The 92219-nt window shown below is 54.8% G+C and carries 86 protein-coding genes, 3 tRNA genes and 1 pseudogene (1 of these 90 cut by a window edge); 28 read left to right on the top strand and 62 right to left on the bottom strand.

Annotated features, from left to right (window positions below):
• Nucleotides 1-526, bottom strand: partial view of a phosphate regulon sensor histidine kinase PhoR gene (phoR, locus tag ACWKXN_RS13140; RefSeq protein WP_454543887.1) — the 5' end (the start) only. Its footprint begins 770 nt before the window's first position; the window shows 526 of its 1296 coding nt (coding positions 1-526); the start codon lies at nt 524-526; its stop codon lies off the left edge, out of view.
• A gap of 21 nt (nt 527-547) precedes the next feature.
• A complete protein-coding gene (gene phoB / locus ACWKXN_RS13145; RefSeq protein ID WP_008503265.1) occupies nt 548-1237 on the bottom strand; it encodes a phosphate response regulator transcription factor PhoB in 690 nt (229 codons plus the stop codon).
• A gap of 187 nt (nt 1238-1424) precedes the next feature.
• Between phoB and sbcD the strand changes: the two genes are divergently transcribed.
• Together sbcD and sbcC are read left to right on the top strand one after the other, a co-directional pair.
• On the top strand, nt 1425-2630 hold the full coding sequence (gene sbcD / locus ACWKXN_RS13150; RefSeq protein ID WP_048978953.1) for an exonuclease subunit SbcD: 1206 nt from the start codon (nt 1425-1427) through the stop codon (nt 2628-2630).
• Nucleotides 2627-5758 carry an exonuclease subunit SbcC gene (sbcC, locus tag ACWKXN_RS13155; RefSeq protein ID WP_454543888.1) on the top strand — a complete coding sequence of 1044 codons (3132 nt, stop codon included), beginning with the start codon at nt 2627-2629 and terminating at the stop codon, nt 5756-5758. Before sbcD ends, sbcC begins: the two co-directional genes overlap by 4 nt.
• A gap of 156 nt (nt 5759-5914) precedes the next feature.
• Here sbcC and mak read toward each other — a convergent pair whose 3' ends face one another.
• Nucleotides 5915-6820: a fructokinase gene (gene mak / locus ACWKXN_RS13160; RefSeq protein WP_045400629.1), complete on the bottom strand. Its 906-nt coding sequence runs from the start codon at nt 6818-6820 to the stop codon at nt 5915-5917.
• 123 nt (nt 6821-6943) lie between these two features.
• Here mak and rdgC point away from each other — a divergent pair, with 123 nt between their 5' ends.
• On the top strand, nt 6944-7858 hold the full coding sequence (rdgC, locus tag ACWKXN_RS13165) for a recombination-associated protein RdgC (protein ID WP_023310540.1): 915 nt from the start codon (nt 6944-6946) through the stop codon (nt 7856-7858).
• Nucleotides 7859-7906: 48 nt separating this feature from the next.
• Here rdgC and ppnP read toward each other — a convergent pair whose 3' ends face one another.
• From ppnP to ACWKXN_RS13190, 5 genes are all read right to left on the bottom strand, one after another.
• Nucleotides 7907-8194 carry a pyrimidine/purine nucleoside phosphorylase gene (ppnP, locus tag ACWKXN_RS13170; RefSeq protein WP_008503270.1) on the bottom strand — a complete coding sequence of 96 codons (288 nt, stop codon included), beginning with the start codon at nt 8192-8194 and terminating at the stop codon, nt 7907-7909.
• A 71-nt stretch (nt 8195-8265) separates the two neighbouring features.
• Entirely contained in the window at nt 8266-8943 is a 678-nt protein-coding gene (locus tag ACWKXN_RS13175; protein ID WP_008503271.1) for an AroM family protein, read from the bottom strand.
• Nucleotides 8944-9180: 237 nt separating this feature from the next.
• On the bottom strand, nt 9181-9372 hold the full coding sequence (yaiA, locus tag ACWKXN_RS13180; RefSeq protein WP_008503272.1) for a protein YaiA: 192 nt from the start codon (nt 9370-9372) through the stop codon (nt 9181-9183).
• A gap of 44 nt (nt 9373-9416) precedes the next feature.
• On the bottom strand, nt 9417-9941 hold the full coding sequence (gene aroL / locus ACWKXN_RS13185) for a shikimate kinase AroL (RefSeq protein ID WP_454543889.1): 525 nt from the start codon (nt 9939-9941) through the stop codon (nt 9417-9419).
• Between the two features lie 143 nt (nt 9942-10084).
• Entirely contained in the window at nt 10085-10543 is a 459-nt protein-coding gene (locus tag ACWKXN_RS13190) for a YaiI/YqxD family protein (RefSeq protein ID WP_010428006.1), read from the bottom strand.
• Nucleotides 10544-10640: 97 nt separating this feature from the next.
• Here ACWKXN_RS13190 and proC point away from each other — a divergent pair, with 97 nt between their 5' ends.
• On the top strand, nt 10641-11450 hold the full coding sequence (proC, locus tag ACWKXN_RS13195) for a pyrroline-5-carboxylate reductase (RefSeq protein WP_023310536.1): 810 nt from the start codon (nt 10641-10643) through the stop codon (nt 11448-11450).
• A gap of 14 nt (nt 11451-11464) precedes the next feature.
• Here proC and adrA read toward each other — a convergent pair whose 3' ends face one another.
• The 6 genes from adrA to ACWKXN_RS13225 form a co-directional block, all read right to left on the bottom strand.
• Nucleotides 11465-12568, bottom strand: a complete 1104-nt coding sequence (adrA, locus tag ACWKXN_RS13200) for a diguanylate cyclase AdrA (RefSeq protein ID WP_454543890.1) — start codon at nt 12566-12568, stop codon at nt 11465-11467.
• Between the two features lie 102 nt (nt 12569-12670).
• The gene (gene psiF / locus ACWKXN_RS13205) at nt 12671-12991 is read right to left on the bottom strand and encodes a phosphate starvation-inducible protein PsiF (protein ID WP_023334671.1); all 321 of its coding nucleotides are present in this window, start codon (nt 12989-12991) and stop codon (nt 12671-12673) included.
• Nucleotides 12992-13080: 89 nt separating this feature from the next.
• Nucleotides 13081-14496: an alkaline phosphatase gene (gene phoA, locus ACWKXN_RS13210; RefSeq protein WP_454543891.1), complete on the bottom strand. Its 1416-nt coding sequence runs from the start codon at nt 14494-14496 to the stop codon at nt 13081-13083.
• Nucleotides 14497-14596: 100 nt separating this feature from the next.
• The gene (gene iraP, locus ACWKXN_RS13215; RefSeq protein ID WP_024906786.1) at nt 14597-14857 is read right to left on the bottom strand and encodes an anti-adapter protein IraP; all 261 of its coding nucleotides are present in this window, start codon (nt 14855-14857) and stop codon (nt 14597-14599) included.
• 210 nt (nt 14858-15067) lie between these two features.
• Nucleotides 15068-16282: a multidrug efflux MFS transporter gene (locus ACWKXN_RS13220; protein ID WP_039263891.1), complete on the bottom strand. Its 1215-nt coding sequence runs from the start codon at nt 16280-16282 to the stop codon at nt 15068-15070.
• A 168-nt stretch (nt 16283-16450) separates the two neighbouring features.
• Nucleotides 16451-17134, bottom strand: coding sequence for an extensin-like domain-containing protein (locus tag ACWKXN_RS13225; RefSeq protein WP_048978956.1), 684 nt, complete (start codon nt 17132-17134; stop codon nt 16451-16453).
• Nucleotides 17135-17237: 103 nt separating this feature from the next.
• Between ACWKXN_RS13225 and ddlA the strand changes: the two genes are divergently transcribed.
• On the top strand, nt 17238-18338 hold the full coding sequence (ddlA, locus tag ACWKXN_RS13230) for a D-alanine--D-alanine ligase (RefSeq protein ID WP_454543892.1): 1101 nt from the start codon (nt 17238-17240) through the stop codon (nt 18336-18338).
• Here ddlA and ACWKXN_RS13235 read toward each other — a convergent pair.
• Nucleotides 18335-18562 (bottom strand): DUF2754 domain-containing protein, encoded by a 228-nt coding sequence (locus tag ACWKXN_RS13235; RefSeq protein WP_439204936.1) that lies wholly within the window; start codon nt 18560-18562, stop codon nt 18335-18337. The genes ddlA and ACWKXN_RS13235 overlap by 4 nt on opposite strands.
• 249 nt (nt 18563-18811) lie before the next feature.
• On the opposite strand from ACWKXN_RS13235, the gene ACWKXN_RS13240 reads away from it, so the two are divergent.
• A complete protein-coding gene (locus tag ACWKXN_RS13240) occupies nt 18812-19111 on the top strand; it encodes a DUF2755 family protein (RefSeq protein WP_008503287.1) in 300 nt (99 codons plus the stop codon).
• Here the strand turns inward: ACWKXN_RS13240 and ACWKXN_RS13245 are convergent.
• The 3 genes and pseudogenes from ACWKXN_RS13245 to ACWKXN_RS13255 all read right to left on the bottom strand — a co-directional run bounded on the left by ACWKXN_RS13245 (nt 19108) and on the right by ACWKXN_RS13255 (nt 22073).
• Nucleotides 19108-20205, bottom strand: a complete 1098-nt coding sequence (locus ACWKXN_RS13245; RefSeq protein WP_454543893.1) for a DUF1615 domain-containing protein — start codon at nt 20203-20205, stop codon at nt 19108-19110. The genes ACWKXN_RS13240 and ACWKXN_RS13245 overlap by 4 nt on opposite strands.
• 14 nt (nt 20206-20219) lie before the next feature.
• Nucleotides 20220-21424, bottom strand: a pseudogene (gene sbmA, locus ACWKXN_RS13250) (peptide antibiotic transporter SbmA).
• A gap of 115 nt (nt 21425-21539) precedes the next feature.
• Complete coding sequence (locus tag ACWKXN_RS13255; protein ID WP_033144738.1) at nt 21540-22073, bottom strand: isochorismatase family protein; 534 nt, start codon at nt 22071-22073, stop codon at nt 21540-21542.
• A gap of 204 nt (nt 22074-22277) precedes the next feature.
• Here ACWKXN_RS13255 and ampH point away from each other — a divergent pair, with 204 nt between their 5' ends.
• Nucleotides 22278-23438 carry a D-alanyl-D-alanine-carboxypeptidase/endopeptidase AmpH gene (gene ampH / locus ACWKXN_RS13260; protein ID WP_039263885.1) on the top strand — a complete coding sequence of 387 codons (1161 nt, stop codon included), beginning with the start codon at nt 22278-22280 and terminating at the stop codon, nt 23436-23438.
• Nucleotides 23439-23440: 2 nt separating this feature from the next.
• Here ampH and ACWKXN_RS13265 read toward each other — a convergent pair whose 3' ends face one another.
• Both ACWKXN_RS13265 and ACWKXN_RS13270 read right to left on the bottom strand, forming a co-directional pair.
• A complete protein-coding gene (locus tag ACWKXN_RS13265) occupies nt 23441-24064 on the bottom strand; it encodes a helix-turn-helix domain-containing protein (protein WP_033144736.1) in 624 nt (207 codons plus the stop codon).
• Between the two features lie 94 nt (nt 24065-24158).
• Nucleotides 24159-26933, bottom strand: coding sequence for an autotransporter outer membrane beta-barrel domain-containing protein (locus ACWKXN_RS13270; RefSeq protein WP_454543894.1), 2775 nt, complete (start codon nt 26931-26933; stop codon nt 24159-24161).
• A 451-nt stretch (nt 26934-27384) separates the two neighbouring features.
• On the opposite strand from ACWKXN_RS13270, the gene hemB reads away from it, so the two are divergent.
• Nucleotides 27385-28359 carry a porphobilinogen synthase gene (gene hemB, locus ACWKXN_RS13275; RefSeq protein ID WP_021241687.1) on the top strand — a complete coding sequence of 325 codons (975 nt, stop codon included), beginning with the start codon at nt 27385-27387 and terminating at the stop codon, nt 28357-28359.
• A 120-nt stretch (nt 28360-28479) separates the two neighbouring features.
• On the top strand, nt 28480-30204 hold the full coding sequence (locus tag ACWKXN_RS13280; protein ID WP_033144733.1) for a lysophospholipid acyltransferase family protein: 1725 nt from the start codon (nt 28480-28482) through the stop codon (nt 30202-30204).
• A 69-nt stretch (nt 30205-30273) separates the two neighbouring features.
• On the opposite strand, the gene tauD is transcribed toward ACWKXN_RS13280, so the two are convergent.
• The 7 genes from tauD to ACWKXN_RS13315 all read right to left on the bottom strand — a co-directional run bounded on the left by tauD (nt 30274) and on the right by ACWKXN_RS13315 (nt 36820).
• Nucleotides 30274-31125, bottom strand: a complete 852-nt coding sequence (gene tauD / locus ACWKXN_RS13285; RefSeq protein ID WP_058841155.1) for a taurine dioxygenase — start codon at nt 31123-31125, stop codon at nt 30274-30276.
• A complete protein-coding gene (tauC, locus tag ACWKXN_RS13290) occupies nt 31122-31949 on the bottom strand; it encodes a taurine ABC transporter permease TauC (protein WP_096150021.1) in 828 nt (275 codons plus the stop codon). The genes tauD and tauC overlap by 4 nt, the downstream gene beginning before the upstream one ends.
• The gene (gene tauB / locus ACWKXN_RS13295; RefSeq protein WP_023334655.1) at nt 31946-32713 is read right to left on the bottom strand and encodes a taurine ABC transporter ATP-binding subunit; all 768 of its coding nucleotides are present in this window, start codon (nt 32711-32713) and stop codon (nt 31946-31948) included. The genes tauC and tauB overlap by 4 nt, the downstream gene beginning before the upstream one ends.
• Nucleotides 32714-32723: 10 nt before the next feature.
• The gene (tauA, locus tag ACWKXN_RS13300; protein WP_023293188.1) at nt 32724-33686 is read right to left on the bottom strand and encodes a taurine ABC transporter substrate-binding protein; all 963 of its coding nucleotides are present in this window, start codon (nt 33684-33686) and stop codon (nt 32724-32726) included.
• Between the two features lie 177 nt (nt 33687-33863).
• Complete coding sequence (gene mmuM, locus ACWKXN_RS13305) at nt 33864-34796, bottom strand: homocysteine S-methyltransferase (RefSeq protein ID WP_454543895.1); 933 nt, start codon at nt 34794-34796, stop codon at nt 33864-33866.
• Entirely contained in the window at nt 34783-36183 is a 1401-nt protein-coding gene (gene mmuP / locus ACWKXN_RS13310; RefSeq protein WP_454543896.1) for an S-methylmethionine permease, read from the bottom strand. Before mmuP ends, mmuM begins: the two co-directional genes overlap by 14 nt.
• Before the next feature lie 253 nt (nt 36184-36436).
• Nucleotides 36437-36820 carry a GFA family protein gene (locus tag ACWKXN_RS13315; RefSeq protein ID WP_047061215.1) on the bottom strand — a complete coding sequence of 128 codons (384 nt, stop codon included), beginning with the start codon at nt 36818-36820 and terminating at the stop codon, nt 36437-36439.
• Between the two features lie 168 nt (nt 36821-36988).
• Here ACWKXN_RS13315 and ACWKXN_RS13320 point away from each other — a divergent pair, with 168 nt between their 5' ends.
• Together ACWKXN_RS13320 and ACWKXN_RS13325 are read left to right on the top strand one after the other, a co-directional pair.
• Nucleotides 36989-38098, top strand: a complete 1110-nt coding sequence (locus tag ACWKXN_RS13320) for an AI-2E family transporter (protein WP_033144729.1) — start codon at nt 36989-36991, stop codon at nt 38096-38098.
• Nucleotides 38099-38217: 119 nt separating this feature from the next.
• A complete protein-coding gene (locus ACWKXN_RS13325; RefSeq protein ID WP_048979329.1) occupies nt 38218-40002 on the top strand; it encodes a diguanylate cyclase in 1785 nt (594 codons plus the stop codon).
• Between the two features lie 12 nt (nt 40003-40014).
• Here the strand turns inward: ACWKXN_RS13325 and ACWKXN_RS13330 are convergent, their stop codons facing one another.
• Entirely contained in the window at nt 40015-40419 is a 405-nt protein-coding gene (locus ACWKXN_RS13330) for a helix-turn-helix domain-containing protein (RefSeq protein WP_454543897.1), read from the bottom strand.
• A 123-nt stretch (nt 40420-40542) separates the two neighbouring features.
• Nucleotides 40543-41187 (bottom strand): TetR/AcrR family transcriptional regulator, encoded by a 645-nt coding sequence (locus ACWKXN_RS13335; protein ID WP_048975098.1) that lies wholly within the window; start codon nt 41185-41187, stop codon nt 40543-40545.
• 269 nt (nt 41188-41456) lie between these two features.
• On the opposite strand from ACWKXN_RS13335, the gene ACWKXN_RS13340 reads away from it, so the two are divergent.
• The 8 genes from ACWKXN_RS13340 (at nt 41457) to catA (ending at nt 50609) form a co-directional block, all read left to right on the top strand.
• Nucleotides 41457-42863: an efflux transporter outer membrane subunit gene (locus ACWKXN_RS13340; protein WP_454543898.1), complete on the top strand. Its 1407-nt coding sequence runs from the start codon at nt 41457-41459 to the stop codon at nt 42861-42863.
• 49 nt (nt 42864-42912) lie between these two features.
• Nucleotides 42913-44055 (top strand): HlyD family secretion protein, encoded by a 1143-nt coding sequence (locus ACWKXN_RS13345; RefSeq protein ID WP_047648609.1) that lies wholly within the window; start codon nt 42913-42915, stop codon nt 44053-44055.
• Between the two features lie 13 nt (nt 44056-44068).
• A complete protein-coding gene (locus tag ACWKXN_RS13350) occupies nt 44069-45613 on the top strand; it encodes a DHA2 family efflux MFS transporter permease subunit (protein WP_320708953.1) in 1545 nt (514 codons plus the stop codon).
• Nucleotides 45614-45662: 49 nt separating this feature from the next.
• The gene (locus tag ACWKXN_RS13355; protein WP_320708952.1) at nt 45663-45959 is read left to right on the top strand and encodes a hypothetical protein; all 297 of its coding nucleotides are present in this window, start codon (nt 45663-45665) and stop codon (nt 45957-45959) included.
• 92 nt (nt 45960-46051) lie between these two features.
• On the top strand, nt 46052-46747 hold the full coding sequence (locus tag ACWKXN_RS13360; protein WP_454543899.1) for an ion channel: 696 nt from the start codon (nt 46052-46054) through the stop codon (nt 46745-46747).
• Nucleotides 46748-47424: 677 nt separating this feature from the next.
• On the top strand, nt 47425-47919 hold the full coding sequence (locus ACWKXN_RS13365) for a molybdopterin-dependent oxidoreductase (protein WP_039263874.1): 495 nt from the start codon (nt 47425-47427) through the stop codon (nt 47917-47919).
• 17 nt (nt 47920-47936) lie between these two features.
• Nucleotides 47937-49868: a putative bifunctional diguanylate cyclase/phosphodiesterase gene (locus ACWKXN_RS13370; protein WP_087822967.1), complete on the top strand. Its 1932-nt coding sequence runs from the start codon at nt 47937-47939 to the stop codon at nt 49866-49868.
• Between the two features lie 63 nt (nt 49869-49931).
• Nucleotides 49932-50609 (top strand): type A chloramphenicol O-acetyltransferase, encoded by a 678-nt coding sequence (catA, locus tag ACWKXN_RS13375; RefSeq protein WP_454543900.1) that lies wholly within the window; start codon nt 49932-49934, stop codon nt 50607-50609.
• A gap of 165 nt (nt 50610-50774) precedes the next feature.
• Here the strand turns inward: catA and ACWKXN_RS13380 are convergent, their stop codons facing one another.
• The 5 genes from ACWKXN_RS13380 to proB all read right to left on the bottom strand — a co-directional run bounded on the left by ACWKXN_RS13380 (nt 50775) and on the right by proB (nt 55723).
• A complete protein-coding gene (locus ACWKXN_RS13380) occupies nt 50775-51332 on the bottom strand; it encodes a hypothetical protein (protein ID WP_454543901.1) in 558 nt (185 codons plus the stop codon).
• 15 nt (nt 51333-51347) lie between these two features.
• On the bottom strand, nt 51348-52451 hold the full coding sequence (locus ACWKXN_RS13385) for a hypothetical protein (protein WP_454543902.1): 1104 nt from the start codon (nt 52449-52451) through the stop codon (nt 51348-51350).
• 716 nt (nt 52452-53167) lie between these two features.
• A tRNA-Thr gene (locus ACWKXN_RS13390) sits at nt 53168-53243 on the bottom strand.
• A 111-nt stretch (nt 53244-53354) separates the two neighbouring features.
• Entirely contained in the window at nt 53355-54608 is a 1254-nt protein-coding gene (gene proA / locus ACWKXN_RS13395; protein ID WP_454543903.1) for a glutamate-5-semialdehyde dehydrogenase, read from the bottom strand.
• Nucleotides 54609-54619: 11 nt separating this feature from the next.
• Nucleotides 54620-55723: a glutamate 5-kinase gene (gene proB, locus ACWKXN_RS13400; RefSeq protein ID WP_023310508.1), complete on the bottom strand. Its 1104-nt coding sequence runs from the start codon at nt 55721-55723 to the stop codon at nt 54620-54622.
• Between the two features lie 304 nt (nt 55724-56027).
• Here proB and phoE point away from each other — a divergent pair, with 304 nt between their 5' ends.
• Complete coding sequence (gene phoE, locus ACWKXN_RS13405) at nt 56028-57080, top strand: phosphoporin PhoE (protein ID WP_033144705.1); 1053 nt, start codon at nt 56028-56030, stop codon at nt 57078-57080.
• 139 nt (nt 57081-57219) lie between these two features.
• Here phoE and crl read toward each other — a convergent pair whose 3' ends face one another.
• The 3 genes from crl to gpt all read right to left on the bottom strand — a co-directional run bounded on the left by crl (nt 57220) and on the right by gpt (nt 59486).
• Complete coding sequence (gene crl / locus ACWKXN_RS13410) at nt 57220-57621, bottom strand: sigma factor-binding protein Crl (RefSeq protein ID WP_023310506.1); 402 nt, start codon at nt 57619-57621, stop codon at nt 57220-57222.
• A 57-nt stretch (nt 57622-57678) separates the two neighbouring features.
• Nucleotides 57679-58923 (bottom strand): esterase FrsA, encoded by a 1245-nt coding sequence (gene frsA, locus ACWKXN_RS13415; RefSeq protein WP_039263866.1) that lies wholly within the window; start codon nt 58921-58923, stop codon nt 57679-57681.
• A 104-nt stretch (nt 58924-59027) separates the two neighbouring features.
• On the bottom strand, nt 59028-59486 hold the full coding sequence (gpt, locus tag ACWKXN_RS13420) for a xanthine phosphoribosyltransferase (RefSeq protein WP_010427903.1): 459 nt from the start codon (nt 59484-59486) through the stop codon (nt 59028-59030).
• Nucleotides 59487-59746: 260 nt separating this feature from the next.
• Here gpt and pepD point away from each other — a divergent pair, with 260 nt between their 5' ends.
• Nucleotides 59747-61204 carry a cytosol nonspecific dipeptidase gene (gene pepD / locus ACWKXN_RS13425; protein WP_214579376.1) on the top strand — a complete coding sequence of 486 codons (1458 nt, stop codon included), beginning with the start codon at nt 59747-59749 and terminating at the stop codon, nt 61202-61204.
• A 77-nt stretch (nt 61205-61281) separates the two neighbouring features.
• Here the strand turns inward: pepD and dinB are convergent, their stop codons facing one another.
• From dinB to ACWKXN_RS13465, 8 genes are all read right to left on the bottom strand, one after another.
• On the bottom strand, nt 61282-62340 hold the full coding sequence (dinB, locus tag ACWKXN_RS13430) for a DNA polymerase IV (RefSeq protein WP_023334616.1): 1059 nt from the start codon (nt 62338-62340) through the stop codon (nt 61282-61284).
• A 109-nt stretch (nt 62341-62449) separates the two neighbouring features.
• Entirely contained in the window at nt 62450-62653 is a 204-nt protein-coding gene (nqrM, locus tag ACWKXN_RS13435; protein WP_023615899.1) for a (Na+)-NQR maturation NqrM, read from the bottom strand.
• Entirely contained in the window at nt 62653-63876 is a 1224-nt protein-coding gene (nqrF, locus tag ACWKXN_RS13440; RefSeq protein ID WP_048979301.1) for an NADH:ubiquinone reductase (Na(+)-transporting) subunit F, read from the bottom strand. The genes nqrM and nqrF overlap by 1 nt, the downstream gene beginning before the upstream one ends.
• Before the next feature lie 10 nt (nt 63877-63886).
• Nucleotides 63887-64483: an NADH:ubiquinone reductase (Na(+)-transporting) subunit E gene (nqrE, locus tag ACWKXN_RS13445; protein ID WP_008500255.1), complete on the bottom strand. Its 597-nt coding sequence runs from the start codon at nt 64481-64483 to the stop codon at nt 63887-63889.
• Nucleotides 64484-64489: 6 nt separating this feature from the next.
• Nucleotides 64490-65128 carry an NADH:ubiquinone reductase (Na(+)-transporting) subunit D gene (locus ACWKXN_RS13450; protein ID WP_014882676.1) on the bottom strand — a complete coding sequence of 213 codons (639 nt, stop codon included), beginning with the start codon at nt 65126-65128 and terminating at the stop codon, nt 64490-64492.
• Nucleotides 65121-65915 carry a Na(+)-translocating NADH-quinone reductase subunit C gene (locus tag ACWKXN_RS13455; RefSeq protein ID WP_048976533.1) on the bottom strand — a complete coding sequence of 265 codons (795 nt, stop codon included), beginning with the start codon at nt 65913-65915 and terminating at the stop codon, nt 65121-65123. The genes ACWKXN_RS13450 and ACWKXN_RS13455 overlap by 8 nt, the downstream gene beginning before the upstream one ends.
• Nucleotides 65908-67143, bottom strand: coding sequence for an NADH:ubiquinone reductase (Na(+)-transporting) subunit B (locus ACWKXN_RS13460; RefSeq protein WP_048976534.1), 1236 nt, complete (start codon nt 67141-67143; stop codon nt 65908-65910). The genes ACWKXN_RS13455 and ACWKXN_RS13460 overlap by 8 nt, the downstream gene beginning before the upstream one ends.
• Nucleotides 67144-67146: 3 nt before the next feature.
• Complete coding sequence (locus tag ACWKXN_RS13465) at nt 67147-68490, bottom strand: Na(+)-translocating NADH-quinone reductase subunit A (RefSeq protein ID WP_454543904.1); 1344 nt, start codon at nt 68488-68490, stop codon at nt 67147-67149.
• 298 nt (nt 68491-68788) lie between these two features.
• Here ACWKXN_RS13465 and dpaA point away from each other — a divergent pair, with 298 nt between their 5' ends.
• Nucleotides 68789-69529 carry a peptidoglycan meso-diaminopimelic acid protein amidase gene (dpaA, locus tag ACWKXN_RS13470; RefSeq protein WP_033144698.1) on the top strand — a complete coding sequence of 247 codons (741 nt, stop codon included), beginning with the start codon at nt 68789-68791 and terminating at the stop codon, nt 69527-69529.
• Here the strand turns inward: dpaA and ACWKXN_RS13475 are convergent.
• On the bottom strand, nt 69500-70267 hold the full coding sequence (locus tag ACWKXN_RS13475) for a class II glutamine amidotransferase (protein WP_023310496.1): 768 nt from the start codon (nt 70265-70267) through the stop codon (nt 69500-69502). The genes dpaA and ACWKXN_RS13475 overlap by 30 nt on opposite strands.
• A gap of 49 nt (nt 70268-70316) precedes the next feature.
• A complete protein-coding gene (gene lpcA / locus ACWKXN_RS13480; protein WP_010427884.1) occupies nt 70317-70895 on the bottom strand; it encodes a D-sedoheptulose 7-phosphate isomerase in 579 nt (192 codons plus the stop codon).
• 239 nt (nt 70896-71134) lie between these two features.
• Between lpcA and fadE the strand changes: the two genes are divergently transcribed.
• On the top strand, nt 71135-73579 hold the full coding sequence (fadE, locus tag ACWKXN_RS13485) for an acyl-CoA dehydrogenase FadE (protein WP_029739697.1): 2445 nt from the start codon (nt 71135-71137) through the stop codon (nt 73577-73579).
• A gap of 108 nt (nt 73580-73687) precedes the next feature.
• Nucleotides 73688-74458, top strand: a complete 771-nt coding sequence (locus ACWKXN_RS13490; RefSeq protein WP_039263863.1) for an amidohydrolase — start codon at nt 73688-73690, stop codon at nt 74456-74458.
• A 51-nt stretch (nt 74459-74509) separates the two neighbouring features.
• Here ACWKXN_RS13490 and ACWKXN_RS13495 read toward each other — a convergent pair whose 3' ends face one another.
• The 9 genes from ACWKXN_RS13495 to dnaQ form a co-directional block, all read right to left on the bottom strand.
• Nucleotides 74510-76111, bottom strand: a complete 1602-nt coding sequence (locus ACWKXN_RS13495; protein WP_058842160.1) for a gamma-glutamyltransferase family protein — start codon at nt 76109-76111, stop codon at nt 74510-74512.
• 9 nt (nt 76112-76120) lie between these two features.
• On the bottom strand, nt 76121-76996 hold the full coding sequence (locus ACWKXN_RS13500; RefSeq protein ID WP_029739694.1) for an ABC transporter permease: 876 nt from the start codon (nt 76994-76996) through the stop codon (nt 76121-76123).
• Between the two features lie 2 nt (nt 76997-76998).
• Nucleotides 76999-77940, bottom strand: a complete 942-nt coding sequence (locus ACWKXN_RS13505) for an ABC transporter permease (RefSeq protein ID WP_069303693.1) — start codon at nt 77938-77940, stop codon at nt 76999-77001.
• Between the two features lie 18 nt (nt 77941-77958).
• The gene (locus ACWKXN_RS13510) at nt 77959-79473 is read right to left on the bottom strand and encodes an ABC transporter substrate-binding protein (RefSeq protein WP_454543905.1); all 1515 of its coding nucleotides are present in this window, start codon (nt 79471-79473) and stop codon (nt 77959-77961) included.
• A gap of 2 nt (nt 79474-79475) precedes the next feature.
• On the bottom strand, nt 79476-80558 hold the full coding sequence (locus ACWKXN_RS13515) for an ABC transporter ATP-binding protein (RefSeq protein WP_454543906.1): 1083 nt from the start codon (nt 80556-80558) through the stop codon (nt 79476-79478).
• On the bottom strand, nt 80555-81568 hold the full coding sequence (locus ACWKXN_RS13520; protein WP_048979298.1) for an ABC transporter ATP-binding protein: 1014 nt from the start codon (nt 81566-81568) through the stop codon (nt 80555-80557). Before ACWKXN_RS13520 ends, ACWKXN_RS13515 begins: the two co-directional genes overlap by 4 nt.
• Complete coding sequence (locus ACWKXN_RS13525; RefSeq protein WP_023334601.1) at nt 81565-82284, bottom strand: FadR/GntR family transcriptional regulator; 720 nt, start codon at nt 82282-82284, stop codon at nt 81565-81567. The genes ACWKXN_RS13520 and ACWKXN_RS13525 overlap by 4 nt, the downstream gene beginning before the upstream one ends.
• Before the next feature lie 379 nt (nt 82285-82663).
• Nucleotides 82664-82740, bottom strand: a tRNA-Asp gene (locus tag ACWKXN_RS13530).
• A 132-nt stretch (nt 82741-82872) separates the two neighbouring features.
• Complete coding sequence (gene dnaQ / locus ACWKXN_RS13535) at nt 82873-83604, bottom strand: DNA polymerase III subunit epsilon (protein WP_055703371.1); 732 nt, start codon at nt 83602-83604, stop codon at nt 82873-82875.
• A 64-nt stretch (nt 83605-83668) separates the two neighbouring features.
• Between dnaQ and rnhA the strand changes: the two genes are divergently transcribed.
• A complete protein-coding gene (gene rnhA, locus ACWKXN_RS13540) occupies nt 83669-84136 on the top strand; it encodes a ribonuclease HI (protein ID WP_023334599.1) in 468 nt (155 codons plus the stop codon).
• Here the strand turns inward: rnhA and ACWKXN_RS13545 are convergent.
• On the bottom strand, nt 84133-84852 hold the full coding sequence (locus ACWKXN_RS13545) for a class I SAM-dependent methyltransferase (RefSeq protein ID WP_023310484.1): 720 nt from the start codon (nt 84850-84852) through the stop codon (nt 84133-84135). The two genes, rnhA and ACWKXN_RS13545, sit on opposite strands and share 4 nt — an antisense overlap.
• Nucleotides 84853-84884: 32 nt before the next feature.
• On the opposite strand from ACWKXN_RS13545, the gene gloB reads away from it, so the two are divergent.
• Together gloB and mltD are read left to right on the top strand one after the other, a co-directional pair.
• Complete coding sequence (gene gloB, locus ACWKXN_RS13550; protein WP_454543907.1) at nt 84885-85643, top strand: hydroxyacylglutathione hydrolase; 759 nt, start codon at nt 84885-84887, stop codon at nt 85641-85643.
• A gap of 68 nt (nt 85644-85711) precedes the next feature.
• The gene (gene mltD, locus ACWKXN_RS13555) at nt 85712-87076 is read left to right on the top strand and encodes a murein transglycosylase D (protein WP_032661729.1); all 1365 of its coding nucleotides are present in this window, start codon (nt 85712-85714) and stop codon (nt 87074-87076) included.
• A gap of 52 nt (nt 87077-87128) precedes the next feature.
• Here mltD and ACWKXN_RS13560 read toward each other — a convergent pair whose 3' ends face one another.
• The 3 genes from ACWKXN_RS13560 to ACWKXN_RS13570 all read right to left on the bottom strand — a co-directional run bounded on the left by ACWKXN_RS13560 (nt 87129) and on the right by ACWKXN_RS13570 (nt 90090).
• A complete protein-coding gene (locus ACWKXN_RS13560) occupies nt 87129-87902 on the bottom strand; it encodes a class I SAM-dependent methyltransferase (protein ID WP_048980843.1) in 774 nt (257 codons plus the stop codon).
• 75 nt (nt 87903-87977) lie between these two features.
• Nucleotides 87978-88778, bottom strand: coding sequence for an endonuclease/exonuclease/phosphatase family protein (locus ACWKXN_RS13565; protein ID WP_024909448.1), 801 nt, complete (start codon nt 88776-88778; stop codon nt 87978-87980).
• A 136-nt stretch (nt 88779-88914) separates the two neighbouring features.
• Entirely contained in the window at nt 88915-90090 is a 1176-nt protein-coding gene (locus tag ACWKXN_RS13570) for an MFS transporter (RefSeq protein ID WP_167818471.1), read from the bottom strand.
• Nucleotides 90091-90194: 104 nt separating this feature from the next.
• Between ACWKXN_RS13570 and yafC the strand changes: the two genes are divergently transcribed.
• Nucleotides 90195-91100 carry a DNA-binding transcriptional regulator YafC gene (gene yafC / locus ACWKXN_RS13575; protein ID WP_454543908.1) on the top strand — a complete coding sequence of 302 codons (906 nt, stop codon included), beginning with the start codon at nt 90195-90197 and terminating at the stop codon, nt 91098-91100.
• 29 nt (nt 91101-91129) lie between these two features.
• On the opposite strand, the gene dkgB is transcribed toward yafC, so the two are convergent.
• Together dkgB and ACWKXN_RS13585 are read right to left on the bottom strand one after the other, a co-directional pair.
• Nucleotides 91130-91933, bottom strand: coding sequence for a 2,5-didehydrogluconate reductase DkgB (gene dkgB, locus ACWKXN_RS13580; RefSeq protein WP_335279877.1), 804 nt, complete (start codon nt 91931-91933; stop codon nt 91130-91132).
• A gap of 160 nt (nt 91934-92093) precedes the next feature.
• Nucleotides 92094-92170: transfer RNA gene (locus tag ACWKXN_RS13585), tRNA-Asp, on the bottom strand.
• Nucleotides 92171-92219: the final 49 nt, after the last annotated feature.

Below are 92219 nucleotides of genomic sequence, written 5' to 3' on the forward strand. Positions count from 1 at the left end.
CCAGATGGCGACCATTATTGAGCTTCAGATTGTGCGGGCGGGTAAAATCACGCTTTTTCAGATACAGCGTAAATTCGGGATAACGCAGAAGGTTGAGGATATTCTGACCATTATCATCGGGCCAGCGCAGGCCCAGCAGCTGTTGCGCAAGGCCGTTACACCAGAAGATCGTCCCTTCTTCGGTCGTCAGAATAACGGCATCCGGCAGCGACTCTGCACCGCTGCGAAAACGCTTAATCAGGCTTCCCAGCTCGCGGCGACGCTTTTTATTACGCATCTGCATCTGATGCAGTCCGTACAGCAGCGGCTCCCAGCTGCCGCTTCCCGGCGGCGGCGTCATACTTCGGTCAACCCACAGCCACCAGGAGAGGCGCAGCAGGTTCCAGAAATGCCAGATCAGCAGCCCGGTGACCGACGCCAGCAGAAACCACGGCAGGTGTCCAAGAAAGGCCCCCAGAAGGAAGGCCGGAATACAGCATAAGATCAGTTCAAAGACGAGCCTTTTCCATGACAGACGTTCCAGCACGCGTCACACTCCTGTCATTGTTCAGAAACGGGTAGAAAAACGATAACCCGTGCCGCGGACCGTCTGCACCATGCGATCGTGGCCGCTCAGTTCCAGTGCTTTTCGCAGGCGGCGAATATGTACGTCAACCGTCCGGTCTTCGACATACACGTTAGTTCCCCAGACGTTATTCAGCAACTGCTCGCGGCTGTAAACGCGTTCCGGGTGGGTCATAAAGAAGTGCAGGAGTTTAAATTCGGTAGGCCCCATGTCGAGGGGATTTTCACCGGTCATGACGCGGTGTGAGGTGGGGTCAAGGCTCAGCCCCTGCATCTCTATCACCTCTTCCACCGCCATCGGCGAAATACGGCGCATCACGGCTTTAATGCGGGCAACCAGCTCTTTTGGGGAGAACGGTTTAGTAATGTAATCGTCCGCGCCGGTTTCCAGACCGCGAACGCGATCCTCTTCTTCTCCGCGCGCCGTGAGCATCACAACCGGGATGTCGCGGGTCAGCGCCTCGCGCTTCAGGTGTTTGATAAACTGCAGTCCGGAGCCGCCGGGCAACATCCAGTCCAGCAGAATCAGATCGGGCCAGGGTTCATTCAGCTGGTTCACTGCGCTGTCATAATCTTCCGCTTCAACCGGCTGGAAGCCGTTTTGCTCGAGCACGAAGCACACCATTTCACGAATTGGAGCTTCATCTTCTACGACCAGAATACGTCTCGCCATACTTTGCCCTGTCTTATCTTATTTAAGTTACAAGTTTGTAATTCGGCGCCATTATGCGTCAGATTTATGACAGATTTATGAAAAACAGTACCACGATAACGGGCAAACCGTTGTTTTATTACAGCGGTTATTTTCCCGTCTCTGAACGTTTATAATCCTGCTTTCTCTTTTTTGCCACGGATCAGCTATGCGCATACTTCACACCTCGGACTGGCATCTGGGTCAAAATTTTTACAGCAAAAGCCGTGCGGCTGAACATGAAGCTTTCCTGAACTGGCTGCTGGAAACGGCCCGGACGCACGAGGTGGACGCGATTATTGTGGCGGGTGACATCTTTGATACCGGCTCGCCCCCCAGCTATGCGCGTGAACTGTACAACCGCTTCGTGGTGAATTTGCAGCAAACCGGCTGTCATCTGGTGATTGTCGCCGGTAACCATGATTCCGTCGCGACGCTCAATGAATCCCGCGACATCCTGGCATTTCTCAATACCACCGTCGTCGCCAGCGCCGGGCACGCCCCGCAGATCCTGAAAAAACGCGACGGCACGCCGGGGGCGGTGCTGTGCCCCATTCCCTTTTTGCGTCCGCGGGACATCGTGCAAAGTCAGGCGGGACTGTCGGGCGCGGAAAAACAGCAGCATCTCCTGCAGGCCATCACCGACTATTATCACCAGCAGCACGCCGATGCCTGCGCCCTGCGCGGCGACCAGCCGATTCCGGTGATTGCGACCGGGCATCTCACCACCGTCGGGGCCAGTAAAAGTGACGCCGTACGCGACATCTATATCGGCACGCTGGATGCCTTTCCGGCGCAGAACTTCCCGCCAGCCGACTACATTGCGCTCGGACATATTCACCGGGCGCAGATCGTCGGCGGCAGCGAGCACATCCGCTACTGCGGCTCGCCAATTTCGCTCAGCTTTGACGAAACGGGCAAGGCCAAATCCGTCCATCTGGTGAGCTTTTCCGACGGAAAACTTCACGCCGTCGAGACGCTGGAGGTCCCGGTCACCCAGCCGCTGGCGGTGCTAAAGGGCGATCTTGCCGCCATTACCGCCCAGCTTGAGCAGTGGCGCGGAACAGCGCTTAACCCGCCCGTCTGGCTGGATATCGAAATCACCACCGACGACTACCTGCACGATATGCAGCGTAAAATTCAGGCGCTGACGGAAGATTTACCCGTCGAAGTCTTACTGGTACGCCGCAGCCGCGAGCAGCGCGAGAAAATTCTGTTAAGCGCTCAACGTGAAACGCTCAGTGAGCTTCGGGTTGAAGAGGTGTTTGAACGCAGGCTCTCGCAGGAGGAAATTGACGACGCGAAGCGCGCAAGACTCAGCGAACTGTTCAGCCATACCCTGCATGCGCTCAATGATGAGGAAGAAAACGCATGAAAATTTTGAGCCTGCGCCTGAAAAATCTCAACTCCCTCAAGGGCGAGTGGAAAATTGACTTTACCGCGGAGCCGTTTGCCAGCAACGGTCTGTTTGCCATTACCGGCGCGACCGGGGCAGGTAAAACCACCTTGCTCGACGCCATCTGCCTGGCGCTTTATCACGAAACGCCGCGCCTGCAGAAGGTCTCTCAGGCGCAAAACGACCTGATGACGCGCGACACCGCCGAGTGCCTGGCAGAAGTGGAGTTCGAGGTAAAAGGCACCGCCTATCGCGCATTCTGGAGCCAGAACCGCGCGCGCAACCAGCCGGACGGCAACCTGCAGGCGCCGCGCGTGGAGCTGGCGCGCTGCGAAGATGGCAAAATCCTGGCCGACAAAGTGACGGATAAGCTGGAGCAAACCGCCGCGCTCACCGGGCTGGACTATGGCCGCTTCACCCGCTCGATGCTGCTCTCACAGGGGCAGTTTGCCGCCTTCCTTAATGCCAGGCCGAGCGATCGCGCCGAGCTGCTGGAAGAGCTGACCGGCACCGAGATCTACGGACAGATTTCCGCCATGGTGTTTGAGAAACACAAAGCCGCCCGCAGCGTGCTTGAAAAGTGCGAGGCGCAGGCGGCGGGCGTCGTGCTGTTGAGCGAAGAGCAACAGCAGCAGTTGCAGCAAAGTTTGCAGGCGCTTACTGATGAAGAGAAAACCCTGCTGGTTCAGCAGCAAAGCCAGCAGAAAGATTTTCAGTGGCTTACGCGCCATGATGAGCTCGTGCTTGAGCAACAGCGCGTCGCCGCGATGCAGCAGCAGGCGCAACAGGCGCTGACGAACGCTGCGCCAGAGCTGGCAAAGCTCCAGCTTGCCCTGCCCGCCGCCCAGCTTCGACCGCTTTGGGCGCACCAGCAGGAGCAAACCGCGCGCCTGACGCAAACCCAGCAGCGAATTGTTGAAGTAAATACTCGCTTACAAGCCAAAACCGCACTGCGCGCGCGGATCCGTCATACCGCCCAGCGTAATCATGAGCAGCTTCAGACCGAACTGAAGGCGCTGGCGCAGTGGCTGGTGGAGCACGAGCGCTATCGCCTGCTGGGGCAGGAGATTGCCGGCTGGCGTGCCCAGTTCTCACAGCTTAACCGCGACAAAACGCAGTTAGCCTCCCTAGCTGCGCGAATGGGTGAACTACGCAACAGGCTGGCTGAGATGCCGGAAAATGCGCTGACGCTGACGGCGGATGAGGTCAGCGCGGCCATGGAGCAGCAGTCCCGGTCACGCACGCTGCGCCAGCGGCTAACGTCGCTGCATGCCCGCTATCAGCCGCTGCAAAAGCGCCTGCGCCAGAGCGGTGAAAGCGTGCAGAAGGCCCAGGTCGATCAAAATAAACTCAATGAAACGCTGACGCTGCGCCGCCAGCAGTACAAAGAGAAACACCAGCACTTTCTGGATCTTAAAGCCCTCTGCGAACGCGAAGCGACGATTAAAGACCTGGAAAACTATCGTTCCCGGCTTGAGGCAGGCAAACCCTGTCCGCTGTGCGGCTCCAGCGAGCATCCCGCCGTTGCGCAATACCAGTCGCTTGAGCTGACGGATAACCAGCGCCGCCGCGATACCCTGGAAAAAGAGGTCGCCGCGCTTAAAGAGGAAGGCCTGCTGGTGCTGGGACAGGTTAATGCCCTGACGCAGCAGATCCAGCGCGAGTCAGACGAAGCGCAGACGCTCTCTCAGGAAGAGCAAGCGCTCACTAAAGAGTGGATGGAGGTCTGCGCTTCCCTGAACATCGCGTTGAATATTCAGGAAGATATCACGCCATGGATGAACGAGCAGGAACAGTACGAGCGCCAGCTTTATCAGTTGAGCCAGCGCCTGACCCTGCAAAACCAGCTAAACGAGCAGGAAGTGCTGGAGCGACAGTATCAGCAGCAGCTGACGGCCGCGCGCCAGGCGCTGGAAATCACCCTGCTCTCGCTATCGCTTAACGTACCTGAAGACGGCAATGAAGCCGCCTGGCTGCACGCCCGCGAAGCGGAATTCGCGCAGTGGCAGGAGAAACAAACGCAGCACGGCGTGCTTCTGGAACGCATAAACGCGCTGAAGCCGCTGCTCGACACGCTTCCGGAAACGAACGGCGAAGAGGCCGAACCGGCCATTCCTGACGGCTGGCGCGACGTTCACGATGAATGCGTGTCGCTACAAAGCCAGCTCAGCGCGCAGCAGCAGCAGGAAAAGCTGGAGCAAGAGCGCCTGCAGCAGTCGCAGACGCAGTTCACCGCGGCGCTCGCAGCGAGCTGCTTTGCCGATCGGGACGCGTTCCTTGCCGCGCTGCTGGATGACGACGCTATTCGTCGCCTCGAACAGCTGAAGCAGTCGCTGGAAAGCCAGATACAGCAGGCCGCAGCCCTTTCCGGCCAGGCTAACCAGCAGCTGCAGGCTCATCTGGCGCTGCGGCCGGAAGGGCTCAACGCCGATGCTCCTGCGCTGCAAAGCCAGCTGCAGCAGCTGGCGCAACGGCTTCGCGAGAACACCACGCATCAGGGCGAGATCCGCCAGCAGCTTAAGCAGGACAGCGATAACCGTCAGCACCAGCTGGCGTTGATGCAGCAAATTGAAGAGGCCGCGCGCCAGGCGGACGACTGGGGTTATCTGAACGCGCTGATCGGCTCCAGCACCGGCGACAAGTTCCGTAAATTCGCGCAGGGGCTAACGCTGGACAATCTCGTCTGGCTTGCTAACCAGCAGCTTAACCGTCTGCACGGCCGCTATCTGCTGCAGCGCAAGGCCAGCGACGCGCTGGAGCTGGAAGTGGTCGATACCTGGCAGGCGGATGCGGTTCGCGATACCCGCACGCTCTCGGGCGGCGAGAGCTTCCTGGTCAGCCTGGCGCTGGCGCTGGCCCTTTCCGATCTGGTGAGTCATAAGACGCGGATCGATTCCCTGTTCCTGGATGAAGGGTTCGGCACGCTCGACAGTGAAACGCTGGATACCGCGCTGGATGCGCTCGACGCGCTGAACGCCACCGGGAAAACCATCGGCGTGATCAGCCACGTTGAGGCGATGAAAGAGCGCATTCCGGTGCAGATCAAGGTGAAGAAAATCAACGGGCTGGGTTATAGCAGGCTGGATAAGGAATTTGCGGTGGGCTGAATGGTAGGTCGGTGCGGTCTGATGCCCTCACCCTAGCCCTCTCCCACAGGGAGAGGGTAAAAACACCAAAAACAGCAACTTGCGTTGCTGTTTTGCTTTTACCTTGCCCCACCCAGGCCCTCTCCCACAGGGAGAGGGAATAAACATTATTTGCTTTTATTCCGGCCACAGCCACGCCGCGCCGCGCACGCCGCTGGAGTCACCGTGGACAGCTTTGCGGATCGGGGTTTCACACTCGCCGCCAAACACCCACTGTTTCACCAGATTCGGTACCGTGGCGTACAGCCGGTCGACGTTGCTCATGCCGCCGCCGAGCACAATCACGTCCGGATCGAGAATATTTACCACGTGCGCCAGGGATTTCGCCAGCCGCATTTCGTAGCGGCTAAGGGCCAGCTCGGCGACCGGATCCTGTTCTTCGACCAGACGCATGATTTCGTTGCCCTTAAGCGGCTGGCCGCTTAAGCGGTGGTAGTCGGTCGCAAAACCGGTGCCAGAGATAAACGTCTCAATACAGCCCTGCTTTCCGCAGTAGCACGGCACCTCAGCGCGGTATTTAAGCTCGTCTTCATCCATCCACGGCAGCGGGTTGTGTCCCCACTCGCCTGCTGTGCCGTTGCCGCCGATATGGGCGCGCCCGCCGAACGCCACGCCCGCTCCGCAGCCGGTACCGATAATCACGGCAAACACGGTCTGAGCACCGGCCGCCGCGCCGTCGATGGCCTCAGAGACCGCCAGGCAGTTGGCGTCGTTAGCCAGACGCACTTCCCGGTTCAGACGTTGGCTCAAATCTTTATCAAACGGCTGACCGTTGAGCCAGGTGGAGTTGGCATTTTTAACCACCCCGGTATACGGCGAGATCGACCCCGGGATCCCCATCCCGACGCTGCCGGTTTGCCCTGTCGCCTGCTCTGCCATCTCAACCAGGCTGGCAATCGTCTCGATAGTCTGGTGATAATCATCGCGCGGCGTCGGCAGACGGTGGCGGAACAGCTGCTCCCCCTGCTCGCTCAGTGCGATGACTTCTGTTTTGGTACCGCCCAAATCGATCCCAATACGCACAAGACTCTCCTCATTATTTTGATTATCAACAGAGTAGAAGCACGCTTCCCGATTAGCAATGCAAGCGATGCGACAATTCGTTATCATGCCCGCTGATTTAACGACAAGGCCGTGGAAATTATCATGCTGTGGTTCAAAAATTTGATGGTTTACCGTCTCAGCCGCGACGTTTCGCTGCGTGCAGAAGAGATGGAAAAACAGTTAGCCGCTTATACCTTTTCCCCTTGCGGTAGCCAGGATATGGCGAAAACCGGCTGGGTTCCGCCAATGGGTTCACAAAGCGATGCACTGACCCACGCCAGCAGCACGGGTCAAATCATCGTCTGCGCCCGTAAAGAAGAGAAAATCCTGCCGACGCCGGTGGTTAAGCAGGCGCTCGAAGCGAAAATTTTCAAGCTGGAAGCCGAACAGGGCCGCAAGCTGAAAAAGACCGAAAAAGATTCGCTGAAAGACGAAGTGCTGCACTCCCTGCTGCCGCGCGCCTTCAGCCGCTTCAGCCAGACCATGATGTGGATCGACACCGTCAACGGGCTGATCATGGTGGACTGCGCCAGCGCCAAGAAAGCAGAAGATACGCTGGCCCTGCTGCGTAAAAGCATCGGATCTTTACCGGTCGTTCCGCTGGCGCTGGAAACGCCGATCGAGCTGACGCTGACCGAATGGGTACGCAGCGGCGCTGCGGCTCAGGGTTTCCAGATCCTTGATGAAGCCGAGCTGAAAGCCCTGCTGGAAGATGGCGGCGTGATCCGCGCGAAGAAGCAGGATCTGGTGAGCGACGAGATCGCCGTCCACATCGAAGCGGGTAAAGTGGTTACTAAACTGGCGCTCGACTGGCAGCAGCGCATTCAGTTCGTGATGTGCGACGACGGCTCCGTGAAGCGTCTGAAGTTCTGCGACGAGCTGCGCGATCAGAACGAAGATATCGACAGGGAAGATTATGCCCAGCGCTTTGACGCGGACTTCATCCTGATGACCGGCGAGCTGGCCGCGTTGATTCAGAATCTGGTGGAAGGTCTCGGCGGCGAAGCGCAGAGATAACAGGCAAAACGCAGGCCGGGTAAGCGTTAGCGCCACCCGGCTTATTTTTTATTTCAGGTAGCGGCACAGATAAGAGGTAGGTTCAGCGACCTGCAAATGGAACTCGCTGTGGCCAGGGACGTTGAAAACTTGCCCGGCAGCGTAAACTTTCCATTCCGTTTCACCCGGCAGTAAGACGTTCAGCGCACCGCTGACGACCGTCATTTCTTCAGCTTCCGCCGTGCCAAAGGTGTATTCCCCTTCCGCCATAACGCCGACACTGGCGCGGCCAGTGCTGCTGCTGGTAAAACCAATGGATTTCACTTTACCGGAAAAGTATTCGTTACTTTGAAGCATGAACTGGCCCTTATATTTATAGATAAAAATTCACTATAGGGGCCATGCTCATCACCTGTCACGCAAAATCATTACATGAGCAGTTCCGAGGCCAGGCGAGCCATCAGAACGTTGGATAACAGCACGGGCACATCCAGCGCTTTTTGCAGCAGATCACGATGGTGCTGATGGAAACCGAGGCAGTCCAGAATCAAGACATCTGCTCCTCTCTCAAGCAGTTCCTTCCCGGCAGCAATAAGTTTTGCCTCACTGTCCCAGAACGGATTTGCCAGCGCATACAAGGGCACTTTTTCCAGCACGTGCCATTTTGCTTCCTGGTTATCCATGAGCTCCTCAATGGGCACAATCACCCCCACCTGATGACCATCCACGATGGAGGCCACCAGCGGTGGAATGATCCGCATCGGCTCAAGCAAAATCGCATTACGCGCCGTGAGGCCCTTAATGGGCGCGGTACTCATCAGCAAAATAACGTCATAACCTTGATTATCGAGCACTTCTATCACGCCCTGCAGCGAGCGCTCGATTTTCTGACGTGAAACATGCGCCAGTTTACCGTCGCTTAATAACGTCGCCAGGGGATCCTCCCCCGCCTCGACAGCGTAGTCTTCCATGACCTCTTCCCGACTCATCTTCCCCAGCAGGCTAAGATGCGTTATCTGTTGTTCAGATACATGCTCGGTTAAGAGCGGTAACACTTCGCTTACAGGGACCACACCAATGGTGAGGATCGCCAACGTTGCCTTCATCTTGATCGCCTTCCATTACTCCAACATCGTGCATACAGGTACAGGCTCACTACGCTGCACAGTTCATTTTTTCAACAAAACAGCACCAAGCGTAGCAGGTGATCCCGACATCGAAATGTAAAGATCGCCTGCCGATACCGGAGTTACTTGTAATAACTAAATATTAACTCCTGCTTAACTTTCCCGATGAGTAAAAAGTGTGATTCAGGCACGATACTGGAACGTTTAGGAAAACATTCAGGTTATGTCGGGATCTTCATAGCGCCGTTTCGCGTCCAGCGCTTCCTGTTCAGTCTCGTGTTCACTGATCAGCGAGTCCGGCTTGGGATGATCGGCACGCAGTTGATACCAGGTCACGGTATGACCCGTCTGGCCTTTTTCAACGGTAACAATGCGTGCTTCACGCGGATAGGGAGGTCTGGTTGGCATAGCTCATCCTTTTTTTATGTCTGAGCTATAAGTATAGACGCCGATTAGCTGGCACAAGCCAAACGCAGGGCGGTAATAATCTGAATCACAACGTCTTCGGGAGAGGCTGACGCATCCACCACGTGGTGAGCCGCTTCGCGGTATAGCGCATCGCGTTCGGCCAGCACTTCGCTCACCTCTTCGCTGAGCGGCCTGGTAGTCAGCGCAGGGCGTTGCCCCTCTTCCGGAAAGGCTTCCAGCCGCCCTACCAGAGCCGACACCGGCGCGCTGAGATAAATCACAATCCCCTTTTCGCGCATAAAATGACGATTGCACTCCGCCAGAACGACGCCACCGCCGGTCGCGATCACGGCAGACGGGGTAGTGACCGCTTTCAGCGCGGCGGTTTCGCGCGCGCGAAAGCTCTCCCATCCCTCATGCTCAACAATCTCGGCGATGGTTTTTCCGGCCTCGGTTTGCAGCCAGTGGTCGGTATCAACAAACTGGCGATGACACACGCGTGCCAGCTCCAGGCCAACGGTGGTTTTCCCACAGCCGCGGGGGCCAACTAAAAAGATGGGTTGGGTCATGCCAGGTGTTCCCCTTGATGCCGAATGGCTGAAGAGTGTAAAGAAATAATTGCAGAAGATGTTGCGATTACTTTACTGCAAAGCGGTACGGGATGACAACCCTGTGGAGGCCACACTGTACCACAAATTGACAATAATTATCATTACGCTGTGCGGCGCTTCACTTCCAGCAGCCATTTATCCAGCTCGGCAGCGAACTGCTGGCGATCGCGCTGGGACAGGCTGTCCGGTCCACCGGTCTGCACGCCGCTGGCCCGCATCGTATCCATAAAATCGCGCATGGTGAGCTTTTCCCGAATGGTCGAAGGCGAGTAACGCTCCCCGCGCGGATTGAGCGCCGCCGCCCCTTTCTCCAGCACTTCGGCAGCCAGCGGAATATCCGCCGTGATCACCAGATCCTCCGCGCTGCACAGGCGAACAATTTCGTTATCCGCCACGTCGAACCCGGCCGGCACGCGCAAGGAGCGGATGAACCGCGAAGGCGGTACGCGAATATTCTGGTTCGCCACCAGCGTCAGCGGCATCTGAACGCGCTCGGCGGCGCGAAATAAAATCTCTTTAATCACGTTCGGACACGCGTCCGCATCAACCCAAATCGCCATATTGTCTCCCCATAATGAGTCTGCCGACTATTGTCGCCTGCATTTCGTTGTTAAGCTATCAATCAGAGAAAACAACGCATAATGACGGAGAATCGTGATGGACAAGAAAATCGGGTTTATCGGCTGCGGTAACATGGGCAAAGCCATCCTGGGCGGTCTGATCGCCAGCGGGCAGGTGCTGCCGGGTCAGATTTGGGTCTATACCCCGTCACCGGACAAAGTCGCCGAGTTGCGCGATCAATACGGGATCAACGCCGCCGAAAGCGCGCAGGAAGTCGCCCAGGTCGCCGATATCGTCTTTGGCGCCGTCAAGCCGAATATCATGATCAAAGTGCTGAGCGATATCACCTCCAGCCTGAATAAAGAGACGCTGGTCGTGTCGATTGCCGCAGGCGTCACGCTCGATCAGCTGGCGCGCGCGCTGGGTCACGATCGTAAAATCGTCCGCGCCATGCCCAACACCCCCTCGCTGGTCAATGCCGGAATGACCTCCGTCACGCCTAACGCGCTGGTGACCACAGAAGAAGTGGCCGATGTGCTGAATATTTTCCGCTGCTTCGGTGAGGCAGAAGTGATTGCCGAATCGATGATCCATCCGGTGGTCGGCGTGAGTGGCTCAGCCCCTGCCTATGTGTTCATGTTTTTAGAAGCGATGGCCGACGCCGCCGTGCTTGGCGGAATGCCGCGTGCGCAGGCGTATAAGTTCGCCGCGCAGGCCGTCATGGGCTCCGCCAAAATGGTGCTGGAAACCGGCAAACACCCGGGTGAACTGAAAGATATGGTCTGCTCCCCGGGCGGTACCACCATCGAAGCGGTGCGGGTGCTGGAAGAGCGCGGATTCCGCTCGGCCGTCATTGAAGCGATGGCAAAATGCATGGAAAAATCAGAGAAGCTGAGTAAATCCTGATTTCTGACCGGGCGTCAGGCGGCCACTTCGGTGCGGCCGCGCCCGGCATTTTTCGCCCTGTACAGCGCCACGTCCGCCGCCTTTAGCCACTCCCGATAATGTCCAAACTGCGGCCCCCAGGGGGCAACGCCTACGCTGATGCGCAGCGCTTCTTTTGGCGCGCACGGTAACGTCAGTTTTTCCAGCCGCTCATGCAGTCGCGACATCACGGCGATGGCGCTTTCCGCCGCGGTCTGCGACATGATCACCGCAAACTCATCCCCGCCAAACCGACCGATCGCATCGCCTGACCGTACCGACCGCTGGAGCTGACGCGTAATAGCAATGATCGCCTCGTCGCCCACGTCGTGCCCCCAGGTGTCGTTGATGTTTTTAAAGTGGTCGATATCAATCAGCAATATCGTGGCGGTGCTGTGGTCGCGCCGACAATGCTCAAATTCATTTCGCAGCAGCATTTCCCAGTGCCGACGGTTAAAGACCCCGGTCATCCCGTCGCGGGTGCTCATCATTTCCAGCCGCTGCTTATGTTCCGCAAGCCTGACGGCGGTTCGGTGGCTGAGCCAGGCAAACAGCATGGGATACAGCACGAGTACGGGTAACGTTAAGCCCCACTCCACGAGGTCGGGATTGAAGACGACCACCTTCCCGACGAGTGGCAGGGTCACCAGCGCGGAGAGCAGCGTCAACGCGATCCCCGGGATAAACAGACGACAGCCGCCGGAACCCATCATATTCATCCCCACCATCATCACCAGCGCTGCGGTGGGTAACGCACTCATCCCCATTACGCCGATCCAAAGCCCGGCAATAATGGCATCGATTTTAAGATTGAAAATTTCCTGCTGATGGGGTGAAGCGGCGCGGCAGGACAGCTGCCAGGCAAAATGGGGCCAGACGAACGACCATCCCACCAGTAAAAGCCACCAGCCACCGGGTAAAAAATGGGTGACCAGCATCCCCGCAACGGGGAAAAACATCGCCGCCAGCCCGACGGCGCGCGCCAGCCGAACTCGCCGGGCAAACTGAATGCCGGCGCGGTGAGGGTCATCCTGAGAAAGGGTTAAATTCCACTCTTCCCGAATGCGCTTTTTGTTGTAATACGTTTCATCATTCATCATTTTTGGGAATATTCTGAAACATTTTCCCAAATTATAGAGAGGGGGTCTGCGGGGAAAGTATGAAATTTCGGGTGAGCCGCCGGAGCCGCTCACCCGTTTGAACTACACTTTTTTCTTCAGGCACGCGCTCATGAACTTGCTGCGGTCGTCCCCCTTCAGGGACTGTTCGGTTGCTTTCGCATTACACTCGCGCATTTTTTGCTGCTGCGGCGTCAGGCTTTTTTCAGCTGGCTTCGCGGCGCCATTTTTAAGGCAGTCGCTCATGTAGGTCTTGCGGGCATCTCCCTTCAGACTCTGCGACGTCGCCTGTTGATTACAGGTGGTCATACGCTGTTGTTGCGGCGTTAGCGTCTTCTCTTCCGCGTTCGCCGATGCGACCAGGAACAGGCCGGAGAGCAGAGTAACCAGTAATGTTGTTTTCATTGCACCATCCTTTTGTGAACATTCCCTGTAAGTCTGGTTCGTGACAGGAAAAAAACCAGCCGACAGATGTGATTTCCGCCGGGATTTTATCATTTAAAACCCAGCGCCGCCTTCATGGTGTAGAACAGATCCGTTTGATCGGTCAGGCCTACCACGTTTGCCGCGTGCGGGCCGTAGGCCGCAATGCGCAGCTGGGTGCCGGTGTGCTCCATGGACTCTTCCTCAGAGTTGCCGTAGCTCAACACCATAACGGCGCCATCTTTGGTATTCAGCGCCTGCGTCAGGCCCGGGGCCTTAGTATCTGCCGGAATGATCTGGCTGGCATGGGCATGGTCCGCGGTGACGATCACCAGGGTGTTGCCGTCTTTTTTCGCGAACTCAAGCGCCTTCTGCACCGCTTCGTCCAGATCGACGGTTTCGCCAATCTGGCCGCACGGATTCGCCGTATGATCCTGCTTATCGATCGACGCGCCCTCAACCTGCAGGAAGAACCCTTTTTCGCTCTTGCTCAGCAGAGAGATGGCTTTATCAGTCATCGCCGCCAGCGTCGGTACGCTGTCAGTGCGTTTCGGGTTAGGCATACAGGTTACGACAGGTTTATCGATATTGCCGTGATAAGAGGCTTTTGGTCCTTCCCAGCGCACGGGCATGTTGCCGTCAGAGAATAGCCCCAGCAGCGGCTTGTTCTGGTTCGCCTCGGTGATGGCTGCCAGCGAATTTGCATCACTCACCAGCTGATAGCCGCGGGCCTGCGCCTGCTCGCGCAGCGTTTTGCCCTGCCACTCACCCGCCGTTGCGGTTTCTGCGAATGTTTTCGCGCCGCCGCCGAGGGTCACGTCAGGACGCGCGTTCAGCAGCTGTTCCGTAATCGAGCCTTTGCCGCCTTTTTCCAGCGCGTTCGTCGGGCATTTTTCGCTGGTCACTGACGGACCGTAGCATTTACGCGAGGTCACGTGCGCCACCAGCGCCGCAGGCGTTGCATCCTGAAGTTCAGCGGTGGAGACGTTGCCGGTCGCCAGGCCCGCCGCTTTTGCCATCTCCAGAAGGGTTTGATGACCTTTTTCGTGAATATCCACACCCAGCGCGCCATTATAGGTTTTCACGCCGGTGGACCACGCCGTAGCAGAGGCCGCGGAGTCCGTGACGTAATCCGGTTTACCGGTTTTTTTATCCAGCGCGAAATGGGTATATTGTCCGGTCAGCGGTAATGCGTCGATGCCTTTAAAAAAGCCGCCCGCACCCTCGGCATAATTTCGCGCCGCCGTGATTTCGGAATCCCCCATTCCATCGCCAATAAGCAGAATAATATTTTTCGCCGCCTTATCATTCAGCGAAGCGCGAATAGCGGCAGTTTGATCTTCTGATAAACGGCGTGCGCCGCCAGGCTGGGTGATATCCCCTTTTGCCGCGCGATTATCCAGCACGCTGGTTTGGGCAGTATCGGCATAAACGGCAGGGGTAATTAACAGGGGAAGTAATGCGATGAAAAGTGCGCTCTGTTTCAATTTATTTTCTCCATGTACAAATACATAAAAAATAAAAACAGAGCGACTATAGGCATCCTGCATGACAATTCTATGACACGTCGTTACGTCCTGTGACGGTTTAGCTGCGCGGATGCCTTAACAGCTTCTTTACGTACTGGTGGAGCATCTCGGCATCCTCAACCGGAACCTGCGATTCAGGCCTGACGCTGTCCAGCGCGCCTTCCACGCTCTCAATCAACGCCTGTTGATCGGTTTTCGCCATTTGTCGCAGCAGCGCGGTGACCACAATTTCCAGCGCTTCGACCTGGGCTACCAGCTCTTTTGACTCCTCTTCCTTTTGTGCCAGCTTGACCAGCAATTCAGCAATGAGATTTTTCATCGTGCCAGTTCCTTTTTCAGTTTTGTCTGAAGTTAGCATTCTGAATCCATAATGCAAAGAGAAGAAATTTATTATGGTATGCAAAAGTGATGCAGGAATGAAAATAAAGGACCGCCGCGGTGAGCGAAACGTTTTTCTATAAAGAAGCGCCGCATTTTGTTATATAAAAATGCGGCTACCATAAGAATATATAATACATCAACGAAACGATTATCTCGCCGATTTCGCTTCCGCCATTTGTCTGCGGCGACGCAGCGCAATAGCCAGCTGGATAATATTGATTAAAACGACAATCGCCGTGGCCGCAAATACCCAACGAAAACCGGCCATCGCGGAAACGGATGCGCCAATAAGCGGACCGGCAACATTCCCCAGATACATAAATGACTGGTTATATCCAAAAATACGCCCCGTCACCTGGTCGCTGGAATATTTAACCAGCAGGGTCTGCACCGCAGGCAACATTGCTCCATCAGCAAACCCGAGCAGAAATCGCAATACGCCAAGCTGAAGCGGAGAGGTGACAAACGACATCGCGAAGAAGAGCACGACCGCAAAGATCAGCGTCGCCATCAGGATACGCGCCGTGCCGATCCTGTCACCCAGTTTTCCCAGACGCGGCGCGGAAATCAGAGCGGATACGCCCGGCACGGCGGCAATCATGCCGCTCAGAAAAGCGATATTTGTACTTTCCGGCTCCATCGACTTGATAAACAACGCCAGAATCGGACCGACCGAACCGTTACAGAGCTGGATAACCATAGTGGTCACAAACAGGCTGATCATCAGTCCAGGATAGGGCAGCGAGGCGAAGACGGCCTTGCCGCTCAGGCGTTCAGATTTACTGATAACCGGGCGGCCCCCCTCTTTGATAAGAAAGAGCGTGACCAGAAAACTGACCACCAGCAGGATCGCGGTGATGATAAATACCGCGCGCAGCCCGACGTGGTCCGCCAGAAAACCGCCCAGCAGCGGACCGCCGATGACGCCGCTGATCTGTGCCGTGGAGAGCGTACTCAGCGCCCAGCCGCTACGCTCACGCGGCACCTGAGAGGCGACCAGCGCCATGGCGTTTGGAATGTACCCGGACGTCAGCCCCATCACCGCACGCAGGAAAAACAGCTGCCAGACGTTGGTGGCGAAGGCCTGGAGCAGAATGGCAATCGCCATCCCGAGCGAGGCGCGCAGCAGCATCAGTTTTCGGCCTTTACGATCCGCCAGGCTGCCCCACATCGGTGACACAATGGCGGAGACCAGAAACGTGACGCTGAACGTCAGGCCGGACCACATGGAGAGCGCTTCATGCGAGGTCACCCCCAGCTGCGAGACGTACAGCGGCAGGAACGGCAGGATCTGGCTAATGGCCAGCCCGGTAAAGAAGCAACCGAACCAGACCGAGATGAGATTAACTTTCCAGGATTCCATAAAGAAATAGTCTTCATTTTTAGGCGAATTCGCCTACAGATTAGCAAGTTACGCGTTTTGACGTCGCACCAGAGATGCGGCCAGACTGACTTTGGTGTTTTATCTTCCCAGTCATCATATTTGTGAAATAAGTCACAATTCATCCATTTTCTGGCGGAATATTATGCTTCACCGGCAGAGTCCGAAACCGCGCATTCCCAGATGAAAATGGTTGGCATGCGCCGCGTTATACTCCGGCCCCAGGCCGTTTCCGTAGTAGCCGCAGCTTGCCGCCAGCATGGCCTTCAGCCATGGCTGCGTTGTTGCCGCCTTCCAGCCGTTCAGCACCGTGACGCGTTCCCCGTTCGCCAGCCGAAAGGCGGCGATATCCAGCGCCTCCGCCGTGGCATGCTCACTGCGTCGCGCGTCAGGACGGTGGTAAATGTTGCGGCAGGCAAAGCTGCCGAGATGATCGATGCGCGCCAGGTCGTTGCCCGTATAGCGTTTTGTCAGCGGCCGGGCCTGCTGGCTGATAAACAGCGCAGAGCTGAGCGCCAGCGAACAGCTGGCAAGGAAACTGCTGTTCAGGCTGACCGGGCCGAAGTCACGCACGCGCACGACGTTGTTAAGCGGGCACGCGCCGCCGCTGTCGGCCACCGGCTGGGTGCGGATGAGATCTCTTTGGTTAGCCTGCGAAAGCAGGCTCGCGCACGCCTCGGGAGTTAAGCGCCGGAGCTTATACTGGGCGATTCGGCCCGGCGGGTCGTCAAGCGTCAGCGGTATGAAAGGGTTGTAGTAAGGCGGCAACCAGCGGTAACCCACCGTTGCAACGGCCACAATGATGAAAATTGTCAGCAGCGTTTTTCCTTTCACTCTCCCCCCTCAACATTCCCCAAAACATTATGGCAGAAGGCCGCGAAACCCGCCGGGCATCGTGGTATGTTATTGGCTTTTCGTCAGACTGGAAGAGAGTGAGATGGCTAAGCAGCGCGTAGGTATTGTCTTTGGGGGAAAATCAGCGGAGCACGAAGTGTCATTGCAATCGGCCAAAAATATCGTTGATGCGATCGATAAAAGCCGTTTCGACGTGGTGCTGCTGGGCATTGATAAACAGGGCCAGTGGCACGTTAACGATGCCAGCCAGTATCTGCTGAATGCTCACGATCCGGCGCATATCGCCCTTAATCCTTCGGAAGTGAGCGTCGCCACCGTACCCGGCGTCGTGAAGGGACAGCTCATCGACGCCGGCAACGCACAGGCTCTCGCCCAGATCGACGTTGTCTTCCCTATCGTTCACGGCACCCTGGGCGAAGATGGTTCCCTGCAGGGCATGCTGCGCATGGCCAACCTGCCGTTCGTCGGCTCGGACGTCCTCGGCTCTGCCGCGTGCATGGACAAAGACGTCACCAAACGCCTGCTGCGCGATGCCGGGCTGAATATTGCGCCATTCGTGCCCCTCACCCGCGCCAACCGCGACAAGCACAGCTTCGCGCAAATTAGCGGAGAACTGGGTCTGCCGCTGTTTGTGAAGCCGGCAAACCAGGGCTCCTCCGTGGGCGTCAGCAAAGTCACCAGCGAAGCAGAGTTCACGCAGGCTGTCCGTCTGGCGTTTGAGTTCGACCATAAAGTGGTGGTTGAGCAGGGCATCAAAGGCCGTGAAATTGAGTGCGCCGTGCTGGGCAATGATTTTCCACAGGCGAGCACCTGCGGCGAAGTGGTCTTAAACAGCGACTTCTACTCGTACGACACCAAATACATTGATGACAAAGGCGCGCAGGTTGTCGTTCCTGCGGATATCGATCCGGCGATTAACGATAAGATCCGGGCGATCGCCATTCGCGCTTATCAGACGCTCGGCTGCTGCGGCATGGCGCGCGTGGATGTGTTCCTGACGCCGGAAAACGAAGTGGTGATCAATGAAATCAACACGCTGCCGGGGTTCACAAACATCAGCATGTATCCGAAACTGTGGCAGGCCAGCGGCCTGAGCTACCCGGAACTGATCACCCGCCTGATCGAACTGGCGCTGGAGCGTCACGCCGCCGACAGCGCGCTTAAAAGTTCCGTAAACGGTTAATCGACGCTCTTCGCCTCATCCGCTGTCGTCTCTTCAGGACGACGGCGGATAATCAACCCCGCCAGCCAGAAACTTATCACCCAGGTCACCAGCCCGACGGCATAGGTTTGCCATCCTTTTGCTTCAAACCCCAACAGGCCCACGACACCGTTAAGAATAAAGATCAGCCCGATAGCAAAGGCGTAGTAGTGCCAGTCACGGCGTAGTTTGGACGTGAGCTTCATAACAACTCCGGCAGGAAAAAAAGACATCCTCTCACAGTTTTACGGCCAGGTCTGTGGCAGATACGGAAATTCTGAAACGCGACGCAATTTCACTTAAGTGATGAAATTGTGATGTGCTGCAGAAATCGGCAATCCAGGAGGATTCCGGCGCGTAAATTACCACGATTCTGATATTGACAAATGCGATGACCTGTCAAACTCACCCCGTAAGACGCGTATTAAAACAGAGTGATACCACGGGAGGTCAACATGGCTGACTTTACATTGTCGAAACCGATTTTTGGCGGCAAACCAAAAACCTCCACGGCGGGTAATATCGCTTATGCCCTGTTTGTCCTGTTCTGCTTCTGGGCCGGCTCACAGCTGCTCAATATGCTGGTCCATGCGCCGGGCGTTTATGAACACCTGATGCAGGTGCAGGATAACGGACGCCCGCGAGTTGAGATTGGCTTTGGCGTCAGCACCCTGTTCGGCCTGATCCCCTTCCTCGCGGGATGTATGATTCTGGGCGTTGTAGCGTTAGTTTTGCGCTTTCGCCGTCGCCGTTAAAGCCCCATACAGCGCGCCCGACGATCGTCCACGCGTTTTGCGAACCATGCGGTGGTCAGGTTACGCGTGATCTTCGGGCTTTCCAGCTGGATCCCCGGCAGGATAGCCCTCGGTAACGCTTTCCCACTCTTCTTCTCTGCAAGCGCAAACACCTTGTTGTACAGATCCGTTTTCTCAAATGCCATGCTATCGCCTTTCTCAAGCTGATGACGAATGTCACTATTGCTCAAGCCAAGCGTGGTGGATAATTTCCGTACTGCCAGCTCGGTGCTTCCCGCCTCGCTGCTGCCGTAAGCGATGAGATCGCCGTCCAGTGCGAGCTTGACGCCGCTTGCGCGGCTGACCGCACTCTGGAATGCCGCGTTACGGCTGGCGTACCAGCCCGCGTTAAAGTCGGCAAAGCGGTACAGCGGCTCATTGTAGTTCGCCGGATAGTTCAGCAGATGATACGTGCCAAACCACAGCCCACCGCGCAGGGAGAAAACCTCCTGACGTACCGTACCGTCGATTTTCCACGGGTAGCCGTCGGTATGCTTCTCCGCGAACGCAATGCTCACCTGCATCGGGCCACCGGTATGTACCGGGTTCAGTGAGCCAAACAGCTTCTGCCCCATCGGGACCATACTGATGAAATCATCAAAGATGGCGCTGAGCTGTTTTTCGGTTTTCACCGCGTCCAGCCGTTCGCTGTAGCTTTTGCCGTTCGGCGAGGTGATTTTAAGCGCGGTATGCACGAGGAAAACCGGGATATGCATGGACTCCGCGCGGCGGTCGATCTCTTTCCAGGCAATTTTGTTCAGGCCCGGCACCACCGGGTCTGACTGATACATCGACTCCTGCTGCGCCACCGCCAGCACCGAGCAGATATTCTCCTCGGTCGGCGCGATCTTTTGGCTTTCAAAGGTTTTTGCCAGCGCATCTGCCCACGCGTTGCGATCCTTCACGCTGGCGGGCATTTTCTGCCGCACAACGCTCGCCACATCGACGGGCTTCTCCCCCTTTTTGAGCGGAGCGGCCCCTTTTTCGGCACAGCCTGCCAGCACAAGAGCGGCCAGCAAGGACAACGGTAACGCGCGCGGTACGGCAAAAGACATAGCAACTTCCTGTATTAGCTAAATGTGTTGGTGACTTCCTGCAGGTCACGATCGTCCAGCTCACGTTCAAAACTGCGCAGACGTTTGTAGATGGACATCAGTTCTACCAGGGTGGTCCAGGAGCTGATCAGGTACTGGAACGACCCGCGAACCTGACCGAACACGTTGGTGATCTGCGTCATCAGACCGAGCGTAATCGTACCCGCAACAATCGACGGGAACAGCAGGAACAAACCGAAAACGTTATCCACCTGCAGATACAAAATACGGGCAATGTTGAAATACATATAGTGGAAGTAGAGTCGGAAGTAGTTACGACGCACGGCGCCAAACAGCTCGCGGACGGTTGGCCGTCATCTTCGCCGTAAACCAGCTCTTTACGGTAAGCGGCTTCCACGCGTTGATTTTTAAACTCCAGACCCGGCAGTTTGATCCCGACCACCGCCAGCAGGCCCGTACCCATCAGCGACCAGACGATCGCGGCAATCACCAGACCATACGGAAGATGACCGACAATCGGCAGATCCGGCACGTGCGCCGAGAGCGTCACCAGCACCGGCAGGAAGGCGATTAGCGTCATGATGGCGTTGATAAAGCTGACGCCCATGTCTTCAAGGGTGGAGGCAAAACGCATGGTGTCTTCCTGCACACGCTGTGCGGCACCTTCGATATGCCGCAGGTGCTGCCAGTGCGCCATATAATGTTCGTTCATCGCGGTACGCCAGCGGAAAACGTAGTGGCTGACGAAGAAGTTGTTCATCACGCCGATAATCACCGCAATAAGGGCGATACCGAGGAAGACGCCGACTTCATGATAGAACTGGTTGATGGTCACCTTATGCGGCGAGCTCAGCGCGGTCTGGATCAGATCGTAGAACGGCGCATACCAGGCGTTAACCGCCACGCCCACCTCCACGAGGAACCAGGTTACAAAGATAATTAGCGATGTGCCGAGGATAGACCAGTACTGCCAGCGGTGCGGAGAATACATAAACCAGAACAGGGCAAACAGCCCTACGCACACCGTGTAGTAGGCGTAAAACAGCAGATAGCTGAGCGACCAGAAGCGCGCCGCGCTAATCGGCACCTCGCCCGTTGCTCCCGTGATGCGCGTCAGCCATGCGCCGCCGCCCGCCTGCCAGAAAATGACAGCGATGAGTGCCCAAATAAATGCCGACAGGAAAAAAGGCCCCGGCTTTGGGAAAAAAGACTTAAACATAATGCTTCCTTCTTGTTGTTATGGCTGTTGCTGTGCACAACACGTTACCACACGAAAAACCTGCCCAGGCCAGCCTCCCGACTCAGGCAAAAAGGTCAGACCCGAGGGTTGATTATTAGTTCGCTTTCCAGTTTTCGAGAATTGTTTCGGTGCGTTTCACCGCGAGAGGATTCGCCGGCGCGATGAAGTTACGCCAGACGTCGTTGTGGTGGTTAATCAGGATCCGCGCATCTGCCGCCGGGCGATTGGCGGTAGTATGGGCATCTTCCGCCACGGTGATGTGATAACCCCGGCTGACGCCGTTCTTGATCGTCGCATCGACGCAGTAATCGGTGGCGCAGCCGCAGATGACAAACTCGCGAATGCCCTGCTCACGCAGCAGCGCCTCAAGCACGGTGTTATAGAAGGCATCACAGGCGGTTTTGGTCACATATAGCGCGTCAGCTGGCTGATGGAGTTCAGGCAGTAGCGCAAACCCTTCACTTCCCTCTTCCAGGCCCCCTGCCTCGGTATGCTGAATAAAAATGACCTTGTCGGCTGCCTGCGTAAGCTGGTTGATCAGAGAGACACATTTTTCGCGCTGATGACGAGGGGTTTCAAATACCCCGTTCTGCATATCGACAACCATAACCACACGCTTCTCAGACATACCGTTCTCCGTAAGATTGAGTGACACTGGTGCCTATCATAAGCCCGATGTCACAAAATGGGAGATGGCTCGTAAGTAAATTGTTCATATTTACCCATGGTTACGTTTTTCTCGCTATCGTTATGCAATTCGGGGCATTGCGCGGTACCGATTAGTAGTATAAATACCCATTACTTTCTTCATTCACTTCATGGATGCTTTTCGTTGAAACGTTGTCTGCTCTCTTTTGCCGCGCTGTGTGCGGTGAGCTTTTCTACCGCCCAGGCAGCCCAACCGCTGACGGCGCCCGTTTTAGCTTCAGATATTGCCGACCGCTACGCGAACCTTATCTATTACGGCAGCGGTGCGACCGGGATGGCGATGGTCGTCATCGACGGCAACCAGCGTGTGTTCCGCAGCTTTGGCGAGACGCGCCCAGGAAATAACGTTCACCCGCAGCTGGATTCCGTTATCCGCATCGCGTCCTTAACCAAGCTGATGACCAGCGAAATGCTGGTGAAACTGCTCGATCAGGGCGTGGTAAAACTCGACGACCCGCTCAGCAAATACGCGCCTCCAGGCGCCCGGGTTCCAACCTGGCAGGGTACGCCGATTCGGCTTGTGAACCTTGCCACCCACACCAGCGCCCTGCCGCGTGAGCAGCCAGGCGGGGCGGCGCACCGTGACGTATTTGTCTGGCCAACGCGCGACCAGCGCTGGAGCTACCTGAGTACCGCCACGCTGAAGGCGGCGCCGGGTTCGCAGGCCTCTTATTCAAACCTGGCCTTTGACCTGCTGGCGGACGCCCTTTCAACGGCGGCTGGCAAACCCTACACGCAGCTTTTTGAAGAGCAGATAACCCGTCCGCTGGGTATGAAAGACACCACCTTTACCCCGTCTCCGGATCAGTGTCGTCGCCTGATGGTGGCGGAGAAAGGCGCTAGCCCCTGTAATAATACGCTCGCGGCCGTGGGCAGCGGCGGGGTCTATTCCACGCCTGGCGACATGATGCGCTGGATGCAGCAGTTCCTTTCCTCAGATTTCTACGCACGCAGCAGCCAGGCCGATCGCATGCAGACCCTGATTTATCAGCGCACTCAGCTGCAACGCGTCATCGGGATGGACGTGCCGGGTAAAGCCGACGCGCTCGGTATGGGCTGGGTCTATATGGCTCCGAAAAATGGCCGTCCGGGTATTATTCAGAAAACCGGCGGCGGCGGCGGATTCATCACCTATATGGCCATGATCCCGCAGTCAAACGTGGGCGCATTTGTGGTGGTCACCCGCTCCCCGCATACGCGTTTCGTCAATATGAGTGACGGGATTAATAACTTAGTGGCTGAACTGAGCGCCAATAAAGCCCAGGTTCTCACCGCGTCTAACTAATTTTAATATTCCGTGGGCAAGCGGTTGATGCTGACCAGCTTGCCCCGGCTCATGTTGATATAATTTCCCTGCCTCAGGGCGGCAAGCACCTCGGCAACAACGGAACGTGAAATTCGTGTGCTCTGTTGAATATGATTCATCACACCGATTTTTGAACGCAGCGTTTCATCCCATTCCGCCATATTCAGCAGCATCGAGCGGATCTGGTGATAGGAATTATTTCCCACCAGCTGCTTATCGCGTTTCTCGAGAATGTAAGTTATCCAGGATAACCAGCAGAAGGCCTCTTTCCAGAGTGAATACTGCTGGATGAGTTGACGGGTGGTTTCCGTGGGCAAATAAAAACCGGTACAGGCCGTTTTAGCAATCACCCTGTATTCGTGAGAGTGATTAATCACCACCGTAGACAGCCCGAATATAAAAGGGGCAGTCGCAATCCCCACCAGCAATTCATCAGAAGTTCGATAAACCTCAATAACGCCGGTTTGTAATACGATCGTACAAGGCTCATTCCATTCGCCTGACGTAATTAATTGCTGGGGCGCACATGTAAAAGGGGTACTGGCCGCTGTTAAATACTGTTCGAGCCGGCGTAATTCAGAAAGCGGTTTCGCATTAACGTTCATGCAGACCTCAAGTCATCCGTATTTGTCGGTCCAATATTATTTTTATTGCTTCTATAAAAAGCGGGGGAGATAACCACTCCCCCGCTTTTATTCATTACCAGGTATATTTCACGCCCAGATTTGCGCCCCAGTTCTGATCAACGTCGCCGCCGCCCAGATAAGTGGCATCGGTGTACGCACTGAAGTTCTTCGTGAAGCTAAACTGGGTGCCCAGCCCTACCCGCACAGCGGAGCCTTTCACGCCGTTATCAATGCTGTCACCGTTAATATCGGCATTGTTATCGGCATCGTCATAGACGTAGGCCAGTTTGAAGTAAGGCGTCAGAGCCTGTTCGCCGCCGTAGTTGAAGGTGTAACCCGTATCAACGCCGAGTTCATAACGCAGGCTATCGTATGATTGTCCATCTACGCGCATGTCATTGCTCAGACGATAATCATCACCAGACTGGAACAGGCCAGAGACGGCTGCATATGGCGTAACGTAGCCAGAGAGGTTTGGTTTCCAGTCATAGCCCAGCTTCAGCCCAAAACCAACAGCATCATTCGTGGTATTGCCGTCAACGTACTTACCGTTGCTCATGTTGGCAGAGAGATCGCTGTTGAAGCGCGTGTAGCTCAGGGAGCTGTCGAGGAACAGATCGTTCATGAACTTCGCTGACGCATAGATCATCGCTGTCTGGCTATCCTGATCGACCTGACCGGTACGATCGCTGATATCACCCTTCGCGAAACCTGCCGCACCACCGACGATCCACTTCGCATTATTACCGTCAATCTGGGTGTCCAGACCCACCATAATACCGCTCACGTCCTGATCGTAGCTGATAACGCCATTGTCACCGTCGAAGTTGCCACCGAAGTAGCTCACCCACGCCCCGCCGTTATCCGCCAGGCCGTGACGGCTGTTGGTCAGACGCGTGCCGACGGTATCCTGCTGCAGATTCCAGATATTGGTATTGGCAGATGGGATGCTCAGCGCCATGTTGGCAGAGTCAGTCAGCTCTTTCTGCTGAAGGACAACGGCGTCACCCTGCTGCTGCGCCTGATAGGTGTAAGCACCTAAATCGGCTTTGTTTGCGGCAGTAAAGCTGGCTGTGGTATCCGCGTTATTGTCATAGACGCGAATAATCTCTTTGTTTTTGTAATCGGCAACGGAACCGGCACCGGTCGCATCGTCGATGCGCACCTGGTAGTTACCTGCAACATCACCGTTAACTGACAGATGGCCATCTGAGTTAATCGCCACAACACCATAGTCGTAATCGGCATTGTACTTATCGTTAGTGATATAGCGTGCGTTGTTCAGATCGCTGTTCAGGACGTAATCACGACTGGCAACGTTCAGCACCCCGCCATCGGTCAGTTCCATATTATGCGTATCAACCTGACCCAGCCCCAGCGCCAGCTCAGCACCGTTATCCACGGTGATGGTGTTGGCATACAGTTGGGCCGTTTCTTCCGTCAGTGCCGCACGGCTATAGCTGTCCAGATACAGATGGTCGGTCGCCACAGCACCGCTGTCTCCAATATTCATTGATGAAGCATTGGTCAGGGTGATGGAGTCCGCCAGCAGATCAGAGTCTTCAACGTTAACCTGAGACTGGTTGTTTACCGTCAGCGTGTCGATATTAGAAAGCTTGCGGGTATCCCACTCAGAGCCGTTATCCAGCGCGATGTTAAACAGCCCGCTCTGATACACAGCTTCACCCGCAACGTGTCCGTTGCTGTCATAAATGGAATCCGGCCAAATGCTGTTAGGGGATAAGCTACTCCAGTCTACGTTGCTGTAGCCCAGTCCATACATCTGCGCTGGGCCGATAGCCTCGACGCTGGACTGTGCTGCGCCGACCCATTTGCTGCCGTTGGTCAGGGTGACATCCAGCTTATCGGTGCCATCCCAGCCGTTGGTGGTTGGGTTATAGACACCGTCTGCAGTCGTATCCGTTGCCGGATCGCCGTTCGGATAGAAGTTGTTGTCGAAGGTGCTGGAGAACAGAATATCGCCAGTAACGGTGGAATGATCGAACGTGGCAGTGGTCTGCATCGCGTTATCAGACGCGCTAGCGGCAACGATCAGCGCCGCATCATCTGCTGCCGTGGCATTCGTTTCACCGTAGTCGCTCGGCTTCGCGGTTTGACCGTAGAACCCGCTGGTCCCCAGATCGCGGTACGCGCCTGAGGTCAGAACGGAGTCTTTCACCACCAGCGTGTCGGTAAATACTTTGCTGCTGTTGGCTACGCCTTCCACACCGTCGTAAGGGGTATTATCCGGCTCCTGATAACCCTGCGTCAGGGTAATACCGGCAATGTGGGAATTGTTCTGGATAACAATATCGGACTCCACATCCAGGGTGATCGCATTACCCAGATTATACGTATCCAGATAGTGTCTTTCCGTATTTTCCCCATTCACGACATCATACGCATAATGCTCATAGGTATCGTTAATGGTGGAATTATCTACGGTCAGGCTAAAACGATCGTATTGAGAATGGTTGGTGCCATCGGTATCCACGCCGTCAGCACACGAGGGGGTCATACACTTAGAGGTAATCATGCCATTAATGGTGCTGTTGGAAATGCTTAATGCATTCGCCCGACCATTGATGCCATCATCCAGATAGTATGTTGAAATAACACCATTCACGGTGCTTTTATTAATCACCGGATAAATATCACCGTCATGGGTAGCGCCTGAGTAATCCCAGTCGGCATAGCCATAATACCAGGGAGTGGAAGCGGTATTATCGTATCCGAATGTATTATATGTCGTACCGGAAATATCCTTCGCATTTGCCTGAGAAGCGATAGCCAGGGTGCAGGCTAATGCAAGTTGAGATACAACGAGTTTCTTTTTCCATGTTTGCATTGGGTCATCCCTCCTCAGGGACGTAAGCAAGTTTGTCCATCAATGATTTTGCAATGTTTAATTGCGGAGGGAATTATGCATTTTCATTTCGAAAAGGTTCAATGAATGTTTCCATTAAGTCCGTATCCAGACTAATAACACATCAAAACCGAGAAAGCATCTGTCACTACAGATAAATCTTATAAAAACAAAGCATTAAAATACAGACACAACAATAAGACACATATAAAAATATATAATGAATCATTTTCAATGATGTTTTCTATTTAATATAAAAACAATATGAATAACTCATCTCCATTTCGGCGTTATACTGCCCTGCATTATATATTGATGCCAGAAAGCCAGACCCATCACATTTTACAAAAATAAAATGCCCACTTTTACCAAAACACCTGTCTTCACTTTGAGGTACACTAGCCTTCTTTGTTCCACAAACATCAGGCATACCATGACCGATTTAATTGCACGTCCCCGCCGCCTGCGCAAGTCACCTGCACTGCGCGCTATGTTTGAAGAGACAACCCTGACCTTAAACGATCTGGTGTTGCCGATTTTTGTCGAAGAAGAGATCGATGACTACAAAGCCATCGAAGCCATGCCGGGCGTAATGCGCATTCCGGAGAAATATCTGGCGCGTGAGATTGAACGCATCGCCAACGCGGGGATCCGCTCGGTGATGACCTTCGGCATCTCTCACCATACCGATGCCACCGGCAGCGACGCGTGGAAAGAAGATGGCCTCGTTGCCCGCATGTCGCGCATCTGCAAAGAGACCGTGCCGGAAATGGTGGTTATGTCAGACACCTGCTTCTGCGAATATACCTCTCACGGCCACTGCGGCGTGCTGTGCGATCACGGTGTCGATAACGATGCCACCCTGCTGAACCTCGGCAAACAGGCGGTCGTGGCTGCCGCTGCGGGTGCGGACTTCATCGCGCCCTCTGCCGCAATGGACGGACAGGTTCAGGCGATCCGTCAGGCGCTGGACGCGGCGGGCTTTACCGACACCGCAATCATGTCTTACTCCACCAAATTTGCCTCCTCATTCTACGGCCCGTTCCGCGAAGCGGCCGGTACGGCGCTGAAGGGCGATCGTAAAACCTATCAGATGAACCCGCTGAACCGTCGGGAAGCGATTCGCGAATCCCTGCTCGACGAAGCCCAGGGCGCAGACTGCCTGATGGTGAAACCAGCGGGCGCGTATCTCGATATCCTGCGCGACATCCGCGAGCGCACCGAGCTGCCATTGGGCGCTTACCAGGTCAGCGGCGAGTACGCGATGATCAAATTCGCCGCGCTGGCCGGTGCGATTGATGAAGAGAAAGTGATCCTCGAAAGCCTCGGCGCCATCAAACGCGCAGGCGCGGATCTGATCTTCAGCTACTTCGCGCTGGATCTGGCCGAGAAGAAAATCCTGCGTTAATCCGCTCTAGCGCCGGGTAGCGGCTTCACCTTACCCGGCCTGCTCTAATCTTCACCAAACTGCAATACAACCGACATCTGCTCCTTCTACTGTCTTCGCAAGACGGCAGGAGGAGTAACCATGTTTAGCCTCGATAGCGTTCTCGACGATCTTTGGCCTCAGGCGAGGCCTGCACCCTGGCAAAAAAGTCTGTTAAAAAGACTGTTTTACGAAGACGAATTTCAGCAATTTGCCGCAGCACACCGCCACCTGAAAGGACTGGATATGGTGGAGCAAGTTCTGGAACACCTTGATATTCTCTGCACCGTTTCCGCCCGCGATCTTGAACAAATCCCCGAACATGGCCCGCTGGTCATTATTGCCAACCACCCGACGGGTACGCTGGACGGCCTGGCGCTGATGTACGCCGTCTCCCGCGTGCGACGCGACGTTAAAGTCGTGACCAACCGGATGCTGACCCACCTTGAGCCCCTCAGCTCGCTGTTTATTCCGGTGGACAATATGGGCGGCAGGACGGCGAAATCGTCCCTGGTGCAGATGGAACAGCATCTGCAAAACGCAGGCGTGCTGATCTTCTTCCCGGCCGGAGAAGTTTCCCGCCCCACGCGCAAGGGCATTCGCGATAAAAAATGGCACTCTGGCTTTATCAAACTCGCCAGCAAGCTGCGCGCCCCGCTGCTGCCGGTGCATATTCAGGCGCATAACAGCCTGCTCTTCTATGCCAGCACGCTGGTCTCCCCGACGCTGTCGATGCTGTTGCTGATGCAGCAGATGTTCCGCCGCCGCCACAGCCAGCTGCCGATTAAAATCGGCCAGCAGATTGCCTGGCATCACTGGCACAGCGCCACCCTTTCGTCGCGTGAGATGGCCGAACAGTGCCGTCAGCACGTGATGCGTCTTGGCAAGGGATTGCCTGGCGTCTTTAAAACCCAGTGCGCCATTGCCCGTCCGGAAGACCGGGCCACCCTGAAACGCGCGCTGGCGCAGGCCGAATGTCTGGGCAATACCAGCGACGGTAAAACCATCTATCTTTGGCAGCGCAACGGTCAGGAAGACGCCCCGCTGCTGCGCGAGCTGGGCCGCCTGCGCGAGATTGCCTTTCGCGCGGTCGAGGAAGGGAGCGGCAAACGCCGTGACACCGACTGCTACGATGATGATTATCTGCACCTGATCCTGTGGGATGATGAGGATCTGGAGATCGTCGGCGCGTATCGCTTTATGCCGACCGCCAGACAGGTTGAACGTCGCGGTCTGGAAGGGTTGTATAGCTATAGCCTGTTCCACTACGACGACAAAATGCAGGACGTGCTGGAGCACGGTATTGAGCTGGGGCGCAGCTTTATTCAGCCGCGCTACTGGGGACGCCGTGGCCTGGACTATTTATGGTCCGGCATTGGGGCCTACCTGGCGCGTTATCCGAACTACCGCTACCTGTTTGGCCCGGTCTCCATCTCCGGCGGCTTACCGCCTGCCGCGCGGGATCTGCTGGTAGCCTTTTACCGCCTGTGGTTCCCGGCAACGCATCCGCTCGCCGCGTCACGTCAGCCGTATCCCGCATCACTGCCGGACGTGCTCGCGCAGTTTGGCGGCGTGGATTACGTGGACGATCTGACAAAGCTCAAATCCCTGCTCGGTAATCTGGGCTGCGGCATTCCGCCGCTCTACAAGCAGTATTCCGAGCTGTGTGAACCCGGCGGCGTGCAGTTTATTGATTTTGGCAGCGACCCGGCGTTTAACGACTGCGTCGACGGACTGGTGCTGGTGGATTTGTGTTACCTGAAGGCGAACCGCTATCAGCGGTATATAGAGGCGCATTTAATACCCTCACCCCAGCCCTCTCCCTAAAAGGGAGAGGGTGAAAACCGCACCGGGCAGTCCCCTCGCCCCTTTGGGGAGAGGGTTAGGGTGAGGGGATCATGGCGCACGGTAAAACGGCTTATCCCCCAGGATCGTCGCCCGCTGCATAATCCGGCGCTGCGGAAGATAGTCCGCATTGGCGTAGTGCTGCGTCACGCGGTTATCCCAGATCGCCAGGTCATTCTCCTGCCAGCGCCAGCGCACCTGAAACTCGGGCTTGGTGATATGCGCGAAGAGGAAGCTTAACAGCGCCTCGCTCTCTTTCTCGGACACGTCCACAATGCGCGTCGTGAACCCTTCGTTCACGAACAGCGCCTGCTTGCCGGTGACCGGATGGGTCCGCACCACCGGGTGCAGCAACGGAGGATGTTTCGCAACCGCCTCCTGCCAGCGCTGATGTTCCTCTTCCGTTTTACGGTACTTATACTCCTGGAACGATTTTTTGAAGTCGTGCTCCGCCCGCAGCCCGCTCAGCAGCGTCCGGAACGGCGCGGAAAGCGCCTCATACGCCGCAATCCCGCTGGTCCACAGCGTATCGCCGCCGGTTTCCGGCAGCAGCTTCGCCGCCAGAATCGCCCCGGCGGGCGGCGTCTCGATAAAGGTCACGTCGGTATGCCAGTTGTCGTTGTCCGGCGGGTTATCGTTGTGGGTATCCAGAACGATAATCTCCTCCACCCCCTCCGCATGCGGATAGACGGGGTGGATATGCAGATCGCCAAAGCGCAGGGCCAGCGCGCGCTGCTGCTGCGGGGTGATCGCCTGTTCGCGCAGGAAAACAACCTGATGACGCAGCACCGCGTGGTACAGCTGCTCGAACTGGTTATCGCTCAGCGGACGGGTCACATCCAGGCCCGACACCTGCGCGCCAATATACGGCCCCAGCGGGGTAATGGTCAGACGTTCACTCATTGTATTTCTCCATGCCAGGGCGTAAGGCGACGCTGTAACGCGCGCAGCCCCAGTTCTAATCCGAAGGCGATCGCGGCGATCACCGCGATCCCTGCCAGCACCACGTCAGTCGCCAGGAACTCTCCCGCCGACTGCACCATAAAGCCAAGGCCGCGCGTGGCCGCAATCAGCTCTGCCGCCACCAGCGTGGACCAGCCCACGCCGAGGCCGATGCGCAGCCCGGTTAAAATTTCCGGCAGCGCGCCCGGTAAAATCACGAACAGCAGCACCTGCGTGCGGCTGGCACCCAGCGACTGCGCCGCGCGGATCCGCACCTGCTGGGCGCTCTTCACGCCCGCCAGCGCCGACATGGCAACCGGGGCGAAAATCGCCAGATAAATCAGCAGGATTTTTGACGTTTCACCGATGCCGAACCAGATCACCATCAGCGGCAGATAGGCCAGCGGCGGCACCGGGCGGTAAAGCTCAATCAGCGGGTCGAGGATGCCGCGCACCGTCGGGCTCAGCCCCATCGCAATGCCCACGGGAATGCCGATGATGACGGCAGCCAGAAGCGCCACCAGAATACGCGCCAGACTTGCACCTAAGTGCTGCCAGAGCGTGGCGTCCATAAAGCCCTGCGGCCCGGCGATGTTAATGAGTTTGGCCAGCACCTGTCCCGGCGGCGGCAGAAACAGCGGGCTGACCCACTGCTGGGCAGCAACCGCCCACCACACCGCCAGCAGTACCAGCAGCGTACCGACGCTCAACGTGATTTGGCGCGAGAAAGGCCAGCGCAGCGCCAGACGCGTGCGGCGCGTTTTTTCACTGAAGACGATGCTCATGAGAAAGCCTCCCGTTGTTCAAACACGCGGCTTAAAACGTATTCACGCTGTTCGATAAACAGCGGATCGGATTTGATGCTGCGCACGGGCTCTCCCGCGACGTAGCGGCGGGCGAAATCCAGCGGCAAGCGCTCCAGCACGCGGCCCGGCCCCGGCGAGAGCAGCACCAGCTCCGTCGCCATAAACACCGCCTCTTCGATATCGTGGGTAATCAACAGCACCTGCTTGCCCGTCTCGTGCCACAGGCGCAGCAGCAGGGTTTGCATCTGCTCGCGGGTGAAGGCATCCAGCGCCCCGAACGGCTCGTCCAGCAGCAACAGCTGCGGATTCGCGGCCAGCGCGCGGGCAATACCGACGCGCTGCCGCTGGCCGCCGGAAAGCTGCCAGATAAAGCGTTTTTCCGCCCCTTCCAGCCCCACTTTTTTCAGCATCGCCCGCGCCGTTTCCAGCCGCTGTTCGCGGTTGATGCCCGCAAGCTGTAGCCCAAACGCCACGTTTTCCTGCACGTTGCGCCAGGGAAGCAACCCTTCGTTCTGGAAGACCACGCCGCGCTCGGCGCCCGGGCCTTCCACCTTTTTGCCTTCCAGTTGAATAGTGCCATGCTGATAAGGGACAAACCCGGCGATCAGATTCAGCAGCGTGGTTTTTCCGCACCCGGACGGGCCCAGCACCACCAGCAGCTCACCGCTGTCCAGCGTCAGGTTGATATCCTCCAGCGCGGGTTTCCCGCCGTAATCGGCGTACAGGTTCGTAATATTCAGCATGGCGTACTCCTTATTTCACAAAACGATCGGTCACGTACTGGCTGTAATCCGCCGCTACCGCAGGCACTTTGCCCTGCTCTTTCAGGAAGGTGGCGGTATCCACAATCGCTTTGTTCACCGGCCCGGTCAGCTGCTGCACCTGCTGCGCGGGCGTCAGATAGGTATTGCCTTTCACCAGCCCCGGCACGTCCGCTTCCGGCACGCCGCTCAGGCGGGAGAGTTTTTCCAGGTTGGCGGGCTGCTTCAGCCATTCATCCGGGTTGCTGATATACGGCTGCTGGGCGTCAATCGCGCTTTTGGCGAAGGCTTTCACCACTTCAGGATGTTTCTCGGCGAAGTCCTTGCGCACGACCCACACGTCGAGGGTTGGTGCGCCCCACTGGCCCACTTTTTCAGAGTCGGTCAGCACGGTGCCGTCTTTTTCCAGTTCGTTCACTGCCGGAGCCCAGACGTAAGCCCCGTCAATATCCCCGCGCTGCCAGGCGGCGATAATCGCCGGCGGCTGCAGGTTAATGATTTGTACCTGACCCGGCTTGATGCCCCAGTGTTTAAGCGCCGCCAGCAGGCTGTAGTGCGTCGTTGAGATAAACGGTACGGCGATGCGTTTGCCGATCAGATCTTCCGGTTTGGTGATGTTCTTCTTCACCACCAGCGCTTCAGAGTTACCGAGCTGCGAGGCGAGCAGGAAAACCTCGATCGGCACCTGCTGGCTGGCCGCAACCGCCAGCGGGCTGGAGCCGATATTGCCGATCTGCACGTCGCCGGAGGCTAACGCACGCACAACGGACGCCCCGCTGTCGAACTTGCGCCAGTCGACTTTCGCGCCGCTCTCTTTGGCAAAGGTGTTGTCCGCCTGCGCGACTTTCGCCGGTTCCGCAGAAGTTTGATACGCGACGGTGACGTCCACCGCCTGCGCCTGAAATGCCCACAGCGCCAGGGCGCCGAGAAGTGTGATTCGCGATGAAATTGCCATAATGTCTGCTCCCCTTGTTGTTATGAGGGCAGTATTTCCGGCGCGGGAATTTTGATAAAGGAATAAAAATGAATCGCTCATAACGATTCGTTTTTAGATAAAAAGCGGGAAAGGATAGTTGGTTTTGTGCGGTTGTTTTTTTCCCTCTCCCCGTGGGAGAGGGTCAGGGTGAGGGTATCAGCGCTGCGCGTTCAGCTCAGCAATGTCTTTCGGCGTGGTGCGACAGCATCCGCCAATCAGCTTCGCGCCGGCTTCCAGCCACTGCGGCAGATACCCTACCAGCGTCTCGCACGCTTCGCCGTGGTGGTGCCAGGTTTTGGTTACCGCGTCATAATGCTCGCCCGAGTTCGGATAGACCACCAGCGGCAGCGACGTCAGGCTTTGCAGATGCCTCAGCGCCGCCGTAGTGTTTTCCAGGGCGATGCAGTTAATGCCCAGCGCGACAATCTGCGGAGAGTTTGCCAGCGCGCTGACCACCTCGCGCAGCGGCGTGCCGTCGCTCAGGTGTTCGCTGTCGCGTAAGGTGAACGAGAACCACACCCGGGCGCGGGGGTACCCGGCCAGAAGCGCCGCCAGCGCCTTGATCTCCACAAACGAAGGCAGCGTTTCGCAGGCCAACAGGTCAGCGCCCGCATCCAGCAGCGCTTCCACGCGCGGGCGGTGGAAGGCAGTAAACTCCTCGATGCTGCGCACGTAGTCGCCGCGATACTCTGAGCCATCCGCCAGATACGCGCCGTACGGCCCCACGGAGCCCGCCACCAGCAGCGTGCCCGCATGCGGGTTTTCAGCCAGATACGCTTCGCGCGCCTTACGCGCCAGCTCCACGCTTTTACCGATCAGCGCGCGGGACTGCGCCTCGTCCAGACCGCGCGCCGCAAAGCCCGCAGGCGTGGCCTGATAGCTGGCGGTGATCGCCACCTGCGCGCCCGCGCGGTAGTAATCGAGATGCACTTCGCGAATGAGTTCCGGGTTTTCCACCAGCACTTTGGCTGACCAGAGGCTGTCTGCCAGGTTACAGCCGAGCGCTTCCAGCTCCGTCGCCATCGCGCCATCCAGCACCACAAACGGCTGTTTTTCAAGGATGGCGGTAAGCGGGTTATTCTGCGACATGTTCAGGCTCCTGCGATGTCATATTTCGGGTCAGGTAGTACGCACCATAACACAGGGCGACAAACGGAAGCCCGCAATAAAGGGCAATGCGCTGGCTCGGGTCAAACCACAGGCCGACACAGGCCACCACGCAGAGGATAAAACCGAGCACCGGCACCAGCGGATACCACGGCGCGCGGTACTGCAGCGCAGAGAGCGGCTGCCCGGACTGCTGATGACGGCGACGGAAAACGAAGTGCGACGCGCAGATGCTGATCCACACCGCCACCACCGCAAAGCCAGAAATCGCGGAGAGCGCGACAAACACCGTGTCCGGGGCCACGACGCTTGAGAACAGCGCCAGCACGCCGCCGAGCATAGAGACCGAGAGCGCCGTCAGCGGCACGCCGTTTTTGTTCACGCGGGCAAAGCAGCGCGGCAGCGTTTTCTCATTCGACAGCGACCACAGCATGCGCCCGGAAGCGTACAGGCCCGAGTTCGCCGCCGAGAGGATCGCCGTCAGGATCACGAAGTTAACGATGTCAGCCGCGTAAGGAATACCAACCTTTTCAAACACCAGCACGAACGGGCTCTTTTCCACGCCCGCCTGCTGCATCGGGATCAGCGCCGCCAGCACAAACACGGTGCCGATAAAGAAGATAATCAGGCGCGCGATGGTGGTGCGGATCGCAACCGGAATCACCTTGTGCGGATTTTCCGTTTCGCCCGCCGCGATGCCGATGAGTTCCGTCCCGGAGAAGGCAAAGTTCACCGCCACCATGGTCATCAGGATCGGCAGGCCGCCGTGCGGGAACCAGCCTTCGGCAGTGATGTTGCTTAAGCCCGGCGCGGGGGAACCGTCCTGCATCGGGATAAAGCCAAAGACCGCCGCCCCGCCAAGGATAATAAAGGCGATGATGGTGATGACTTTCACCAGAGAGAACCAGAATTCGCCTTCCGCAAAAAAGCGCGTAGAGATGACGTTCAGGCCAAAAATCACCACGCAGAAGACCACGCACCACGCCCAGACGGGCACCTGCGGGAACCAGTACTGCATGCAAAAGCCCGCGGCGGTGAAGCTAGAGCCGAGCGCCACCGTCCAGGTGAGCCAGTAGAGCCACGCCACGGTGTAGCCCGTCGCCGGGCCAAGATAGCGGGCGGCATAGACGTGGAACGCGCCGGTTTCCGGCATCGCTACGGAAAGCTCGCCCAGACACTGCATCACCAGCCAGACCACCAGCGCGCCTATCAGGTATGCCAGCAGCGTGCCCGCCGCCCCGGTCGTTGAAATGATGTATCCGGTATTGAAGAATAACCCTGTCCCAATCACGCCACCCAGCGAGAGCATAATCAGGTGGCGTGTTTTCATGGTGCGCTTAAGCTGCCCATTTTCTTGTTGTGTTTGCATATTACCTTCTATACGTATGGACATCTAAACATCCAAAGAAGGTGTGTTATACCGCGATTGTTAATAAAAAGCTAGATGACCAGACGCAAACGGGCACGCCTCGCGCTGAGTCTGGGGTGGGTCGTGAGGATCACATAGAGAATCGGACGCCAGGCCATAAGCACCTCCGCAAGCAGATACTTACAGCATGGTGCGGGAAGCGGCGATCTTCGGTCAGTCGAAAGTGGTAACGATGAACCCTCGGATCATACTTTTACGCTTCCCTCATGGTATGTCGCCACCAGGCAGGCATCATGTCGTCGAAGGAGTGATTTTCCGGGGCAAACTCCGGCTGGTCCGGATCGTCAAACACGCCAGTAAATAAGGCAACGGTGGGTGAATCATCAATCGCGCCAATTGAACTGCCGCAGGTGGGGCAAAACGCCCGGCTGGAGTAGTCCGACGATCGCCATGTCGCCGGACGTCCGCCCGGACCGATCCACTGCACGTTTTCCGCCGGAAACTCAATCCATACGACGGTTTGTGCGCCGGTGTGTTTCTGACAGATATCGCACGAGCAGGTGTGCACATTGCCCCCATTCGCAGCGGTAAAGCGAACCGAGCCGCATAAGCACCCACCTGAAAAGACCTTTTCCATGCTGTCGTCCTGAGCTGTTTAAAATCTCATCAAAACATAACACATTATTGAGGTCTGTATGCCGGGTCAGACGCGAAGCCATCGCCCGGCACGCCAGCGGCAGAATTATTGGTAAATCCTCAAATCAGTTCTATAGTCGACACAGTTTCTAAGTAACAGGACTGACTGATGCGCTTTAACGGACTGACCAAAGGTTTCTTCATTTTTATTCTCGCCCTCGTCACCTGGGCCTTCTTCGACATACTGTCGCCCTACTTCTCCGCGATACTGTGGGCCGCCATTCTGACCGTCATCTTCAATCCGGTAAAAAACAGGCTGCGCGCCGCGCTGGGGGATCGCAACGGGCTCGCCTCGCTGTTGACCATTGGCATTATCTGCCTGATCGTTTTTATTCCGTTGATGGTGATCCTCTCCTCGCTCGCCATTGAGCTGAACGTGGTGTACACGAAGCTCCAGGAGAACAACACCCAGTTTCCGGAAGTGGTTGCGAGCATCTTTAACCATCTGCCTGACTGGGCCAGCGGCTTCCTGGCGGATCACAACCTGACCAACGCGGCGCAGATCCAGAAAAAACTCTCTGACGTCGCCCTGCAGGGCGGGCAATATCTCGCCGGCAGCGCGTTCCTGATTGGCAAGGGCACGTTCGGCTTTGCGATTAGCTTCGGCATCATGCTTTACCTGCTGTTCTTCCTGCTGAAAGACGGCCCGTATCTGGTGCGCCAAATCCTCGACTCCCTGCCGCTGTCTGATTTCGCCAAGCAACACCTGTTCGCCAAATTCGTCGGCGTGTCGCGAGCCACGGTAAAAGGAACGGCGGCGGTAGCGGTGGTTCAGGGCATCCTCGGCGGGATTGCGTTTGCTATTGCCGGTATTGACGGCAGCGTGCTCTGGGGGGCGCTGATGGCCTTCCTCTCGCTGGTGCCCGCCATCGGCTCGGCGATTGTCTGGGTTCCCGCCGCCATCTTCCTGTTCGCCACCCATCAGCTTTGGCAAGGGCTGTTTATTGTCGGCTTCTTCGTGATTATCGTCGGGCTGGTGGACAATATCCTGCGCCCGCTGCTGGTCGGGAAAGACACCAAAATGCCGGACTACCTGATTCTGATCTCCACCCTCGGCGGCATGGAGCTGTACGGCATTAACGGCTTTGTGATTGGGCCGCTCATTGCCGCGCTGTTTATCGCCTGCTGGAACCTCTTCTCAGGGCGCGATCACGAAGGTAACGCCGAAGAGCTGGACCCCGACTTCATCGAAGAAGGAAAAAATCCTCCAGAATTGTGAGGATGTGACGATATAGACCACACCAGGCGGCGCTGTGCCGCCTTTTTTTCGCCTTAAATCAAACGTTTTCTATAATTTGAAAGAACGCCATCCTACTCATGTCGTAAAAGGATCATCAGGTGCGAATCGCAACGATAACAAACTGGGCCTACGGTGCCACGGTCTGCCTGACCATCGCCTCCGGCATCATCATGCTGATGGCGTCCAGCGCTGATACCCTCGAGCGTCAGGCCGTTGAACAACGGCAGAAATTTGATCAGCTCACGGAAGATATCGAAACCGATATCTGGGCCCAGTCTGATTTAGCACGGCTGTACGTCATTAAAAAAGATCCTCAGGTTCTCAAGGAATATAACCAGGCGGAAAACAGCCTGAAGAGCATCGAGCTTCGGCTGGAAAAGTTGCAGGATAACGGCGCATCGGATGAAGAACTGGCCCTGCTGCATGAAGGAATAAAGATCGTCGATGAGCTGCAGGACGAGCAGCAAACCGCCCTTTCCAGCCTTGAGCGAGGAGAAGACGCGCAGGCTGTTGCGCTACTCTACGGTGCGCCCTATGAGCAGGAGCTGGAGCGCGCGCAGAACCAGCTCGATCACTTCCGCCAGATACTCGACAAACGCGTCATCGCCTCCGTTCAGGACGCGACAAAAAAATCGAAAGCGCTGCGTACGGCCTCTGAGCTGATGGTCGGCCTGACCGCCCTGCTGTTCTTGTTTGTTCTCGGCTTTATATTAAAGCGCCGCGTGCTGCGTCCCGTGGTGCGCCTGAGCGACGTGGTGCACCGCCTGGCATCCCAGGATTACGCGGTTGAAACGCCCAATTTCAACCAGATTGATGAGATTGGCGACATGGCCCAGGCCATCCGCATCTTCCGCGAAAACGGCCTGGCGCGACAGCGTCTGGAAAAAGAGCGCGATGCCGACTGGGCCATCCGCGAGCTGCTGGCGCGCATGACCCAGCGGCTGCAGGGGTGTGAGAACTTTAACGATGTGATTAACGTGGCGGAGCTGTTTGCGCCTAATATCGCGCCGGGGATCGCGGGGCGACTTTACGTCCTTGACCGGGAGCCATGGCAGATGCGCTGCGTCGCACACTGGCTTTCACCGGTTGGTGAAGAGACGAGCTTCCACCCTGACGAGTGCTGGGCCGTGCGCCGCGGGCAGAGCCACCCCCCGGTAAACGGTGAGCCGGATATCGCCTGCTACCATCTTCCGGCATCGCAAGCTGAAAGCTCGCTGTGCGTGCCGCTTATCGCCCAGGGCGAGGCCATTGGCCTGCTCTCCTTCCAGAATATTACGGCGGACAACGCCCCTTCCCGCGCCTATCTGGAACTGATGGCCGAAGCGCTCGGTCTGGCGCTGGCCAACCAGCGTCTGCGCGACGCGCTGCTGGAAAAAGCCTTATTCGACCCGCTCACCGGCCTGCGTAATCGTCATCATCTGGAAGATACCCTGCAAACCCAAACGGCACAGGCGTTGCGCACCGGCGAGCCGTTAAGCTGCATGATGATCGACATCGATCACTTCAAGAGCATCAATGACCGCTTCGGCCATGAAGCGGGCGATCAGGTGATTAAAAGCGTGGCGTCAATTGTTCAGCGGGCCGCACATGACAACGGACTCGCATTCCGCTACGGGGGCGAGGAGTTTCTGGTCCTGCTTCCCGGTGCCGATGAACCAGAGGCGCACGCCTGCGCGCAGAAGATTTACAATAGCGTGCATGAGCTGTCGCTTCGCTACGGGCTGACCGAGATTGGGCCGGTGGATGTGTCGATTGGCATTGCCAGCTACCCGCAACATGCCCAGACTGACAACCTGCTGCGCGCCGCGGATGTGGCCTTGTACCGGGCGAAAGAGCTGGGCCGCGCGCGGATTGTGAGTTTTGGGATGCTGGAGGCGGGTTAGCGGATTATCGCTTTATTCGCGCGTTACCTCAGTAATCAACATCGACAATCCATTCATGTAGTGACTTTTTTTAGCCTGCTCGCGGTATTTGGTTGGGGAGAGCCCATATTGATTCGAGAATGCTCTGCTGAACGTTGACGGCTCCTCGTACCCTAACATCGTGAATATATCTGAAACAGAGAACTGCGTATGTCTGAGCATATGTGCGGCTTTTTCAAGTTTCCGGCTTCGGATATAGAGACCTATACTTATGCCACACTCCTGGCGAAAGTTCCGTTGAATGTAAGCCAATGAATAACCGGATTTCCGCGCCACATCTAAAACGGTAATGGGTCTGTATAAATTCGAGTCAATCCAGTGAGTAAGAGACTTAATTACAGCTTCACGATCTTTTAAGAGAGTAAACTTTATACACATAAGTATCCACGAAATTTTATTTACAAGAAGGCCGTTGGCAAAGTCATCCAATGACAATTGAAAATAAATATTCCTAAAAGAAAAATCACCCTAATAATAGGGTGAAAGAACGCTTACTGTATTTTATAAAGATGTCTTTGCTACATCCTCAATTTTTTCAGGACCATACAGTTTCATAAACGCATTAACGGAGGCCTGCGCTTTCATGACGATTTCACTTTCGTCAGGCTGATCCTTTCTTGCTTTTAAAAGCAAGGGTTCCAGTATGTCGGCCTGGAGAAGAGAACGAAAATACTCGGCCGCCAGCACAGGATCATCTTTTCTTAAAATATTTTGATTCATTAAATCGGTAAAAAGCGCCGAAACATTTGAACGCAGTTTTTGCATTCGCGCATAATATAATTCTCCGATACCCGATCTTCCGGCCTCGGAAATCATTAATCTTTGCAAATCCACAATATCCGGAGAGCAAATATAGCGTAAAAAGGCAACGGCAAATTGCTCGATGACCAGCTGTGGTGATTTTCTGAAAAGGCGCACCTGCCCCGCAGTTTCAATAGTCATGCTCTTTATATACTGTTCAGTTTCTGAAGACATGCATTCTACAAATAGCTCTTCTTTCGAAGAAAAGTGACTGTAAATTGTCGATTTTGAGCCACCAACAATCGCGTTAATCTCCGAGATAGACGTGGCATCAAATCCCTTTTGTCGAAACAGTCCGGATGCGACCTCCAGGATCTGTTGCCGTTTAAGCGCTCTTTTATCCATATGTTTCCTCGTTAGTTTAGGTGTCTGGCCTGGACCAACACTTTTTGTTCTCTGATTTCGGAATCACGTCAGATAGTAGGGTTTGTAATCGTACTGACCAGTACATTTTCATTTGACGGCGCTCAGAAGTCAAGATATAAAGTGTACCGTACTGTACGGTACTGTATTTGGACTTCCCTATGACCAGCATGACGAGCGTACTGATGAAAGGTTTTCAGGAGACACTTCCGAGGTGTCGCATTTCCGGTTTAACCCGGTCCAGGATAGTGATGAGCTGTGTTGTCATTTCCGCCATCAGTATGAGCGGATGCGCCATAATCCCCGATCTTGGCACCCCACCGTCTATGAAGACGGTCACACAACTTAAAAGCGATCAAAGTTTCCCGCACCAGAACGGCCAGTGGCCGAAAGACTACTGGTGGAAGAAATACGGTGACGAGCAGCTCAACGAGCTGATTGATGACGCGCTTAAAAATTCCCCCACGCTTAACATCGCCGAAGCTCGCGTGAAACAGGCGCAGGCGATGACGCAAAGTGCGAGCGGTTCGCTTTTCCCTGAGGTCACCGCAAACGCCAGCTTTATGCGGGACAAAATGAGTTACAACTATGTGACGCCTGAAAGCGCAACGCCTCAAAACTGGAACAGCTATGGGCGCACCACGCTTGATATGAGCTGGGAAATTGATTTTTGGGGTAAAAACCGCGCAGCGCTCGCGGCTGCGACATCTGGTGAAATGGCGGCGGTAGCGGAAGAAGCACAGACAAGGCTGGTGCTCTCTTCTTCTATTGTTACCGTTTACGCGGAGCTGGCGCATTTATACACCGTTCGCGAAACGCTTAACGACACCCTCACTATACGAACCAGTACGCTCGCGTTGTTCCAGCAACGACATGACGCGGGGCTTGAAGATTTATCCAGCCTTCAACAGGTTGAGACGCGTCAACTCAACGCAAAAGCAAACCTGGTGGCAATAGATGAAGCTATTGCGATCAAAAAACATGAGCTCGCTGCACTGATCGGCGATGGGCCTGACAGATCGCTGGCAATCACCGCGCCTAAGGCAACGCTTTTAGCGCATGAGGAACTTCCTCTGAATATTGCGCTGGATCTGATTGGTCGCCGTCCTGATATTGTCGCGGCACGTTTACGCGCCGAGGCGGCAGCAGAGCAAATCAAACAGAAAAAAGCCGGTTTTTACCCAAGCGTTAATCTGGTTGCCTTTGCCGGGTTCCAGTCATTGGGTATTAACAACCTTACCCGGAGTGGCTCAGCAATTGGCAGCTTTGGCCCGGCCATATCGTTGCCAATATTTAATACGCAGAAGCTCCAGGGTGATTTGAAATACGCCAGCGGTGAATATGACATTGCCGTGCAGGTTTATAACGACACGTTAACGAATGCACTTCGGGAAGTGAGCGATGCGCTCACCAGCAGAGCCTCTCTTAAAGACGAGATGCTTTATTCTCAGGGCGCAGTCACGTCGGCAGAAAAGGCGTATTCCCTCACCAGACAAAGGTATGAAGGAAAGGTTGCTGATTATCTGGACGTGTTGTCCTCGGAAGATGAGCTGGTCGCGGCCCGCCGAAAATTAGCCGACGTAAATTCTCGCGCTTTTACGATTGACGTCGCATTAGCGCGTGCATTGGGCGGCGGATATACCTCGAGCAAACAGTGATTTTTTAACACCAGGTTAATTACTAAATAGTGGAAAGAAAGGAAATAAAATGAGTCATTCTGCAGCTATTGAAAATCAAAATATTGAATCATCCGATATCAAAAAGAAAAAAAGAAAACGTTTATTCTCTTATCTCGCATTAAGCATCGCGCTGGCAGGCGCAGGCTCGTTCGCCTATTGGGAATTAGTGGGTTCCCGATATGTTGAAACCGATAACGCCTATACCGATGTCGAGTCCGCGCAGCTCTCTTCTGCGATCACCGGTACGGTCAGTGCCATCCTGGTCACGGATTCTCAGGTGGTAAAAAAAGGCGATGTTCTGATCCAGCTGGATCCCACTGACGCAGAGTTAGCGCTTAATCAGGCGGAAGCAAACCTGAACCTGGCCATCCGGCGAGTAAATGGATATAAGGCCACCGACACAAAACTCGGCGCAGAAGTTGTGGCGAATGAGAAAGAGCAAAAACGCCTGCTGGCCCAGGTTGATGCCGCAAACGCTGACTTCCAGCGCGCGACGGTTGACCTCAAGCGCCGCGAAGCGTTAATGCAGACGGGCGCGATTTCAGGCGACGAGCTGACGCGTATTCAAAACGTTTACGCTTCCGCACTGGCAAACCTGAATGCCGCTAAAGCCGCCGTGGCGCAAGCAGATGCAGCAAGACAGGCGGCTGTGGGCGCAAGACAGGCGAATGCCGTGATGATTGAGGATGCAAATACCGAAACCAACCCGGAAGTTGCTCTCGCCAGAGCCAAGCGCGATCAGGCCAGACTGGATCTGGAAAGAACCGTGATCCGTTCGCCAGTCGATGGCGTGGTTGCTCGTCGCCAGGTCGAGCTTGGACAACGCGTCCAGCCTTCCACACCGTTATTGTCCGTGGTGCCGGTGCAGCAAATTCACGTCAATGCCAACTTCAAGGAAGTTCAGCTCCAGCATGTGAAAGTGGGACAGAAGGTAGAACTGGTAAGCGATCTGTATGGCGATAGCGTGCCTTTCCATGGAACGGTCGAAGGCTTTGATGGCGGCACCGGCGCAGCGTTTTCAATTATTCCTGCGCAAAACGCAACGGGTAACTGGATCAAGGTTGTTCAGCGTTTGCCGGTGCGCATCAAACTCAATGCTGATGAGCTTGCTGCACATCCGCTGCGGGTTGGTCTGTCCATGAAAGCGACAGTTAACTTAAAAAGTGAATAACGGAAACCAGGCCATGTCTACATTAGTTATCGATAATGAGCCGCCATCGCTGAAAGGCGGTATGTTATGGATTGGTGCCCTGGTACTTGCAATGGCTAACTTTTTAGCCGTGCTCAACATGACCATTGCAAACGTCACTCAACCCAACATGGCTGGTGCCCTGGGCGCAGGAACCAGCCAGGGCACGTGGATCATCACGGCCTATGCCGTGGCTGAAGCCATTACGGTACCACTATCAGGATGGTTAACCACACGGTTCGGCGGCGTGCGCGTTTTCTCCGTTTCCGTGTTCATGTTCGGTATTTTCTCTTTGCTTTGCGGCCTTTCCACTTCGCTGGGAATGCTGCTGCTGATGAGGGTTTTTCAGGGCATGGCGGGAGGCCCCCTGATGGCCTTATCACAAACGTTACTGCTGCGTATTTTCCCGAAAGAAAAATCCATGCAGGCGACGGGATTATGGGCGATGACAACATTGCTGGCGCCCGTAATAGGCCCGGTACTGGGTGGCTGGATTTGCGATCATTACAGCTGGTCGTGGGTGTTTATCATCAACGTTCCGATGGCAATCGCTTTTTCAGTCGTGGCGTGGTCAGTACTGAAAATCTTCGAAGATACGCTGGTTAATAACTCTATTGATATCGTTGGGTTTATTTTATTGGTGATCTGGGTTGGTGCCCTGCAGATCATGCTCGATGAAGGGAAAGACCTTGACTGGTTTGCCTCAGAAGAAATTTGCGTTCTGGCGATTATTGCCTGTATCGGCTTTTTAAGTTTCTGTATCTGGGAGCTGACCGCTGAACATCCGATCGTCGATATCAGAGTGTTTCGCCATCGCGGTTTTTCGGCCAGCATGTTTGTGCTTGCACTCGCGTTTGGATGTTTTTTTGGTCTGAATGTCCTCACGCCTTTGTGGCTGCAATATAACTTAGGGTATACAACAACATGGGCAGGGATTGTGGTGGCCTGGGGCGGGCTTTTGCAGGTGGTATTTTCTCCGGTTGCCGCTAACCTCTCCAACAAAATCGATCCGCGCATTCTTATCTTCTTTGGCTGCGCCTGGCTGGGTCTCGACACCTTCTGGCGATCCTATGCGACGACCGATATGGACTACTGGTCCATCTGCGTACCTTTGTTATTCATGGGCGTTGGAATGCCGCTGTACTATGTCCCGATTACGGGGCTTGCAATGGGCTCTGTAGATGAAACGGAAATGGCTTCAGCCGCGGGGCTAATGAACTTTGTTCGAACGTTATCGGGTGCATTTGCCACATCGCTCGTAACGACGTCATGGCAGGACCAGCGCTATATTGCGCATGACAAACTGGCGTCCGTCGTCGACCCTACTGGCGATCTTTCGCACTACATTAGTTCGGCTCCTCAGCAAGGTGGACAATTTGTGCGTGAGCTTTTTGACAAGATGGTAAACAGCCAGAGCATGATGCTGTCGACCAATAATCTGATGATGTCGATCGGCGTGATATTTTTTATCGCTGCATTCGCAATTGCATTAGCGCCTAAACCTTCGCGCGTGGTGGATGCCGCGTCTGTAGGACACTGATAATTATTCAGCACAAGGACGTGAGTATCAAAAAAACAGAGAAAATCTGATGGACAGTAAATCATATATGCCGGGCAGCCGGGATATTCTGTACAAGAAAATATTCCTTTCAATTTCCGAAATGAAATACCTTGAAAGAGAAATAAAAAAGTTCAACTGGCTAGAACGTACTTTTTTAAGAAAAAAAGAGTTCTATAAAATGCAATATCACAAAAGCAAATGTGACAGCAATTTCTTTAGATTTATCAACAGCGGGCAGGACAACCAGAATACGTTAATTCATATCCTTGAACAATTACCTGAGAACCATCCTGACAGAACATGGCTGACGGGCTTTCTGCTTTGAAACCATCGGGCAAGCAACGTAATAAGCCGTTTCCCGGCCGATTAACATTCCGGATGTGACATATATAAAAACGCTAAATTCAGGTTAACATCATGAAAATGAGTGGCTTTCAATGTCTTATTGAAAAGAACAGCGATTATAAGGATGTTTGTCTCACCATTCTTCTAATACTGCAGGTTTTAACCATTTTTATCATTTCACCCGTTACGGAGAGCGAACATAAAAACTATCACTGGCTTAACAATGCGCTGTTCTCAGCAATGGCCTTGATTTCGGTATTCATTGTTTCGAAGGATATAAAAAGGTATCTGGCTATCCTCAGTTTTTCTTTTTGTCTGGTCGGGTTGGCCGTCGGGTCAACAACGACCACGCACAAAACCACAGGGATACTGGTTCTCCTGTCAGGGATTTTTTTCTGTCTCAACGTTAGCTGGATTGTGGCAAAACAGGTTTTCGATGAGGGTGTTGTGACGCTTCATCGCATTCGCGGCGCCATGGTTATCTATCTGAATATCTCACTTTTGTTTGCGCTGCTGGACTGTTTACTGGTGGGATTCATTCCAGATGCATATACAGGAATATCGGACGATAACTCAATTGAAACGATGCTTTACTTCAGCCTGACCACGCTAACCACCCTTGGCTATGGAGATATTCTGGCAATTCATCCTTTTGCACGTAATCTGGCGATGCTTGAAGCGGTGATGGGTCAATTCTATATGGGAACCATGATCGCTATTTTAGTCGGTTTACATATAGCACAGAGGGCTCCTGCGTCAAAAAAATGAATAAACGCTATTTTTAACATGCCGGATATATATCTTTTTGCTGGCAGAAAAAAGTGGACGCTTCCCAGTGGAAGAAGCGTCCAAAAATCAGGCAATTATTCAGACACAGATTGAAACCGTAAACTGACGATCTCATCGATAATATCTCACACCCTCTTCTCTTCATTATTTACATTTTCTGCCATGGCATAAGAAAAAACTCATTCTGCAGGCGTTAGCGTTTTTAGCGGGCGTGTTACCCGCGCAAACCGACAGGATAGTATTCATCCCGTCGGGAGCAGCGTAGCCTGTGGCTTTTCACGTGAGGTGGACGAATTGTGCACAGCGCAGGCCGCACCACTTTCAGGGGGGCGATACCCGCGAAGGACAGATGCTGAGCGGTTGCACGCTCGCCGTTTCAACACAGGTAAAATCAATGGTGTAAGATGATTACAATCAATTAAAGCGATCATTTTTTAAACACAAGAGAGCTTATGCAAGCAACTTTAGCTTTTTTCAAAAAGTTAAGCGTCATCACACTGTCTTACACCCGCTCAACGCAAATCAATAACTTATTGATTTTATTGAAATAAAACCAATAAAAATTCTAAAAACCATTAGTACTCAACAAAATATATAAACTCGTGTGATATCTAAATTATAATTCTTATACTTATGTTCAAAAGGTGGAGGTCAAAATGCGATTAACCCTACTGCTGTTATGCTGTCTCGTACAAAGTGTAACCTGGGCTGGCGACCTGCCAAAACCAGTTGGTAAACCCATTTTAACGATTTACGGTAATATAGAAAATACCAATGAAAATGGAAAAGCAGTGTTTGATCTCGCCAGCCTTGAAAAACTCGGAGTAGTGAGTTTCGAGACGACATCTCCCTGGTATAATGGTCGTACGAAGTTTGAGGGTGTTCCAATGAACAAACTCATGGAGTATGTGGGTGCGAAGGGAACTAACGTTAATGTTATTGCGCTCAATGATTACTCTACCGTGATCCCTCTCAGTGACTTTAAAAAATACAACGCCATACTTGCCTTAAAGGTCAATGGCGAATATATGCGCATCCGCGATAAAGGCCCATCGTTCATTGTATACCCCTATGACAGTCTTCCTGAGTTGAATAATCAGATTTATTACTCACGATCAGCATGGCAGGTTAGCAAAATGAAGATTGAGTAGTCGTTCAGGAGAACATAATGAACAGGATACTGGTTGGTATCATTTTTTCTCTTTTTATCACGACAGGATATATTGCATTTCTTGTTTACGATCGACAGCAGGAATTGCAAAAACTGACTCAATACACTGAGTCCTGGTCCGTGGCACAACTGGTATCAGAGTATTACCGTTTTGAATCATGGCTTGGTCTATACGCAACCGATACCGATGACGTTACGATAGACCAGGTCCGCATGCGTCTTGAAATTATGCTAAGCCAGAGCGATTTAATGAAAGGGGGTGATTTAGGTCGCTATATTGACAGTGATAAAGCGCATCAGGAGCTCGCTTTGCGCTTAGAGAAAATACTGGCCTATCTGGATAGCCATCTTGAAAAAATGAGCCACCCAGAGCTACAGGCATACCTGACAAATATGCATGACCTTGATGCGCCGCTGAGCCAGCTTTCTGCAACGGCATTGACGAAAGATATTAACACGGTTAATGAATCCAACCATAAAATACAGATTCTTTATTATATTTATTCGGTGCTTTCATTATTACTGGTGATATTAAGCTTTATTCTGGGTTTCTTAATGATCTACCAGAATAAAAACATTCTCAAAGCGCACATGCAGGTTAAAAGCCTTGCTGATGAACTTCAGATATCAAAAGAAACGCTGCAAATTCAGAACTCGAAGCTGGAATATGATGTTTATCATGACTCTCTCACCGGCATGAAAAACCGCCTTTTCTTCTGGGACGATCTCAACAAAATTAATCTTCAGGCAGATAAAAACCATATCCCCGTCACGGTGATGTTATTTGATTTAGACCGCTTCAAAGAGGTCAACGATACCTATGGTCATGATGCCGGAGATTTGCTGTTGAATCAGGTATCCAGACGCCTCACCTCAATGAGCAGCGCCACTGATACGTTTTACCGTTTGGGCGGAGACGAGTTTGCCCTGCTTTCCAGTGGCCTCACTGAAGCAGCCGCCGTTTCGCGCGCCAAAGAAATCAGCGAACATATCAGCCAGCCCTATACAATTAATAACCAGCTGATAAAAATCGCCACCTGTGTGGGTATCGTTTTATCTGATAATGAACGGCGCTCTGACTACCTTTATAAATTTGCCGATCTGGCGCTCTACGAAGCCAAAAAAGAGGGCTCACAGCAGATAAAAGTTTTCCGTCAGTGGATGCTGCAAAAGTTACAGGAAAGCAGAACCCTTGAACATGATATGGCACTGGCGATCGATAACCATGAATTCGTTGTTTATTACCAGCCTATTGTCGATTCATTCAGCAATGAAATTTACGGCTATGAAGCGCTTATTCGCTGGATACATCCGGTGAAGGGGCTACTGTCACCCGATTACTTTATTTCCGTTGCTGAGAAAACGGGGATGATCAACCAGATCGGCAAAACCGTGCTGGAGCTTGCCTGCCGGGAAGCTGTTTCCTGGGCGGTTCCGGCAAGGATCTCTGTGAACGTCTCACCCGTTCAGCTGGGCACGAAATCCTTTACGGCAATGGTACAGTCCATCCTGAAGGAGACAGGACTTCCGGCGAACCGTCTTGAATTAGAGGTTACGGAGTCATCGCTCTTCAGCGACAGCAACACGCCGATCACTATTCTCAAAAAGCTGAGAACGCTGGGTGTAAGAATTTCAATCGATGATTTCGGGACAGGTTATTCGTCGCTCTCACGTCTGAGTGAACTGAATTTTGATAAAATTAAAATCGACAAATCCTTTGTGAACCCGATATCCACGCAGGATGATGCCCTTAATATCGTTAAATTGATAACCGGCATGGCGAAGAGCCTCAATATGAGGGTCATTGCAGAAGGTGTTGAAACCGAAGCGCAGCTTGAACGTCTTCAGGCGCTTGGCTGCGATCTCGTCCAGGGATATCTGTTCGGAAAACCACAGGCTGAGATTGACAGGAAGATTAGATACGGTTGAAATGGTTGCGCGGCTTTTTCTGGCCCTAAACCCTTTAATCGATTGATAATCAAAGGTTAAACAATGAAAAAAACAGCCCCGGAATATACGCCTGTTGATTTATCTCGTTGGGCCAGGAAGGAGCATTTTGAAGTATTCCAGTCATTTGCTGAGTGTACAATTAACCAAACGGTTCTGATCGACATCACCGCGCTGCGAAAACATATCAAAAAAGTCGGCTGGAAGTTTTATCCGACGATTATTTTCCTCCTCTCTAAAATCATGAACCGGCATCCGGAATTCCGTATGGCCGTGAAGGACAATGAGCTTGTCATATGGAATGAAATTCATCCCAGCTATACCATTTTCCACCCTGAAACAGAGACCTTTTCTTCATTGTGGAGTCACTTCGACGGCAATATTCAGCACTTCCAGAACACCTATGCAGAAGATGTTGCGCGCTATGGCAATAACCTTTCTTACTGGCCGAAAGAAGAGTCCCGGGAAAATGTCTTTTTCGTATCGTCTATTCCCTGGGTAACGTTTACGAACTTTACGATGAACATTGCGCACATGAAGAACTTCTTTTCTCCTATGTTCACGTTTGGAAAATACTACGAACAGGATGAGAAAGTGCTGTTGCCGCTCGCGGTGCAGGTCCATCACTCGGTGTGCGATGGTTTCCATGTGGCAAGGATGTTTAATGAGTTGCAGGAGATGTGTGATGGTTTGCCGGAGCTGTCGGAGGGATTAAATGGCTGATACGCCGAAGGCGGTTTTAAAAGATGGTGCGATAATAGGAACAAAAAACACGCCTAACAGATTGTTTTAAAACAAAAAATAAAAAGAGGCATAATAAAATGCCCCCTAAAGTGCCCCCCATCATTGCTACCATCAGCCGAAAGCACAACAACAATTCCTAGCACATCACTCTTCATCCTCACGTGGAACACTTTCAACATTCTCTACTGTGGCACGATTCATAATTGCCATACTGTAGGATGCAAAAACTTTGAATGTTGTTTTAGCTGTCCAAAGTACCACTATCGATTCTAAGAGATACAAAATACTGACAATAATCAAGCAATAATAAAATATATCAATCTTATTTTGATATATTACAGCGATGGAAAGAAGATAATTTATTATCATTATTACGAACAAGACTAATAAGCTTATCACCGAGCATATAGATATATCATAAAACGCGGCTTCCTCATCCTCAGATGTAATTTCTTTAACTTTATTACTTTTAAGCTTTTTGATTGACTTAGGGAATATAAGAGCAATCCAAGCACCGCTTATTGCAAAAATAATTGATGCAATATTGATTAGAGTGCTATTAAGATCCGTAACTTTCAATGTCCCATCAAACAAAGCCTTTTTAATACTGTCTTCATAAATATATGCTCCTACCCCTATCGCTGCTGCGATAATGATAAAAACTATTAGTGGAATGACAACCACCATTTTCCCTTTAGTCATTTTTCGCCTCTACATTCAAGACTGCGCCGAAACCTTAATTTCCGAAACGGCATCAGATGTTTTATCCAACTTAACTTCATCTATTTTTTTACATGATAATTTGATGAAGCTATCAATATAATTTTGATTGCTCAATGCCATTATAATATCATTAGCATCATAAGGCCATGTTATAATACTATTAACACCATTCAAAGCAGCCTCTAAAACAACCTTCTCTTTTGCATAACTATTTTGAAGGTTTACAGTCTCAACGCCTTTTTCCTTTTGCACAAGGAAATTAACATTGCCCACATCATATGTGCCTTTAATATTATCAATGTATTTTTTAATCTGCGCTTCATTATCAAAAGCAACATCAACTTCCATCTTCACTACTGATTCCAAGGTAGTTTTATCTTTTTGGGAGGTGAATAATTTTATTATTGGTTTTAAGTTAACTAAAGATTGCGAAGAATTAGTGCTAACAGTTATTTTTTCTTTCGTAATGATTTTAGTGATATTTTTATAATTCAAAATCAGATCTTTTTCCACCGAAGCATTTATGTACCTCTTGCAATCAAGTGAAAAATAACAATAATTTGTATCGGATTTTTTTACTTTATAGCCACCGCTAAACTTCCCATTGGCACCCAATACATGATCAGAAAATGCTGAGAAATTATGCATGAAATCTCTTATGTACTGAAGAAGGATGCCAGATTCTGAAGACGAGCCTTTAAAATCTAAAGTTACCAACATCCTTTCTTTTGAAGCTATGTAAAAATACGCTGGAACACCCGGAATCATCGTTTTTCCTACACGTGTGCGGGAAACGGATTTCTTATCTCCTACATTGCCATTATACGGAAGTGAAAGGACATTATTTTTATTCCCACTTACTCCAATCCATAAAATCACTATGTAATCATCATTAAACTTTTTGATATCATAGCAATACACTTCCCTAGTCCCATGAGAAGAAACTCTGCTATTCTTAAAAGTTTTTCTATTTAAGAATTTAATCATTGGATCTAGGAATTTATCTATATCAGACAACCTTACTTTATTCTCTTTATAATCAGAAAATGCAAACTTCGTGAAATCATATAATTTCAAGGTACATGCTTCTAATTTCATTCTGCCCTCCCAGATTCTGGTATAAAATTATTTTTTATTCTTCATGGCTTAGTCGCAGTATAATTAAACCTTATAATCAGCTAAATCATATGCACTATGGCAATCTTCCACATCGCCTTACACTCAACAATTTACAGCTCAAAACGCGAAAAATCTATCCATATTAAGTCGTCGTTGACGTAGTTCAAAGTGAGATTAGATAAACATCACATAATCACATGAACGACCAAAATCGCACTACACCGCACCCGCCTGCGGTTTTCAGATCACAAAAATTTTTCAGTTGGGATTTTTTACAAATGATAGCGCCAGACCGCGCCACAACTGGGGATATACAGCGAGCAGGGAACTGAAAAGAGTGAAAAGAATTTCAGGTTTTTCAGTTTAGCTTTACTCCAACATCTTCATCAATTGAGTTAAGATATTGATAGTAAAGAGATATAAAATTTTAAGTGAGATTTTTTATGTTAACTAACGGTACACTTAAAAGTTAACAAACTGATTCTTATATACATTTTTTCTTAAGCAGCTGAAATTTAATGAACCGAAGCCAGGAAAATTTTAGTTACTCCCGGCGAACCGTTCACTGGCTCTCTTTGGCTGCCAGTAGAAGTTCTAATGCTTTTTGTCGCTCGTCCGGTGGCAGGGCATCCATTAGCTCTTTAATCCGTCCCTGGCCGCGCAAAGCGTGGGATTAATCGTGTGTGAATTGAGGATGGTGCCGATAATAGGAGTCGAACCTACGACCTTCGCATTACGAATGCGCTGCTCTACCAACTGAGCTATATCGGCCCTGAGAGGCCGGTTACGAGCGTAACCACGGGGCAAAAGGTTAGATCTATCCGGGTGATGCGTCAATGCCCTTTTGAATCAAACGGCTATTTTTGCATCACCCGTGATTATTTACGCACGAATCGTATCGTCACCGAAGCCGATCCACTTGTACGTGGTCAACGCTTCCAGCCCCATCGGACCGCGCGCGTGCAGTTTCTGCGTGCTGACCGCCACCTCAGCGCCGAGGCCGAACTGGCCGCCGTCGGTGAAGCGGGTGGAGGCATTCACATATACTGCTGAAGAATCCACTTCGTTCACGAAGCGATCGGCATTGCGCAGGGTGCGCGTCAGGATCGCGTCAGAATGCTGCGTGCCGTGTTCACGAATGTGCGCAATGGCGTCGTCGAGATCGGCAACGATTTTCACGTTTAGATCCAGTGACAGGAACTCGTCGTCGTACTGCTCCGCTTTTACGGGAACAACGTTAGCCGGACCATCCTGAAGCAGTGCGAGCGCATTGGCGTCAGCATGCATCGTCACGCCGCTCTCTGCCATCTGTTTGCTCAGGGCCGGCAGGAAGCTGTTCGCAATACCCTGATGCACCAGCAGCGTTTCTACGGTGTTACAGGTGCTTGGACGCTGGGTTTTCGCGTTAACGATTATCTTCAGCGCCGGTTCAATCTCCGCGCTGTCGTCGACCACGATATGGCACACGCCGATACCGCCGGTGATCACCGCAATCGTCGACTGCTCGCGGCACAGCTTGTGCAGGCCCGCGCCACCGCGTGGGATCAGCATGTCGATGTATTTGTCCATGCGCAGCATTTCGTTGACCAGCGCGCGGTCCGGGCTCTCGATCGCCTGTACGGCCCCCGCCGGTAAGCCACACTCTTCCAGAGCCTGCTGAATGACTTTCACCGTGGCGGCGTTGGTGCGCCAGGTCTCTTTCCCACCGCGCAGAATAGCGGCGTTACCGGTTTTCAGGCACAGGGAGGCAACATCAACCGTCACGTTTGGACGAGCTTCATAAATAACGCCGATGACGCCGAGCGGCACGCGGCGGCGCTCCAGGCGTAAACCGCTGTCGAGCAGCCCGCCGTCGATCACCTGCCCTACCGGGTCGGCCAGATTGCAGACCTGACGCACATCGTCGGCGATGCCTTTCAGGCGTGCCGGCGTCAGCGCCAGACGGTCGAGCATCGCTTCGCTCAAGCCGTTGCGACGCGCTTCCAGTAAATCCTGCTCGTTGGCGAGCAAAATCTCCTGAGACTGGGACTCCAGATAATCAGCGATTTTTTCCAGCACGCGGTTTTTCTCGCGGCTGGAAAGGAGCGCCAGTTTGTAAGAGGCAGCCTTCGCGGCAGCGCCCATTTGTTCCAGCATGTTCTGGCTCCTTAACGAATAATCATGTCATCGCGATGCACGGCAACCGGGCCATATTCATAGCCCAGAATGGCGTCGATCTGCTGCGAGTGGTGACCCGCGATGCGGCGCAGCGCGTCGCTGTTGTAACGGCTTACGCCGTGGGCGATGTCGCGGCCTTCGAGGTTACGGATACGGATCACTTCACCACGGGAGAAGTTACCTGTCACGCTTTTAATTCCTTTAGGAAGTAATGAACTTCCTCGTTCCAGAATCGCGGCGGTTGCCCCTTCATCGACGACGAGTTCACCAGCAGGAGGCGCGCCAAATATCCAGCGTTTGCGGTTTTCCAGCGGGGATTCCTGGGCGTGGAAGCGGGTGCCGACGGAGATGCCTTCCATTACGTCGCCAATCACGCCGGGGCGGCTGCCCGCTGCAATGATGGTGTCGATACCGGCGCGGCATGCGACGTCAGCGGCCTGCAGCTTGGTCCCCATACCGCCCGTTCCGAGGCCTGAAACGCTGTCACCGGCGATAGCGCGCAGCGCATCGTCGATGCCTTGAACGTCGGTAATCAGCTCGGCTTCCGGATTCGAGCGCGGGTCGGCGGTGAACAGCCCCTGCTGATCGGTCAGAAGCAGTAATTTATCGGCACCGGCCAGAATCGCGGCCAGCGCCGAGAGGTTATCGTTATCACCCACTTTGATTTCAGCGGTAGCAACGGCATCGTTCTCGTTAATGACCGGAACAATGTTGTTGTCCAGCAGCGCGCGCAGGGTATCGCGGGCGTTCAGGAAGCGCTCTCTGTCTTCCATATCCGCACGCGTCAGCAGCATTTGCCCGACGTGAATACCATAGATGGAGAACAGCTGTTCCCAGAGTTGAATGAGTCGGCTTTGCCCCACGGCGGCCAGCAGCTGTTTGGAAGCGATCGTCGCGGGGAGTTCGGGGTAACCCAGGTGTTCACGCCCGGCGGCAATCGCCCCGGAGGTCACAATCACAATACGATGCCCTGCGGCATGTAGCTGAGCGCACTGACGTACAAGCTCAACAATGTGGGCGCGATTTAGGCGGCGCGATCCGCCTGTTAAAACACTGGTACCGAGTTTTACCACCAGCGTCTGGCTGTCACTCATGATTCTCTGCCGTTCAACGATAAGGGAAAGTAATGTCGAACGAACGTTTTAACAGGAGTCAGCCCCGTTGCCAACTGCCTTAGCACATCGCGAAACACTTTGTTGCGCGGGATCAGGAAGCCTAGCGGGAAATTTTGACAATTTTATTACCGAAATAATAAATCACAGTTTTTTAAAATTATTCTTAGTTTGTCATAAAAGTTTCATTCCAGAACGATAAAACCCTTCCTGTTTTTTCACGGGACTTAAGCATGAGCTTATCGTCCAGCGAATTTTTTAGCGCGTTTATAAGACAGGATCGAAAATGAAAAAGAGCACTCTGGCATTAATGGTTATGGGCGTAGTGGCTTCTGCATCCGTTCACGCAGCTGAAGTTTATAATAAAGATGGTAATAAACTGGACGTGTACGGCAAAGTGAAAGCCATGCACTACATCAGTGATGATGCCACCAAAGATGGCGATCAGACTTACGTTCGTTTCGGTTTTAAAGGCGAGACGCAGATTAACGATCAGCTGACGGGCTATGGCCGTTGGGAATCTGAATTTGCAGGTAACAAAGCCGAGAGCGACTCTACTCAGAAAACGCGTCTGGCGTTTGCGGGCCTGAAGCTGAAAAACTTTGGTTCACTGGATTACGGTCGTAACCTGGGTGCCCTGTATGACGTCGAAGCATGGACCGATATGTTCCCTGAGTTCGGCGGCGACTCTTCCGCGCAGACCGATAACTTCATGACCAAGCGCGCTACCGGCCTGGCCACCTACCGTAACACCGATTTCTTCGGCGCGGTTGACGGTCTGGACATGACGCTGCAGTACCAGGGCAAAAACGAAAACCGTGACGCCAAAAAACAGAACGGTGACGGTTTTGGTACCTCTCTGACCTATGACTTCGGCGGCAGCGATTTCGCCGTCAGCGGCGCCTACACCAACTCTGACCGCACCAATGCTCAGAACCTGCTGGCGCGTGGCCAGGGTCAGAAAGCAGAAGCCTGGGCAACCGGTCTGAAATATGATGCGAACGATATTTATCTGGCTGCAATGTATTCTGAAACCCGCAATATGACGCCAATTTCCGGCGGGTTTGCAAATAAAGCGCAGAACTTTGAAGTTGTCGCACAATATCAGTTCGACTTTGGTCTGCGCCCGTCCCTGGGCTATGTCCAGTCTAAAGGCAAAGATATCGAAGGTATTGGCGACGAAGATCTGGTGAAATATATTGACGTTGGCGCGACCTATTACTTCAACAAAAATATGTCCACCTTTGTTGATTATAAAATCAACCAGATTGACGACAAAAATAAACTGGGCGTGAGCAGCGATGACATCGTTGCTGTAGGTATGACCTACCAGTTCTGATGATGTGAAATAAAAAAACCGGCTTGATGCCGGTTTTTTTATTGTCGGGGATTCATGCGGTCTGGTGCCCTCTCCCACGGTGAGAGGGAGAATTTGTAGGCCGAGTAAGGCGAAGCCGCCACCCGGCGCTGTGACACCATCAGGCAGTCAGCTTCACCGCTTCGCTGGAAAAGTCATCCGCAGGTTCGAACTTGAGATCCAGGGTAGCCAGCAGTGCACGTGCCTTATCGTGAAACTCTTTTAGCGTATATTCCAGGCGGTCAATCACTTCCTGATCTTTAATCGTTGTGGCCTGCCAGTTGCCGTCTTTATTAAACAGGCCAAACTGGTAGCTATACGTAAAGCGTTTTTCCTCTGCTTCCATTTCCATCCACCAGCCCCAGAATTCACGTTTTTCGGGTGCAGGCTTCACGTTGACGCATACAGCCAGGCAGTCGAAAAAAAAGCGATTCTCTTCACACTGCTCTTCTCGAATATACGGGCCGAGAGCCATAAACTTCTTAATCAGTCTACTTTTCGGGTGTCCACTCGGTAACGTCATTGCGATCTCCTTTTGTGAAGCCACTGTTTTACCAAATCAGCGAAATTTAGCAATCTATTAACACAATCTCTGAGCGATCCAGCGCGTAATCTCTTTCAGTGATTTGTCGAAATTCTGATAGACCGGGCTGAACGGCACCTCAAGCAATTTGCCATCCGCAGATGACGAAGTGATTAATCGCGACTCTTCTTCCGGGCTGAACGGATCGTTTTTCCAGAACCCTGACAGCATTGGTGTTGGGCAGCGACGTCCCAGCAACCCCTGCGTTTTTAACGAGTAACGATTGAGCTCAACGCGCAGCGCTTCGTCTGATGCATCATGCATGCCAAGACGGCTGGCCAGCACATCAAGGTACATTTCAGGTACGCTCCCCTGGCGTGCAGGATCGCTGAGCAGAGCGTGTACGACCGGGCCGAGGCAGGCGACAGCTTTCAGACGAGAAGATTCAAGATAAGCCAGACGCACCGCGACGTTCGCGCCGAAACGGAAGCCGAATGCCGCCACGCGGGTGTGGTCAACCCACGGAATGTTTTCCAGCGCTTTTAGCGCATGCTGGTGCAGCAGGCTGGAATCCTGAGTCAGTTTCCATTTGGATGAGAAACCAATTGAAGGCATATCAAGCGTCAGCATCGCGATCCCTTTTGGTGCGAAGTAACGCTCATACAGGCTGTAATAATCAATTTGCAGCGAATCCAGCCCGCCGCACATGAGGACGGTCGGGAACGGACCTTCACCTTCAGGCATATGCAGGAATCCGGTAACGGACGCGCCCCCTGAAATGGTGAACTCAAGTTCACGCATCCGGCCCGGCAGGCGTTGAGCCGCCTCCTGATAGGCGCGATTCGCCAGCGCCTGAGCCTGCTCCGCCAGTTCATCCCCTTTTAAATGGGGGTAAGCGGCAATGCCGTAAAGATTAGCGGCGTGCAGCCAGTGCTTGCCGCTGCGCGTGGCATCCTCTTCCTGGCTGGCTTTTTGCTGCCAGAGCATCGCCTGTTTAGACCACTCGTAGATCCAGTTTCCGCCACGGTAGCCCACCACCGTATCGTAGAGTTCGCTGTCGGTACGTTCGGCTTCACTCATCACGATACGTGCCTGCACATCGAGGATTTCACGGGGGTCAATACCGCGCCAGATCCACATCAGGCGGTTAATCATGCGATACCAGTGAGGCACGTTTTTACCGTCTAACGCGGACTGGACGGCAGGCTGGGTACCCGGATTGAAGCGACGCACCAGCGTCGACGTTTCAGGGTGTTTGAAACGGGGTTTGAAGAGAGTCTCGGTGAGATTCGCCTGCGTCATTGCGTTGCCTCCATGAATACGTCGTATAGAGACTATTGTAACGCGTGGCAGGCCAAAAAGAACAACGCCCGACATAGCCGGGCGTGTAAAGTTACGTACTGGTATTAACGGCCTGAAATAGGCGGTACGAAGACCACGCCCATATCCCATGGCTGTTCAATCCAGGTGTCCTGCGGGATATCAATCACGTAATCGTCTACCAGCGGGCGGCCAGCAGGCTTCGCGAAGATAGTGACGAAATGTGCTTTCGGATACATTTCGCGGATAGCAACCGCAGTACCGCCGGTATCCACCAGGTCATCAATAACGATGAAACCTTCGCCGTCGCCTTCCGCACGTTTCAGCACGGTCAGCTCGCGCTGGTTGTCATGGTCATAGCTGGAGATGCAAACGGTATCGACATGACGAATACCCAGCTCACGTGCCAGCAGCGCCCCCGGTACCAGACCGCCACGGCTGACGGCAATAATGCCTTTCCACTGTTCGGAAGGCATCAGACGCGCAGCCAGTTTGCGTGCGTGAATCTGCAACATGTCCCAGGTGACGACGTATTTTTCGCTCATGTGAAGTGTCCCAGCCTGTTTTTATACGGCTTAAAAAGTGTTCGAGGGGGAAATAGGTTGCGCGAGATTATAGAGATCTGACGCACTAAAAACCAGTGTTTAGCGCCCTCTGCCTGAGTTTTTACATGCTTTATGCTACCGGCCAGCAGAGAAAGTGGTATTCTCAGTTTCATCTCGCAAGCCTGACTTGTGGTAACTATTAACCTGCTAACCCTGTGACCTGCAACCCTGTTTGCAGCGCCTCGACAAGGAGACTTATCGTGTCTGAACTGTCTCAATTATCTCCGCAGCCGCTGTGGGATATTTTTGCGAAAATCTGCTCCATTCCACACCCTTCCTACCATGAAGAACAGCTTGCCGAACATATTATGGGCTGGGCGAAGGAAAAAGGTCTGCATGCTGAACGTGACCAGGTTGGCAACATTCTGATCCGCAAACCGGCTACCGCAGGCATGGAAAACCGCAAACCGGTTGTGCTGCAGGCGCACCTGGACATGGTGCCACAGAAGAACAACGACACCGTTCACGACTTCACCAAAGACCCGATTCAACCGTACATCGACGGCGACTGGGTGAAAGCACGCGGCACCACGCTGGGCGCGGATAACGGCATCGGTATGGCCTCTGCGCTGGCCGTGCTGGCCGACGACAGCGTTGAACACGGTCCGCTGGAAGTGCTGCTGACCATGACCGAAGAAGCGGGCATGGACGGCGCGTTCGGTCTGCAGGCGAACTGGCTGCAGGCGGACATCCTGATCAACACCGACTCTGAAGAAGAAGGCGAGATCTACATGGGCTGCGCGGGCGGGATTGATTTCATCTCTACCCTGCCGCTGAAGCGCGAAGCGATTCCTGCGGGCTTCCAGACCTTCAAGCTGACGCTGAAAGGGCTGAAAGGCGGCCACTCCGGCGGTGATATTCACCTGGGTCTGGGTAACGCCAACAAACTGCTGGCGCGCTTCCTGGCAGGCCATGCGGCCGAGCTGGATCTGCGTCTGGTAGACTTCAACGGCGGTACACTGCGTAACGCGATTCCGCGCGAAGCGTTCGCCACCGTAGCGGTTCCAGCGGCAAAAGCGGACGAGCTGAAAAAACTCTCCACCATATACCTGGATATCCTGAAGAACGAACTGTCGGCGAAAGAGAAAAACCTGACCGTGGTGCTGGAATCTGTTTCTACAGATAAAGCCGCGCTGACCGCGCAGTCTCGTGACACCTTCGTTCAGCTGCTGAACGCGACGCCAAACGGCGTGATCCGCAACTCTGACGTGGCGAAAGGCGTGGTGGAAACCTCACTGAACGTGGGCGTGGTGACCATGAGCGACGACAGCGCGGAAATCATCTGCCTGATCCGCTCCCTTATCGACAGCGGTAAAGAGTACGTGGTGAGCATGCTGGAATCTCTGGGCACGCTGGCGGGCGCAAAAACGTCTGCCAAAGGCAGCTACCCGGGCTGGCAGCCGGATGCAAGTTCTCCGGTGATGGCGCTGGTGCGTGAAACCTATCAGCGTCTGTTCAACAGCACGCCGAACATTCAGGTGATCCACGCCGGTCTGGAATGTGGTCTGTTCAAGAAACCGTATCCGGACATGGACATGGTATCCATCGGGCCAACCATTACCGGTCCGCACTCGCCGGATGAGCAGGTTCATATCGAAAGCGTCGGTCACTACTGGACGCTGCTGACTGAGCTGCTGAAAGCGATCCCAGTTAAGTAATACCCTTACCCCAGCCCTCTCCCACAGGGAGAGGGTGAAAAACGTAGGTCCGGTAAGCGTAGCGCCACCGGGCTTTTTTACAACCCCAGAACCAGCTGGCGCTCTAGCTGCGGATCCAGCAGCGTAACGTGCAATCCCACCAGCCTCACCCCTCGCCCGCCACGGCGCTCTTCCCATGCCTTTTTCGCCGTCGCGATAAGGTCGTCTTTATTCAGACGCGGCCAGACGTGTTCCTGCGTGGTCTGCTGGAAGTCATTGAATTTTAATTTGATACCCTGGCGGGCAATCAGCAGGTCCGGCTTCACCTTGCTTAAGCGTCGTTCCAGCTCAGGGTAAAGCTGTTCCGTGATAATGGTTTCGCATTCGGACCAGTCATGAATATCTTCAATGAGGGTGCGCTCAACGCCGACGGATTTCCGCAGCCGCTCGCTGTTCACATCGCGATCGTCAATTCCCTGGCTGCGCTCCCACAGCACGCGGCCAAACTTTCCAAAGCGCTTGAGCAGCATGGCGAGATCGCTTCGCTGCACGTCTTCGCAGGTCCGTAGCCCCATGCTTTCCAGCTTTGCGGCGGAGACTTTTCCCACGCCGGGGATTTTGCCGAGCGGCAGCGTTTTCAAAAACGCCGGCACCTCGTCAGGCGTGATGACGTATTGACCGTTGGGCTTATTTAAATCGGAGGCGATTTTGGCGAGGAATTTAACGGGCGCGACGCCCGCCGATGCCGTCAGATTCAGCTCGTTGAAAATAGTCTGGCGGATCTCCTGCGCCATCAGCGTGGCGGAGCCGTGGCAGTGCACGCTGTCGGTCACATCCAGATAGGCTTCGTCCAGCGACAGCGGCTCTATCAGAGAGGTATAGCGGGAGAAGATTTCCCGAATATGGAGGGAAGCCTCTTTATAGGCTTCAAACCGGCCGGGCAGAAGCGTGAGATGAGGGCAAAGCTTTAAGGCCATCGCCGTTGGCATCGCGCTGCGCACGCCAAATTTGCGCGCAGGATAGTTGGCGGTGCTGATGACACCACGCTGAACGCGGCTGCCGCCAATGGCGATGGGAATATCCCGCAGCGCCGGGTTGTCACGCATCTCCACTGCGGCAAAAAAGCAGTCCATATCGACATGGATTATTTTGCGCATAGTAAGCCCTCACTCATCACTGGATAAGTATACAGTAAACAAATAAGGGTTGAGAAGCAGATGTGAGAACGCCGGGTGGCGGCTTTGCCTTACCCGGCCTACAAAAAAATTAAATAATGCGCTGCTGCTCGCGGGCCATCCTTTTCTTCCGCGCATCGCACGGTTCCGGGCAGTCGCAGACCTTTTCCATCCCAATAGAGGAAATACCGCCGCAGCTGCCCTGAATGCTTTTCCGCTTAACGATCCAGCCTAACGACATGCCGAAGATGACAAGCACAAACACCACAAAGGTTGCCAGAAACGTCAGCATCATCAGCCTCCAAAGTCATCGAGCATGATGTTCTCATCTTCGACACCGAGATCTTTCAGCATCTTAATCACGGCGGCGTTCATCATCGGCGGACCACACATATAGAACTCGCAGTCCTCAGGCGCCGGGTGCTGTTTGAGGTAGTTTTCATACAGCACGTTGTGGATGAACCCCGTATAGCCCGTCCAGTTATCTTCCGGCTGCGGATCGGAAAGCGCCACATGGAAGGTAAAGTTCGGGTTTTCACGCGCCAGCTGTTCAAACTCATCTTCATAGAACATCTCGCGCAGCGAGCGCGCCCCGTACCAGAAGCTGATCTTACGCTGGCTCCCCAGCCGCTTGAGCTGGTCAAAGATGTGCGAGCGCATCGGGGCCATACCGGCACCGCCGCCGATAAAGACCATTTCCGCATCGGTATCTTTCGCGAAGAACTCCCCGAACGGGCCGGAGATCGTCACCTTATCACCAGGCTTCAGGGACCAGATGTATGACGACATGACGCCCGGCGGCGCGTCCGGCACATTCGGTGGCGGCGTGGCGATACGCACGTTGAGCATGATGATGCCCTTCTCTTCCGGGTAGTTGGCCATCGAGTAGGCGCGCAGCGTCGGCTCTTTCACCTCAGATACAAAGCGGAAGAGATTGAATTTGTCCCAGTCGGCGCGGTACTCATGCGGCACGTCAAAGTCCGCATAGGCCACAGCGTGCTCCGGGCACTCAATCTGAATGTATCCTCCGGCGCGGAACGGGACATGCTCGCCTTCCGGCACCCGCAGCTTCAGCTCTTTAATAAAGGTGGCTTTGTTATCATTAGAGATAACCTCGCACTCCCATTTTTTGACGCCGAAGATCTCTTCCGGCAGCTCAATCTTCATGTTCTGGCGCACCGCGACCTGGCAGGCCAGACGACAGCCCTCTTTTGCCTCACGCTTTGTGATATGCGCCAGTTCGGTTGGCAGAATATCGCCGCCGCCCTCTTTTACCGTCACGCGGCACTGCCCGCAGGAACCGCCGCCGCCGCAGGCTGAGGAGACAAAAATGCCGTTACCGGAGAGCGTGTTGAGCAGCTTGTCTCCCGCCGGCGTGCGGATCTGATTCTGCGGCTCGTCGTTAATATCAATGACCACGTCGCCGGAATTCACCAGCTTCGCGCGCGCCGCCAGAATAAGCCCTGACAGCACCAGTACAATCAGCGTGAACATCACCACGCCAAGGATAATTTCCATCTGTTTGCCCTTATAGCTGCACACCGGAGAAGGACATAAAGCCCAGCGCCATCAGCCCGGTGGTGATAAAGGTGATCCCCAGGCCACGCAGACCCGCAGGCACGTTGGCATATTTCATTTTCTCGCGGATCCCCGCCATGGTGACAATCGCCAGCATCCAGCCGATGCCGGAACCAAAACCGTACACCACGGATTCGCTGAAGTTGTAATCACGCTGAACCATAAACGAAACGCCACCGAAGATGGCGCAGTTCACCGCGATCAGCGGCAGGAAGATCCCCAGCGCGTTGTAGAGCGACGGGAAATACTTATCGAGGATCATCTCGAGGATTTGCACCAGCGCCGCGATCACCCCGATAAAGGTGATGAAGTTCAGGAAGCTGAGATCAACCCCTTCCACCAGCGCGCCGTCCCGCAGCACAAAGTTGTACACCAGATTGTTGATCGGTACAGATAGGCCGAGCACCACGGTAACCGCGATACCGAGACCAAATGCCGTCGACACTTTTTTGGAAACCGCAAGGAACGTACACATGCCGAGGAAAAACGCGAGCGCCATGTTTTCAACAAACACCGCCCGCACAAACAAACTCAGGTAATGAGCCATCGTCGGTTACTCCTTTTCCTGCTGTTCTGGCTTCAGCGTACGAATCAGCCAGATCAACAAACCGATAATGAAAAATGCGCTAGGGGCCAGCAGGAACAGGCCGTTTGGCAGATACCAGCCGCCGTTCTGCACCGTGTCCAGCACCGTGATGCCAAACAGCTTGCCGCTGCCAATCAGCTCGCGCAGGAACCCAACGGTCAGCAGGATCACGCCGTAGCCCAGGCCGTTGCCGATGCCGTCCATAAAGCTCGCCAGCGGCGGCATTTTCATGGCGTAGGCTTCCGCACGCCCCATGACGATACAGTTGGTGATAATCAGCCCGACAAACACCGAGAGCTGTTTGGAGGTTTCGTAGGCGAAGGCGCGCAGCAGCTGATCGACCACGATCACCAGCGAGGCGATGATCGCCATCTGCACGATGATCCTCACGCTGTTGGGGATGTGGTGGCGGATCATCGAGATAAACATGCTGGAGAACGCCGTGACCAGCGTGACCGCCAGCGTCATCACGACTGCCGTTTCCAGCTTGGTCGTCACCGCCAGAGCAGAACAGACACCCAGCACCTGGAGCGTGATCGGGTTATTGGCTAACAGTGGGCCAATGAGCACCTTTTTAACTTCTTTCAGTTCACCGGTATCAGCCATTGTTCAGCGCTCCTTCACGTACGTTTTTCAGGAAAGGACCAAAGCCCAGCTCGCCCATCCAGAAATCAAAACTGTGCTGCACGCCTTTTGAGGTGAGCGTAGCGCCGGAAAGCCCGTCAACGGCGTAGTCGTCACCGGGACGTGCCGCCCCTTTCATCACCTTCAGCGCAGGCAGGCCGTTATCGTCGAGCACTTTTTTGCCGACAAACTGTGCCCGCCAGTTAGGGTTTTCAACTTCGCCACCCAGCCCCGGCGTTTCACCCTGGTCGTAATACGTAATGCCTTTGACCGTGCGCCCATCGGTATCAAGGGCCACAAACGCGTACATCATTGACCACAGACCGTTACCGTAAACAGGCAGTACCACTTCCTGAATGCGTTTTTGGGGATCGCGAACCAGATAGATTTCGGCCAGGTTGCTGCGACGCTTAATCCCGGCGGGATCTTGCGATGCCTCCAGCGTCAGGCTCATCTGCGGATCTTTAAGCGCCAGCGCCTGGTTGAATTTTGCCGGGTCTTTATCCAGCAGTTCACCCGTTTTTAAATCCACCAGACGCGCCGAAATACGTTCAGCAAAGACGGCCGAAACCTCGTCCGCGCTCATTCCTTCCTGCATCAGCCCGGCGACGGCCAGGATGTTGCGCTGTTTATCCAGCGCACGTTGCTCCTGCTGCAGGGGTTTTAACCCCACGGCAGAGCCGGCCACGACAATAGAACAGACCAGACAGAGCACCAGCACCACCAGCAGCGTTTTGCTGATGCTGTCGTTATTTTTAACCTCAGCCACGCGCCTTCCTCCGCTTGATATTGGCCCGCACCACCAGGTAATCGAAGAGCGGCGCAAACAGGTTGGCAAACAGAATGGCCAACATCATCCCTTCCGGATACGCCGGGTTGACCACGCGGATCAGGACACACATCGCGCCAATGAGCACGCCATAGCTCCATTTACCTTTGTCTGTAAACGAGGCAGAGACGGGGTCCGTCGCCATGAACATCATGCCGAACGCGAAGCCACCCAGCACCAGATGCCAGTACCAGGGCATGGAGAACATCGGATTGGTGGTCGAACCGATAACGTTGAACAGGGTGGCGGTCAGCACCATGCCGATCATCACGCCCGCAACGATCCGCCAGGAGGCCACGCGACCAAAAAGAATGATCGCGCCGCCAAGCAAAATCATCAGCGTAGAGACTTCTCCGATGGAGCCCGGAATGTTGCCAATAAAGGCATCAAACCAGGTGACTGGCTGACCCGTCGCGTTGTTAACCAGCGTTTCGCCGCCGTGTGCCGCCCACTGTGAAAGCGGCGTCGCGCCGGAAAAACCGTCTGCCGCCGTCCACACCAGGTCGCCCGAGATTTGCGCCGGATAAGCAAAGAACAGAAACGCGCGTCCCGCCAGCGCCGGGTTGAGGAAGTTCCGCCCGGTGCCGCCGAAGATCTCTTTGGCAATCACCACGCCGAAGCTGATGCCAAGCGCCGCCTGCCAGAGCGGTAGCGTCGGGGGAACAATCAGGGCAAACAGAATAGAGGTCACGAAGAAGCCTTCGTTGATCTCATGTTTACGGATGATGGCAAACAGCACTTCCCAGAAGCCGCCCACGACAAATACCGTGATGTAAATCGGCAGGAAGAACACCGCGCCCAGCGTCATCATGCTCAGCCAGCCCGCGTCTGCGGTGAAGCTTACCCCTAACGACTGGGCCAGACGGTAGTGCCAGTCGGCCTGGATCACCTGCGCCAGCTGCTGTGCATCGTACATGTGGTGCAGCGCCGGAATGGTCTGCAGGCCGACGTTGTACATTCCCCAGAACATCGCAGGGAAGACCGCAAACCACACCAGGATCATCATGCGTTTCAGGTCGATAGCATCGCGAACGTGCGCCGCCCCTTTCGTCACCAGCCCCGGCGTGTAGAAAATGGTCGTCGTTGCTTCATACAGCGGGTAGTACTTTTTGAGCTTTCCTTCGGTAAAGTGCGGCTCAATTTTTTCAAAGAGGTGTTTTAAGCCCATCGGTTATCCTTCCTGCTCAATGCGGGTTAACACCTCGCGCAATACCGGTCCATACTCATATTTGCCCGGACAGACATAGGTACAGAGCGCCAGATCTTCCTCGTCAAGCTCCAGACAGCCCAGAGCCTGCGCGCCGTCGGTATCGCCAGCAAGCAGATCGCGCAGCAGCACGGTGGGCAGAATATCCAGCGGCATGACGCGCTCGTAGTTGCCAATCGGGACCATGGCGCGCTCGCCGCCGTGCGTGCTGGTTGAGAAGCTAAACAGCTTATTACGCAGGAAGTGGCCCAGCGTGGTTCGGGTGACGGAGTATTTTTCTGCGCCTGGAAGAACCCAGCCAAACAGCTCTTTTTCACGCCCTTCCTGCACAATGCTGACCTGCAAATGGAAGCGTCCCAGGTACGCGTGCGCATTGGCCGCATGGCGACCGCTGAGGACCGAGCCGGAAATCAGGCGGTTTTCGCCCTCTTTCGTTTCCCCCACCAGCAGTTCATTGATGTCGGCACCCAGCAGCGTCTTCACCAGGCGCGGATTTGCAGCCTGCGGTCCGCCGATGGCGATTATCCGTTCAGCGCAGAGCTCACCCGTAGTAAAGAGCTTACCGATGGCGATGACGTCCTGATAGTTAAGGTGCCAGACCTGTTTCGTCAGGCTGACTGGCTCAAGGAAATGGATGTGCGTCCCGACCAGCCCCGCCGGATGCGGGCCAGAAAATTCATTAAACGTGACCTGCCCCAGCGGATGCCCGCCAGGCTTGCCGCCGCCAGCCTGGCAAACGTGCACTTTTCCGGGCGTGAGGCGGGTTAGAATAGTGAGTCCTGCATCAAAAGCTTTTCGCTGCGCCAGGATAACCGGTTCCGGGTCCACGCTGAGCGGGTTGGTGTCGATGGCCGTGACGAAAATCGCGGCAGGCTCCGTGCCCGGAACAGGGGTTTTGCTGAAGGGACGCGTACGAAGCGCGGTCCATAAACCGGATGCCAGGAGCTGATCCTGAACGGCGTCACGGTTCAGCGACGCGAGTTCTGCGGTGTCGTAATGGGCAAACTCACGCTTTTCATCGCCCTCAATGCGGATAACCACCGACTGCAGAACGCGCCGTTCGCCACGGTTGATGGCCACAACGGTGCCGCTCGCGGGGGCTGTGAACATCACGCCGGGATTTTTTTTGTCCTCAAAGAGCGTCTGTCCTTTGATAACGCGATCGCCCTCCTGTACCAGCATTGAAGGACGCATACCCAGGTAGTCTTCGCCCAAAATGGCGACATGACGGACACTTTCGCCTGTCGAAACGTGCTGCGCTGGCACGCCTGCAATCGGCAGATCAAGTCCTTTTTTAATTTTAAACATGTGGTTAGCAGGTTTCCATGAACAACAATCCAGTGGGCGCGAAGTGTAGCATTTTCCCCTTCACGCGGGCAGGGAATCCGCCGTCGCGCGCGCCAAATTGCGAGCTAATGCGCAAAGTTCCTGGAGCCATCGCAATTTTGATGGTTTATAAAGTAAAACTAATTTGTAAACTCACCGCCCGGCTCTTGCGAAAATCTATAGCGGTGCTAATGTGAGCGCTCCTAACAGAATAATCTGATTTCGGGTCTCTTTTGCCGTCCTGGCAAGTTGGTCATGGTTTTATCAAGGAACTAGTAGTATGCGTAAAATCGCATTGTTCATTGCGATGCTTCTGATGCCGTGCATGTCGTTTGCCGGACTGCTCAGCAGTAATAGCTCAACGACGCCGGTCAGCAAGGAATATAAACAGCAGTTAATGGGATCGCCGGTTTATATTCAGATCTTTAAGGAAGAGCGCACTCTCGATCTGTTTGTCAAAATGGGCGAGACATATCAGCTGCTTGATAGTTACAAAATTTGTAACTACTCCGGCGGACTGGGGCCAAAACAGCGTCAGGGCGACTTCAAAAGTCCGGAAGGGTTCTACAACGTTCAGCGCAGCCAGCTCAAGCCTGACAGCCGCTTCTATAAAGCCATTAACATCGGCTTCCCGAATGCCTATGACCGTGCACACGGTTATGAAGGTAAATATCTGATGATCCATGGTGCCTGCGTGTCTATCGGCTGTTATGCGATGACCGACTCCGGCATTGATGAGATTTTCCAGTTCGTGACGGGCGCGCTGGTCTTTGGGCAGCCTAACGTACAGGTCAGCATCTATCCGTTCCGCATGACGGACGCCAACATGACGCGTCACAAGTACTCATACTACGCGGATTTCTGGAAACAGCTGAAGCCGGGTTACGACTACTTTGAGCAGACCCACAAGCCGCCAGTGGTCTCTATCGTCGATGGCCGTTACGTGGTCAGCAAACCGCTGAGCCACGAAGTCGTCCATCCACAGCTGGCGTCAAATTACACGGTCCCCGAGACAAAATAGCACCCACTCGCCTGGCATAATCTTTTGCCAGGTTTCGTTGCCCGTCAGCGGCTGCGTTGCGATAACAGTGACCACATCGTTCGGTGTGGTCTCCTTCTGAAAGTCTATCTCCACATCCTGATCGAGCAGCGTCGCAACGCCAAACGGCGCACGGCGGGTGATCCAGAACAGATTCGTCGAGCAGAACGCCATCACATAGCGGCCATCAGAGAGCAGCATGTTGAACACGCCTTTTTCACGCAGTTCAGATGCCAGCGTCGCGATGTATTTGAACACGGCAGTCATGTTGCCGGGCGTGCGGGGATAGCGCTCCGTCAGCTTGTGCAGCAGCCAGCAGAAGGCTTTTTCGCTGTCCGTCTCCCCGACCGGGCGGAAATTGCCCGTCTCCAGCGACTTATAGCCCGTGAGCTGCCCGTTGTGTGCATAGGTCCAGTTACGGCCCCACAGCTCGCGGGTAAACGGATGGGTATTTTCCAGCGCCACTTCGCCACGGTTAGCCTGACGGATGTGGGCGATCACCGAGCGGGACTTGATGGGATAGTCCTGCACCAGTTTGGCAATCGGTGAGTTAAAGCTGGGCTGTGGATCTTTGAACGTGCGACACCCTTTGCCTTCGTAAAAGGTGATGCCCCAGCCGTCTTTATGCGGCCCGGTTCCTCCACCGCGCTGAACCAGCCCGGTGAAGCTAAAACAGATATCGGTTGGCACATTGGCGCTCATCCCGAGCAGTTCGCACATAACAACACCTCCACAACAGCGGGGGGCACCGGAGCCCCCCAGCGAAGTCTTACTTAACCATCTCTTTTTCGATCAGCTGGATCAGGATGTGGATCACTTTGATGTGAATTTCCTGAATACGGTCAGCATAACCGAAGTGCGGAACGCGAATTTCGACATCCGCCGTACCGTCCATCTTACCGCCATCTTTACCGGTCAGGGTGATGACCTTCATCCCTTTTTCACGCGCGGCGGCGATCGCTTTGATCACGTTGCCGGAGTTACCAGAGGTAGAGATCCCCAGCAGCACGTCGCCTTCACGGCCTACCGCTTCAACGTAGCGGGAGAAGATGTGGTCGTAACCGAAGTCGTTGCCTACGCAGGAGATGTGGCTCACGTCTGAAATCGCAATCGCCGGGTAGCCCGGGCGGTTTTCGCGATAGCGTCCGGTCAGCTCTTCTGCGAAGTGCATAGCGTCGCAGTGGGAACCGCCGTTACCGCAGGAAAGCACTTTGCCACCGGCTTTGAAGCTGTCGGCCAGCAGGACCGCTGCGCGCTGAATAGCGTGAATATTGGCATCATCTTTCAGAAAGTTCGCCAGCGTTTCCGCCGCTTCGTTCAGTTCGTTACGAATAAGATCCTGGTACATGAGGATAATCCTTCAGTATTGATGAAATAACACAGTGGAGTGTACCGGATAGCGGGAAAAGCGAGAAGCTAAAGCCATGCGAATCGTCCGGCGTTTTGATTTTTTGTGCCGGCTAAAACGCGAACAATGTGAACCAGGTTGTAATTATTTTGTAAACACATTGCTAAAGGAAATAACATCAACTACAACCATATCACCACAAGTGGTCAGACCTCCTACAAGCAAGGGAGCTTTTCTTTATGATGATTTTGAGCATTCTCGCAACCGTTGTTCTGCTCGGTGTGTTGTTCTATCACCGCGTAAGTTTATTCCTGAGCAGCCTGATTCTTCTGGCCTGGACGGCTGCGCTTGGCGTCGCAGGTCTCTGGAATATCTGGCTTTTAGTCCCTCTTGCCATCATCCTTTTGCCGTTTAACCTGGCCCCGATGCGTAAATCAATGATCTCTGCGCCGGTGTTCAAGGGCTTTCGCAAAGTGATGCCGCCCATGTCGCGTACTGAAAAAGAAGCGATTGACGCGGGCACCACCTGGTGGGAAGGCGATCTGTTCCAGGGCAACCCGGACTGGAAAAAGCTGCATAACTATCCGCAGCCGCGTCTGACCGCTGAAGAGCAGGCCTTTATTGACGGCCCGGTGGAAGAAGCGTGCCGCATGGCAAACGACTTTGCCATCACCCATGAAATGGCCGATCTGCCGCCGGAGCTGTGGGCGTATCTGAAAGAACATCGCTTCTTCGCGATGATCATCAAGAAAGAGTACGGCGGTCTGGAGTTCTCCGCTTACGCTCAGGCTCGCGTCCTGCAAAAGCTGGCGGGCGTCTCCGGGATCCTGGCGATTACCGTTGGCGTGCCTAACTCCTTAGGCCCGGGCGAACTGCTGCAGCATTACGGTACGGAAGAGCAGAAAGATCACTACCTGCCGCGTCTGGCACGCGGTCAGGAAATCCCTTGCTTCGCGCTGACCAGCCCGGAAGCGGGTTCCGATGCAGGCGCGATACCGGATACCGGCGTGGTCTGCATGGGTGAGTGGCAGGGCGAGCAGGTGCTGGGCATGCGCCTGACCTGGAACAAGCGTTATATCACCCTGGCGCCAATCGCCACCGTGCTGGGTCTGGCCTTTAAGCTCTCTGACCCGGAAAAACTGCTGGGCGGCGAAGAAGATCTGGGCATTACCTGTGCGCTGATCCCAACCTCTACCCCAGGCGTTGAAATTGGTCGCCGTCACTTCCCGCTGAACGTGCCGTTCCAGAACGGTCCGACCCGCGGTCAGGACATCTTTGTGCCGATTGACTACATCATCGGCGGTCCGAAAATGGCCGGTCAGGGCTGGCGTATGCTGGTGGAATGTCTGTCTGTGGGCCGCGGCATTACCCTGCCGTCGAACTCAACCGGCGGTCTGAAGTCGGTCGCGATGGGGATTGGCGCTTACGCCCACATCCGCCGTCAGTTCAAAATCTCCATCGGCAAGATGGAAGGTATCGAAGAGCCGTTGGCGCGTATCGCGGGCAACGCCTACGTGATGGATGCCGCGGCTTCTCTGATTACCTACGGCATTATGCTGGGCGAAAAACCGGCCGTGCTGTCCGCGATTGTGAAGTACCACTGTACCCACCGCGCGCAGCAGTCGATCATTGACGCGATGGATATCGCGGGCGGTAAAGGCATTATGCTCGGCGAAGGCAACTTCCTGGCGCGCGGCTATCAGGGCGCACCGATTGCCATCACCGTGGAAGGGGCAAACATCCTGACCCGCAGCATGATGATCTTCGGTCAGGGCGCAATTCGCTGCCATCCGTACGTGCTGGAAGAGATGGCTGCCGCGCAGAACAACGACGTGGATGCCTTCGATAAGCTGCTGTTCAAACATATCGGTCACGTGGGCAGCAACAAGGTGCGCAGCTTCTGGCTGGGCCTGACGCGCGGTCTTACCAGCGCGACGCCGACCGGCGATGCGACCAAACGTTACTACCAGCATCTGAACCGTCTGAGCGCCAACCTGGCTCTGCTGTCTGACGTCTCCATGGCGGTGCTGGGCGGTAGCCTGAAGCGTCGCGAGCGTATCTCTGCCCGTCTGGGGGATGTACTGAGCCAGATCTTCCTGGCCTCTGCGGTCCTGAAGCGCTACGACGACGAAGGCCGTCAGGAAGCGGATCTGCCGCTGGTGCACTGGGGCGTTCAGGATGCGATGTATCAGGCTGAACAGGCGATTGACGACCTGCTGGCGAACTTCCCGAACCGCTTCGTGGCGGGAGCCCTGCGCGCGGTGATCTTCCCGACCGGACGTCACCACCTTGCGCCGTCCGACAAGCTGGACCACAAGGTAGCGAAGATCCTGCAGGTACCGAGCGCAACCCGCTCCCGTATCGGTCGTGGTCAGTATCTGACGCCGACGCCGCATAACCCGGTGGGACTGCTGGAAGAGGCGCTGCTGGACGTGATGGCTGCCGATCCGATTCACCAGAAGATCTGTAAACAGCTGGGCAAAAACCTGCCGTTTACCCGTCTGGACGAACTGGCAAAACAGGCGCTGGCCGGCGGCATTATCAATAAAGATGAAGCCGCTCTGCTGGTGAAAGCCGAAGAGAGCCGTCTGCGCAGCATTAACGTGGATGATTTCGAACCGGACGAGCTGGCGACGCAGCCGGTAAAGCTGCCGGAGAAGCACCGCAAACCTGAAGCGGCGTAACGCGTTTCGCTTATACAAACCCCGCCTCGCGCGGGGTTTTTTATTGCCACATTTTCTCGTAATGACGTGCTACAGTGTCAAAAAGCGGTCTTTTGAGGAGTCTGTATCGTGCCTGGTTTGAAGATTTCTATTTTGCAGCAACCTTTAGTGTGGATGGATGGCCCCGCCAACCTGCGCCACTTTGATCGTCAATTGGAAGAGATTACCGGGCGTGATGTGATTGTCCTGCCGGAGATGTTCACCACCGGCTTCGCCATGGAAGCGGCACAACAATCAATGCCGCAGGATGAGGTGGTGGCCTGGATGCATGCCAAAGCGCAGCAGACCAACGCGCTGATCGCCGGGAGCGCCGCCCTGCAAACGGATCGCGGGCCGGTGAACCGCTTCCTGCTGGTGGAGCCGGAAGGGAAAGTGCATTTTTACGATAAACGCCACCTGTTCCGCATGGCGGATGAGCATCATCACTATGAAGCGGGTCACGAGCGCGTGGTGTTCGAGTGGCGCGGCTGGCGTATTTTGCCGCTGGTCTGCTACGACCTGCGCTTCCCGGTGTGGTCGCGCAACCGCAACGATTACGACCTGGCGCTGTATGTTGCCAACTGGCCTGCACCGCGCTCCCTCCACTGGCAGTCGCTGCTGGTAGCGCGCGCGATTGAGAACCAGGCGTACGTGGTGGGCTGTAACCGCGTGGGAACCGACGGCAACGGGCATCACTACCGCGGCGACAGCCGGGTGGTGAATCCGCAGGGCGAGATCATTGCCACCGCCGAGCCGCATCAGGCGACGCGCATTGATGCCGAGCTGTCGTTGACGGCACTGCAGGAGTATCGCGAGAAGTTTCCGGCCTGGCAGGATGCGGATCCGTTTAGCATTGGCTGAAATTTTCCCCTCACCCCGCCCCTCTCCCAACGGGAGAGGGAGGATAAAACATTAACTCACCAGCGCCTGCCCGTCTTTGCGGCTTTCCGTCGCGGCCACGTAGTGTCCTTCCGGCAGACGGTAAATCACCTGCGCCCCGCCGAAGTTGTAATCCTGAAGCGGATCTTCCACCACGATCTGATGACCCCGCTCGCGCAGCGCGGCGATGGTATTGCGATCGAAGGTCGATTCAACGATCACCTCCCTGCCCTGCACCACGCGCCAGCGCGGGGCATCGATTGCCGCCTGTGGGTTTTGCCCGTGCAGCATAATGCGCAGCGCCATCTGCATGTGCCCCTGCGCCTGCATCGGGCCACCCATCACGCCGAAAGACATCAGCGGCTGGCCGCTGCCGTCCATCGCAAAGCCCGGAATGATGGTGTGGAACGGTCGCTTGCTGCCCGCCAGCGCGTTCGGGTGATTGGGATCCAGCACAAACCCGCAGCCCCGGTTTTGCAGGCTGATCCCCGTATCCGGCACCACGATGCCTGAACCAAAGCCCATGTAGTTGGACTGAATAAACGAAACCATCATCCCGCTGGCGTCGGCGGTGCTGATGTAGACCGTGCCGCTCTGCGTCGGGGAACCGTAAACGAAATCAGAGGCGTGCTCGTGATTGATAAGCGCCGCGCGCGACTTCAGATAATGGTCGCTCAGCAACTCTTGCGCCGCGAACGCCATATGGTCTTCATCCGCCACGTAGCGGTCGAGATCCGCCAGCGCCAGCTTCATCGCCTCAATGGACAGGTGCAGGGACTGCACGGAATCCGGGTGATGCTTCTCAATGCCGCACTGCTCCAGAATGCCGAGCGCAATCAGCGTGGCGATCCCCTGGCCGTTTGGCGGCAATTCCTGCACCGAACCGCCCGCAAAGTCGCGCGACAGCAACTCTACCCAGTCCACGCGGTGGTTTGCCAGATCTTCAGCCGTCAGGTGCGCGCCGTGTTCTTTGGCAAAAGCGGCAATTTTCTGCGCCAGCTCGCCGCGGTAAAAGGCTTCACCGTTGGTGCGGGCAATCAGCTCCAGCGAGTTCGCCTGCGCCGGGTTACGGAAGATTTCCCCCACGCGCGGGGCGCGGCCTTCCGGCGCGAAGCAGGCGCTGAAGCCCGGCTGATCTTTCAGCTTGCTATAGCCGCGCTGCCAGAGATGGCCGATCAGCGGGGAGACCGGGAAACCGTTGCGCGCGTAGTCAATGGCAGGCTGCGCCAGCGTGGTCAGCGGCAGCGTGCCGAAGCGTTCCGCCAGCGCGACCCAGCCGGATACTGCACCCGGCACGGTCACCGCGTCCCAGCCAATTTCCGGCACCGCGGTTTTTCCAGCAAACAGATCCGCATGCCAGCTCGCAGGCGAACGACCGGACGCGTTCAGGCCGTGCAGCTTTTCACCGTCCCAGACGATGGCAAAGGCGTCGCTGCCGATCCCGTTGCCGGTCGGCTCAACCACCGTCAGCGCCATCGCGGTGGCAATGGCCGCATCCACGGCGTTGCCGCCCAGCTGCAGCATTTTCATTCCCGCCTGCGCCGCCAGCGGTTGCGACGTGGCGACGGCGTTACGGCCCATCATTGGCGGGCGGCGTGAAGCGTAACCGGATGTAAAATCAAGCGCTTTGGTCATCATGACTCCTTAGTCGTGGCGCGGATCGAGCGCATCGCGCAGCCCGTCACCGAGTAAATTAAAGCCCTGCACGGCAAGGAAAATCGCCACGCCGGGGAAAACGGACATCCACGGCGCCTGCTCCAGAAACCCTTTCGCGGTATTGAGCATAGAGCCCCAGGACGGATTGGGCGGCTGCTGCCCCAGCCCCAAAAACGACAGGCTGGCTTCGGCGATAATTGCCGAGGCGATGGCCAGCGTGGCCTGCACCAGGATTGGCGACATCACGTTTGGCAGGACGTATTTGATGATGATCCAGCGGTCCGGCAGGCCAATCGCCCGCGCGCCGTCGATGTACTCTTCGTTGCGAATGGCGATCACCTGCCCGCGCGTCAGGCGGGCGAAGATCGGCATCGCCGAAAGACCGATGGCGATCATGGCGTTCGTCAGGCTCGGGCCCAAAAACGCCCCCAGCGCGATCGCCATGATCAGGAACGGACAGGCCAGCAGCGCCTCGATAAACCGCGAGATCACGCCGTCCCACATCTTCTGGAAGTAACCCGCCACCAGCCCCAGCGGCACGCCGATGACCACCGCGATAACGACCGACATACAGCCTGCCATCAGCGAGGTGCGCGCCCCCCAGATAATGCGGGATAAAATGTCGCGCCCCAGCTCGTCGGTGCCGAACCAGTACATCGCCGACGGCGCTTTGCGCACCGCCAGGAAGTTGGCTTTGACCGGGTCGAACGGGGCAATCCACGGCGCCAGCAGCGCCACCAGCACAAAGAATCCCACCACCACCGCGCCAATCACCGCGCTTTTGTTGGCAAGGAATTTCTTCAGCACCCGGTTTTGCGCGCGCGGCAGCGCGGGCGTAACGGTTTGCGTCGTCAGTTCCGCCATGGTTAACCTCGCATTTTCGGGTTGATAAGGACGTAGAGCACGTCGGCCAGCAGGTTGAGCATCAGGAAGCCGATCGCCACGATCAGCACTACGCCCTGCACCACCGCGTAGTCACGGTTAAATACCGAGTCGACGATCATCTTGCCGAAGCCCGGAATGGTGAAGACCTGCTCGGTCAGCACCGCGCCGCCCAGCAGCTCGCCGAACAGCAGCGTGGTGAGGGTGATGACCGGTACCAGCGCGTTGCGAAAAGCATGCTTCAGGATCACCGCCTTTGGCAGCAGCCCCTTAGCGCGCGCGGTGCGGATGTAATCCGCCTTCAGGACCGCAATCATCGAGGCGCGGGTATGGCGCATCAGCGTCGCCGCAAGGCCCGTTCCGAGCACGGACGCAGGCAGCAGCAGCGTGCGCAGGTTCTGGAGCGGCTCTTCACTGAACGGCACGTAGCCGGACGCGGGCAGCCACTGCAGGTTCACCGAAAAGACCAGAATCAGCAGGATCCCCAGCCAGAAGTGCGGGATCGAGATCCCCGAGATCGCCACGAAATTCGCCCCGTGATCGACCCAGCTATTTTTGTTCACCGCCGCGAGGATCCCCATGCTGATGCCAAACACCAGCGCGATAATCATCGCCAGCAGAGACAGCTCCAGCGTGACCGGCAGCTTGCTGGCGATCAGCTGCGTCACCGGTTCGTGCGTGCGTAAGGAGACGCCCAGATCGCCCTGCAGCGCGCGCGTCAGCCAGTGGAAATACTGCACGGGGATTGGCGCATCGAGGTTCAGTTCCGCACGCAGCTGGGCGATGACCGCCGGGTCGCGCTCCTCCCCGGCCATGGCGATCAGCGGGTCGCCGGGCAGCAGCTTTTGCAGCCCGAACACCATCATGCTCACCAGTAGCAGGGTTGGTATAGCCAGCAGCAGACGTTTGCAAATCAGTTCCAGCATGGGTTCTCCTCGGGACCTTTATTTCGCCAGCGTCAAACCCGCCAGACGCACGATGCCGTCCGGGTACGGCTTAAAGCCCTGCACGCTTTTGTTCAGACCGAAAATGCGCGGCTCGAAGTAGAGGTAGGCAATCGGCATGTCGGTTTGCAGCTGCTTCACCACCTTGTCGTACAGCGGCTGGCGTGCGGCCTGGTCGGTGCTCTGGCGCGCCTGGGTCAGCCACTCATCGACCTGCGCGTTGCTGTAGCGGCCGTCGTTGAGCGTGCCTTTGCTGTTGATAAAGCCGTAGATGCTGCCGTCCGGATCCGGGCGTCCCGACCAGCCGGAGAAGCTCAGCTGATAGTCGCCGCTCTGCTGGCGGTCGAGCAGCGTGGCGAATTCGGTCATCTGCAGGTTCAGGTTAAATCCGGCCTCGGCGACCATCGCCTGCAATACCTGGCCCACCTGCTGCGAGGTTGGGTTGTTCGGCACCAGCAGGTTGACGGTCAGCGGCGCGGTGACGCCTGCCGCCTTCAGCAGCGCTTTGGCTTTGTCGACGTCACGCGGCGGAACCGGCAGGTTAACGTGATACGGGCTGACCGGGGAAAACGCCTGGTTTGCCGGGGTGTAAAGCCCTTCGAAGACCACCTGGTTTAACGCATCGCGGTCGATGGCCTGAGAAAACGCCTCGCGCACGCGGGCGTCCTTGAACGGATCGTTGGCCGGCACCTTGCCGTTGTTGATGTTGAAGATAATGCCCTGATAGCCGAGACCGGTTACCTTCGCCAGCGCCAGCTTGCTGTCGGCTTCGACCGTTTTAACGTCGCTGGCGGCGATGCCTTCGGTCAGGTCAAGATCGCCCGCGCGCAGGTTCGCGAGGCGCACGGAGGCGTCCGGGATCGGCAGATAGATAATTTTGTCGAAGTGGTAGGCGTCTTTGTTCCAGTAGTTGTCGAAGCGGGTCAGCACGATGCGGTCCTGGGACACGCGGCTGTCAAACTTGTACGGGCCGGAACAGACCGGATGGGCGGCAAAGTCAGGCTTTTTCGCCGCCTCGGGGGCCATCATCGCGCCCGCACGGTCGGTGAGCTGCATCAGCAGCGCGGCATCGGGGGTCTTCAGGTGCAGCGCAATCTGCATCGGGCCGGTGACCTCGACCGATTCAACGGAGGAGATCTCGCTCTTACGCAGGGATCCTTTCAGGCTCAGGGCGCGGTCGAGGTTGTATTTTGCCGCGGCGGCATCGAATTTCTCACCGTCGTGGAAGGTGACGCCTTCGCGCAGATTGAGCGTCAGGGTTTTACCGTCATCACTCCACGCCCAGTCTTTAGCCAGGCCGGGGACGACCTTCAGATTTTCATCCACGTCCACCAGCCTGTCGCACAGGGAGGCAAAGACGAAGCGGCCATAGTAGGTGCGCGCCAGATGCGGGTCGAGCATGTCCGGGTCAGCGCCCAGGCCGATTCGCAGCACGCTTTCAGAATGGGCGGGCAGCGCCGCGCCAAGCAACATAACACTTCCCAGTACGGTCAAAAGAGAATTACGCATTGTCATTATCATGAGTTCCTTGAAGGAAGGGACGAGTGAGTGGCCGCGTGTTCAAACAGCGCGCGGCGGCGCAGAAAGGCGGCGGATGGCGGTGCGATCTGAATAACGCTGCGATCGCGGTTGATCTCCTGCCAGCGGTGGCAGGCAACCTGACGTCCGCCGTCGAGCACCTGATTGATCGGCTCAACCTGGCGGCATTCATCGGTGACGTACGGGCAGCGGGTGTGGAAACGGCAGCCGGACGGCGGGCTGGCCGGGTTGGGCAGATCCCCCTGCAGCAGCGGCGCACCTCGCTCAACGCCCGGCTGCATCTGCGGTGCCGAGGCAATCAGCGCCTGGGTGTAGGGGTGCAGCGGCGCGTCAAAAATCTCGTCGACGGTGGCAAGCTCGACGATTTGCCCGAGATACATGACCGCCACGCGGTCGCTCATATGGCGGATCACCGCCAGACCGTGGGCGACAATCACCATCGTCAGCCCCAGCTGGTGCTTTAGGCTCTCCAGCAGATTAACCACCTGCGCCTGGACGGACACATCCAGCGCGGATACCGGCTCATCGCCCAGCAGCAGCTTCGGCCCGGAAGCCAGCGCACGCGCAATGCCGATACGCTGGCGCTGCCCGCCGGAAAACTCGTGCGGATAGCGCCCGGCCCAGGCGGCAGGCAGGCCCACGGTTTTAAGCAGCTCGGCAACGCGGTACTGGCGATCCGCTTTTTTCATGTTCTGATGCAGCCACAGCGGCTCCCCGACGATTTGCTCCACCGTCATGCGCGGGTTGAGCGAGGCGAAGGGATCCTGAAAGATGATTTGCAGCTCGCGCCGGAGCTGGTTCAGGCGGGCACCGGAGGCGTCGGTGATCTCCTCCCCCTGATAAAACACGCGCCCTTCGCTGGCGGCCAGCAGGCGCAGCAGCAGACGACCGAGCGTAGATTTCCCGGAGCCGGACTCGCCGACGATCGCCAGCGTTTCGCCCGGCATCACGGCAAGCGAAACGCGATCGACCGCCGTGACAAACCGTGCCGGAGTAAAGAGCTTTTTGGGGCCGGGGAAAAGCTTGCTGAGGTCACGGGCTTCAAGAATGGGCGTGGTCATGCGATTTCTCCCAGGGCAATGTGCTGTTCGAGCGGTACGCGGAAGCAGGCGACCTGATGGCCCGCGCCGAGCGCGGTGAGCGGCGGTTTTTCAGCATGGCAGCGCGACTGCGCAAACGGGCAGCGGGTGGCAAAACGGCAGCCTTTCGGCATGGATTCCGGGAGCGGGACCGCGCCGGGAATGGTGGAGAGCTGGCCCTTGCGTGCGCCCAGCGAGGGGATCGACCCCATCAGGCCGATGGTGTACGGGTGCTGCGGGTCGGCGAATATTGCCTCCACGCTCCCCTGCTCCACCACCTGCCCGGCATACATCACCGCGACCTGCTGGGCGACTTCTGCCACCACGCCTAAATCGTGGGTGATCATCAGCACCGCCGTGCCGGTTTCCTCTTTTAAGGCGTTGAGCAAGGCGAGGATTTGCGCCTGGATGGTGACGTCGAGCGCTGTGGTCGGCTCGTCGGCAATCAGCAGTTTGGGGTGGTTAATCAACGCCATCGCAATCATCACGCGCTGGCGCATGCCGCCGGAAAGCTGGTGGGGATATGCTTTCAGGCGCATCTCTGCCGCCGGGATCTGCACCTTCTCGAGGATCTGCAGCGCGACCTTCATCGCCTCTGCGCGCGAGACGTTCTGGTGTCGCATAACCGCCTCGCTCAGCTGATCCCCCAGCGTGAACGCCGGATTGAGCGAGGTCATCGGCTCCTGAAAAATCATCGCCAGCTCGCTGCCGCGCAGATCGGCATACTCCCGCGGTGAGAGCTTTCGCAGATTGTGGCGGCGAAACTGCATCTCACCGCTGACAATCTGCGCGCTGGCGGGCAGTAATCCCATCAGCGCCAGGGAGGTGATACTTTTCCCGCAACCTGACTCCCCCACCAGCGCCAGCGTTTCGCCCGCCCTGACGGTCAGCGAGATACCATCAAGCACGCTAACCGGCGAGCCAGCAAACGTAACGTTGAGGTTTTGCACCCGCAATACGGGTGTGGCGTCCTTAAAGGGTATTGTCGTCATGGCGTGAAGTCGTCCTCAAGGTGGATCGCCTGAATCAGGGCGGTTTGCAGGCTGAGCAAGTGTTCGCGCATGGCGGCCGCGGCTTCATTAGGCTGGCGATGGATAATCGCAGACATGATCTTATGGTGGTGGTCGTTATAGCTGTCGACACGTTCGGGGGTGCGTGCCAGCTCGCGCAGATGCTGCCAGCCCGGTTCGCGCCGAACGGCATCAATGGCATCAAACAGGCCGAGCATCAGACGGTTGCCCGCCGCCTCGGCAATCGCCCGGTGAAAGGCGCTGTCCCAGAGTTCGTTGAGATCGCGGTCGTCCGGACTGACCTTGTCGATGCGTTCCAGCATGCGCTGCATGAGCGCGAGGTTTTCCCTGGTGGCACGCAGTGCCGCAAGCCGGGCTAAGCCGGGTTCGAGCTGCAGACGAGCTTCCATCACTTCCAGAAGGTTGGTTTGCTGAACCAATCCCTGAAGGGCCAGCGGTTCAACAGGTGCCGCCGGGCCAATAAAGGTCCCTTTGCCCTGCTTACGCCAGATGCGCCCCTCTTCTTCCAGCACGTCCAGCGCACGACGTACTTCACGTCGTCCTACGCCGAGAGTGTCCGACAGCTCACGTTCCGTGGGCAGCGGTATGCCTGGTGTTGACTCATGCTGGTTGATAAGCCCGCGCAACTGCTCAAGCGCGGTGCTGGAATTGGCCAGAAACCGTGACGGTTTTTCCATATTGGTTCGCTCGCTTTCATCATGACTTTATTTTTATTAACGATAAGTTATTGATATGGAATGAAGCTTATCGTGCTAATGATTAAGCAATAACCAAACCAATACGAAATTGGTTCGGTATATTTTTGGAAAGCAGGAGATAACCAGATGATTCTGCGTGAATTATTTTTACAGAAAGAAACATTCTGAATGAGGTGCGAAGAGAGGAGTGATGGAGGAATGCACAATTACAGTGCAAATAACGCACTATATCCGTGCAATTGTTAATAAATTGCACTATGAATATTAACTTTTTGTTAACGATAAGAGAGAGAATGAGATTACTGAAGGCTGAAACGACGAAAGCCTGAATCATTTCTGATTCAGGCTTTCTGAATAGTGGCGGAACGGACGGGACTCGAACCCGCGACCCCCTGCGTGACAGGCAGGTATTCTAACCGACTGAACTACCGCTCCACTGTTCCCGTTTGGGGAACGAGGCGCATATTACGGTGCGCCTCCGATCTCGTCAACGCTTTTTCTCACGTTTTGAATCGTTTGCTGCAAAAATCGCCCAAACGATGATTTTACAGGCATTAAGGCGTTTTTTCAGGCGCGCCACAAACAGCTGCCGCCCTTCTTCTGGACCAGATCAAGTCGGGATTCGTGGTTAAGAAGCTCTTCGTCACTGGCTAAAATAACCCGCAACCGACTGGCCTGACGGACAACACGCTGAATGCCCGCTTCGCCTTGCGTCTGCTGGGATTCATTTTCCATACTGAACTTCATTGACGTCTGCCCGCCGGTCATCGTCAGATAGACATCGGCCAGGATCTGGGCATCGAGCAACGCCCCGTGGAGCGTTCGCTTGGTATTGTCTATCTCGTAGCGCGAGCAGAGTGCATCCAGGCTGTTACGCTTGCCGGGGAACATCTTCCTTGCCAGCGCCAGGCTGTCCGTCACCTTACAGAAGGTGTTCGTCTTCGGAATATCACGATTAAGCTTGCTGAATTCATAATCCATAAAGCCGATATCGAACGATGCGTTATGGATGACAAGCTCGGCACCCTTGATGTATTCCAGGAACTCGTCAGCGACATCCGCAAAAGTCGGCTTATCCAGCAAGAACTCATCGGCAATACCGTGAACGCCGAACGCTTCCGGATCCACCAGCCGATCGGGTTTGAGGTAGACGTGGAAGTTGTTCCCTGTAAGACGACGGTTCACCACTTCAACGGCGCCGATCTCGATGATCTTATGCCCTTCGTAGTGCGCGCCAATCTGGTTCATACCGGTGGTTTCGGTATCGAGGACAATCTGGCGAGTAATTGCAGTGCTCATAGCGGTCATTTATGTCAGACTTATCGTTTAACTGAACGTTTCGAATACAGGAAGTCTACCAGAGATGCGTAAACAGGTAGAAATTTTCACCGATGGATCTTGTCTCGGTAACCCAGGACCCGGCGGCTACGGCGCGATTATGCGCTATCGCCAGCACGAAAAAACCTTTAGCGAAGGCTATTTTCTGACCACCAACAACCGGATGGAGTTGATGGCGGCCATCGTGGCGCTGGAGGCGTTAAAAGAACATTGTGACGTGGTGCTAAGCACCGACAGTCAGTACGTGCGTCAGGGGATCACCCAGTGGATCCATAACTGGAAAAAACGCGGCTGGAAAACCGCCGATAAGAAGCCGGTCAAGAACGTCGATCTCTGGAAACGTCTTGATGCTGCGCTGGGCCAGCACCAGATTAAGTGGGAGTGGGTTAAAGGCCACGCAGGCCACCCGGAAAACGAACGCTGCGACGAACTGGCGCGTGCTGCGGCATCCAATCCCGCACATGAAGATGCGGGCTATCAGCCCGACGTCTAATCGGTTTTTTTGTACTGCCGCGTGGCGCCCACGGTCTGGCGGATGGGCGTTTTCGACTTGCTCTGCTTCATGGGGTTAAGCGTAAGGGGAATGGTTCGCTTACGCGCAACGATAAACTGCAAACAGCCCAACGCGGGGAGATGGGTGCTCAGTACCACGCCCCCCTGCCGCGCCCAGGGCAGCACCTGAAAACCACCGTAGCAGAGCACTTCAAAATTCAGCAGTGAAAGCCAGTCGAGCTGACGCATCATGGTGAACATCCGGCTGTTGTAAGGTGGAGTCCGGCGTAGCACCGGTACCAGCTTACGCAGGCCCATCAGGCTTAGCGGATTGAATCCGCTAAGTACCAGCCAGCCGTCATCAATCAGCACGCGATCGGCTTCGCGAAGCAGACGATGCGGATCGCTGCACCAGGGTAGCGTATGTGCGAGCAAACACGCATCGACGGATTTTTCCGCAAACGGCAGATGCAACGGGTCTGCTTTCACCTGAACCGGCGATCCGCCGAGAGAGACGTTAACCTGATGCGAGATAGCGCAGCTTTCGGTATTGATTTCCGCGCTGAGATTGCCAATCTTAAGCAGGTGAAAGCCATACATTTTCGCGAGCCAGGGCTTCAGCTGCTGTTCTAACGCTTCGCGATAGTATTCACCCCAGGGCAATTCCGCCCAACGTTCCGGTGCTGCGACAGTCTGAGGTATCCTTGCCGGTTTCATCAAAACACCCGCCACGCTCTAAGAGGTAATGTATGAATCTTATCAGTATTCCAGCGTTTCAGGACAATTACATCTGGGTTTTGGTTGACGACGATCGCCGCTGCATCATTGTCGATCCCGGAGAATCCGCCCCTGTACTGCACGCCATAAAAGAGAACGGCTGGCAGCCAGAAGCCATTCTGTTGACGCATCATCATAACGATCACACTGACGGCGTGCCTGAACTGCGCGCTCATTTTCCGCATCTTGTGGTTTACGGACCGGCAGAGGCACAAGATAAGGGAATCACGCATGTAGTCGAAGAAGGCGAAAATATCCTCATACGCGAGTGGGAGTTTTCCGTATTTGCCATACCAGGTCACACTTTGGGACATCTGTGTTTCTACAGTAAGCCTTATCTTTTTTGCGGCGATACGCTCTTCTCCGGAGGCTGCGGAAGACTGTTTGAAGGCACGCCAACTCAAATGTATCAGTCTTTACAGAAGATTAACGCGCTACCCGATGAGACGCTCATTTGTTGCGCCCATGAGTATACATTAGGAAATATGAAGTTTGCAGTGAGCCTCTTACCCGAGGATCGAGCGATTCAGGATTATTATCACAAAGTGAAGGAGTTACGTGCAAAAAACCAAAAAACACTCCCCGTAATTCTGAAAAATGAGCGCCAAATTAATTTATTTTTACGCACAGATGATATTGATTTAATTAATAAAATTAACCAAGAAACAAATTTGCAACAACCAGAACAACGATTTGCATGGTTAAGGTCAAAGAAAGATAACTTCAGATAATTGCGGGTTGCCTTTTCAAAATTTCGCCGTTATCATCGCTCGTCTTTTAAGCAACTATTGACACACACATGAAGGCAAAAGCGATATTACTCGCCTCTGTCCTGCTTGTAGGTTGCCAGTCGCAAAACGGCAGCAACGTACAACAGCACGCACAGAGCCTTTCTGCAGCTGGTCAAGGGGAAGCAGGGAAGTTTGCAAGTTCGGCGCGCTGGATGGACGATGGAACATCTTACGCGCAGGATCAAGACTTGTGGACCTCTATTGGCGACGAGCTAAAGATGGGAATTCCGGAAAATCCCCGGATTCGCGAACAGAAACAGAAGTATTTAAGTAATAAGAGCTATCTCCACGATGTAACGTTACGGGCAGAGCCGTATATGTACTGGATAGCCGGGCAAGTTAAGAAACGTAACATGCCTATGGAGCTGGTACTCCTACCCATAGTGGAGAGCGCTTTTGACCCACACGCGACGTCTGGCGCCAATGCCGCAGGCATTTGGCAGATCATTCCGAGCACCGGGCGAAACTATGGTCTGAAACAGACCCGCAACTATGATGCGCGTCGCGATGTTGTCGCTTCAACGACAGCCGCTCTCGACATGATGCAACGTCTGAACAAGATGTTTGACGGCGACTGGCTGTTAACGGTCGCAGCGTATAATAGTGGCGAAGGTCGTGTACTGAAGGCAATGAAAGCGAATAAAGCACGGGGTAAATCCACCGATTTTTGGTCGCTCTCACTGCCACAGGAAACAAAGATTTACGTACCGAAAATGCTGGCATTGAGCGATATTCTCAAGAACAGCAAGCGTTACGGTGTACAACTGCCAACACCAGACGAAAGTCGTGCACTGGCGCGTGTTCGCCTCAGCAATCCAGTTGATATTCAACAGGTTGCTGATATGACGGGTATGTCGGTAAGTAAATTGAAAACCTTTAATGCTGGCGTTAAAGGCTCAACCCTGGGGGCAAGTGGCCCGCAGTATGTAATGGTTCCGCAGAAACATGCCGAGCAGTTACGTGAGTCTTTAGCTTCTGGTGAAATCGCCGCCGTTCAGTCAACGCTGATCGCGGATGCATCATCAGTTAACAGCCGCAGCTATAAGGTTCGTTCAGGTGATACGCTTTCGGGCATCGCGTCACGTCTTGGCGTGAATGCGAAAGATCTGCAGCAGTGGAATAATCTGCGCAGTTCCGGCCTGAAAGTGGGTCAGACTCTGACGGTAGGTGCAGGTAGCAGCGCACAGCGTCTCGCCAGCAACAGCGATAGCATTACCTATCGCGTGCGCAAGGGCGATTCACTGTCCAGTATCGCAAAACGGCACGGCGTGAACATCAAGGATGTGATGCGCTGGAACAATGATACTGACAATCTGAAACCTGGCGACCAGCTGACGCTGTTTGTGAAGAACAGCGCGACGCCAGACTCCTGATAGCACGATCGAAAGATAAAAAGGCACCGATTCCCCTCGGTGCCTTTTTTGTTTATTCCGCTTTTTGCGCTTCAGCCATGATGGTATCGCTGGTAAACGAGCCATCGTCCTGCAGTTCAAAGTACGCCTTTACCTCCGCGGACGCACTCTCCTGATACAGTCTGATCGCCTGGCTCAATGCTTCCGGGGTGCGCATACGCGCGATCCAGGAGCTGAACTCCAGCGGTAAGCGATCGGTAATCAACGCGCGCGCGATCAGCCCCGCTTCAGTGATAAGCGACAACCACTCTCCGCTGGCGTAATTTTGCACGTGCGAGGTATCGCGCAGCGCTTCTACCGTCTGCAGCCAGATATTGCGCACCGGGTGTCCGGGAGACATCACATCCATAATGATGAAGGTGCCGCCCGGCTTCAGAACACGTTTGACCTCGCGCAATGCCTGGCCGACATCGTGCCAGTGGTGCGCGGAATAACGGCTGATCACCACCTCAAACGATGCATCATCGAACGGTAAGGATTCGGCATAGCCCTGGCGCGTATCGATGTTGTTCAGCCCTTTCGCTTTTGCCGCCCCGGCAACGACGTCCAGCATCTGGCTGGATAAGTCATACGCGGTAACGTGCGCGACCCGCTGCGCAGCCGTAAAGCTGGCATGCCCTGCCCCGCAGCCTAAATCCAGCACGTGCGCCTGCGGGAACGCCGCCAGACGTTCACCGAGACGCACCAGATCGCGGCCAGAAGCATGCACGGCACTGCTCAGATAGGCACTTGCCTGAGAACCAAACTGTTTTTCTACGTTGTCATGATGGGAGCGTGTTGTTGTCATCGTACTGTCCTTTGTGAGTGAAAAATAAAGGGCAGCACCCGCACAGGCCTGCCCCACGGCAGACCTGACACACCATTATTTATCAGGTTTGCCGGGACTGAATTCGACTAGTAGAGGGTTATGATCCGAGGCGCGCGTCACCAGAACCGAGGCGTCGTGCACGCTCAAACCACGATAGAAGACAAAATCGAGAGGACGACCAAAGGCTTTTTTGCGCTGGTCATCGCTAAAACGAACTTCACGCAGCGACATTTCGCGCGCAAAGCGATACAGCGCATTCATGCGCGGACGGCTCCAGGCATTGAAATCGCCGGCCATAATGATGGGCCCGCTGTGATGGGCAATCTGATCGCCGATCGGAAGTAACTGCTTACTGTAAACATCCACGCCCAGGCTGAAGTTTACCGCGTGGATATTCACGACCATCAGCATTCGGGTATCCGGCAGCGGATAGACCGTCACCAGCGCCGATTTTGCCAGACGCAGGATAGGTTCACGTTCGCGCAGTGGACAGCAATAGACCGGATGTGCTGCTGAAAGCGTCATCACACCTGAGGGGTGTTGTGGCAGGACAAACGCAGGCACCTGGTCGGCGGCAAGATAGTTCGTGGTGGCAAAGCGTACCAGTTCAGGGGTGGTTTGTGCCTCCTGGAGCAGAACCAGGTGGGCATCTTTTCCAAAATTCTTGAGTACCGATAACCATTCGGCACGCTGCTGCTTAAAGATATTCCACACCAGTACACGGATTTTCTCATCGCTGCTTAACGGTGTGCCGGCGGGTAATGCCTGGCTTATGCTCGCAAATGACCCCGGAGGCAAGATCCTCTCCGCGGGCATTCCGGCAACATAACGCATGGCATAGGTATTTTTTCGCACTTTTGGAAACAGCCTCTGTAACATGAACCAGCCCGGAAAACGGACTGGTTCTAATGTTATAGGGACTTTAGGTCATACTTTCAACGCAATTTCTGAGAAACCGCTTTCCAGTTTTGTAAGCAAGCACTTACTGATGTTACCCCAGCGCGACCCGGGCTGGCTTATCGAGACGTCCACTCAGGCCAATCAGCAGGAAGGCGACCAGGACAATCACCGCGCCAATCCACGGGGTCTGGGCTAATCCAACATGCGCTACGGTTTGCCCGCCAATGATGGAGCCCAGCGCAATGCCGATATTAAATGCGGCAATGTTCAGACCGGACGCCACATCCACGGCATTTGGCGTATAGAGCTCGGCTTTCTGGACAACGTAAACCTGAAGCCCGGGGACATTACCAAAGGCAAAGATCCCCATGACCAGCACAGTGACCAGCGCGGCGTAGTGTACCGAAGCAGTGAACTGGAAAATCATCAGCAGAACCACCAGGGCGGCGAAGATGAATTTCAGCGCCGGTACCGCACCATGCTTATCTGCAAGCTTGCCGCCCCAGATATTGCCAATGGCAACGGAAATACCGTATCCCAGCAAAATCCAGCTCACGGCATTGGGTGAAAAGCCTGCCAGGTCCTGCATCATCGGCGCCAGGAAGGTGAAAGCCGTGAATACGCCGCCATAGCCCAATGCAGTTACCGCGTAGATAATCAGCAAACGCGGATGCGTGAGCACCTTCAGCTGATCGCGCAGGCTGGCGCTCGCCCGGCCTGGGATATTCGACGGTACCAGCAGCAGGCTGGTCACCAGGGCGATGGCACCCAGTAAGGAGACGGCAAGGAACGTTTCACGCCAGCCGAAGTGTTGTCCGATAAACGTTCCCAGCGGTACGCCCGTAACGAGTGCGACGGTCAGTCCACCAAACATGATCGCAATCGCTGAAGCCGCTTTCTCTTTGGGCACCAGGCTGGTTGCAATGGTGGAACCAATCGAGAAGAACACGCCGTGTGCAAGGCCGGTTAACAGACGCGCAATCACCAGCGTGGTGTAGTCCGGCGCCTGCCAGGCCAGAATGTTGCCAGCGGTGAACAACACCATCAGCGCGACTAACAGCTGCTTACGCGGAAAACGTCCGGTCAGGGCCGTCAGCACTGGCGCACCGACGGCGACGCCAAGGGCGTAGATAGATACCAGCAACCCCGCAGAGGGCAACGAGATCGCAAGCTGGTTAGCAATAGTGGGAACCAGGCCCACGATAACAAATTCGGTCGTGCCAATTGCGAAGGCACTGATCGTCAGGGCAAGTAGCGCCAGTGGCATAAAATACTCCGTATCATCAGGATTAAGATGACAGGCAGTATGCGCCAGTGCTTAAATAACAAAAATGGTCAAAATCTCAATAGAATTTTGCAGGTGGTGCAACAATGAAAGCAACATCGGAAGAGCTGACAATCTTTGTCGCCGTCGTTGAAGGCGGCAGCTTTAGCCGCGCGGCCGAACAGCTGGGTCAGGCTAACTCAGCCATCAGCCGTTCGGTAAAAAAACTGGAGATGAAGCTTGGAGTGAGTCTGCTCAACCGAACGACGCGGCAGCTGAGCCTGACGGAAGAGGGAGAGCGTTACTTCCGCCGCGTGCAGTCGGTACTGCAGGAGATGGCCGCAGCGGAGACGGAGATTATGGAGACCCGCAGCACGCCGCGTGGGTTGCTGCGCATTGATGCGGCCACGCCGGTTGTGCTCCATTTTCTGATGCCGCTGATCAAACCTTTCCGCGAACGCTATCCGGAGATGACGCTATCGCTGGTCTCCTCAGAGACGTTTATCAACCTCATCGAGCGGAAAGTGGATGTTGCTATCCGGGCGGGAACCCTGACAGATTCAAGCTTGCGTGCCCGCCCTCTGTTTGCCAGCTACCGCAAAATTATCGCATCGCCAGAGTATATTGCCGAACATGGGAAACCGGAGACGGTTGAAGATTTGAAGCAGCATCTGTGCCTTGGCTTTACGGAGCCGGTGTCGCTGAACACCTGGCCTGTCGCCTGTCATGATGGTCAACTTCATGAAATTACCTGCGGATTATCCTCAAACAGCGGGGAAACGCTGAAGCAGCTGTGTCTCGAAGGAAATGGTATCGCCTGCTTGTCAGACTATATGATTGACAAGGAGATAGCCCGGGGTGAACTGGTGGAATTGATGGCCGATAAACGCCTGCCGGTCGAAATGCCTTTTAGCGCAGTGTATTACAGTGACAGAGCGGTGAGTACGCGCATTCGTGCCTTTATTGACTTCCTGAGTGAACATATAAAAACAGCTCCCGGAGGAGCTGTATGAGGGTTCAGGTTACAGAGGGCGGGTCAAACTTAATCCCAGTCAGGAGCTAAACCTTCCGGGCTTACCAGGCGATCGTTGCACTCCAGCGCTGCGATCGCTTTTTTATCGTCTGCATCCAGATGAAGATCCGTTGCTAACAGGTTGCTGGCCAGGTTTTCACGCTTAGTTGATGATGGGATCACGGCATAACCCTCACCCATTGCCCATGCCAGAATCACCTGCGCAGCAGTCGCGTTATGTTTCTCTGCGATACGCGTAATTACCTCATCTTTCAGCGCTTTACCGTAGGCCAGCGTCATGTAGGAGGTGATGTGGATCCCGTGCTGTTTTGCCCAGTCCACGACTTTGCTGTTTTGCAGGTATGGCGACAGCTCAATCTGGTTAGTCGCAATATTTTCTGCGCCAACAGCAGCAATGGCTTTTTCCATCAGTGGAATGGTGAAGTTGGAGATCCCAATTTCACGGGTTAAGCCCTGCTTTTTCGCTTCCAGCAGCGCCTGCATGTATTCTTCTACTGAGACGGCATCATTCGGTGATGGCCAGTGGATAAGGGTCAGATCTACGTAGTCAGTACGCAGTTTTTTCAGACTCTCTTTCAGGCTAGGGATCAGCTTATCTTTGCTGAGATTCTCAATCCAGATTTTAGTGGTGATAAACAGTTCGTTACGCGGTACACCACTCACTTCGAGAGCTTGTCCAACGGCAGCTTCGTTTTCATAGATCTGTGCCGTATCAACTGCACGATAGCCCAGTTCGAGTGCGGTTTTAACCGATGCGATAACAACGTCGTCTTTCAGGCGGAAAGTGCCCAGACCAAATGCAGGGAGAGTCATACTATTCCTCAATCATTATATTCGTAAACTGAGGAAGATTATCGCTGGCGTTGTTATAGAGAAAAAGAGCGCAAAACGCAGAGGATTTTTGCTAATTTCGCAATAATTAAACGACAGATAATAAAAAAGCCCTGAGCGTTAGCTCAGGGCTTCTAATAAGTGGCGGAACGGACGGGACTCGAACCCGCGACCCCCTGCGTGACAGGCAGGTATTCTAACCGACTGAACTACCGCTCCACCGAAGACTGCTGTAACCACCGGATTTATGCACCGGCTTACTACTTAA

The organism is Enterobacter sp. UPMP2060 (assembly GCF_053709655.1).

Excerpts from the sequence above, each read along its gene's own strand:
- ACWKXN_RS13370 (WP_087822967.1), top strand. The coding sequence starts at position 47,937 with ATGAACAGGATACTGGTTGGTATCATTTTTTCTCTTTTTATCACGACA.
- dpaA (WP_033144698.1), top strand. The coding sequence starts at position 68,789 with ATGCGTAAAATCGCATTGTTCATTGCGATGCTTCTGATGCCGTGCATG.
- ppnP (WP_008503270.1), bottom strand. The coding sequence starts at position 8,194 with ATGCTTCAAAGTAACGAATACTTTTCCGGTAAAGTGAAATCCATTGGT.
- mmuP (WP_454543896.1), bottom strand. The coding sequence starts at position 36,183 with ATGCAAACACAACAAGAAAATGGGCAGCTTAAGCGCACCATGAAAACA.
- rdgC (WP_023310540.1), top strand. The coding sequence starts at position 6,944 with ATGCTGTGGTTCAAAAATTTGATGGTTTACCGTCTCAGCCGCGACGTT.
- catA (WP_454543900.1), top strand. The coding sequence starts at position 49,932 with ATGAAAAAAACAGCCCCGGAATATACGCCTGTTGATTTATCTCGTTGG.
- ACWKXN_RS13265 (WP_033144736.1), bottom strand. The coding sequence starts at position 24,064 with ATGAACGTTAATGCGAAACCGCTTTCTGAATTACGCCGGCTCGAACAG.
- ACWKXN_RS13235 (WP_439204936.1), bottom strand. The coding sequence starts at position 18,562 with ATGAAGCTCACGTCCAAACTACGCCGTGACTGGCACTACTACGCCTTT.
- hemB (WP_021241687.1), top strand. The coding sequence starts at position 27,385 with ATGACCGATTTAATTGCACGTCCCCGCCGCCTGCGCAAGTCACCTGCA.
- nqrE (WP_008500255.1), bottom strand. The coding sequence starts at position 64,483 with ATGGCTCATTACCTGAGTTTGTTTGTGCGGGCGGTGTTTGTTGAAAAC.
- nqrF (WP_048979301.1), bottom strand. The coding sequence starts at position 63,876 with ATGGAAATTATCCTTGGCGTGGTGATGTTCACGCTGATTGTACTGGTG.
- proC (WP_023310536.1), top strand. The coding sequence starts at position 10,641 with ATGGACAAGAAAATCGGGTTTATCGGCTGCGGTAACATGGGCAAAGCC.
- ACWKXN_RS13350 (WP_320708953.1), top strand. The coding sequence starts at position 44,069 with ATGTCTACATTAGTTATCGATAATGAGCCGCCATCGCTGAAAGGCGGT.
- ACWKXN_RS13360 (WP_454543899.1), top strand. The coding sequence starts at position 46,052 with ATGAAAATGAGTGGCTTTCAATGTCTTATTGAAAAGAACAGCGATTAT.
- dinB (WP_023334616.1), bottom strand. The coding sequence starts at position 62,340 with ATGCGCAAAATAATCCATGTCGATATGGACTGCTTTTTTGCCGCAGTG.
- mltD (WP_032661729.1), top strand. The coding sequence starts at position 85,712 with ATGAAGGCAAAAGCGATATTACTCGCCTCTGTCCTGCTTGTAGGTTGC.
- phoE (WP_033144705.1), top strand. The coding sequence starts at position 56,028 with ATGAAAAAGAGCACTCTGGCATTAATGGTTATGGGCGTAGTGGCTTCT.
- ACWKXN_RS13255 (WP_033144738.1), bottom strand. The coding sequence starts at position 22,073 with ATGTCTGAGAAGCGTGTGGTTATGGTTGTCGATATGCAGAACGGGGTA.
- adrA (WP_454543890.1), bottom strand. The coding sequence starts at position 12,568 with ATGATGAATGATGAAACGTATTACAACAAAAAGCGCATTCGGGAAGAG.
- ACWKXN_RS13500 (WP_029739694.1), bottom strand. The coding sequence starts at position 76,996 with ATGGCGGAACTGACGACGCAAACCGTTACGCCCGCGCTGCCGCGCGCG.
- phoB (WP_008503265.1), bottom strand. The coding sequence starts at position 1,237 with ATGGCGAGACGTATTCTGGTCGTAGAAGATGAAGCTCCAATTCGTGAA.
- mmuM (WP_454543895.1), bottom strand. The coding sequence starts at position 34,796 with ATGTCGCAGAATAACCCGCTTACCGCCATCCTTGAAAAACAGCCGTTT.
- ACWKXN_RS13320 (WP_033144729.1), top strand. The coding sequence starts at position 36,989 with ATGCGCTTTAACGGACTGACCAAAGGTTTCTTCATTTTTATTCTCGCC.
- ACWKXN_RS13385 (WP_454543902.1), bottom strand. The coding sequence starts at position 52,451 with ATGAAATTAGAAGCATGTACCTTGAAATTATATGATTTCACGAAGTTT.
- ACWKXN_RS13270 (WP_454543894.1), bottom strand. The coding sequence starts at position 26,933 with ATGCAAACATGGAAAAAGAAACTCGTTGTATCTCAACTTGCATTAGCC.
- nqrM (WP_023615899.1), bottom strand. The coding sequence starts at position 62,653 with ATGATGCTGACGTTTCTGGCAACCTTTGTGGTGTTTGTGCTTGTCATC.
- crl (WP_023310506.1), bottom strand. The coding sequence starts at position 57,621 with ATGACGTTACCGAGTGGACACCCGAAAAGTAGACTGATTAAGAAGTTT.
- ACWKXN_RS13520 (WP_048979298.1), bottom strand. The coding sequence starts at position 81,568 with ATGACGACAATACCCTTTAAGGACGCCACACCCGTATTGCGGGTGCAA.
- tauA (WP_023293188.1), bottom strand. The coding sequence starts at position 33,686 with ATGGCAATTTCATCGCGAATCACACTTCTCGGCGCCCTGGCGCTGTGG.
- ACWKXN_RS13280 (WP_033144733.1), top strand. The coding sequence starts at position 28,480 with ATGTTTAGCCTCGATAGCGTTCTCGACGATCTTTGGCCTCAGGCGAGG.
- ACWKXN_RS13545 (WP_023310484.1), bottom strand. The coding sequence starts at position 84,852 with ATGAAACCGGCAAGGATACCTCAGACTGTCGCAGCACCGGAACGTTGG.
- ACWKXN_RS13245 (WP_454543893.1), bottom strand. The coding sequence starts at position 20,205 with ATGTCTTTTGCCGTACCGCGCGCGTTACCGTTGTCCTTGCTGGCCGCT.
- yafC (WP_454543908.1), top strand. The coding sequence starts at position 90,195 with ATGAAAGCAACATCGGAAGAGCTGACAATCTTTGTCGCCGTCGTTGAA.
- ACWKXN_RS13220 (WP_039263891.1), bottom strand. The coding sequence starts at position 16,282 with ATGGAATCCTGGAAAGTTAATCTCATCTCGGTCTGGTTCGGTTGCTTC.
- ACWKXN_RS13190 (WP_010428006.1), bottom strand. The coding sequence starts at position 10,543 with ATGGCGATTTGGGTTGATGCGGACGCGTGTCCGAACGTGATTAAAGAG.
- ACWKXN_RS13315 (WP_047061215.1), bottom strand. The coding sequence starts at position 36,820 with ATGGAAAAGGTCTTTTCAGGTGGGTGCTTATGCGGCTCGGTTCGCTTT.
- tauC (WP_096150021.1), bottom strand. The coding sequence starts at position 31,949 with ATGAGCATCGTCTTCAGTGAAAAAACGCGCCGCACGCGTCTGGCGCTG.
- aroL (WP_454543889.1), bottom strand. The coding sequence starts at position 9,941 with ATGACCCAACCCATCTTTTTAGTTGGCCCCCGCGGCTGTGGGAAAACC.
- fadE (WP_029739697.1), top strand. The coding sequence starts at position 71,135 with ATGATGATTTTGAGCATTCTCGCAACCGTTGTTCTGCTCGGTGTGTTG.
- lpcA (WP_010427884.1), bottom strand. The coding sequence starts at position 70,895 with ATGTACCAGGATCTTATTCGTAACGAACTGAACGAAGCGGCGGAAACG.
- ACWKXN_RS13330 (WP_454543897.1), bottom strand. The coding sequence starts at position 40,419 with ATGTGTATAAAGTTTACTCTCTTAAAAGATCGTGAAGCTGTAATTAAG.
- ACWKXN_RS13380 (WP_454543901.1), bottom strand. The coding sequence starts at position 51,332 with ATGACTAAAGGGAAAATGGTGGTTGTCATTCCACTAATAGTTTTTATC.
- ACWKXN_RS13175 (WP_008503271.1), bottom strand. The coding sequence starts at position 8,943 with ATGAAGGCAACGTTGGCGATCCTCACCATTGGTGTGGTCCCTGTAAGC.
- ACWKXN_RS13365 (WP_039263874.1), top strand. The coding sequence starts at position 47,425 with ATGCGATTAACCCTACTGCTGTTATGCTGTCTCGTACAAAGTGTAACC.
- gpt (WP_010427903.1), bottom strand. The coding sequence starts at position 59,486 with ATGAGCGAAAAATACGTCGTCACCTGGGACATGTTGCAGATTCACGCA.
- ACWKXN_RS13510 (WP_454543905.1), bottom strand. The coding sequence starts at position 79,473 with ATGACAATGCGTAATTCTCTTTTGACCGTACTGGGAAGTGTTATGTTG.
- tauD (WP_058841155.1), bottom strand. The coding sequence starts at position 31,125 with ATGAGTGAACGTCTGACCATTACCCCGCTGGGGCCGTATATTGGCGCG.
- ACWKXN_RS13240 (WP_008503287.1), top strand. The coding sequence starts at position 18,812 with ATGGCTGACTTTACATTGTCGAAACCGATTTTTGGCGGCAAACCAAAA.
- yaiA (WP_008503272.1), bottom strand. The coding sequence starts at position 9,372 with ATGCCAACCAGACCTCCCTATCCGCGTGAAGCACGCATTGTTACCGTT.
- tauB (WP_023334655.1), bottom strand. The coding sequence starts at position 32,713 with ATGCTGAATATTACGAACCTGTACGCCGATTACGGCGGGAAACCCGCG.
- ACWKXN_RS13560 (WP_048980843.1), bottom strand. The coding sequence starts at position 87,902 with ATGACAACAACACGCTCCCATCATGACAACGTAGAAAAACAGTTTGGT.
- ACWKXN_RS13345 (WP_047648609.1), top strand. The coding sequence starts at position 42,913 with ATGAGTCATTCTGCAGCTATTGAAAATCAAAATATTGAATCATCCGAT.
- ACWKXN_RS13505 (WP_069303693.1), bottom strand. The coding sequence starts at position 77,940 with ATGCTGGAACTGATTTGCAAACGTCTGCTGCTGGCTATACCAACCCTG.
- ACWKXN_RS13525 (WP_023334601.1), bottom strand. The coding sequence starts at position 82,284 with ATGGAAAAACCGTCACGGTTTCTGGCCAATTCCAGCACCGCGCTTGAG.
- sbcC (WP_454543888.1), top strand. The coding sequence starts at position 2,627 with ATGAAAATTTTGAGCCTGCGCCTGAAAAATCTCAACTCCCTCAAGGGC.
- sbcD (WP_048978953.1), top strand. The coding sequence starts at position 1,425 with ATGCGCATACTTCACACCTCGGACTGGCATCTGGGTCAAAATTTTTAC.
- proB (WP_023310508.1), bottom strand. The coding sequence starts at position 55,723 with ATGAGTGACAGCCAGACGCTGGTGGTAAAACTCGGTACCAGTGTTTTA.
- ACWKXN_RS13340 (WP_454543898.1), top strand. The coding sequence starts at position 41,457 with ATGAGCTGTGTTGTCATTTCCGCCATCAGTATGAGCGGATGCGCCATA.
- ACWKXN_RS13460 (WP_048976534.1), bottom strand. The coding sequence starts at position 67,143 with ATGGGCTTAAAACACCTCTTTGAAAAAATTGAGCCGCACTTTACCGAA.
- ACWKXN_RS13570 (WP_167818471.1), bottom strand. The coding sequence starts at position 90,090 with ATGCCACTGGCGCTACTTGCCCTGACGATCAGTGCCTTCGCAATTGGC.
- ACWKXN_RS13495 (WP_058842160.1), bottom strand. The coding sequence starts at position 76,111 with ATGACCAAAGCGCTTGATTTTACATCCGGTTACGCTTCACGCCGCCCG.
- dkgB (WP_335279877.1), bottom strand. The coding sequence starts at position 91,933 with ATGACTCTCCCTGCATTTGGTCTGGGCACTTTCCGCCTGAAAGACGAC.
- ACWKXN_RS13450 (WP_014882676.1), bottom strand. The coding sequence starts at position 65,128 with ATGGCTGATACCGGTGAACTGAAAGAAGTTAAAAAGGTGCTCATTGGC.
- dnaQ (WP_055703371.1), bottom strand. The coding sequence starts at position 83,604 with ATGAGCACTGCAATTACTCGCCAGATTGTCCTCGATACCGAAACCACC.
- ddlA (WP_454543892.1), top strand. The coding sequence starts at position 17,238 with ATGGCTAAGCAGCGCGTAGGTATTGTCTTTGGGGGAAAATCAGCGGAG.
- gloB (WP_454543907.1), top strand. The coding sequence starts at position 84,885 with ATGAATCTTATCAGTATTCCAGCGTTTCAGGACAATTACATCTGGGTT.
- ACWKXN_RS13475 (WP_023310496.1), bottom strand. The coding sequence starts at position 70,267 with ATGTGCGAACTGCTCGGGATGAGCGCCAATGTGCCAACCGATATCTGT.
- rnhA (WP_023334599.1), top strand. The coding sequence starts at position 83,669 with ATGCGTAAACAGGTAGAAATTTTCACCGATGGATCTTGTCTCGGTAAC.
- proA (WP_454543903.1), bottom strand. The coding sequence starts at position 54,608 with ATGCTGGAACAAATGGGCGCTGCCGCGAAGGCTGCCTCTTACAAACTG.
- ACWKXN_RS13355 (WP_320708952.1), top strand. The coding sequence starts at position 45,663 with ATGGACAGTAAATCATATATGCCGGGCAGCCGGGATATTCTGTACAAG.
- ACWKXN_RS13515 (WP_454543906.1), bottom strand. The coding sequence starts at position 80,558 with ATGACCACGCCCATTCTTGAAGCCCGTGACCTCAGCAAGCTTTTCCCC.
- iraP (WP_024906786.1), bottom strand. The coding sequence starts at position 14,857 with ATGAAAAATCTCATTGCTGAATTGCTGGTCAAGCTGGCACAAAAGGAA.
- psiF (WP_023334671.1), bottom strand. The coding sequence starts at position 12,991 with ATGAAAACAACATTACTGGTTACTCTGCTCTCCGGCCTGTTCCTGGTC.
- ACWKXN_RS13465 (WP_454543904.1), bottom strand. The coding sequence starts at position 68,490 with ATGTTTAAAATTAAAAAAGGACTTGATCTGCCGATTGCAGGCGTGCCA.
- frsA (WP_039263866.1), bottom strand. The coding sequence starts at position 58,923 with ATGACGCAGGCGAATCTCACCGAGACTCTCTTCAAACCCCGTTTCAAA.
- ACWKXN_RS13335 (WP_048975098.1), bottom strand. The coding sequence starts at position 41,187 with ATGGATAAAAGAGCGCTTAAACGGCAACAGATCCTGGAGGTCGCATCC.